This is a genomic window from Azospira oryzae, assembly GCF_004217225.1.
GTDB classification, from domain to species: domain Bacteria; phylum Pseudomonadota; class Gammaproteobacteria; order Burkholderiales; family Rhodocyclaceae; genus Azospira; species Azospira oryzae.
Map to the genome: position 1 here is coordinate 728,368 of NZ_SHKM01000001.1, position 111,744 is coordinate 840,111.

The following is a 111,744-nucleotide window of genomic DNA, read 5'->3' on the forward strand; positions in this document are numbered from 1 at the left end:
CCTGGGTACCGCCATCAGCCAGGCCCTGGCCAAGGAAGGCTACAAGGTCGTTGCCGCCTACCACCCCGAATTCGACAAAAAGGAAGAGTGGCTGGCCGAGCAGGAAGCAGCCGGCTTCAAGGACTTCGTCCTGGTGCCGGGCGACGTTTCCGATTATGAGTCCGCCAAGGCCATGATCGCCGAAGCCGAAGCCAAGGCCGGCCCCATCGACATCCTGGTGAACAACGCCGGCATCACCCGCGACAAGTTCTTCGTCAAGATGGACAAGGGTCAGTGGGATGCGGTCATCAACACCAACCTGAACAGCCTGTTCAACGTCACCCACCACGTCGCCGCCAAGATGGGCGAGCGGGGCTGGGGCCGCATCGTGAACATTTCCTCCGTGAATGGCGTCAAGGGTCAGGCTGGCCAGACCAACTATTCCGCCGCCAAGGCCGGCGTCATCGGCTTCACCAAGGCCCTGGCCCAGGAATTCGCCGCCAAGGGCGTCACCGTGAACGCCATCGCCCCGGGCTACGTGGCCACCAAGATGGTGACCGCCATCCGCGAGGACATCCTCAAGGGAATCATCGACTCCGTGCCCATGAAGCGCCTGGCCAAGCCCGAGGAAATCGGCGCCGCCGTGGTGTACCTGACCTCCGAACTGGCCGGCTTCGTCACCGGTGCCACCCTCAACATCAACGGCGGCCTGTACTACCAGTAATCGGCTGGCCGCAAGGCTGCACCTGGAGCCCCGCCCCGGCGGGGCTTGTTTTTTCTGTATAATCCGCCAGATAGCCGATCCGGGACGCCCGGGTTGAATATAAAAATATCGGCCAGACCTCTTTTTGGCACTCAACGCACCGGAGCCCGCCCCATGACGGAACCAGCCCGCCTCATCAAGAAGTATCCCAACCGCCGACTCTACGACACCAAAACCAGTGCCTACATCACCCTGGCGGATGTGAAGGAACTGGTGCTGCGCTTCGAAGACTTCAAGGTGGTGGATGCCAAGAGCGGCGAGGACCTGACCCGCAGCATCCTGCTGCAGATCATCCTGGAAGAGGAATCTGGCGGCATGCCCCTGTTCTCCTCCGAACTGCTGGCCCAGATCATCCGTTACTACGGCAATGCCATGCAGGGCATGCTGGGCAAGTACCTGGAAACCAACATCAAGGCCTTCGCCGACGTGCAGGCCAAGCTGCAGGAGCAGTCCCGCTCCCTCTACGGCGAAGCCAACCAAGTTCAGGCCCAGACGGACCTGTGGGCCCAGTTCCTGAATTTCCAGGGGCCGGCCATGCAAAGCATGATGTCAGCCTATGTGGACCAGAGCAAAAAGATGTTCCAGCAGATGCAGGACCAACTGCAGAGCCAGACCCGCAACATGTTCACCGGCTTCCAGTTCCCCGGCGCCCAGCCGGACGACCGGAAGGGCGAGTGAATCGATCAAGGAAAGCAAGCTTAAGTGTCATCCGGCAATACTCCCACCCGTAGCCCCCTGCAAACCCCGACTGTCGGCTTCGTCAGTCTGGGTTGCCCCAAAGCCTCTTCCGATGCGGAGCGCATCCTGACCCAGCTGCGGGCAGAAGGCTATGAAATCTCCTCCTCCTACGACGGCGCCGATCTGGTCATCGTCAATACCTGCGGCTTCATCGACGCCGCGGTGGAGGAATCCCTGGACGCCATCGGCGAGGCCCTCACCGAAAACGGCAAGGTCATCGTCACCGGTTGCCTGGGCGCCAAGGGCGACATCGTCCAGAGCACCCACCCGTCCGTGCTGGCCGTCACCGGCCCCCACGCGGCAGAGGAGGTGATGGGCCATGTGCACAGCCACCTGCCCAAGCCCCACGACCCCTTCATGGACCTGGTGCCGGAGGCCGGCATCCGCCTGACGCCCCAGCATTTCGCCTACCTGAAGATTTCCGAAGGCTGCAACCACAGTTGCACCTTCTGCATCATTCCCAGCCTGCGCGGCCCCCTGGTCTCCCGCCCCATCGGCGACGTGCTGCAGGAAGCCAAGGCCCTGGCCGAGGCCGGCGTCAAGGAACTGCTGGTCATTTCCCAGGACACCAGCGCCTACGGCGTGGATCTGAAATACCGCACCGGCTTCGTCGGCGGCCGCCCGGTCAAGACCCGGCTCAAGGAGCTGTGCGAGGCCCTGGCCGAGTTCGGCATCTGGGTGCGCCTGCACTACGTCTATCCCTATCCCAGCGTGGACGACCTGATCCCCCTGATGGCCGAAGGCAAGATCCTGCCTTATCTGGACGTGCCCTTCCAGCACGCCAGCCCGCGCATCCTCAAGGCCATGAAGCGCCCGGCCAGCGCCGAGAACAACCTGGAGCGGATCCGTGCCTGGCGCGCCATCTGCCCGGACATCACCATCCGTTCCACCTTCATCGCCGGCTTCCCCGGCGAGACCGAGGCCGAATTCGAGGAACTGCTGCAGTTCCTGGAAGAGGCCCGTCTGGACCGGGTCGGCTGCTTCGCCTATTCCCCGGTGGACGGTGCCACCGCCAACGACCTGCCCGGCGCCCTGCCGGACGAGGTGCGGGAGGAACGCCGCCGCTACGTCATGGAGCTGCAGGAAGACATTTCCGCCGACCTCCTGGCCGCCAAGATCGACAAGGAAATCACGGTCCTGGTGGACGCGGTGGACGAGGAGGGCGCCATCGCCCGCTCCAGCGCCGATGCGCCGGAAATCGACGGCGTCGTCTATCTGGACGGCGTCTTCGACGTGGAGCCGGGCGACTTCGTCAAGGTCCGGGTGGTGGACAGCGACGCCCACGACCTTTACGCCGAGCGGGTGTGAAACCTAGGATCGGGCTCGCCCTCGGCAGCGGCTCCGCCCGGGGCTGGGCCCACATCGGCGTCATCCGCGCCCTGCGGGATGCCGGCATCGAGCCCGACATCATCTGCGGTTCCTCCATCGGCGCCTTCGTCGGCGCTGCCACCGCCTGCGGCGACCTGGACAAGCTGGAACACTGGGTGCGCAGCCTGTCCTGGAAGGAAGTCCTGGGCTTCTTCGACGTGGGCCTCAACGGCGGCCTGATCAAGGGCGAAAAGCTCCTCGATTTCTTCACCCGGCACTTCACCGACCGGGACTTCCACGACCTGCCCCTGCCTTTCGCCTGCGTCGCCACCGACCTGGGCAGCGGCCGGGAAATCTGGCTCAAGGAAGGCAGCGTGGCCCATGCGGTGCGGGCCTCCATTGCCCTGCCTGGCCTGTTTGCCCCGATCCCCCGGGATGGCGGCTTTCTGGTGGATGGGGGACTGGTCAATCCGGTGCCGGTGTCCCTGTGCCGGGCCATGGGAGCCGACATTGTCATCGCCGTGGACCTGGGCTCCGACATGCTGGGCCGGCGCCTGCGCAACCGGGGCGAGACGCCGCCTTCCGTGGACGGCTGGCGCGGCACCCTGAAACGCTGGCTGGGGGTGGAGGAGGGCGGCAACAGCCCGTCCATGCTCGACGTCATGGCCAGCAGCATCAACATCATGCAGGTGCGCATCGCCCGCAGCCGGCTTGCCGGCGAACCCGCCGACACCCTGATTTCCCCCCGGGTGGCCGATCTGGGCCTGCTGGATTTCCATCGGGCCGACGAGGCCATCGCCGAAGGCCGGGTGGCCACCGAACTGATGCTGCCCATGTTGCGCAGCGTCCTGGAAATGCCGGCATGAACGACCTGCAGCAGCAACTGGCCGCCATCGTCGGCCCGGCCCACGTACTGACCGGAGAGGCCGAGCTGGCGTCCTATCTGACCGACTGGCGCGGCCGCTACCGGGGCCGTGCCCTGGCCCTGGTCAAGCCCGGCTCGACGGACGAGGTCGCCGCCGTGGTGCGGGCCTGCGCCGCCGCCGGCGTGCCCATGGTGCCCCAGGGCGGCAACACCAGCCTGTGCGGGGCCGCCACGCCGGACCAGGGCGGGCGCTCGGTGCTGGTCAATCTCTCCCGCCTCAACCGCATCCGCCAGATCGATGCCGCCAACAATGCCATCACGGTGGAAGCCGGCTGCCTCCTGGCTCAGGTGCAGGAAGCGGCCGCCGCGGCAGGGCGCCTCTTTCCCCTGGCCCTGGCCTCGGAAGGCTCATGCCAGATCGGCGGCAATCTCTCCACCAATGCGGGCGGGGTCCAGGTGCTGCGCTACGGCAACACCCGGGAACTGACCCTGGGGCTGGAAGTGGTGCTGCCCGACGGGTGCCTGTGGAACGGTCTCACCGCCCTGCGCAAGGACAATACGGGTTACGACCTGAAGGACCTTTTCATCGGTGCCGAAGGTACCTTGGGCATCATCACCGCCGCCGTACTCAAGCTCTTTCCCCGGCCCCGGGCCGTGGTCACGGCCTGGCTGGCGGTGGCCGACGGGGCGGCCGCCATTGCCCTGCTGGGGCGGGCCCAGGCCCGCTTCGATGCCCGTTTGACGGCCTTCGAGCTGATTTCGCGGCAGTCCCTCGATCTGGTGTTGCAGCACATTCCCGGCAGTCGCCAGCCCCTGGCGGCTCCAGCCCCCTGGCAGGTCTTGCTGGAGCTTGCCGACGGCGGCGCATGGGCGGACCTGCAGGCCGACCTGGAAGATTTCATCGGCGGAGAAATGGCGGATGGACGGGTCCAGGACGGAGTGCTGGCCCAGAACGAAACCCAGGCGCGGCAGTTGTGGGCCCTGCGGGAAAATATCTCCGAGGCCCAGAAAATCGAGGGCCTCAGCATCAAGCACGACATCTCGGTGCCCGTCTCCCGCATCCCGGAATTTCTCGACCTGGCTGGCACGGCGCTGGCCGCCGCCTTTCCCGGCGTGCGGGTGGTGGCCTTCGGCCATGCCGGGGACGGCAACCTGCATTACAACCTGTCCAAGGCGCAACGCCAGGACAACGACGCCTTCATCGCCGCCACGCCCCAGGCCAACCGCATCGTGCATGACCTGGTGGCCCGCCTGGGCGGTTCCATCTCGGCGGAACACGGTATCGGCCAGTTGAAGCGGGAGGAGTTGGTGCGTTACAAGGACCCGGTGGGGCTGGATTTGATGCGCTGCATCAAGTCCAGTCTGGATCCCCGGGGCCTGATGAATCCGGGAAAAATACTCTGATTCAGCTACGGTAACCGGCCGCTGGCCGCACCCGCTGCATTTCCACGATAAGCAACCGCACCCTGCTGCGGATGCGCTCCAGGCAAAGGCTTATTTCCCGTTGGTCGTGCTGCACCCGGGCAATCTTGTGCCGCAGGTGATGGATGTTGGCCAGGTATTGGCGGTCGATGTCGCCGACAACGGCAGAGAGGGGATGGGATTGCATGGGAGTCCTCCCGGGCTTGGGTGAGTCCCATTATGCTGCACTGCACCAGCTGCTGGAATCGGCCAAAGGTGCTAAATCCGCCCGGCCTATGCCCAAGATCATATGACCGGGGCACGGGGCAAGACGGGGGACATTGCGTCTCCCGCCAAAGACTCAGTGCAGCGTCGGCGGATTGGCTGAGAACAGCTCGGCCACGGCGGCCGCATCGAAGCGGTATTCCCGGTTGCAGATGTCGTCCCGGATGAGAATTTCGCCGTGCTCCTGCAGAATGGATTCGGCCTCTTCCCGTCCGACGGCCCGCAGCATGCTGCGCACCTTTTCCCAGTCCTCGGGGCAGGAGTAGGTCACGCTCCGGGGCGGATAGAGGCGCAGGGTTTCCTCGGCAAAGACCCGGGACAGCAGCACTTCCGTTTCCAGGCCCAGCAGTTCTTCCGGGCGCAGGGTGGCGGCCAGCTGCTGCAGGCGGTTCCAGCCGTCAGCGTCCTTGTCGTGGGCGCCCGGCAGGGTTTGCAGGAAGAGGCCGGTGACGCCCTGCTCGGAAGCCGCCAGATAGAGGCGAGAGGGCTGCTGTTCGGACTGCTGCAGGTAATGCTCGAAGACCTCGGCGATGGTATTGCCTTCCAGGGGCACGAAGCTCTGGTACGGGTCCTTGGCCTGGGGCAGATCCAGGGTCAGCATCAGCTGGCCATGGCCCCACAGGCGCTCCAGGGGCAGGTCGCCGGCTGCCAGGCCGTCGGCCCGGGCCATGCCGCGGAATTCCAGGTTTTCGTTGCAGTCGATCACCAGCAGGGAAAGGGGGCCATCGCCCCGCAGCTGGAAGGTCAGCCGGCCCGGCTGCTTCAGCTGGGCCGCAATGATGGTGGTGACGGCGGTCATTTCGCCCAACAGTCGGGCCACCGCCTCCGGATAGCCGCGGCCGGCCTGCATGGCCTGCCAGGAGGGACCGAGGCGGACGATGGCGCCGCGGATGTCCAGGTCTTCGAAAAGCAGGCGTTGTACGGAATCTTGCATGGGACGGGGAGACCTTATGACTTGAAGGTTTGGGCGAAGCGTTCCGCATCGAAACCCACGCTGACCTGGTCGCCGTGTTCGATGAGGGGGCGCTTGATCAGGCTCGGATACTCACCCATGAGGGCGATGGCCTTGGCCTCATCCACGTCGGCCCGCTGCGCTTCGCTGAGTTTCTTCCACATCAGGCCCCGGGTGTTGAGCAGGACCTGCCAGCCGGCCTTGCGGCACCACTCGGGCAGCTTGCCTGCCGCCACGCCGGCCTTCTTGTAGTCGATGAATTCGTAGGCGACACCGTTGGCTTCCAGCCAGACGAAGGCCTTCTTCATGGTGTCGCAGTTCTTGATGCCGTATACCTTGAGCATGGCAACTTCCTAATTCAAAACGCCATTTTACCGCTTCAGTTTGGCGAAGGCGGCGGCCATGGCATTCTGGCCGGCGGGCTGGGTATCTTCCCGCTGGCGGGCCTTGGCGGTCATGGGGGCGCCGGCCGGCTTGCCGCCGCCGGTGCCCTTGCCGAAGGCATCGTCCAGCCGCATGGTGAGGGCGATGCGCTTGCGGGCCATGTCCACTTCCAGCACCTTGACCTTGACGATGTCGCCGGCCTTGACCACCTCGTGGGGGTCCTTGACGAACTTGGTGGACAGGGCAGAAACGTGCACCAGGCCGTCCTGGTGCACGCCGATATCCACGAAGGCGCCGAAGGCGGCCACGTTGGTGACCACGCCTTCCAGGATCATGCCGGGCTGCAGGTCGCGCATTTCCTCGACGCCGTCCTTGAAGACGGCGGTCTTGAACTCGGGGCGGGGGTCCCGGCCCGGCTTTTCCAGTTCCTTGAGGATGTCCTGAACCGTCGGCAGGCCGAACTTCTCGTCGGTGTATTTGACGGGCTGCAGGCTCTTCACCAGGCGGGCGTCGCCGATCACTTCCTTGATGCCCTTCTTGATGTCGGCCAGGATGCGCTCCACCACCGGATAGGCTTCCGGGTGCACGGCGGAGGCGTCCAGGGGATTGTCGCTGCTGGGCACCCGCAGGAAGCCGGCGGCCTGCTCGAAGGTCTTGTCGCCCAGGCGGGGCACGTTCTTCAGGGCCAGTCGGTTGGGGAAGGGGCCGTGCTGGTCCCGGTAGGCGACGATGTTGGCCGCCAGGGTCTGGTTGAGGCCGGAAATGCGGGCCAGCAGCGGAATGGAGGCGGTATTTACATCGACGCCGACGGCGTTCACGCAGTCTTCCACCACCCCGTCCAGGGCCCGGGCCAGCTTTGTCTGGGAGACGTCATGCTGGTACTGGCCGACGCCGATGGACTTGGGCTCGATTTTCACCAGTTCGGCCAGAGGGTCCTGCAGGCGGCGGGCGATGGAAACGGCGCCACGCAGGGAGACGTCCAGTTCCGGGAATTCCCGGGCTGCGAATTCGGAGGCGGAATAGACCGAGGCGCCGGCTTCGGACACCACCACCTTGGCCAGGGTCATGTGGGGCGAGGCGATGCGGATCAGGTCGGCTGCCAGCTTGTCCGTTTCCCGGGAAGCGGTGCCGTTGCCGATGGCGATCAGGTTCACATTGTGTTTCTGGGCCAGCACGGCCAGGGTATGCAGGGAGCCTTCCCAGTCGCGCCGGGGCTCGTGGGGATAGATGGTGGCGGTGTCCAGCAGCTTGCCGGTCTGGTCCACCACGGCCACCTTGACCCCGGTGCGCAGGCCCGGGTCCAGGCCCATGGTGGCTTTCTGGCCGGCCGGGGCTGCCAGCAGGAGGTCCTTCAGGTTGCGGCCGAAGACGCGGATGGCCTCTTCCTCGGCCTTTTCCCGCAACACGGTCATCAGTTCGGTTTCCAGGTGCAGGGCCATCTTCACCCGCCAGGCCCAGCGCACCGTGTCGGCCAGCCACTTGTCGGCGGGACGGCCCTGGTCCTTGATGCCGAAACGCTTGGCGATGCGCAGTTCGCAGGGATTGGGGCCGAGGGGCTTGTTCTCCTCGTCCAGTTCGGAATCGAGCACCAGGGCCAGGGAAATGGCGCCCTCGTTGCGGCCGCGGAAGAGGGCCAGGGCCCGGTGGGAGGGAATGTCGCTGATGGCTTCCGAGTATTCGAAATAGTCGCGGAACTTGGCGCCGGCTTCTTCCTGGCCGGCGATCAGGGTGGATTTGAGAATGCCGTGTTCGTCCAGGTAGGTGCGCAGGCTGCCCAGCAGCTCCGCGTCCTCGGCGAACTGCTCCATGAGGATCTGGCGGGCGCCGTCCAGCACGGCCTTGGTGTCGGCAAAACCGGCTTCGGCGTTGAAGTATTTTTCCGCCTCGCTTTCCGGCACCAGGGTCGGATCGGCCAGCAGGGCATCGGCCAGCGGCTGCAGGCCGGCTTCCCGGGCGATCTGGGCCTTGGTGCGGCGCTTCTGCTTGTAGGGCAGGTAGAGGTCTTCCAGGCGCTGCTTGGTGTCCGCCATGTCCACGGCGGCCTTCAGCTCGGGGGTCAGCTTGCCCTGTTCATCGATGCTGGCGAGGACGGCGGCGCGGCGGTCTTCCAGTTCCCGCAGATAGGTCAGGCGCTCTTCCAGGTTGCGCAGCTGGGTGTCGTCCAGGCCGCCGGTGACTTCCTTCCGGTAGCGGGCGATGAAGGGCACGGTGGCGCCTTCGTCCAGCAGGGCCACGGCGGCCATGACCTGTTGCGGGCGGGCGCCCAGTTCTTCGGCGATGCGATGTTCGATGGGAGGCAGCATGAGACTCGGGGGAAAGGGGAAAAAGAGGGCGAACTATGCACCAAAGCCGCCGCATAAGACAAGGCAGCGGGGCCCGCTCGGGGATATGGCATATAAGTGCCGGCGCAACTGAGGTAAGATGACACCTTTCCCGTTCTGTCGGGCTGAGAATGAATGCTGGCGCGGTTTTTCAGCGACAGCCCCATTCATCCTTGCCTGGCGGGACTTGGCGGCTGCCATGCCCCGGAACCCAACGCCGAGACACCCTTTTTGACCAAGCAAAACGGCATTTCCTCGCGACAGTTCGTCTATGTCGTCATCGCCTTGCTGGCCTTGGCGGGCTTTTGCGCCTTGCTGGGTCTGGAACTGAACCATTCCTACGACACGGAAATGGCCTTCGCCCGGCGCAATGTGGAAAACCTGGCGGACAGCCTGGAAGGCCGCACCCGGGGCGCTGTGGAGAAGATCGACCTGGTGCTGCTGGAAGTCCAGTATTCCATGCAGCAGCGCCTGGCCAAGGGTCCCGTTTCGCCCCAGGCCGTCAATGCGGAACTGGCCCGGCTGCTCTCCCGCATTCCCGAGTCCCAGAGCCTGCGGGTGGCCGACGCAACCGGCACCTTCCGCTACGACGCCAGCGGCAAGATCTCCAGCCAGAGCATCGGCGACCGGGCCTATTTCCAGCGCAACAAGAACGATCCCAAGGCGGGCCTGGTCTTTTCCGAGCCGATTTTCGCCCGCATCACCCAGAACTGGGTCATCACCCTCAGCCGCAGCCTGCGGGACAAGGACGGGCGCTTCCTCGGCCTGGTCCAGGCCGCCGTCAATGCGGACAGCCTGCAGCAGCACTTCCAGACCCTGAACGTGGGGGAGGGTGGCGTGGTGGCCCTGTACGACGCCGAACTGCGCCTCATCGCCCGCACCCCGCCCCTGCCCAACCGGCTGGGCAAGAGCATCCTCAACACGGAAATCAGCGACAACATCCGCAGCCGGGAGAAGGGGGCCTTCGAGGCCCTCTCGCATCAGGACGGCATTCGCCGCGTGTTCGGCTTCCGGCGCCTGGAAAACCTGCCCTTCGTGGTTTTCGTCGGCCTCTCCCGGGACGAAGTGCTGTCCGAGTGGTATCGCAAGCTCACCTATTACGGCGCCACTGCCGTGGTGCTGGCCCTGGCCCTGCTGGGCCTGATCCTGGTGTGGCAGCGCAGCTACGTGCGGGCGGTGTCCATGGCCCACACCATGACCAATGCCTACGACGAAAGCTCCTCCCGCATCCGGGCCCTGCTGGACAGCATTCCCGACCTGGCCTGGATCAAGGACAACGCCTTCCGCTTCCACGCCGTCAACGAGGCCTACGCCCGCATGTGCGGCAAGCCGGCTGAGGAAATAATCGGCAAGACCGTGTTCCAGGTCTGGCCCGAAGCCCTGGCGCGGACCTTCCAGAATCACGACGAAGCCGTGCTGGCCAGCGGCAAGCCGGGCCACTTCGAAGTCCTGGTAACCAATGGGGAAGGGCAGCCGCGTACCCTGGACTACATCCGGGTGCCGGTACACAACGAGGAGGGCGAGGTCGTCGGCATGGCCGGCATTGCCCGGGACATCACGGAGCGCAAGGAAGCCGAAGCCCGCATCCGCCATCTGGCGGAGCACGACGCCCTGACCGACCTACCCAACCGCAGCCTGCTCAGTTCCCGCATGGCCGATGCCATCAACCGCTCGGTCGGCAGCCAGGCGCCCATGGCCCTGCTGCTCCTGGATCTGGATCATTTCAAGAACATCAACGACTCCCTCGGCCACGAGGTCGGCGACAAGCTGCTCCAACTGGCGACGGAGCGCCTGCGCCACACCCTGGACGCGGCGGACACCCTGAGCCGTTCCGGCGGCGACGAATTCGCCATCCTCCTCACCGAATGCAGCGGTGCCCCCATGATCGGGCGCATCGCCCAGCGCCTGCTGGAAACCATGGCCCAGCCTTTCAATGTGGACGGGCACGAACTGGTGCTGTCAGCCTCAGTCGGCATCAGCATGTATCCCCACGACGGCACCGACCTCGGCGCCCTGCTGAAGAACGCCGATGCCGCCATGTATTCGGCCAAGGCTGCCGGTCGCAATACCTACCAGTTCTTCACGCCGGAAATGAACGCTAGGGTATTCGAACGCCTGTCCCTGGAAAACAGCCTGCGCAAGGCCCTGCCGCGCCAGGAACTGATGCTCTACTACCAGCCCCAATACCGGGTCGGCGGCGGCGATCCCATCGGTTTCGAGGCCCTCTTGCGCTGGCGTCATCCCGAACTGGGCCTGGTGCCGCCGGCCCGCTTCATTCCCATCGCCGAGGAAACCAACCTGATCCTGCCCATCGGCGAATGGGTCCTGGCCGAGGCCTGCCGGCAGCAGATGGCCTGGCAGAGGGCAGGGCAGCCGGCCACCACGGTGGCAGTGAATCTTTCCCCGGTGCAGTTCCGGCAGCGCAATCTGGTCTCCCTGGTGCAGCGGGTGCTGGCCGAAACGGGCCTGCCGGCCGCCCAGCTGGAGCTGGAAATCACCGAAAGCCTGCTCATGGACGACACCGAACGGGCCGTCGAGGTTCTGCACGAGCTGAAGTCCCTGGGTATCCGCCTGTCCCTGGACGATTTCGGCACCGGCTATTCCAGCCTCAGCTACCTGAAGCGCTTCCCCCTGGACAAGATCAAGATCGACCAGTCCTTCGTGCGCGACATGATCAAGGATTCGGGCGACGCCGCCATCATCCAGGCCATCATCGCCATTGCCGCCAAGCTGGAGCTGGGCGTCATTGCCGAAGGGGTGGAAAACCAGTCCCAGCTGGACTACCTGGCCCTGCACCAGTGCGGCGAAGTCCAGGGTTATCTGTTCAGCCCGCCGGTACCGGCCGCCGAGGTTTGCCGCTTCTTCAATTCGGCCACCCGGGCCCCGGCGCCAATGGCATAATCGGCCGGAACAACCGTCAATTCAGCCAACCAACAACGATTCCAAGAGGAGCGAGCCCATGCAAGTACAAACCCACCTGTTCGGCACCATCGAAGTGGATCCCGACACCGTCATTTCCTTCCCGGCCGGCCTCACGGGTTTCGAATCCAGCGTGCGCTACAAGCTGGTGCATGAGGCGGCAGAAGGGGAGCCGGTCAGCTTCACCCTGCAGTCCGTGGACAATCCTTCCGTGGCTTTCCAGATCATTGACCCGACCGCCATCGGTTTCCAGTACGAACTGGAACTGTCCGACGCCGAACGTGCCGCCCTCAAGGTCGAGCAGCCTGAAGACGTGGCCGTGATGCTGCTGCTGTTCAAGCAGGAGACGGCCAAGCAACTGGGTGCCAACGTGCGCGCGCCGCTGCTGATCAACGTCAAGACCCGGCTCGGTCTGCAGAAGGTGATCGGCAACTGCCGTCCCCGCATTACCGTCAGCAACCTCAGTTCCGCGGTTGGCTGATGCCGAAAGAGGCCTGCGGGCCTCTTTTCTTTTGCAGATCGTATTTTACATAATACAAATTATGCAATTAATGAATTGAGTGACGGGGAGTGAAATCGGCGTTCCAAAACTTCCCGGCACCGCCACCGATCTGCCGATACAGCTCCAACTGCGGCATCAGCATCTCCTCAGACCGCAACCTGACTGTCGCAGCCGATCAATGCTTCCAGAGCCCGGGGTTGCTGCAGCAAATCGGCGAGGGTGTAGCTGTCCAGGACCAGGAACATCCCCGCCAGGGCTTCGGCCAGAACGGCCTTGAGTCGGCAGGCCGGCTGGATGCGGCAGTCCGAGTCGCTGCCGAAGCATTCCACCAGGCTGATGTCGCCTTCCGTATGGCGGATCACCCGCCCCAGGACGATCTGCTCGGGAGCCAGGCCCAGCCGCATGCCGCCGCCTTTGCCCCTTACCGTTTCCAGATAGCCGGCCTTGCCCAGTTGGTGCACCACCTTCATCAGGTGCCCGCGGGAGATGCCGAAGGCGGCCGTGATTTCGGCCACAGTGGCCAGGCGTTCGGGGTGCAGGCCCAGGTAGATGAGCACCCGCAGGCTGTAATCGGAAAAGGTACTGAGCTTCATGACTGTTCACACCGTAAAGATATATTTGTTGTATTGATTTAGGTTGATGCGCCTGTTACATTAAAGATATACGAAATTTCAATCTTTTGGGTGACGGACGCTTTTCTCCAACCGCCCATGTCTTTGCGTTTTCCCCATGTCCCAGCCTCCCAAAGCGCCCAAAGTCATCCCGATTCAACCGATGTTCCAGTCCGACGCGAAGGTGTATCCGCGTTCCATCTCGGGCTGGTTCGCCAACTGGCGCTGGGCCCTGGTGTGGCTGACCCAGGCGGTCTATTTCGGCCTCTGCTGGCTGCCCTGGAACGGCCGTCCGGCGGTGCAGTTCGATCTTGATGCCCGCCGTTTCTACATTTTTGACCTGGTGCTGTGGCCCCAGGACACCATCTACCTGGCCATCCTGCTGGTCCTCTCCGCCCTCGCCCTGTTCCTCTTCACCACCCTGGCCGGCCGCCTGTGGTGCGGCTACAGCTGTCCCCAGACCGTCTATACGGAAATTTTCCTGTGGATCGAAAAGGTGATCGAGGGTGACCGGCCCAAGCGCATGAAGCTGGACGCAGCGCCCTGGGATGCCCGCAAGGTGGGCATCAAGACGGCCAAGCATGGCGCCTGGCTGGCCTTTTCCTTCTGGACCGGCATTACCTTCGTCGGCTATTTCGTGCCCATCCGGGAACTGGTGGCGGACCTGTGGCAGCTGCGGCCAACCCTCAACGAGGCTTTCTGGGTCGCCTTCTATGGCTTTGCCACCTACGGCAATGCCGGCTTCCTGCGGGAGCAGATGTGCAAGTACATCTGCCCCTACGCCCGCTTCCAGTTTGTCATGTTCGATCCGGACACCCTGATCATCACCTACGACGCCGAGCGGGGCGATCCCCGGGGCACCCGCAAGAAAGGCGCAGATGCCAAGGAAAAGGGCCTGGGCGATTGCGTCGATTGCGGCATCTGCGTCCAGGTGTGCCCCACCGGCATCGACATCCGGGACGGCCTGCAGAACGAATGCATCGGCTGCGCCGCCTGCATCGATGCCTGCGACCAGGTGATGGACAAGATGGAATACCCCCGGGGCCTGATCCGCTATTCCACGGAAAACGCCGTCAAGCAGCACTTCGGCCGCAGCGAGATCATCCGCCGCGCCCTGCGTCCGCGCACCATCGTCTATGCCTCGGTGTTCTTCCTCCTGACCGGGGCCACGGCCTGGTCCCTGGCCACCCGGGTGCCCCTCAAGGTGGACGTGCTGCGGGACCGCAGCACCCTGGCCCGGGAGGCGGACGACGGCAGCATCGAAAACAACTACCAGCTGCAGCTGGTCAATGCCAGCGAGCAGCCCCGGCGCTATACCGTGCAGGTGGCCGGCCTCGAGGGCATCCGCCTCAGCCAGCCGGCCCAGGTGTCCCTGGCAGCGGCGTCCACCGGCACTTTGACGCTGCAAATCCGGGTGGATGCGGGGAGCGCGGACAAGGGCGCCCATCCCATCACCCTGACGGTGCAGGACGAGGCTGACGCCACCATCCGGGTGACGGAAAAAACCAAATTCTGGATGCCCTGAAGATCGGCCAGGGGCGGTCTTCTCCGCCCTGCCCCGGCCAGGATGGCCTAACGGCGGCGTCTGCTGATGGGGCGTTGCACCGGTTCCGTCGTCAGCCCCAGGGCCTGACGGGATAGACGATCGGCCTCGCCGTTGCGGTGCCGCGGCACCCAGAGAAACTGCACCGCCTCGAAACGGGCCGCCTTGGCCAGCACGGTCTGCAACAGTTCGGCCAGATGGGGCACCGCGGTATGGGCCTGTCCCTGCAGGTGGCGTACCGCAAAATCGCTGTCACCGCGCACCGTCAGGCGCCGCGCCCCCGCAGCCCAGGCCAGATCCAGCACCTCGGCCAGGGCCAGCAGTTCCGCCTCGTTATTGCAGCCCAGCTGCCCCGGGCGCAGGGAAAGCTCCTGCCGGACACCGCCGGGCGACAGCAGCAGGCCGCCCAGGCCGATGCGTCCCGGATTGGGGGCCGCCGCGCCGTCGAACCAGGCCTGCCAGCCCTCCCCTGCCTCCACCCTAATGCACCGTGCCCTGGGCCCGGTTGGTCTGCTGCCATTCCAGCACCGTGCGGGCCGCATTGCCCATCACCTGGGAACGCAGTTCCCCCGGCAACTGCTTGGCCAGGGCGCCGAACAGCTCCTGGGTCATTTCCTGGCCCAGGCCTTCTGCCGCCAGGGCGTGGGCCAGGCAGCGGATCTGGATGTCGGCCAGGGTGTTGGCCAGGATCATCCAGCCGTGCTGCGGCATGGCCTGGGGCAAGGCCAGCATCATGCCGCCCAGCTGCTGCAGAAGTTGCAGGGCTTCACCCCGGTTTTCCGTGGCGATCATGGTGTGCCAGAGGGCCATGTGGATGGCCTGGCGCAGGTCGGACTTGAAGCTGAAGGCCGCCGTTTCCTCGTTCACCAGGCGCTCGAAGAAGGCCTGGTAGCCTTCGCTCTCCCCTGCCCCGTCCAGGCCGGCGCGCAGGCCGGCCACCATGGCCGAGAGGCCGGTCATGGCGCTGGGACCGTAGACCTGGGCATAGGCCAGGCCCCACTGATCCAGGCCGCTGAGCAGCATGGCCTGGCGCAGGTGGCGGCCGGCATGGTGGTCGCCCGCCTCCCCTTCCCGCTTGTCGTTGGCCCAGCCCATGAGGCGCTGGACGATCTGGGCGATGATCTGGGGCCGTTCTTCCCCCTTGCCCTCCAGGGTCTGGCGGAAAGCCAGGGCAAAGGCCTCCTGGGCCAGGCGGGCGGCTTCCCGTTGCAGGGCGTGGGGCGCCAGGTCGGCGACGGGGTCGTTCAGGGTCTGTTCTTCCATGGGGACTCTTATTTCTGCAGGTTCTGCGAATACATGAAGTTTTCGATGCCGGTTTCGCCGATGCGGAACCAGGCCTGTTGCTGGCTGCGGAAGCGCTGCCAGTCGTTATAGATCTTGCGGAACACCGGATTGCGCTCGGCTTCCTCGTCGTAGAAGGCAAAGGCGGCCTTGTAGGCAGCCTTCATCACGTCATCCGGAAAACGGCGCAGCTTGACGCCCTGGGCCAGCAGGCGCGTCAGGGCCGGCGGATTCTTGGCGTCGTATTCGGCGGTGGTGAGCAGGTGGGCTTCTGCCGCCGCCACCTCGAAGGCCTGCTGGTAGGCCTTGGGCAGCTTTTCCCATTCCCGGGCATTGACAAGGAAACTCAGCTGGGCACTGGGTTCCCACCAGCCCGGATGGTAGTAGTAGCGGGCCACCTTGAAGAAGCCCAGCTTCTCGTCATCGTAGGGGCCGGACCATTCGGCAGCGTCGATGGCGCCCTTTTCCAGGGCCGGATAGACATCGGCCCCGGGAATGGTCTGGGGCACCGCCCCCAGGCGCGCCATGATTTCCCCGCCCAGGCCTGGAATGCGCATCTTCAGGCCCTTGAGGTCGGCCAGGCCCTGCAGTTCCTTGCGGAACCAGCCCCCCATCTGGGCGCCGGTGTTGCCGCCGGGGAAGTTGATGACGCCGTAGTCCCGGTACAGCTCCCGCAGCAGGGTCAGGCCGTTGCCGAAATGCATCCAGGCCGTCTGCTGGCGGGTGGTAAGGCCGAAGGGCAGGACGCTGTCGAAGGCGAATGCCCGGTTCTTGCCGACATAGAAGGAGCCCAGGGTGTGGCCGCACTCCACGGTGCCCTGCTGCACCGCATCCAGGGCCTGCAGACCGGGGACGATTTCGCCCGCGGCGAAGGGGCGGATCTGGAAGCGCCCCTCGGTCAGGGCCGCCACCCGGTTGGCCAGCACTTCGCTGGCGCCGTAGAGGGTATCCAGGCTCTTCGGATAGCTGGAGGCCAGGCGCCAGCGCACCACCGGCTGGCCGTCCGCCGCCCGGGCCGTAGCCGCGCCCAGGGCCACCGAAGCGCCGGCGCCGAGCAGGAAGTCACGTCGTTGCATGGCAGTGTTCCTCCCGAAACCAGGTTGCTGCAGGAAAAATCGGGAGCGGCCGAAACCCGCGTTCCCGCTTACTCCAGGACGGCGCCGGCCTGGCGCAGCAGGTCGGCGATTTCCGTATTGTTGGCGGCCACGGCCCACTTCAGGGCGGTGCCGCCGGCCTCGTTGATCTTGTCCACATCCGGCTTGTGCTTGAGCAACAGGCGCACCGCTTCGATATGGGCATTGCGGGCCGCCACCATGAGGGCGGTGGTGCCGTTGTCGCTGGTGCCGTTGATGTCGGCGCCGTGGGCCAGCAGGTATTCCATCACCTCCAGCTGGTTGTTGAAGGCCGCATAGGCCAGGGGCGGCCAGCCTTCGCTGCGGTTCACCGGGGCGCCGCCGGCCAGGAGCAGCTTCACCACCGGCAGATGGCCGCGGAAGCAGGCCAGCAGCAGGGCGTCGTCGCCGAAACGGTTGCGGGCGGTGACCTTGGCCCGGCGCAGGATCAGTTGGTCCACCAGCTCCGCATTGCCGTTGCGGGCCGCCAGCATGAGCAGGGTGCTGCCTTCGGCATCGGCGGTATTGGGATCGATGCCCCGCTCCAGCAGGGCCACCGCCTCCTCCGTGTGGTTTTCCAGCACGGCCTTGAGGGTGTCGTCGTAGATGCCGGCCAGGACCGGCTGGGCAAGGGGGAAAGCCAGGGAAAGCAGCAGGGCTGCCAGGAGCTTGCGCATGGTGGTTCCTCGAGGGTCAGGCGGCCAGGGCGGTGCCGGCGGCAGGGAAACAGCGGAAGAAATTGGCGGTGGTGGCAGCGGCCACCTCCTGCAGGGTGAGACCCCGCAGGGTGGCGATTTCCTCGGCCACGTGGCGCACGTAGGCCGGTTCGTTGGTCTTGCCCCGGAAGGGCGTGGGCGCCAGGTAGGGCGAGTCGGTCTCCACCAGGATGCGCTCCAGGGGCACCTTGGCGGCCACTTCCTTGACCACCTTGGCGTTCTTGAAGGTGACGATGCCGGAGAAGGAAATATAGAAGCCCAGGTCCAGGGCCTGTTTGGCCACTTCCCAGTCCTCGGTGAAGCAGTGCATGACGCCGCCCACCGCTCCGGCCCCCTCCTCCGCCATGAGGCGGATGGTGTCGGCGGCCGAGTCCCGGGTATGGATCACCAGGGGCTTGCCGCAGGCCTTGGCGGCGGCGATGTGGGTGCGGAAGCGCTGCCGCTGCCACTCCGGCTTGTCCTTGTGCCAGTAGTAATCCAGCCCGGTTTCGCCGATGGCGACGACCCGGGGATGGGCGGCCAGGGCCACCAGCTGCTCCACCGTGGGCTCGGCCCCTTCCGTGTGTTCGGGATGGACACCGACGCTGGCCAGCAACTGGGGATGGGCCTCGGCCAGGGCCAGGACCCGGGGAAAGTCCTCCAGATTGACGCCGATGCAGACGGCGGCCTGGACCTGGTTGGCTGCCATCTTGGCCAGGATTTCCGGCAGCCTGGCGGCCAGGTCGGGAAAGTCCAGGTGGCAGTGGGAATCGACAAGCATGGTTTCTCTACGCGGGGCCGCCAGGGGCCCTCAGATGGTATGGGTGGCGCGGCTGGACTGGAGCAGGCCGCCGAGCAGTCCTTCGATCTTGCGTCGGGCCTCGATGCCGCTCTCGTCGTTGTTGAAATGGATGCCGATGCCCTGGGCCTTGCTGTTCTGGGCCCCGGCCGGGGTCACCCAGACCACGGTGCCGGCGATGGGCAGCTTGGTCGGGTCCTCCATCAGGGAGAGGAGCATGAAAACTTCGTCCCCCAGGGTGTAGCGACGGTTGGTGGGGATGAAGATGCCGCCGTTTTTCAGGTGGGGCATGTAGGCGGCGTAAAGGGCCGACTTGGAGTTGATGTTGAGGGAGAGAACGCTGGGGCGGGCTCCGGCGGCGGCAGGAGCGGCAGAACTTGCGGCATTGGTGTCCGACATGGGGTCCTCGCGTCTTTCAGTACAGGGCCCGGTAGGCGAAGAAGAGTTCTTCCAGTACCAGGCGCAGGTTCAACGGATGCTCAGATTGAGCTTTAAATTTAATCAGCAATCTATTGAAATTTATAATTTTAATAGTGCTTGACGAAGCCGCCAGCTGCCCTATTGTAGCGCCATCGGCCTGGAAGTAGCGCGGCGGCAGCCCCTCTGCCACCAGGGCCAGGTCGGCGCTCCATTTCTGCAGCCATTCCACCGTCCGCTTCATGGTGAGGGCGCCGGATTTGTCCGCCTTGAGGGTTTTCTCGATCAGGGCGGCAGCGGCAATGGGGTCCAGTTGGCGTCCCTTCTGCAACTGTCCGAGCAGGGCATCGAGCAGGCCGCGCTGGCCGCTGCCGGCCAGTTCCGCCGCCAGGCGCGGCGCCCCGCCGGCCAGGGCCAGCCAGCGCCCGCCGTCGCTGACCTTCTGCGCCGCCAGCCAGGCGGTGGCCGCCTGGGGCGATGGCAGGGGCACTTCCACGGTTTGGCAGCGGCTGCGGATGGTCGGCAGGAGCCGGTCGGCCTCGCTCGACACCAGCAGGAACAGGGTGTCGGGCCGGGGTTCTTCCAGGCTCTTCAACAGCGCGTTGGCGGTGTTGCGGTTCATGGCCTCCGCCGGATGCAGTAGGACGATGCGCACCCCCTGGCGGTGGGTGCCGACATGGAGGAAGTCGTCCAGCCCCCGCACCTGGTCGATGGTGATCTGCTGGCTGGGCTTCTTCTTGCCCGTTTCCTCGTCGGCCTCGGCCTCTTCGTCGCTCATGGCCGCCGGTTGCACCAGCCGGAAATCCGGGTGGTTGCCCTGCCCCAGCCAGTTGCAGGCGGAACACTGGCCGCAGGCATGGCCGTCCATGCCCGGCGCCTCGCAGAGCAGGCCGGCGGCGAAGGCCCGGGCCAGTTCGAACTTGCCGACGCCGCGCTGGCCGATCAGCAGGAGGGCGTGGGGAAGCTGGGCACGCCGCCCCTGGAGCCGTTGCCAGGCCGATTCCTGTAATTGAAATATATTCATAAACAAATAATTGAAATCAATTCTTCAATTGATTTCTTAATTTCATCCACGGTCCGGTCGGCCTGTACCACCCGGATACGGCCGTTGGACTGGCCGGCCCGCTGCAGATAGCACTGGCGCACCCGCTCGTGGAAGTCGGCCTCTTCCTGCTCGAAGCGGTCGAGGATGCGCTCCTTGCCGATGCGGGCCTGGGCCACCGCCAGGGGCAGATCGAAAAGCAGGGTCAGGTCCGGCTGCAGGTGGCCGTGGACCCAGTCCTCCAGGACTTTCAGCTTGTCCAGGGAGAGCCCCCGGCCGCCGCCCTGGTAGGCCACGGTGGCATCGGTGAAACGGTCCGAGATGACCCAGGTGCCGGCCGCCAGGGCCGGCTCGATGACCTCGGCCAGGTGCTCCCGGCGGGCGGCGAACATCAGTAGGGCCTCGGTTTCCAGGTGCATGGGCTCGGCCAGAAGCAGGGCCCGCAGCTTTTCCCCCAGGGGCGTGCCGCCGGGCTCCCGGGTGGTGACCACGGTCTTGCCCCGGGCCGTGAGCTGGTCCGCCAGCCACTGGATGTGGGTGCTCTTGCCGGCCCCGTCGATACCTTCGAAGGTGATGAATTTTCCGCGCATGGTCATCCTGTAATCAGCGTCCGCCCCGCTGGTATTTGTTTACCGCCCGGTTGTGCTCGTCCAGGGAGGAGGAAAAATGGCTGCTGCCGTCGCCCCGGGCGACGAAATAAAGGGCCGGGCTGGCAGCGGGATGGAGCGCCGCCTGCAGGGCCGCCTGGCCGGGCATGGCGATGGGCGTGGGCGGCAGGCCGCCCCGGGTGTAGGTATTGTAGGGCGTATCGGTGAGCAGGTCCTGACGCCGCAGGTTGCCGTCGAAGCGCTCGCCCATGCCGTAGATGACCGTGGGGTCGGTCTGCAGCAGCATGCCCTGGCGCAGGCGATTGACGAAGACTGCGGCGATGTGGGGCCGGTCCGCGGCCCGACCCGTTTCCTTTTCCACGATGGAAGCGAGGATCAGGGCCTGGTAGGGGTGCTGCAGGGGCAGGCCCGGGTCCCGGGCCGCCCACTCGGCCTGGAGGCGCTTCTGCATGGCCCGGTAGGCCCGGGCCAGCAGGTCTAGGTCGCTGGACTGCTTGCTGAAGAGATAAGTGTCGGGGAAGAAAAGTCCTTCCGGATGGCTTTCGGCGGCGCCGATGCGCTGCAGCAGTTCCCGATCCGACAAGCCGGCGCCGTCATGGCGCAGGTCGGGGTGGGCGTTGAGCTTGTCCCGCAGCTGGCGGAAATTCCAGCCCTCGATGATGGCCAGTTCGCTCTGGCTGACGTCGCCCCGGGTCAGCTTCTGCAGCAGGGCCCACAGGGTGATGCCCTGCTCCACCTCGTAGCTGCCCGCCTTGAGGGCCGCCGCGCTGCGGCTGGCCCGGGCCAGGGCCTCGAAGGCCCAGGGATTGAGATCGATGCCCGCCTCCACCATCTGCCGGGCGGCTGCGCGGGCACTGCTGCCGGGCTGCACCTGGAAGTCCAGAGGCGAGGCATTGAGGCGGACCGGGCTCAGGGCCAGCCAGGCCAGGCCGCCGCCGCCCAGCAGGGCCGCGAGGATTAGCAGGGACAACAGTCTGCGGAACAAGCGCATAGGAAAGCGGGTCTAGGGGAACGGCTGCCGCCACCGGCCTGGCCGTTGCCGAGAATTCGGGGTAAAAGGAGGCGATATAATAGCCCAAGCCCTGTATTCTCCCCAGCTATTGACGCCCGCGCCGGCCAATGACGACGCGGACCTGCTGTACGAGCCGGCCCCCGATGGCCGACCGTTTCCGACAAGCGACTCACGAAAACCCTTAACTTTCCCCCAATTGCCACGGAAATCCCCATGAACGCTCTCTGGAAAACCACCCTGGAAACGGCTGGCGCCAAGTTCGACGCCGATCTGGTCACCGATTTCGGCGATGCCGCCGGCGAACGCCAGGCCGCCCTCAACGGCCCGGTGCTGGCTCCCCTCTCCCACCTGGGCCTGATCGCCGTCGGCGGCGAGGATGCCAAGTCCTTCCTGCACAACCAGGTGACCAGCGATGTGAACCACCTGAAAGCCGAAGCGGCCCAGCATTCCGCCTGGTGTACCGCCAAGGGCCGCATGCTGGCCAGCTTCCTGCTGTGGAAGGAAGGCGACGCCTACCAGGTGCAGCTGGCTGCCGAACTGCAACCCGCCATTCAGAAGCGCCTGCAGATGTTTGTGCTGCGGGCCAAGGTGCAGATCACCAGTCGCAGCGACGAAGTGGCCCTGATCGGCCTGGCCGGACCGGGCAGCGCCGCCCTGCTGGCCCAGGCAGGTTTGCCGGTGCCGGCCCAGCCCCTGGAAGCCCAGGAGGCGCCGGCGGGCAAGGTGATCCGCCTGGAAGGCAACGAGCGCTTCGAAATCGCCGTGGCCGTGGCCGCCGCACCCAGCCTGTGGGCAGCCCTGGCCGCCGGTGCCCGCCCCGTGGGCACGCCGGTATGGCAATGGCTGCAGATCCAGGCCGGCATTCCCCACATCAGCGGCCCCACCCAGGAAGCCTTCGTGCCCCAGATGGCCAATTTCGAACGCATCGGCGGCGTCAGCTTCCACAAGGGCTGCTATCCGGGCCAGGAAATCGTCGCCCGCACCCAGTACCTGGGCAAGGTCAAGCGCTCCCTCTTCCGCGCCAGGGTGGCCGCTACGGTAAAGGCCGGCGACGCCCTCTTCTCCACCCTGGCCGACGAGAACCATGGCGGCACCGTGGTCAATGGGGCACCGGCAGCCGACGGCAGCTGGGAGCTGCTGGCGGTGATTCCGGAAAACTGCGCCAGCGGCGGCCCGGTGCATGCCGGCGGCCCGGACGGCCCGGTGCTGGAACTGCTGCCCCTGCCTTACTAAAACTAGTGCCACAGCGGACACAGAGACCAGCAGGGGAAACTGTCACGGTTTCACCGTCATAGCCGTACTACGGGCGCCTACGGCCTTCCTGTCTTTTCTCTGAGATCTCTGTGCCCTCTGTGGCTATAGGTTTCCCCATGTGTCTCATCCTCCTCGCCTGGCAGACCCATCCGGATTACCCCCTGGCGGTTTGTGCCAACCGGGATGAATTCCATGCGCGCCCCACCCTGGCCGCCGATTTTTGGAGCGACCAGCCCGGCATCCTGGCCGGACGGGACCTGCAGGCCGGCGGCACCTGGCTCGGCATCGACCGGCGCCGGCGCTTTGCCGCCGTCACCAACTACCGGGACCCCAAGGCTCCCGAAGGCCAGCGTTCCCGGGGCGACCTGACCCGGGACTATCTGGCCGGCGACCTCTCGCCCCAGGACTTCCTCTCCGGACTGGACGGCGGGGCCTACGGCGGCTTCAACCTGTTTCTCGCCGACCGGGACAGTCTCTGTTACTACTCCAACCGGCAGGGCCGCATCCAGGAACTTCCGCCCGGCATCTACGGCCTTTCCAACCATCTCCTGGAAACCCCCTGGCCCAAGCTGGTGGCGGCCAAGGCCCGTTTCAGCGAGGCCCTGCAGGCCCTGCCGGAGACCGAACCCCTGTTCCGTCTGCTGGCCGATCCCACCCGCTGGCCCGACGAGCACCTGCCGGATACCGGCGTCTCCCTGGAATGGGAAAGAATGCTCTCCGCCATCTTCGTCCAGTCGCCGGCATACGGCACCCGGGCCTCCACCGTCCTGACGGTGGATCGGCAGGGAGAGGTCTGCCTGACGGAGCGCAGTTTCAACGCCGCCGGCCCCAGCGGTGAAGTGCAGCGGCGCTTCCAGGCTGACTAGGATGACCCGGGCGCCCTGTTAAGGGGGCCGCCGCCGCAAGCTGAAGGCCTTTGGTGGCGCGGCGCCATCCACCGGGCCATCGGCAGGCAAGATTGCTATTGCCGATGCCGACGTGCCTCGACATCAAATAAATCGGCATTTTTCCAAGAATCGTTTGACAGCCTCCTGGGGGGTGCGTATAACGGATCGGGCTAAATCTTCAAGTTCCAGATTCAAGTTCATCGTTGTCCCTCTGCATAGTGGTACTCCATTGTTCCATGTGGTCTCCCTTGATTATTGCGCGCCTCGAGCATCTGCTCATTTTTTAAGCTGTTTTTAAGGAATACAAAATGGAAACTGGTACCGTTAAGTGGTTCAACGACGCTAAAGGCTTCGGCTTCATCACCCCGGACAATGGCGGCCCCGATCTGTTCGCCCACTTCTCCGAAATCAAGGCTGACGGCTTCAAGTCCCTGAGCGAAGGCCAGAAGGTGAACTTCGTCGCCGGTCAAGGCCAAAAGGGCCCCCAGGCAACCAACATTCAGCCCCTGTAATCCAGGTTCGCTGAACGGTTGTAAAAAAAGCCCCGCACTGCGGGGCTTTTTTCATGGTGCCGGCCGTGGCACCGCTTTTGGAATTTCCATCTGCACGGCCCCAGTCCCCAAAGCTCAATCCTCGACGATATCCACTTCCGTAAACGCCGGGACCCGCTCGAAAAGATCCACGATGTCCGCATTGCCCATGCGGATGCAGCCGTGGGACGCCGGCGTGCCCAGGGCGGCCTCGTCCGCCGTGCCATGGATGTAGATGTAGCGGGCCATGGTATCCACCGGGCCGAGCCGGTTGAAGCCTGGCTCCCGGCCACAGAGCCAGAGAATGCGGGAGAGAATCCAGTCCCGCTCCGGCGTGGCGGCAGCCAGTTCCGGTGTGCAGATTTCGCCGGTGAAGCGGCGGCCGCGGAATACGGCATGGGTCGGCAGGCCCTCGCCGATCTTAGCCCGCACGTAATGGCAGCCCCGGGGAGTACAGAAGCTGCCGCTCTCCTCCCCCGCGCCCCCGGCCGAGGTGGAGACGGGATAGGCGCGCAGCACCCGACCCTGGTCGTCCAGCAGTTCCAGGACCTGGCGCCCGAGGGAGACGCGCAGTTTCATGCCTTGGCCGCCTTGCGCCGTTCGGCAAAGAAGCGGGAGAGCAGCTGGCCGCATTCGTCGGCCAGGACGCCGCCGACGATTTCCGTGTGGTGGTTGAGCTGGTCCACCGCGAACAGGTCGAGCACGCTGGCGTGCACGCCGGTCTTGGGGTCCCGGGCGCCATAGACCACCCGGGCGATGCGGGAATGCATGATGGCGCCGGCACACATGGCGCAGGGTTCCAGGGTGACGAACAGCTCGCAGCCGGGCAGCCGGTAATTGCCCAGGTTGCGGGCCGCATCCCGCAGGGCCGCCACTTCGGCGTGGGCCGTGGGATCGCTGTCGCCGATGGGCGAATTGAAACCCCGGCCGACGATGACGCCTTCCCGCACGACGACGGCACCCACCGGCACCTCCCCCAGGCAGCCGGCAGCCACGGCCTGGGACAGGGCTTCACGCATGAAAAATTCGTCGGTCATGGGCGGAAAAAGGACGGCAAAGAGGCGAAATAAGGGAAAAAGGTGGCAGACAATCGAAGCAGGCCCATAGTTTACCTCATGGCCTGCGGGCCCAGCGCCTATAATCGCCCCTTCGCCTCATGCTGCCGCCCGTTTCGCCATGCCTGCAAAAGCCAAAGCCACGCCCGCCCCTGCCGCCGCCTCCATGCCGGAAATCCGCCCCGGCCAGTCCCTCGAGCTGCTCAAGGAACTGCACATCCTGACCCGGGACGGCAAGATGAACCAGGACAGCCGGCGCAAGCTGAAGCAGGTCTACCACCTGTACCAGTTCATCGAGCCCCTGCTGCTCGAGCTGCTGCAGGACAAGCCGGAATTCACCCTGGTGGACCACGGCGCCGGCAAGAGCTACCTGGGCTTCATTCTGTACGACCTGTTCTTCAAGTCTGGCGCCCCCCTGGCCCGCATCGTCGGCATCGAGACCCGGGACGAACTGGTGGGCAAATCCCGGGAACTGGCCCAACGGCTGGGCTTTCCCGGCATGGAATTCCACAACCTGTCGGTGGCCGACTCCATCACCTCGCCCCTGCTGCCGCCCCGGGTGGACATGGTCACGGCCCTGCATGCCTGCAACACGGCCACGGACGACGCCATCCGCTTCGCCCTGGAAAAACGGACCCGTTTCATCGTCCTGGTGCCCTGCTGCCAGGCGGAAGTGGCGGCGGTGCTGAACAAGAACAAGAGCAAATCCCTCGGCCAGACGGTGCTGACGGAAATCTGGCGCCACCCCATCCACACCCGGGAATTCGGCAGCCAGCTGACCAACGTGCTGCGCTGCCTGCAGCTGGAGGCCCACGGCTACCAGGTCCGGGTGACCGAACTGGTGGGCTGGGAGCACTCCATGAAAAACGAGCTGATCATCGCCACCTACAAGAACCTGCCCCGGCGCAAGCCCGCCGAGCGCCTCAACGAACTGCTGCAAAGCCTGGGACTGGAAGAGATGCAGTCCCGCTTCTTCACCGCTGCGCCCGACCGGACGGCGCATTCCGAATCATCAACGTAGCAGACCCGCGAAGGAATCCAGTTGGCCAAAACCAATTTTCAGTTTGAAAAACGCCAGAGGGAATTGGCCAAGAAAAGGAAAAAGGAGGAAAAGCTGCGCCGCAAGCAGGAAGGCCTGCCGGACGACACTCCGGAAAATCAGGAGCCGGCTGAAGGCAGCGAAGGCACCGCCAACGACGACGCCCCGCCTGCCGTGCCCGCCGCCTGATCTGGCTTCACGCCTCCCCAGTCGCCGAACCGTCCGGATTCTTCCGGCGCTTCGGCGATTTGTTTTTGCCCTCCCCCAGGAAGCGGGAGCGCATCAGGCTTTCCTGCCAGATGCCGGCCACGGCGGCGCCGGCGGCGAAGCTACCCTGCAGGTCGCCGCTGGAAACCGCTTGCAGCAAGCCTTCCAGCGCCCGCCCCAGGGCCGCCTGTTCGGCCGCCTGGCGGGCCCGGTAGAGGCGCATGTTCTGCTTCACCTGCTCACTGCGTTCCGCATAGCGGCTACGGGGCCGTCCCCGGCTGGGGCGTTGTTCCGGATTGGCGTCGTCCATGGCAGTTAATTTTGATAACGTTATCTAAATTATAGACGATGGGCGCAAAAAAGCCGCCCCGGGGCGTAACCCCGGGACGGCCTGGGAGAGACGGGCGCAGACGTCGTCAGCCCAGCACGGACGGCAGCAGGGCCTCCAGCGGCGTGGTGGGACGGCCGATGAGGCGGCTCAGCTGGTGCTGGTCGTCGAACAGGGCGCCCCGGGCCGCAGCGGCATCGGAGTCGGCCAGCAGGGCCGCCAGGGGCGCCGGCAGGCCGGCCTTGAGCAGGGCGGCCTCGAAATCGGCCTGACTCAGGTTCACATAGGGCACGGCCCTGCCGCTCAGGCGGGTGATGGCGGCGGCCAGATCGGCCAGGGTGTAGGCCGTGTCCCCGGCCAGTTCATGGACCTTGCCGGCCTGATCGGGCTGGGTGAGGACGGCAGCGGCCGCCTCGGCATAGTCGGCCCGGGCCGCCGAGGCGATGCGCCCCTCGCCGGCGGCGCCGATGTAGGCGCCGTGCTGCAGGGCCGGAGCGACGCTGGCCAGGTAGTTCTCGGTGTACCAGCCGTTGCGCAGGATCACGTGGGGCAGTCCGGACTGGCGCAGCAGGGCTTCGCTCTGACGATGCTCTTCCGCCAGCCCGAGGGGCGAGGCATCGGCATGCAGCAGGCTGGTGTAGGCCAGCAGGCCCACGCCGGCCGCCTGGGCGGCCTCGATGGCGTTGCGGTGCTGGGGCAGGCGCTGGCCCACTTCGCTGGAGGAAATGAGCAGCACCTTCTCGGCGCCGGCGAAAGCGGTACGCAGGCTTTCCGGTTGGCTGTAGTCGGCCTGGCGCACGACGATGCCCTGGGCCGCCAGGTCGGCAGCCTTGGCCGGGGTGCGCACGGCGGCGACGATGCGACTGGCGGGAACCTGCCGTTGCAGCAGGGACTGGATGACCAGGCGGCCCAGTTGGCCGGTGGCACCGGTAACGACGATCATGGATTTGCTCCTTCATCTCTGGTTTCGGGCGGAAAGCATTGGCCACTGGCCACCTCCCGCCCCGGGCTTGGGTTTAGCCAAGGGAAATGGGAGAATAGCAACCATACGAACTAAAAATAAGTACGCACACAAAGGTAAGTACCCATGCCCTCCTCCCCACCCGCCGTTCCGGCCCCCACTCCCGCCGAGACTCCGACCCTGGCCGAACTGATGCGCCGGGGCGACGTCTTTTCCGACCGCTGCCCCTCCCGGGAAGTGCTGCAGCACGTCACCAGCCGCTGGGGCGTGCTGGTGCTGGTGGCCCTGCTGGAAGGCACCCACCGCTTCAGCGACCTGCGGCGCAAGGTGGCCGGCGTCAGCGAACGCATGCTGGCCCAGACCCTGCAATGGCTGGAGGCCGACGGTCTGGTGCGGCGCCAGGCCTTCCCGGTGGTGCCGCCCCATGTGGAATACAGCCTGACGGGCCTGGGCCGGGAGGCCGGGGAGCGGGTCCAGGCCCTGGCGGACTGGATCGAGGGCAACCTGGCGGACATCCTGGCTGCCCGGGAGACGGTGCAGCGGGACAAGTCCGCCAACCGCCCCAAATAAGGGCTCGCGACCATGACCTCCAGCAACTTCCACCTGCGCCCCATGCAAGGGGCCGACCTGCCCGCCGTGGTGGCGCTCCAGGCCCGGGCCTACGCGCCCTTCTTCCATGAGGACGAAGCCGTCTTCCGCGGCAAGCTGACGGCCTTTCCGGACTGGTGCTGGGTGGCGCAGATGGCAGACGGCGAACTGGCCGCCTACCTCTTCACCCAGCCCGCCCGCCTGGGCCGCCCGCCCTGTCTGGGCGATGGGAGCGGTAGCCATAAGGATGGTGCCGATACCCTGCACCTGCATGACATGGCCGTCAGCCCCCTGGCCCGGGGGACAGGACTGGCGGCCCGCATGACGGCCCATGCCCTGGAGGCCGCGCAGAAAGCCGAGTTCCGGCATGGTCGCCTGCGGTGGGCCAGCCTGATAGCCGTCCAGGGCTCCGTGCCCTACTGGGCCCGTCACGGCTTCGTTCCCGGGCAGGTAGCGCCCGATCTTTCTTCCTACGGGCCGGGAGCGGCCTACCTGGTCCGCCCCCTGGCTCCCGAGCTGGTGCCCTAGCCCCCCACCACGCCACCGTCTTCGCGCCGGATCACCACGGTGCCGGAACGGGGCCGGCCGGCGGGCGTTTCCGGGAACTGGCTGTGGGGCCAGTGGGAAATGGCGGTGGCCTTGGCCGGCTCGGAACGCTCGCTGGCCGGCTCCCCCGGGTGCTGGATATTGACGAACAGGGCCCGCCCGTCCGGCGTGCTGGTGATGCCGGTGATCTCGCAGCCCTTGGGCCCGGTGAGGAAGCGCTTGACCTGGCCCGTCGCCACGTCGGCCACCAGCATCTGGTTGTTGCCCAGGCGGGCGTAGTCGCTCTGGTTGAGGACGCTGGTGGAAACGTCGGTCTGGATCCACAGTCGCCCGGCGGCGTCGAACCACAGGCCGTCCGGGCTGCCGAAGGCATCGCCCTTGATGTTGCCGCGGCGGGAAGCCTCCGGATGCTGGGGATCGCCGGCCAGGAGGAAAATGTCCCACTCGAAATCCAGGCTGCCGGCATCGTGCCGGCCCTTGGCCGGAGCCTCGCGCCAGCGCACGATGTGGCCGAAGACGTTGTCGGCCCGGGGATTGGCGGCATTGAGCCCGGGCACTTCACTGGTACCGCGCTTGACGTTGTTGGTGAGGGAAACATAGACCTCGCCGCTCTTGGGATGGACGGCGATCCACTCGGGCCGGTCCATTTTGGTGGCGCCCACCTGGTCGGCGGCCTGGCGGGTGCGGATCAGCACCTGGGCCTGGTCGGCAAAGCCGTTTTCCGCCGTGAGGCCGTTCTTGCCGTGTTCCAGGGCCACCCAGCGCCCCTTGCCCTCTTCGCCGAACTTGGCCACGTACAGGGTGCCTTCGTCCAGCAGGCTGGCGTTGGCAGCCCGGTCGCCGGGCTGGTAGATGCCCCTGGAGACGTACTTGTAGATGTACTCGAAGCGCTCGTCGTCGCCCATGTAGACCACCACCCGGCCATCCGCCGCCAGGGTCACGGTGGCGCCCTCGTGCTTGATGCGGCCCAGGGCGGTGCGCTTGACCGGCGGCTGCATGGGGTTCCACGGATCGATTTCCACCACCCAGCCGAAACGGTGGGGCTCATTGGGGTGCTTGGCGGCGTCGAAGCGCTCGTCGAACTCGTGCCAGCGGTAGCCGGCGGTCTTGTCGTTGATGCCGTAGCGCTTCTCGTCCGGCGTGGCGTTCTTGCCGGTCTTGAAGTAGCCGTTGAAGTTCTCTTCGCAGGTCAGGTAGGTACCCCAGGGCGTATGGCCCATGGCGCAGTTGTTGAAGGTGCCGAAAATGAGCCGGCCGTGGGGATCCTGGGCGGTTTTCAGGCCGGCACTGCCGGCGGCCGGGCCGGAGACGGTGATGGCGCTCTGGGCCGTGATGCGGCGGGCGTAGGCGGAAGGCCGTACCACCTGCCAGCGGCCGCCCTCCTCCTTCACTTCGATGACCGAAACCCCGTGGGCCGCTTGGGACTTGGCCACCTTCTCGGCAGACCAGTCGGCCATGCCGCCGGTGTGGAGCAGGCCGTCATCCGTGTATTCGTGGTTGATGCACATCAGGCCGTGAGTGGAAGAGAGCTTCTTGCCCTCGACGAAGGGGAAGAAATGCATGCCGTCGTGGTGGCTGCCGGACTGCAGGCCCTGCTCGGCGGCACTGTTGCCGCCATCGGCGCGATAGGCCGGGCCGTCGGACACCGGGTCGCCCCAGGCATAGAGCAGTTCGGCCCGGTAACCGGCCGGCACCCGTACCTGGTCCAGCTGGGAAACCGGGATGGGATCGAAACCGATGGGCACCTTGGCCGCCCGCCCGGCACCGGAAGCCGCGCTGACGGCTGCTGCCGGCAGGGGCAGGCCGGCCAGGGCAGCGGCTCCCAGGCCGCCGGCCAGCATCTGGCGGCGAGCGGGACTGGCCAGGTCGAGAAGATGGGGATTGGGACTGGCATTGCTGCAACAGGCGTCGTCGAAGTCTTTCATGGGAGCCTCGTGGCGAAAATTGTCCATTGTTCGCGCCCCATGTGACAGAACCATGACAGGTGGAAAGGGGTTGGGGGTGCCAACGGCTCAGGCAAGACTTGCAGGGGGAAGAATAATGCCGGACAATTTTGTGAAATATTTCACACAAGTGATCGCCATGGATCAATTTGAAGCCCGCCGTCGCCGCGAATGGATGCTCGTTGGCCTGGTCCTGTTGCTGGCCGTGCTGGCCAACCTGCCCCACGACCTGAGCCAGGCCCTGCATCTCAACACCAACTACCTGGTGGCCGTCCTCGGCCTGATGGTGCTGCTGGCCCTCTTCCTTTACGTCCGCTTCACCTTTTTCCTGCTCTACGCCCTGCTGGTGGTCGGCGCCAACCTGCCGGACCAGTGGGCCGATGGCCTGGGCGTATCGCGCATGCCCCTGCTCATCGCCCTCGGCTTCATGGTGGCCGGTTCCCTGGTGAATCAGGTCACCCGCCTGGTGCCGAGCGGCCTGGAGCCCAAGCCCAAGGTGAAAAGCAGCGAAGGCACCCGAGCCCTGTGCGGCGCGGTAGAACGGAACAACCTGTCCCTGGCCCGCCGCGTCCTGGCCATGGAGATCGATCCCAACCAGATGGACGAACAGGGTCGTCTGCCCCTGGCGATGGCCGCCATGAACGGCCACCTGCCCCTGGTACAGGCCCTGCTCCAGGCCGGCGCCAATCCGACCCAGGCGGCCGGTGACGGCCAGACCGCCCTGATGCTGGCGCAGCAGCACGGCCATGCCGAAGTTGTGAGTGCCCTGCGGGAGACCTTGAAGGATCGGCAGGACGACGAAATGCCGCGCCTCAACCCGGATTCGAGCTTCATCCGGACCTGATCCCCAGGACTCGGAATAAAAAAACCGGACTTCGCGTCCGGTTTTTTTGGGGGCCAGGCTGCCTGATATCTACCGGCAGAACGGCACACTCACTCCCACTCGATGGTGGCAGGCGGTTTGCCGGAGACGTCGTACACCACCCGGTTGAGGCCGCGCACTTCGTTGATGATGCGGTTGGAGACCTTGCCCAGCAGCTCGTAGGGCAGATGGGCCCAGTGGGCGGTCATGAAGTCGCTGGTGACCACGGCGCGCAGGGCCACCACGTTTTCGTAGGTGCGGCCGTCGCCCATGACGCCCACGCTCTTCACCGGCAGGAAGACGGCGAAGGCCTGGCTGGTCAGGTCGTACCAGCTCTTGCCGATATCGGCCTCGGTACAGGCGCCGGCGGCCACGTCCCGCTCGGTGGCCAGGGTGGCGCGCAGCTCGTCGATGAAAATGGCGTCGGCCCGCTGCAGCAGCTTGGCGTACTCCTGCTTCACCTCGCCCAGGATGCGCACGCCCAGGCCGGGACCGGGGAAGGGATGGCGATAGACCATCTCCCGGGGCAGCCCCAGGGCCACGCCCAGTTCCCGCACCTCGTCCTTGAACAGCTCCCGCAGGGGTTCCAGCAGCTTGAGGTGCATGTCCTCGGGCAGGCCGCCCACGTTATGGTGGCTCTTGATGGTGTGGGCGCCCTTCTTGCCCTTACCGGCGGATTCGATCACGTCCGGGTAGATGGTGCCCTGGGCCAGCCACTTGGCGGCGGAGAGCTTTTTCGATTCGGCCTGGAAGACCTCCACGAATTCCTTGCCGATGATCTTGCGCTTCTGTTCCGGGTCGGAAACGCCGGCCAGCTTGCCCATGAAGTCGTCCACCGCATCGACGCGGATGACCTTGACGCCCAGGTTGCGGGCGAACATGTCCATCACCATGTCGCCTTCGTTGAGGCGCAGCAGGCCGTGGTCCACGAAGACGCAGGTGAGCTGGTCGCCGATGGCCTTGTGGATCAGGGCGGCGGCCACGCTGGAATCGACGCCGCCGGAGAGGCCCAGGATGACTTCTTCATTGCCCACTTGAGCGCGAATGGCTGCCACAGCCTCGGCGATGTAGTCGCCCATGACCCAGTCGGTGCCGCAGCCGCAGATGCCGTGCACAAAGCTTTCCAGGATGGCCCGGCCCTTCACGGTGTGGGTCACTTCCGGATGGAACTGGACGGCGTAGAACTTGCGCTCCTCGTCGGCCATGCCGGCGATGGGACAGGAAGGGGTGGAGGCCATCAGCTTGAAGCCCGGGGGCAATTCCATGACGGAATCGCCGTGACTCATCCACACCTTGAGCATGCCGTGGCCTTCGGGAGTGGTGAAGTCGGCGATGTCCTTCAGCAGGGCGGTGTGGCCGTGGGCACGGACTTCGGAATAGCCGAATTCTCGGGCCTTGCCGGCGGCTTCGGCGGTCATCACGGTGCCGCCCAGCTGCTGGGCCATGGTCTGCATGCCGTAGCAGATGCCCAGCACGGGGATGCCCAGTTCGAACACCACCTTGGGGGCCCGGGGGGTATCGCCCTCGGTCACGGAGCTGGGGCCACCGGAGAGGATGATGCCCTTGGCGCCGTAGTTGCGGATGAACTCTTCCGACACGTCGTAGGGGTGGATTTCGCAGAAAACCTTGGCCTCCCGCACCCGGCGGGCGATGAGCTGGGTGACCTGGGAACCGAAGTCGAGAATGAGGATTTTCTGGTGGGCCATGATGGGTCTGCTATGTGGGCAATAGGGGCGATGAAGCCGATGCTATGAAAAAGGGCGGCCTAGTTGGAACTGGCCGCCCTTGCTTGGTCCCGGAGGATCAGTCCTGGTGGTAGTTGGGCGCTTCCTTGGTGATCTGCACGTCGTGGACGTGGGATTCCCGGACGCCGGCAGCGGTGATCTCGACGAACTCGGCGGTCTCCCGCATCTGGTCGATGGTGGCACAGCCCACATAGCCCATGGAGGCGCGCAGACCGCCCATCAGCTGGTGGATCACGGCCAGCACGGAACCCTTGTAAGGAACCCGGCCTTCGACGCCTTCCGGCACCAGCTTGTCCACGTTGGCGGTGTTGTCCTGGAAGTAGCGGTCGGAGGAGCCGGCCTGCATGGCGCCCAGGGAGCCCATGCCGCGATAGGACTTGTAGGAGCGGCCCTGGAACAGTTCCACTTCGCCCGGGGCTTCTTCGGTACCGGCAAACAGGCCACCCAGCATGACGCAGTTGGCGCCGGCGGCAATAGCCTTGGAGATGTCGCCGGAGAAGCGGATGCCGCCGTCGGCGATCATGGGCACGCCGGTGCCCTTGAGCGCTTCGGCCACATTGGTGATGGCGGTGATCTGGGGCACGCCGACACCGGCCACGATACGGGTGGTGCAGATGGAGCCGGGGCCGATGCCGACCTTGACGCCGTCAGCGCCGTGATCGACCAGGGCGCGGGCGGCGGCAGCGGTGGCGATGTTGCCGCCGATCACTTCCACATGGGGGAAGTTCTGCTTGACCCACTTGACCCGGTCCAGCACGCCCTGGGAATGGCCGTGGGCGGTGTCCACGATCAGCACGTCCACACCGGCGGCGGCCAGCAGTTCGGCCCGCTCCTCGGTGCCGGCACCGACGCCGATGGCGGCGCCAACGCGCAGGCGACCGGCTTCGTCCTTGTTGGCCAGGGGGTGCTCGGAGGTCTTGAGGATGTCCTTGACGGTAATCAGGCCCTTCAGTTCGAAGTCGTCATTGACCACCAGCACGCGCTCGATGCGATGCTCGCGGATCAGTTCCTTGGCCTCTTCGATGCTGGCACCTTCCTTGACCGTGACCAGGCGCTCCTTGGGGGTCATGATCTTGGTCACCGGCTGATCCAGCTTGCCTTCAAACCGCAGGTCCCGGTTGGTGACGATACCCACCACCTTCTTGCCTTCCAAGACCGGCAGGCCAGAAATCTTGTGCTGGCGGGTCAGAGCCACCACTTCACCGATGGTCATGCTGGGGGTGATGGTGATGGGATCCTTGAGGATGCCGGCTTCGTGGCGCTTGACCTTGGAAACTTCGGCGGCCTGGGCCTTGGCCGAGAGGTTCTTGTGCACAATGCCGATGCCGCCTTCCTGGGCGATGGCGATGGCCAGGCGGGCTTCGGTCACGGTGTCCATGGCGGCGGACACCAGGGGCAGATTCAGGGAGATGTTGCGGGTCAGGCGGGTGGCCAGGCTGACGTCGCGAGGCAGGATGTTGGAATGGGCGGGGACAAGCAGGACGTCGTCGAACGTCAAGGCCTTCTGGATTACACGCATGGCTTTGATCCGGAGTCTCAAAAACGTATTATACGGGACTGGATTACCCTCGGAAAAGAGCCTAGGCATGCCCATCTTCCCATTCCGGCCTGCGACATCCTCCGGCAACCGTCCCCATATTGCCCGAATCGCTGCCATATCCCTGCTTTTCGCAGCCACTTCGGCACTGGCACAAATTTATACCTGGAAGGACGAAAACGGCCGCACCGTCATGTCCGACAAGCCTCCCGTGGGCAAGGTGCAGCAGAAACGGGTGATTGATACGCCTCCTGCCGGCAGTGTCCAGACGCCCCCACCGAAGAGCCTGGCGGAAAAGGAAATGGAATTCCGCCAGCAGCAGAAAATCCGGCAGGACAAGGCGAAAGAGGCTGAAGAGGAGGCTGCCCAGCAGAAGAAGCGCAAGGACAACTGCGATGCAGCCCGCCGCAATCTGGCGCTTTATCAGTCCGGAGAGCGCATCGCCCGCCGCAACGACGCCGGCGAACGGGAAATTCTCGACGACAGCCAGCGGGCTGCGGAAGCAGCCAAGGCACAGCAAGCGGTCAATGAATGGTGCAAATAGCGCTGCAGCAGATTTGATTCGATAAAAAAGGCGGCTTGAAGCCGCCTTTTTCATTCGCCGGAGCCTTCGTCCCCGGCTCCCTTCTTCATCACCTTGCCTTCGGCGGCCCGCTGCTTGCGCACCTCCTTCGGGTCGGCGATGAGGGGGCGGTAGATTTCCACCCGGTCCTTGTCCCGCAGCACCCCGTCGGCCTTGGCCAGCTTGGCGAAGATGCCCAGCTTGTTCTTGGCCAGGTCGATTTCCGGATATTTCTCCAGCAGGCCCGAGGCCTCGATGGCCTGGCGCACGGTGGCGCCCTCCTCCAGCTTGACGGACACCAGGTCCTGCTTGCGCTGCTGGGCGTAGACGACTTCGACGTTGATTTTTTCAGCCATAGATCTGGGCCGCACGTTTGACGAAGGCTTCGACGAACGTATTGGCAATGTGATTGAAGACGGGACCGATCACCTTTTCAAAGAGCTTGCTGGAAAACTCGTAGCTCAGAGTGAATTCGATCTTGCAGGCCTTTTCCGCCAGGGGCTTGAATACCCAGCGCCCCTCGAGGCGGCGGAACGGACCATCCACCAGGCGGATGTTCATCCACAGGGGGATTTCCTTGTCGTTCTCGGTGGTGAAGTGGCTTTTGACGCTGTGATAGTTGATATGCAGGGTCGCCGCCGTCTTCTGCCCGTCGCGGAACTTCAGTTCCGTGGAGCTGCACCAGGGCAGGAACTGGGGATAGTCCTCCACCCGGTCCACCAGATCGAACATCTGCTGGGCCGAAAACTCGATCAATACTGATTTTTCCACCAGGGCCATGGGCGGCCTTTTTCTCGGAATCCTTGTAGAATGGCGCATTTTAGCGGAAAGCCCGGCCCAATGAGCATCACCACCAACAAGAAAGCCTTTCACGACTACTTCGTCGAGGAGAAGATCGAAGCCGGTCTCGCCCTCGAAGGGTGGGAAGTGAAGGCCATTCGTGCCGGACGGGTGAATCTCAAGGAGTCCTACGTCGTCATCAAGAACGGCGAAATCTGGCTGCTGGGCATGCACCTGACGCCCCTCTACACCGCCTCCACCCACGTCCATCCCGAAGCCACCCGCACCCGCAAGCTGCTCTTGCACCGGGAGCAGATCGACAAGCTCATCGGCAAGGTGGAACGGGCCGGCTTCACCCTCGTCCCCCTGGACCTGCACTACACCCGGGGCCGGGTGAAGGTGGAAGTGGGCCTGGCCAAGGGCAAGAAGATGCACGACAAGCGGGAAACCGAGAAGCAGCGCGACTGGGACCGGGAAAAGCAGCGCCTGATGCGGGTCAAGGTCTGATGCTGCTGGCCGATCTGCTCTACTGGGTCGGCCTGGTGGCCGTGGCGGTTGGTGCCGCCACCGGCGTCTTTGAAGCCGAACGCAAGGGCATGGACCTGGTCGGCACGGTCATGGTGGCGGTGGCCACGGGCCTGGGCGGCGGCACGGTGCGGGACCTGCTGCTGGACCGCAATGTCTTCTGGGTGGTGGACCAGACCTATCTGATCACCGCCTTCGCCACCGGCATTCTCACCTTTTTCATCGTCCGCCGGCGCCCCATCTCCCCTCGCCTTTTCCTCTATCCGGATGCCCTGGCCCTGGCCCTGTTTGCCGTCCTCGGCACCCAGGCCGCCCTGCACTGGCATGCACCCTGGCTGGTGGCCAGCCTCATGGGCGTCATCACCGGGGTGTTCGGCGGCGTGCTGCGGGACATCTTCTGCAACCAGGTGCCCCTGATCTTCCTCCCCGGCGAACTCTACGCCTCGGCCGCCCTGGCCGGCTGCCTGCTGCTGATCGGCCTGCAGGCCCTCGGCGTTTCCCCGGTCTGGGCCGCCTGGCTGGCGGCGGCGCTGATCTTCGGCCTGCGCTGGGCCGCCATCGTCTTCAAGATTTCCCTGCCCACCTTCAAGGCCCGGGCCTAGCCGCCGGCCGCAGCGGCACGCCATTCCCCCCGCACCGCCCTAGTACAGATGCGCCTCTCCAGGCGCCCGATCCGGAAAATCGCATCCCTCCTGCCTTCTGGGCACGCCATGAAAAAAGGCGCCGAGTTGTGCACTCGGCGCCTTTTCCGCGGTCGTCAGGAAGACGGGGCTCTCTTTGCCTTTAGCTGGCCTTGTGGGCGCCCAGGCGGGTCCAGGTGTCCACCACCGTATCCGGGTTGAGGGAGATGGAGGAGATGCCCTGGTCCATCAGCCACTCGGCCAGATCCGGATGGTCGGAGGGGCCCTGGCCGCAGATGCCGACGTACTTGCCCTTCTTGTTGGCGGAGGCGATGGCCATGGCCAGCAGGGTCTTCACCGCCGGGTCCCGCTCGTCGAAGAGGGAAGCCACCAGGCCGGAGTCACGATCCAGGCCCAATGTCAGCTGGGTCAGGTCGTTGGAGCCGATGGAGAAGCCGTCGAACACTTCCAGGAACTGGTCGGCCAGCAGGGCGTTGGAGGGAATCTCGCACATCATGATCAGCTTGAGATTGTTCTCGCCCTGCTTGAGGCCATGTTCGGCCAGCAGGCTGACCACGCCCTTGCCTTCATCGACGGTGCGCACGAAGGGCACCATCAGTTCCACGTTGGTCAGGCCCATTTCTTCGCGGACCTTCTTCATGGCCCGGCATTCCATCTCGAAACAGTCGCGGAAGGTGCTGGCGATGTAGCGGGAGGCGCCGCGGAAGCCCAGCATGGGGTTTTCTTCCTCGGGCTCGTAGAGGTCGCCGCCCAGCAGCTTGCGGTACTCGTTGGACTTGAAGTCGGAGAGACGCACGATGACGGGCTTGGGCCAGAAGGCGGCGGCGATGGTGGACACACCCTCGGCCAGCTTCTCGACGAAGAATTCCACCGGATTGGCGTAACCCCGGGCGCGACGCAGAATCTCTTCCCGCTTGGAGGCGGGCAGACGGTCGATTTCCAGGATGGCCTTGGGGTGGATGCCGATGACGTTGTTGATGACGAACTCGACCCGGGCCAGGCCGACGCCGGCGTTGGGCAGCTGGGAGAACTCGAAGGCCAGCTCCGGGTTGCCCACGTTCATCATGATCTTGGTCTTGATCTCGGGCATGGCGCCCAGGTCGCGGGAGGTGACCTCGAAGTCCAGCTTGCCACGATAGACGTGACCGGTGTCGCCTTCGGTGCAGGAGACGGTGACCACTTCGCCTTCGGCCAGGGTCTCGGTGGCGTCACCGCAACCGACGATGGCGGGGATGCCCAGTTCCCGGGCGATGATGGCGGCGTGGCAGGTACGGCCGCCACGGTTGGTGACGATGGCGGAAGCCCGCTTCATCACCGGCTCCCAGTTGGGATCGGTCATGTCGGCCACCAGCACGTCGCCGGGCTTGACCTGGTCCATTTCGGAAGGATCGTGCACCACGCGCACCGGGCCGACGCCGATCTTCTGGCCGATGGCGCGGCCGGAGGCCAGCACCTTGGAGAAGGACTTGAGCTTGAACTTCTCGACGCGGCCGTGGCCTTCCTGGGACTTCACGGTCTCGGGGCGGGCCTGCAGGATGTACAGCTTGCCGTCCACGCCATCCTTGCCCCACTCGATGTCCATGGGACGCTGGTAGTGCTTTTCGATGATCATGGCGTAGCGGGCCAGCTCTTCCACTTCGGCATCGTTGATGGCGAAACGGTGACGCTCGGCCTCGGCCACGTCCTCGGTGATGGTGGACTTGCCGGCCACCTTCTCGGCGGAGAAGGTCATCTTGATCAGCTTGGAACCCAGGTTGCGGCGGATCACGGCCTTCTTGCCGGCGGCCAGCATGGGCTTGTGCACGTAGAACTCGTCCGGGTTCACGGCGCCCTGCACCACGGTCTCGCCCAGGCCATAGGAGGCGGTGACGAAGACGGCGTCGCGGAAGCCGGATTCGGTATCCAGAGTGAACATCACGCCGGCGGCGCCCTTGTCGGAACGCACCATGCGCTGCACGCCGGCGGACAGGGCCACCTCGGCGTGGGTGAAGCCCTTGTGCACGCGGTAGGAGATGGCGCGGTCGTTATAGAGGGAGGCGAACACCTCCTTCATGGCGTGAAGGATGTTGTCGAAGCCGTGGATGTTGAGGAAGGTTTCCTGCTGGCCGGCGAAGGAAGCGTCGGGCAGGTCCTCGGCGGTGGCGGAGGAGCGCACGGCGAAGGAGGCGTCGGCGGTGGAATCGGCGATCAGGGCGTCGTAGTGGGCCTTGATCTCGTTCTGCAGCTGGGCCGGGAACGGGGTGTCGATGATCCACTGGCGGATCTTGGCACCGGCAGCCAGCAGGGCATTGACGTTATCCACGTCCAGGTTGGAGAGTTCAGCCTCGATGCGGGCGGCCAGGCCTTCATGGGCCAGGAACTCCCGATAGGCATGGGCCGTGGTGGCGAAACCGCCGGGAACCCGCACACCGGTATTGGCCAGCTGGCTGATCATTTCGCCGAGAGAGGCGTTCTTGCCGCCGACACGGTCCACATCTGTCATGCGCAGCTGGTCGAAACCGATTACATAATCGCTCATGAAGTCCTCTGAAGATTGTTTCAAAATCGGGAAACCGCTATTTTAGCGCCTTCCACAACACTTGACCCGCCGATTAGGGAAATCCATGACTCAAGCGCCGTCCCATCTCCCCTCCCGCACCATCTTCTTCATCTCCGATGGCACGGGCATCACCGCTGAAACCCTGGGACACAGCCTGCTCACCCAATTCGAGGGTGTGCGCCTGAAGATGGTGCGGATTCCCTTCGTCAATTCCACGGACAAGGCCCGGGAATGCCTGGAACGCCTGAAGGAGGCGACCATCCTGGACGGCGCCCGGCCCATCGTCTTCTCCACCCTCATCGACCGGGACCTGAACCGCATCCTGAGCGAGGCCAACGTCCTCTGCCTCAATTTCTTCGACACCTTCATCGTGCCCCTGGAGGCGGAGCTGGGCGTCAAGTCCACCCACACCATCGGCCGCACCCACGGCTCCATCGACACCAACGACTACAAGCAGCGCATCGAGGCCATCAACTACACCCTGTCCCACGACGACGGCGTCACCAACCAGGGGCTGGAGCAGGCCGACGTCATTCTCGTCGGCGTCTCCCGCTGCGGCAAGACGCCCACCAGCCTCTACCTGGCCATGCAGTTCGGGGTCAAGGCGGCCAACTTTCCCCTCATTCCGGAAGACTTCGAGCGCATGAAAATGCCCGACAGCCTGGTCAAGCACCGGGAGAAGCTGTTCGGCCTCACCATCCAGCCCGAGCGCCTCAACCAGATCCGCAGCGAGCGGCGCCCCAACAGCAAGTACGCCTCCCTGGAAAACTGCCGCTACGAGGTCAAGGAGGCAGAGAAGATGATGCGCCAGCACGACATCCGCTGGCTCGATTCCTCCACCAAGTCCATCGAGGAAATCTCCACCACCATCATGCAGGAAGTGAAGCTGGAACGGCTGAGCTTCTAAACCCGTCGCCCTACAAGGCAGCAGGGGCGCCATTCTCCAGCCATAGGCCGGGAAGAATGGCGCCCCTGCTGCATTTCAGGCCGGGCCGCTTTAAGGTACTGCTCTCGCTGCTGCGGCTCAGCGCCGCTGGCGCACCGTCTCGAACAGGCAAATGGCGGCGGCAGCAGCCACGTTGAGGGATTCGCTGCCCCCCGGCATGGGAATGGCCAGGGGCGCATTGGTCAGGGCCAGCACGGCGGGCCGCACGCCCTGCCCTTCGGAACCGAAGACCCAGGCCACCGGGCCGCGCAGGTCCGCATCGAAGAGATCGCCCTGGGCCCCCAGGCAGGTAACGGCGGCCTTGCCGCCATAGCCGGCCAGAAAGGCGCAGAGGTCCTGGTTCTCATGGATGACCGTCTGGAAATGGGCGCCCTGCCCCGCCCGCAGGGTCTTGGGTGCCCAGGCCTGGGCGCAATCCGCGCTCAGCAGCACCTGGCGGAAACCGGCGGCGGCGGCGCTGCGCAGGATGGAGCCCAGGTTGCCCGGGTCCTGCACACCGTCCAGCAGCACCGCATCGCCCTGGGCGTCGGGGCCGGCGGCGGGCACCGGGGTATTGATGAGGCCGACGATGCCGGTGGGCGTATCCACCAGCCCCAGGTCTTCGAACAGGCGTTCGCTCAGCACCGTCTGCTTGATGCCGGCGGAGGCGGCCAGGTAGGCGGCGATTTCGGGCTTGTCCCGGGCCGCCTCGCTGACGAACAGCTCCCGCACCTTCTGGAAGCGTTCCTCGTAGGCCGTCAGCAGATGCATGCCGTCGAGCACGGAAAAGCCGGTCTTGCGCCGCTCCCGGCCGGACTGGCAGAGGCGCCGCAACTGGCGGTAGGCGGGATTGTCGGGGGATTCGACGAAGCGCATGGTTCAGAACAGCTCGGCCTGGGCCAGCAGCAGCTTCACCGGGCCGAAGGAGCGCCGGTGGATGGGGCTCGGCCCGTGCTGCCGCAGGCGCTCCAGATGGTCCGCCGTGGGGTAGCCCATGTGGCGGTCGAAGCCGTATTGGGGGTATTGCCGGTGCAGGTCGAGCATGGCCTCGTCCCGGGCCGTCTTGGCCAGGATGGAGGCGGCGGCAATGCAGGCCACCTTGCCGTCTCCCTTGACCACCGCCTCCGCCGGCACCGCCAGCTTGGGGCAGCGGTTGCCGTCCACCAGGGCCCGCAGGGGCGCCACGGCAAGGCCGGCGACGGCCCGCTGCATGGCCAGCATGGTGGCGTGGAGGATGTTGAGACGATCGATCTCGGCCACGGAGGCTTCTGCCACGCACCAGGCCAGGGCCTTTTCCCGGATTTCCGGGGCCAGGGCCTCGCGCTTCGCTGCGCTCAGCTTTTTCGAGTCGTTGAGGCCGGCGATAGGCCGGGCCGGGTCCAGGATCACCGCCGCCGCCACCACACTGCCCGCCAGGGGGCCGCGGCCGGCTTCGTCGATGCCGCAGACCAGATCGTCAAACAGCTGCAGGGACATCGTCGGCCCGCACGGGACGGCGCCCGAGCACGGAAAGGATGGCCGCCGCCGCCTTCTCCGCCGTGTTCTGGCGCAGCTGCAGGTGGATGCGGGTGAATTCGTCCTCGATGCGGCTACGCAGCAGCTTGTCGGTCTGCAGGTTGAGCAGGGCCTGGGCCAGATTGTCCGGCGTCGCATCGTCCTGCAGGAATTCGGGCACCACGAACTGGCCGGCCAGGATGTTGGGCAAGCCCACCCAAGGCTGGTACTTCATCCGCTTCATGAGGCGCCAGGAGAAAGGCGCCATGCGGTAGGCGATGGCCATGGGACGCTTGAGCAGCGCCGCTTCCAGGGTGGCGGTGCCACTCGCCACCAGCACCGTGTCGGCGGCCGCCATGGCATCGTGGGAATGGCCGAAGAGCAGGGTGAACGGCACATCCAGGGCCTGATGGCGGTAGATGGCGGTCTCGAACAGCAGGCGGGTTTCCCGGGTGGCCAGGGGCACCAGGAACAAAGCCTTGGGCATGCGGGCGTAAATGCGCTTGGCCGTCTCGATGAAGGTATCCGCCATGTACTCCAGCTCGGACTGGCGGCTGCCGGGGAGGAAGGCGAAGATCGGCGCTTCCAGGGGCAGGTTCAGCTTTTCCCGGGCCGACTGGCGGTTGATCTCCAGGGGCACCATGTCGGCCACCGGATGACCCACGTAGTCCACCGGCACGCCCTTGGCCTCGTACAGGGCCGGTTCGAAGGGGAACAGGCAGAGCATGCGGGAGACGGAACGGGCGATCTTGTGGATGCGCTTGCCGCGCCAGGCCCAGATGGAGGGGCTGACGTAGTGGATGGCGGGAATGCCCTTGTTCTTCAGGCCCCGCTCCAGATCCAGATTGAAATCCGGCGCGTCCACGCCGATGAAGACATCGGGCTTTTCCTCCAGCAGGCGCTTTTTCAGCTGGCGGCGGATGCCGGTGATTTCCCGGTAGTGCTTGAGCACTTCCACATAGCCGCGCACCGCCAGCTTTTCCAGGGGCCACCAGGCATCGAAGCCCTGGGCCGACATCTTGGGGCCGCCGATGCCGTAGAAGGTGGCGTCCGGCAGGTGCTGCTTGAGCGCCTTGATCAGATGGCTGGCCAGGAGGTCGCCCGAGGCTTCCCCCGCCACCATGGCGATACGGATTCCGTTGCCCGCCATGGCCTCACCGAACGATGCCGCGCTTGGACACGGCTAGGAAATCGAGCAACAGCTGGTATTCGGGATGCTTGGCCAGATCGGCCTCCAGCTTGGCCTTGGCCTCTTCCAGGGTCAGGCCGGACTTGTAGATGGCCCGGTAGGCCCGCTTCAGGGCCATCACCGCCTCGGAAGTAAAACCGCGGCGCTTCAGGCCCTCGCTGTTGATGCCGTAGGGCGAGGCCGTATTGCCGGCAGCGGTGACGTAGGGCGGCAGATCCTGGAACAGGATGGTACCCATGCCGGTCATGGAATGGGCGCCGATGCGCACGAACTGGTGCACCACGGTGAAACCGCCGAGGATGGCGTGGTCGTCCACATGGCAGTGGCCGGCCAGCTGGGCATTGTTGGCGAAAATGGTGTGGTTGCCCACCTGACAGTCGTGGGCCAGGTGCACGTAGGCCATGATCCAGTTGTCGTTGCCCAGGCGGGTGACGCCGCCGTCCTGGATGGTGCCCAGGTTGAAGGTGCAGAATTCCCGGATGACGTTGCGGTCGCCGATTTCCAGACGGGTCGGTTCGCCGGCGTACTTCTTGTCCTGGGGTTCGGCACCGATGGAGCAGAACTGGAAAATCCGGTTGTCCCGACCGATCGTGGTATGGCCTTCGATCACCACATGGGGACCGATCTCGGTGTTGTCACCGATCTGCACATGCTCGCCGATGATGGAATAGGCGCCGACGGAGACGTTCGCTCCGAGCCTGGCTCCGGGATGGACGATGGCCGTCTGATGGATCATGGGCTTACTCGATGGAGCGGACGGTGCACATCAGTTCGGCTTCGGTGGCCAGCTGACCATCGACCCGGGCTTCGGCCTTGAACTTCCAGATGCCGCGCTTGCTGGCGATGATCTCCACATGCAGGTTGAGCTGGTCGCCCGGGCTCACCGGCTTCTTGAAGCGGGCGCCATCGATGCCGGCAAAGTAATAGACGGACTTGTCGTCAGGCTTGGAACCCATGGTCTTGAAGGACAGGATGGCAGCGGCCTGGGCCAGGGCTTCCAGGATCAGCACGCCGGGCATGACCGGATGGTGCGGGAAGTGGCCGTTGAAGAAGGGCTCGTTGATGGTCACGTTCTTGATGGCATGGATACTCTTGCCCGGCTCGCATTCGAGCACCCGGTCCACCAGCAGGATGGGATAACGGTGGGGCAGGTATTCGAGAATTTGGTGAATATCCATATTGGTCAAGATTTTTTCTCCAGCTCACTAAGTTTTTTTTCAAGTTCATGGACCCGGTCCGCCAGTTTCGACAGATGGCGCAGATGGGCCGCATTCTTCAGCCAGCCCTCGTGGCGCTCCACGGGGAAGGCTCCGGTGTATTGACCGGGCTGTTTCAGGCTCTTGGCCACCAGGGTGCCGGAAGAGACATGCACATCGTCCCCCAGCTCCAGGTGGCCCAGGATGATGGCACCGCCACCGACGGTACAGCGCCTGCCGATGCGGGCGCTGCCGGCGATGCCGACGCAGCCGGCCATGGCCGCGTGGTCGCCGATCACCACGTTGTGGCCGACCTGGATCTGGTTGTCGAGCTTGACGCCGTCGCCGATCACGGTGTCCTCGATAGCGCCCCGGTCGATGGTGGTGTTGGCGCCGATTTCCACATCGTCGCCGATGATGACGCGCCCCACCTGGGGAATCTTCAGCCAGGCCTCGCCATCCTTGGCGAAACCGAAGCCGTCGGCACCGATCACTGCACCGGCATGGATCAGGGCCCGCTTGCCGATGCGGCAACCGGCATACACGGTGACATTGGGATGCAGCACCGAACCGTCGCCGATACTGGCACCGTCGCCGATGACGCAGCCGGCATGGATCACCACACCCTCGCCCAATTGCACATCCTGCCCCAGCACCACGCTCGGATGCACCGGCGTTTTTGGCTGACGAGCCGGATAGAGCAGCTGGGCTACCCGGGCGTAATACGTGTAGGAATTGGCGGCAACGATGCGGGGCCGCTCCGTACCGTCCTGCATGGCCGGCGGCACGATGACTGCGGCCGCCCGGGTGCTCGCCAGCTGGCTGCGATACTTGGGGTTGGAGAGGAAGCTGATCTGCCCCTCGCCGGCCCCGGCCAGGGTGCCCACCCCCCAAATCCGGACGGCACCGTCACCCAGCAGGGAGCCTCCCAGACGGGCGACGATTTCGTCGAGACGAATCCCCTCCCCCGTCACGCGGCCCCCTGGCAAATCGGCTTACTTGCCGGCCTTGTCGTCGGACAGGGCCTTGATCACCTTGTCGGTGATGTCCAGCTTGGGGCTGACCCAGACCACATCCTGCAGGATCAGGTCGAACTTCTCGTTCTCGGCGATCTGCTTGATGGCCTTGTTGGCCTTTTCCAGCACGGCGGCCATTTCCTCGTTCTGGCGCAGGTTCAGGTCTTCGCGGAATTCACGCTGACGGCGCTGGAAGTCGCGGTTCAGATCGTTCAGCTCGCGCTCCTTGTTGCGGCGCTCGCTCTCGGACATGGTGACGCCGTTCTTTTCCAGATTTTCCTGCAGGGTCTGCAGTTTCTTGGCAACGACCTGGAGGTCCTGGTCCCGGCGGGAAAACTCGGCATCCAGCTTCTTCTGGGCCTTGACGGCAGCGGGGGCATCGCGGAACACCCGCTGGGTATTCACGTAACCGATCTTGTTCGCTTCATTGGCAAAAGCGGGCACAGCCAGAAATGCAGACAGGACAGCGGCGGCACCGACATTAAGCATTTTGTATTTCAAACCAGTCTCTCCTGATTAAAAAGTAGTACCCATGGTGAACTGGAAGCGCTGGGTCTTGTCGCCTTCCTTGTCGTTCAGCGGCTGAGCCACGCTGAACTTGAGCGGCCCCATGGGCGAAGCCCACGCCACGGCCAGACCCGTGGAATAACGCAGGTCACCCAAGGCAAACTTGGAGTAATCCCCGTTGTCGTCCTTGGGGCCAAAGACCTGGCCGGCGTCCACGAACCAGCCCAGACGCAGGGACTTGTCCAGACCAGTACCGGGCATCGGGAACAACAGTTCGGCATTCATCACCACCCGCTTGGTACCGCCGATGGCTTCGTCATTCTGACGGGGGCCGAGGCTGGCCACATCGTAGCCGCGCACTGAAGTCACGCCGCCAGCGTAATAGCTGCGATAGAACGGCAGGGACTTGCCGTTCAGGCCATTACCGATACCAAGCTCCCCATTCAGCATCAGGACCAGGTCCTTGGTGAAGGGGAAGAAACGCTGGTGCTGGAGGTTCATCTTGTAGTACTTGAGACTGCCAGCCGGTGCCACTTCGGCACTGACCCGGGTCATACCGCCCTTGGTCGGATAGATCAAACTGTCCCGACCATCCTGGGACCAACCGACCGTACCACTGACCGAGGTGTTGGAATTACCGAATTCCTTGACGTGGTCCAGGTAAATCTGGCGACTGGTGGAGAGCGTCGTGATATCGGTGTTATCCACAGCCACGCCGAAACTGAAGGTTTCCTTTTCGGCAATGGGAATACCCCAACGCAGGCCGCCACCGATGGAGGTGGTCTTGTAGCTCTTGGCGTAGTAGCTCGAGTTGGTGGGATCGTAGGTCTTCTTGTAGACATCGAAACCCTGACTGATCCCGTCCACCGTGAAGTAGGGATTGGTATAGGAGAGCGAATAGGTCTCCCGGGACTTGGCCGTATTCACGCCGACCGAAACCGACTTGCCGCTGCCGAAGACGTTCTGCTGGGCAATGGAGCCGGACAGGATGACGCCATCGTTACTGGAGAAGCCGGCACCCAGCATCAGGTTGCCGGTGGGCTTTTCCGTGACGTTCATGGAGACATCCACCTGGTCGCTGGTACCGGCCACCGGTGGTGTTTCCACGGTCACATCGGAGAAGTAGCCGAGCTTGTCCACGCGCTGCTTGGAGAGCTGGATCTTTTCGGCATCGTACCAGCCGCCCTCCATCTGGCGCATTTCCTGGCGGATGACCTCATCCCGGGTCCGCGTGTTGCCACCGATGTTGATACGGCGCACATAGACCCGCTTGCCCGGATCCACGAAGATGGTGAAGGCGACCTGGCGCTTTTCCTTGTCCACTTCGGGTGCGGAGTTCACGTTGGCAAAGGCGTAGCCTTCGCGTCCCAGGCGATCGGAAACGGCCTTCTGGGTTTCATTCAGTTTTTCCCGGGAGAAAATCTCGCCCGGCTTGATGGTCACCAGCTTGCGCAATTCGGCTTCAGGCGCAATCAGGTCACCCGCCAGCTTCACCGAGGAAACGATGAACCGCTCCCCCTCATTGACGCTGATGGTGATGTAGATGTCCTTCTTATCCGGACTGATGGAAACCTGGGTGGACTCCACATTGAATTCCAGATAGCCCCGGTTCTGGTAATAGGACTTGAGGCTTTCCAGGTCGGCGGAAAGCTTCTGTTTGGAATACTGATCGTTCTTGGTATACCAGGTCAGCCAGCCAGGCGTCTGCAACTGGAAGAGTTCCAGCAGTTCCTTTTCCTTGAAAGCCTGGTTGCCGACGATGTTGATCTGCTTGATCTTGGCCGCATCGCCTTCGTCAATGGTGAAGTTGATGGCAACCCGGTTCCGCTCCAGAGGCGTTACCGTGGTCTTGATCTCCACCGCGTATTTGCCGCGGGAGAGATACTGGCGCTTCAACTCCTGCTCCGCCTTGTCCAGCAGCGCCCGGTCGAAGATGCGGGACTCGGCCAGACCGACGTCCTTCAGGCCCTTCTTCAATTGGTCCTTGTCGAACTCCTTGAGGCCGACAAAATCGATCTGGGAGATGGCCGGGCGCTCTTCCAGCACCAGGACCATGACATCGCCATCAACCTCGATGCGCACATCCTTGAAAAAGCCGGTGGCAAACAGGGCCTTGATGGCCTGGGCGGCACGCTCGTCATTCAGGGTGTCGCCGACGCGGACCGGCAGGTAGCTGAATACGGTACCGGCTTCGGTACGCTGAATACCTTCAACACGGATATCTTTGACCACAAACGGGTCGAAGGCTTGGGCCGCAGAAGCGAAAAGCGCCGCAACAACCCCTGCCAACAGGTTTTTGTTCATATTCAGCCGGAAATCAATCGGTTGATGTCGTTGTAGAAGGCAAACGCCATGAGCAACAAAAGCAGCGCCAGCCCGATTTGTTGACCAATCTCCATGAACCGCTCCGAGACTGGCCCTCGCTTGATAATCTCAATCATATGATACATCAAATGCCCGCCATCCAGCACCGGCACGGGGAGCAGATTGAGGATGCCCAGACTGATGCTGACCAGGGCCAAAAACTTGAGGTAGTAGTCGATGCCCATGCGAGCCGATTGACCCGCGTAATCGGCGATGGTGACCGGACCGCTGAGATTGCGCCAGGACACCTCTCCCGTCAGCATCTTGCCCATCATCACCAGGCTGAAGGAGGATTTTTCCCAGGTTTCCTCGACCGCCTTGGACAAGGCGGTCAGCACATCGTAGCGCACCGTGACCGTCAACTCGTCGCGGCTGGGACCCGCATCGCGCACGCCGACGCCGATGCGCCCGATCCTGGCGCCGCGATCCCCATAGCCTTCCGGCACGACACTGATTTCCAGCCGGGCATCATCGCGAAGAACGCTCAGGCGCAGCGGCTGGTCCGGCGCACTGCGGATTTTCTGCACCACATCCGACCAGAATTCGATGGCCACGCCATCCACCGCCAGCACCCGATCACCACTCAGGAGCCCTGCGGCCTCCGCCGGACTGCCGGGCGTCACCTTGCCGAACACCGGCGCCAGCTGGGGCCGGAAAAAATTCACCCCCAGGAGCCCCAGCGGATCCCCCTCGTAACCCTGCTCCCTCAAGGGCGTCAGATTGAGGCGCCGGAATACGATTTGCTGACGGGCGTCCTGGACTTCGATGCTCACATAGCCGGGATCGGGCTCTCCACCTTCGGCCCCGGCGGACTTATTGACGCTGGACTGCAGCAGTTCCCAGCGGAAATCCTGCCAGGTCTGCACCGGCCGGCCATCCACCCGGACCACCACTTCGCCGTTTTGAATACCCGCCTCGGCAGCCGCAGAGGCGGCCGGTGGCGCGCCCAGGATGGGGCGCAGTTCTTCGGTGCCGCTGTAGAAAAGCCCCCAGTAAATCAGGACCGCCAGCAGCAGGTTGGCCAGGGGGCCCGCCGCCACAATGGCCATGCGCTTGCCCACCGGCTGCACGTTGAAGGCCCGGTGCAGTTCCTGGGCCGCCACGGGAGCCTCCCGCTCGTCGAGCATCTTGACGTAGCCGCCCAACGGGAAGGCACCGACGGCCCATTCGGTACGGTCCGCCCCGGAGAACAGCGAAAAAACTGGCCGTCCAAAACCGATGGAAAAGCGCAGGACCTTCACGCCGCAAAGCCGGGCGACCCAATAATGTCCCAGTTCGTGCACCACGATCAGGACACCGAGGACGACGGCGAATGCCGCCAGGTAGAAAAGGAAGTTGCTCACCGCAGCGATTCCCGGGCCAACAGTTCCCTGGCCTTGGCACGGGCCTGGGCATCGGCGCCCATCACGTCGTCAAGACTGCCCACGGCGACCGCGGGAATGGCATCGAGGGTCGCCTCAATGACGCGGGGAATGGCGGTAAAGCCGATGGTGCCGGCCAAAAAAGCCTCCACTGCCACTTCGTTGGCAGCGTTGAGCAGGGCTGGGGCACTGCCCTCCTCCGCCAGAGCCCGATAGGCCAGGGAGAGGCAGGGGAAACGCCGGTTGTCGGGCTCCTGGAAATCCAGCCGGCCAACCTGGAACAGGTCGAGAGGGCCGACACCGGACTCGATGCGCTCGGGAAAGGCCAGTGCGTGGGCGATCGGAGTGCGCATGTCCGGGTTGCCCAGTTCGGCCAGCACCGAGCCATCCACATACTCCACCAGGGAATGGATGACGCTCTGGGGATGGATCACCACCTGGATCTTGTCGGCGGCCACGTTGAACAGATAGTGGGCCTCGATCACCTCCAGGCCCTTGTTCATCATGGAAGCCGAATCCACTGAAATCTTGCGCCCCATGACCCAGTTGGGATGGGCGCAGGCCTGATCCGGCGTGACCGATTCGAGACTCTCTGCCGTGGCGTTGCGGAACGGCCCGCCGGAGGCAGTAAGCAGAATCCGACGCACCCCATTTCTTGATAAATCACTTGAGAAATTAATCGGAAGTGATTGAAAAATAGCGTTATGCTCACTATCAATAGGCAGTAACGTGGCGCCATGCCGGGCCACTGCAGCCATGAATACCGGCCCGGCCATGACCAGGGCTTCCTTGTTGGCCAGCAGTACTTTCTTGCCGCAACGGACCGCGGCCAGGGTGGGCGCCAGACCGGCCGCACCGACGATGGCGGCCATGACCGCATCCACCTCCGCCAGCTCCGCCATCTGGCACAAGGCCTGGGGACCGTGCAGCACCTCGATGGAGAGCCCCGCCAGCCGCCCCCTCAAATCGTGGGCCAGAGCCTCGGTACCGACCACGGCATAAGATGGCAGGAATTCCCGACACTGTTCTGCCAGCTTGTCCACCTGCCGGTGGGCACACAGAGCCACCACCCGGTAGCGCTGGGGATGACGGCGGACGACGTCCAGAGTGCTGACGCCGATGGAGCCGGTGGAACCTAGGATGGTGAGACGCTGGGGCTGCATGGGGAGTCCGGCAAAAAATACGGAAGGATCAGAGAACGAGCCAGAGCAGGGTCACCAAAGGCAGGGTCGAAGTGAGACTGTCGATGCGATCCAGAATGCCGCCATGGCCGGGCAACAGCTGGCTGCTGTCCTTGATGCCGGCCTGGCGCTTGAGCAGGGACTCGAACAGGTCGCCGATGATGCTGACCGCGGTCAGCACCAGCAGGGTGGGAATCAGGAGCAGCAAGGGCAAAGCCAGCGCGGAACCGGAAAGGAAATAGACCGCCAGACCGTAGATCAGGACGCCGGCCACGGCGCCATAGGCTCCCTCCCAGGTCTTCCCCGGGCTGATCTGGGGCGCCAGCTTGCGGCGGCCGAAGGCCCGGCCGGTGAAGTAGGCGGCGATGTCGGCGATCCAGACCAGGGCCATGATGCCAAGCAGGGCCCAAGGACCCAGGTGGCGCAGCAGGACCAGGGCCAGCCAGGTGGGCAAGAGCACCACGGCGCCGGTCAGCAGGCCGAACGCCGTCCCCGACAAGGGAAAGCGCCGCACCAGCCACAAGGGCACCAGCAGGGTCCAGAAACCCAGGGCCGGCAGCAGGAACCACCAGGCCAAGGACAGGGCGGCGCCCTTGTCGAGGCTGCCGGAGAGACCGAGCGCCTCCGGCTGGGCAAGCATCAAGGTGGTACAAGGGACACCGAGGAGCAAGGCCACCGCGATCCGCTGGATGCCGACCAGACGCATCAGGCCGCCCCACTCCCAGGCCGCCAGCATGGCAACAACGGTGGCCAGCAGGGTCCAGCCCAGGGGCGAAAGCAGGAACAAGGCGGCCAGGAAACCGATCAGCAGGAAAATGGCGGTGATGACCCGGGCCTTAAGCATGGGAGTTCCCTTTGGTGTCGGAGGCGAGCTGCTCGCTGGTACGGCCGAAGCGGCGCTCCCGCTGCTGGTAGGAAGCAATGGCGGCCTCCAGGGCGGCCGTATCGAATTCGGGCCAGAGGGTATCGGTGAAATAGAATTCCGAGTAGGCCAGTTGCCAGAGCAGGAAATTGCTGATGCGCTGCTCGCCCCCGGTGCGGATGAACAGATCCGGCTCCGGGGCATAGGCCATGGCCAGGAAAGGCGCCAGGTCCTCTTCCTGCCACTGTCCGAGCTTGTCGGGACAGGCCTGGGCCAGACGGTTGGCCGCCTGCAGGATGTCCCAACGACCGCCGTAGTTGGCGGCAATGGTCAGGGTCAGGCGCTCGTTGCCGGCAGTGCGCTCCTCGCCCTGGCGGATGAGTTGCTGCAAGGCGGGATCGAAACGGGACAGGTCGCCCACGATGCGCAGGCGTACACCGTTGCTGTGCAGCCGTTCCACCTCCTGCTGCAGCGCCTTGACGAACAACTGCATGAGCAGGCTGACTTCATCCTGGGGACGGCGCCAGTTCTCGGAACTGAAGGCGAACAGGGTCAGGTATTCCACCCCTTTTTCCAGGCAAGCCCGCACCATGTCGCGGACAGACTCGACGCCTTTGGTGTGACCGGCAAAACGGGGGAGGAAACGCTTTTTGGCCCACCGGCCATTGCCATCCATGATGATGGCAATGTGCCGGGGCACCGCTGCCGCCCGGGGAATCTCCCGGGTGGAGCTTTTGAAAATGGACATCCGGTGAAATCTCCCGGAAGGGGAAGATGGCGGTCAGACCGCCATCAGCTCGGCTTCCTTCTGGGCGACGAGCTTGTCCACTTCGGCAATGTATTTGTCGGTGAGCTTCTGGATGTCGTCCTGGGTACGACGCTCGTCGTCCTCGGAAATCTCCTTGGACTTGACGCCCTCCTTCAGGCTGTTGTTGGCATCCCGGCGCAGGTTGCGCACGGCCACCTTGGCATTCTCGCCTTCGCCCTTGACCACCTTGGTCAGGTCGCGGCGGCGCTCTTCGGTCAGGGGAGGCATCGGCACGCGGATCAGGTCGCCCTGGGTGGCCGGATTGAGGCCCAGGTCGGAATCGCGGATGGCCTTTTCGATCTTGGCGCCCATGCCCTTTTCCCAGGGCTGCACGCCGATGGTGCGGGCGTCCACCAGGGTGATGTTGGCCACCTGGTTAACCGGCACCATGCTGCCGTAGTAATCCACCTGCACGTGATCCAGCAGGCCGGTATGGGCACGGCCGGTGCGGACCTTGGCGAGGTCGTTCTTCAAGGCCTCGATGGACTTCTGCATCTTGGCTTCGGTGTTCTTCTTGACTTCGGAAATCATGGTCTGTTCCCCTCAGCAGTAGACCAGCGTGCCTTCCGCTTCACCCAGCACCACCCGCTTCAGGGCGCCGCTCTTGAAGATGGAAAACACGTTGATCGGCAGTTTCTGGTCGCGGCACAGCGCGAATGCGGTGGCATCCATGACCGCCAGGTTGCGGGCGATGGCTTCGTCGAAACTGATCTTGTCGTAACGGGTGGCGGACGGATCCTTCTTCGGGTCGGCAGTGTAGATGCCGTCCACCTTGGTCGCCTTGAGCACGATCTGGGCGCCGATTTCGGCACCGCGCAGGGCGGCGGCGGTATCGGTGGTGAAGAAGGGGTTGCCGGTGCCGGCAGCGAAAATGACGATGCGGCCCTGTTCCAGATAGCGGATGGCCTTGCCCCGGATGTAGGGCTCCACCACCTGCTCGATATCCAGGGCGGACTGGACCCGGCTGTTGAGGCCGGCCATGCGCATGGCGTCCTGCAGGGCCAGACCGTTCATGACGGTGGCCAGCATGCCCATGTAGTCGGCGGTAGCCCGGTCCATGCCGGTGGCGGCAGGCGCAACACCGCGGAAGATGTTGCCGCCGCCGATGACCACGCCGATTTCCACCCCCAGTTCAGCCACTTCCTTGATCTCGGCGACAATCTCGGAGATCGTCTGGCGATTGATGCCGTAGGCATCGGAGCCCATCAGGGCCTCACCGCTGAGTTTGAGGAGAATACGCTTGTAGGCCGGCTGGGGAGTGGTATCGGGCATGGGCATCCTTAGATTGCTAGATTACTTCTGGGCAGCAGCGGCAGCCTGGGCAGCCACTTCAGCAGCGAAGTCGGTGACCTTCTTCTCGATGCCTTCGCCCACGATGAACAGGGTGAAAGCGGCCACGGAGGCACCCTTGGCCTTCAGCAGCTGTTCGATGGTCTGCTTGCCGTCTTCAGCCTTGACGAAGACCTGGGCCAGCAGGGTCACTTCCTTCAGGAACTTCTGCACGGTGCCGTCGGCGATCTTTTCCAGCATGGCTTCGGGCTTGTTGTCGGCACGGGCCTTTTCGATGGCGACGCGACGCTCGGTGTCGATCAGCTCCTGGGAAACGCCGGAAGCATCCAGAGCCTTGGGCTTGGAAGCGGCGATGTGCATGGCGATGTCCTTGGCCAGCTGTTCGTCGCCGCCCACCAGGTCCAGCAGCACGCCGATCTTGGCGCCGCCGTGGATGTAGGAGGCCAGCTTGCCCTGGGCTTCCACGCGCACGAAGCGGCGGAAGGACATGTTTTCACCGATCTTGCCGACCAGAGCGGCACGGATGGATTCCAGGCTCTGACCACCCACTTCCAGGGCGGAGAGGGCTTCCACGTCGGCCGGGTTCTTGGTGGCCACCAGTTCGGCGGCGTTCTTCACCAGTTCCAGGAAGTCGTCGTTCTTGGCCACGAAGTCGGTTTCGCAGTTCACTTCAACGATGGCACCCAGCTTGGCGTCAGCGGAAATGTAGATGCCGACCACGCCTTCGGCGGTCACGCGGGCAGCGGCCTTGGTAGCCTTGTTGCCCAGCTTGACGCGCAGGATTTCCTCGGCCTTGCCCATGTCGCCGTCGGCTTCGGTCAGGGCCTTCTTGCATTCCATCATCGGCGCATCGGTCTTTGCGCGCAGTTCAGCCACCATGCTTGCGGTAATTGCCGCCATATTTTTTCTCCGGTTGCTACTGGAAGGGCGCCACGCAGGCGCCCTTCCGGATTGACATAAACGAATCAGAAACGCCGCTCGGAAGCGGCGTCGGAAGGGACCGATTACTCGGCAGCTTCTTCCACTTCAACGAACTCGTCGTCGCCGCCGGTGGCAGCCACGATTTCCTGCAGGGACATGCTGCGGCCTTCCAGGATGGCATCGGCCACGCCACGGGCGTACAGGCGGATGGCGCGGGAGGAGTCGTCGTTGCCGGGGATCACGTAATCCACGCCTTCGGGGGAGTGGTTGGTATCAACCACGGCGATCACGGGGATGCCCAGCTTGTTGGCTTCGGTGATGGCGATCTTGTGGTAGCCCACGTCCACCACGAACAGGGCGTCGGGCAGGCCGGCCATGTTCTTGATGCCGCCGATGGACTTCTGCAGCTTTTCCAGTTCGCGCTTCTGCATCAGGGCTTCCTTCTTGCCCAGACGCTCGATGGAGCCGTCCTCGACGGACTGTTCCATGTCCTGCAGACGCTTGATGGACTGCTTGACGGTCTTGAAGTTGGTCAGCATGCCGCCCAGCCAGCGCTGGTCAACATAGGGGGTGCCGGCGCGCTGGGCTTCTTCGGCGATGATCTCGCGAGCCTGGCGCTTGGTGCCGACGAACATGATGGTGCCCTTGTTGGCGGCCAGCTTCTTCACGAAGGCCATGGCTTCGTTGTACTTGGCCAGGGTCTTTTCCAGGTTGACGATGTGAATCTTGTTGCGGGCACCGAAGATGTACTGAGCCATCTTCGGGTTCCAGAAACGGGTTTGGTGGCCGAAGTGAACACCGGCTTCCAGCATCTGACGCATAGTTGCGGACATATAAAACTCCTCAAGGGTTGAACCGCCATCCGCCGCATTACAGCTTAAAAAGCCACTACTGCCACCCGCAAAGCGGGCACCCTAGATAGAGGCGGATGTGAGTGATTTGCCCGGAACCGGACCACCCGGTTCCATGACATGCAGGCCTGGCAAAACAGTTTCGCCAGCCCCGTCTTCCCGGTTTCGATGGACCGAAGCCGAAAAGCCGCAGGATTTTAGCATTTCATCGCTTTTTACTCAAGGCGAACCACCGGCCGCCAAAATTGCCTAAGGGGGGCGCCTTCTATATCCTTCGCCCTTCAACCCGCATCAGACAAAGAGCCGCAATGAGCGTCATCATCAAAACCGCCGACGAAATCGAAAAAATGCGTATCGCCTGCCGCCTGGCGGCGGAAGTGCTCGACCACGTCACCCCCTATGTGAAGCCCGGCGTCACCACCGGCGAACTGGACCGCATCTGCCACGACTACATGGTCAATGTGCAGGGCTGCATCCCCGCCCCCCTCAACTACGCCCCGCCGGGCTACACGCCCTACCCCAAGTCCATCTGCACCTCCATCAACCACCAGGTGTGCCATGGCATCCCGGGGGAAAAGCCGCTGAAGAACGGCGACATCGTCAACCTGGACATCACCGTCATCAAGGACGGCTTCCACGGCGACACCAGCCGCATGTTCGTGGTCGGCGAAGGCTCCATCCTGGCCAAGCGCCTGTGCGAGATCACCCACGACTGCATGTGGATCGGCATCAACCAGATCAAGCCCGGCGCCCACCTGGGCGACATCGGCGCCGCCATCCAGAAATATGCGGAAAATGCCGGTTTTTCCGTGGTCCGGGAATTCTGCGGCCACGGCATCGGCCGCAAGTTCCACGAAGACCCCCAGGTCCTGCACTACGGCAAGGCCGGCACCGGCATCGAACTGAAGCCCGGCATGATCTTCACCGTGGAACCCATGATCAACGCCGGCAAGGCCGCCATCAAGGAAATGGGCGACGGCTGGACCATCGTCACCAAGGACCGCAGTCTTTCCGCCCAGTGGGAACACACCATCCTGGTCACCGAAACCGGCTACGAAGCCCTGACCGTCTCCGCCGGCAGCCGCCCCAAACCCGACTGGATCTGAAGCCCATGCCCAGCAGCGCCCCCGCTCCCCATCCCCTGGCCCATTACAAAGCCATGCTGCAGGAAGGGCAGCAGGCGCTGAAGTCGGACTACCAGTCCCAAGGCGACGCCGCTGCCCTGCTGCGGCAACGCTGCAGCAACATCGACAAACTGCTGGTGCAGATCTGGCAGGACCAGCAGTTCCCCTCCTCCCTGGCCCTGGTGGCCGTGGGCGGCTACGGCCGCGGCGAGCTGTATCCGGCCTCCGACATCGACCTGCTGCTGCTGTTGCCGGCGGAGCCCGACGAGGCCCTGAAGGGCAAGCTGGAACAGCTGGTGGGCCTGTTCTGGGACATCGGTCTGGAAATCGGCCACAGTGTCCGCACCCTGGAAGAATGCCTGCAGGAGGCTGCCGGCGACATCACGGTGCAGACGGCCCTCATCGAAGCCCGCCTGCTGAGCGGCGACCAGGCCCTCTTCAGCCGCTTCCAGCAGGGACTGGCGGCCACCCTGGACCCCCAGACCTTCTTCAAGGCCAAGAAGCTGGAGCAGGATGAGCGCTACATCCGTTTCCATGAAACCCCCTACGCCCTGGAGCCCAACCTCAAGGAAAGCCCGGGCGGCCTGCGGGACCTCCAGGTGGTGCTGTGGGTGGCCCAGGCGGCCGGCCTGGGCCGAACCTGGCAGGACCTGGAACGGGGCGGTTTCATCACCGCCGAGGAAACCCAGGCCCTGATCGAGGCCCAGGGCCTGCTGGAGACCCTGCGGGTCAGGCTGCACCTGCTCACCGGCCGGCGCGAGGACCGGCTGCTGTTCGACGTGCAGACACCCATGGCGGCGGACATGGGCATCGAAGCCACGCCCACCCGCCGCTCCAGCGAACAGCTGATGCAGCGTTACTACCGCAACGCCAAGCTGGTGACCCAGCTCAACATCATCCTCATGCAGAACATCGGGGCCGCCATCTTCCCGGCCCAGGAACGGGCCCCCGAAGCCATCGACGCCGATTTCCAGAAGGCCAACGGCCTGCTCGACGTCAGCGACGAAGAAGTCTTCCAGCGCCGTCCCGGCGCCCTGCTGGAAGCCTTTCTCCTGCTGCAGCAGAACCCGGACCTGAAGGGCATGACCGCCCGCACCCTGCGCGCCCTGTGGCGGGCCCGCCTGCTCATCAACGACGAATTCCGCGCCGATCCGGCCAACCGGGCCTGCTTCCTCAAGCTTTTCCAGCAGAAGCAGGGCATCGTCCACGAATTCCGCCGCATGAACCAGTACGGCATCCTGGGCCGTTACATCCCGGCCTTCGGCGCCGTGGTGGGCCAGATGCAGCACGACCTGTTCCATGCCTACACGGTGGACCAGCACATCCTCCAGGTGATGCGCAACATGCGCCGCTTCACCATGGAGGAGTTCGCCCACGAATACCCCCTCTGCTCCCGCCTGGTGGCCGGCTTCGACCGCCCCTGGCTGCTCTACATCGCCACCCTGTTCCACGACATTGCCAAGGGCCGGGGCGGCGACCACTCCAGCCTGGGCATGGCCGACGCCCGCGCCTTCTGCGAAAACCACGGCCTGGCGCCGGAAGACACGGAACTGGTGGAATGGTTGGTGGGCCAGCACCTGGTCATGTCCCAGGTGGCCCAGAAGGAGGACATCACCGATCCCGAAGTGGTGGCGGCCTTTGCCGCCCGGGTCAGGGACGAACGCCATCTCACCGCCCTCTACCTGCTCACCGTGGCCGATATCCGGGGCACTAGCCCCAAGGTGTGGAACGCCTGGAAGGGCAAGCTGCTGGAGGACCTCTACGGCATGACCCTGCGCCTGCTGGAAAAGGGCGTCACGCCCGAACCCCACGGCGTCATCGAGGAGCGCCAGGAGGAGGCCCTGCGCCTGCTGCGCTACTTCGCCCTCTCCGACACGGTGCACCAGGGCCTGTGGAAGCAGCTGGACACGGTCTATTTCCTGCGCCACTCGGCCGAGGAAATCGCCTGGCACACCCGCTGCCTGCACTACCGCATCCACCACGACGAGCCCCTGGTGAAGGCCCGCCTGCGCCAGATCCAGGACTGCAGCGAGGCCACCGAGACCCTGCAGGTGATGGTCTACACCCGGGATCAGCCGGACCTCTTCGCCCGCCTCTGCGGCTTCTTCGGCCGCGCCGGCTTCAACATCGTCGATGCCAAGATCCACACCACCCGCCACGGCTACGCCCTGGACAGCTTCATCCTGCTTGACGTCTCCAACCGGGAGATTCCGCGGGAAATGGCCAGCTATGTGGAACACGAACTGACCGAGGCCCTGCTCCACCCGGGGCCGCCGGAGGCACCGCCCACCGGCCGCCTGTCCCGCCAGGTGCGGCACTTCCCCATCGCGCCCCAGGTCAGCCTGCTGCCCGACGACCGGGGCCACTGCGTCCTCTCCATCGTCGCCGCCGACCGTCCCGGCCTGCTCTTCTCCGTTGCCCAGACCCTGGCCCGACACGGCGCCGGGCTGCAGACGGCGAAAATCGCCACCCTGGGCGAACGGGCCGAGGACACCTTCCTCGTTTCCGGCGGCGACCTGGACCAGAGCAGCAAGCGCATCCGTCTGGAAACGGAATTGCTGGAAATGCTGCAGGTCTAGGGCAGAATCCAGGCGGCGGACTGCGCCAAGAAAAAAGGAGGCCGCGGCCTCCTTTTTTTAATCCTCCGCCCCCGTGCCGGGGCCCTCGGGAAACAACTCCTCGATGAAGCCGAAGCGGGAAAAGTCCCGGATGCGGGCCGGATAGAGCAGGCCGTCCAGATGGTCGCACTCGTGCTGCACCACCCGGGCGTGGAAACCTTCCACCACCCGCTCCAAGGGCTCCCCCTCGGGGGTGAAGGCGCTATAGCGCAGGCGCTTCCAGCGGGGCACCCAGCCGCGCATGCCGGGCAGGGAAAGGCAGCCTTCCCAGCCCTCTTCCTCCTCGCTGCCGAGGGGCTCCAGCTGCGGATTGAGCAGCACCGTGAAGGGAATGGCCGGAGCCTCCGGATAACGTTCGCTGCTGTCGAAGCCGAACACCACCAGGCGCAGGTCCACGCCGATCTGGGGCGCCGCCAGGCCGACGCCGCCCTCCGCCACCATGGTCGCTTCCATGTCCGCAATCAGGGCGGCCAGGGCCGGAGTGCCGAACTCGGTGATTTCCCGGGCCCGCTGCCGCAGCACCGGATGGCCCATGCGCAGGACGGGACGGGCGACGCCGGGGGCCATGGTCAGTCCCGGGCGCCGTGGTTGGCGACCAGCTGCTCGATGATGCCCCGCACCCGCCCCATGGCGTTCTGCAGCACATCCTCGATGGACTCGAAGTGGATGCCGTCCCGGCTCTCGCCGCGGCCGGCGGCGTAGTTGGCCACCACGTTGATGGCGGCATAGGGCAGATCCAGTTCCCGGGCCAGCACCGCTTCGGGCATGCCGGTCATGCCCACCAGGTCGGCACCGTCCCGCTCCATTCGGTTGATTTCGGCGGCCGTCTCCAGGCGCGGCCCCTGGGTGGCGGCATAGACGCCGCCCATGCGCACCTCCTCGCCGATCATGGAGGCGGCGGTGAGGATCTGGTTGCGCAGCAGTTCGTCGTAGGGATGGGTGAAATCCACGTGGGTCACGGTGCAGCCGTCGCCTTCGTGGAAGGTGGAGCGGCGCCCCCAGGTGTAGTCGATGATCTGGTGCGGCACGACGATGTCGCCGGGGGCCAGGTCGCCGCGGATGCCGCCGACGGAAGCCACGGAGACGATGGCCGTGGCCTTCTTCGACCACAGAGCCCACAGGTTGGCGCGGTAATTCACCTCGTGGGGCGGAATGGTGTGGCCGTAGCCGTGGCGGGCGACGAACATGGCGGGCTGGCCGCAGATGTTGCCGAAGGTGACGGGCCCGGAGGGCTCGCCGTAGGGGGTGCGGACGATTTCCCGGTGGGAAATGTCCAGGTTGGCCAGCTGGGTCAGGCCACTGCCGCCGATGATTGCAAGCATTGCGGGAAAACTCCGAAGATTGGCCGGTGGCGGCGAAGGCCGCCGCCGGGATTACTCGTCCTTGAGGGCGTAGATGGCCGGCAGGTTGCGCCAGGCGCCGTAGGCATCCATGCCGTAGCCGAAAACGAAGCGGTCGGGCACCTTGAGGGCCGCGAAATCGGCAGTCACGGGCTTATTCTTGCCGTTTTCCTTGTCCGTCGCCACTGCCAGATAGACGGCCTTGGCCCCCTGGTGCAGCAGGCGGTCCTTGATGGCCGCCAGGGTCACGCCTTCGTCCAGGATGTCGTCCACCACCAGCACGGTGCGGTCCTTGACGCTGGTCCAGGGCGCGGCGCGCCAGGACAGGGCGCCGCCGGCCGTATCCTGACCGTAGCGGGTGGCATGCAGGTAGTCGAAGTCCGCCGGGAAGGGCAGGCGGGCCATCAACTGGCCGGCAAAGACCACGCCGCCGGTCATGACGCAGAGGATCAGGGGATTGCTCTCCCCCAGGCGGGCGGTGATTTCCGCCGCCACCCGGTCCACGGCGGCGGACACGGTTTCGGCGGAATGGACCAGTTCTCCCCGGGCCAGCAGGGCCAGGGCTTCTTCGCGGGTAGCCATGGGCTGCTCCTTCTTATTTCAGGGAATCGAGGTAGGCGCCGAAGGCGGCCCCTACTTCGGGATGGCGCCGGCCCAGGTCCACCGTGGCCTGCAGATAGCCCAGCTTGGAGCCGCAGTCGTAGCGGGTGCCGGCATAGCGGTAGGCCAGCACCTGCTCTTCCGAGAGCAGGGAGGCGATGCCGTCGGTGAGCTGGATTTCGCCGCCGGAGCCTTTGCCGATGCGCTCCAGGTGGTGGAAGATGCGCGGCGTCAGGATGTAGCGCCCGACCACCGCCAGGGTGGAAGGGGCCTCCTCGGGCTTGGGCTTCTCGACGATGGCGGCGATCTGCTCCAGGCGCTCGGCCACCGGCTTGGAGTCCACGATGCCATAGCTCTTGGTGTCGGCCCGGGGCACGTCCTGCACGCCCAGCACGGAGCAGTGGTAGTAGTCGTAGGTATCCACCATCTGCTTCATTACCGGCGTCTCGCCGTCCAGCAGGTCGTCGGCCAGGATCACGGCGAAGGGCTCGTCCTGCACCACCGGCGCCGCGCACAGCACGGCATGGCCCAGGCCCAGGGCCTCGGGCTGGCGGATGTAGATGCAGTTCATGGACTTGGGCAGCATGTCCTGCACGAACTTGAGCATTTCGGTCTTGCCCCGCTCGGCCAGTTCCTTCTCCAGTTCGTAGGCCTTGTCGAAATGGTCCTCGATGGCCCGCTTGCTGCGGCCGGTGACGAAGATCATGTCGGTGATGCCGGCGGCACAGGCCTCTTCCACCGCGTACTGGATCAGGGGCTTGTCCACGATGGGCAGCATTTCCTTGGGACTGGCCTTGGTCGCCGGCAGGAAGCGGGTTCCCAGGCCGGCCACGGGGAAGACGGCCTTACGCACTTTTTTCATTGGATTTTTCCTCATTCAGCAGATTCAGGAGGGCCGTCTCGTCGAGCACGGGCACCCCCAGTTTCAAGGCATTTTCCAGCTTGGAGCCGGCTTCCTCGCCGGCCACCACATAATCGGTCTTCTTCGACACCGAGCCGCTGACCTTGCCCCCCTGGGCCTCGATGCGGGCCTTGGCCTCGTCCCGCTTCAGGGTCGGCAGGGTGCCGGTAAGGACGAAGGTCAAGCCCGCCAGGGGCCGGGGCCCCAGGGCCTGGGCCGGCAGGGCCGCCAGCAGTTCCCGCCGCAGGGCCGCCAGGGCCGTCAGGCGGGCGCGGTTGCCCTCCTCCTCCAGCCAGGCCAGCACCGCGGTCGCCACCTCGGCGGGCAGGGCCGCCAGTTCCAGGCAGCCGGGTGCCAGGGCCGCCAGTCCCTCGCCTTCAGGCACCAGATCGGCCAGCTGGCGCGCCCGCACCGGCGTCAGGCGGGGAATGCCGAGGGCTGCGTAGAGTTCGGTCCAGCCCAGGCGGCCGCCCAGCTCGGGGCTGGGGGCATGTTCGTCGGCCGGCGCCACACCGGCCGCCAGCAGGGCATCCACGGCGGCGGCATTGTGGGGTTCGGCGAAGAAGTCGGCAATGGCCGTGGCCACGGTGGCGCCGATATCCGGCAGGGCCGCCAGGAGGGGCGCCGGAGCCCGGCGCACCACGGCCAGGGAGCCGAGCCAGTCGGCCAGGGTCTTGGCCGTGGATTCGCCGACGTGGCGAATGCCCAGGGCGAACAGCAGCCGCGCCAGGGGCGGCGTCTTGCTGGCGGCGATGCCGGCCAGCAGGTTCTCCGCCCAGCGGGTGGCGATCTGGCCCTGCTTCACCGTCTCCGGCGTGACGCCACCCCGCTCGTCGGCGAGGCGCTTCATTTCCAGCAGGTCGGCCAGGGTCAGGCGGTAGAGGTCGGCAACGCCGTGGATCAGGTCGAACTCCACCAGCCGCTCCACATAGCGCTCCCCCAGGCCCTCGATGTCCATCATGCGGCGCCCGGCGAAGTGCAGAATGGCCTGGATGCGCTGGGCCCGGCAGGCGAAGCCGCCGGAACAGCGGGCCACCGCCTCGCCCTCCTCCTTCACCACATGGGAGCCGCACACCGGGCAGCTGCGGGGCATCTGGAAGGGCGTGGCGCCGGCGGGACGGCGCTCGGCCACCACCCCCACCACTTCGGGGATGACGTCGCCGGCCCGGCGCACGATGACTGTGTCGCCGATGCAGAGCCCGCCCTTGCGGGCCATTTCGTCCTCGTTGTGCAGGGTGGCGTTGGTCACCGTGACGCCGCCGACGAAGACCGGCTGCAGCCGGGCCACGGGAGTCAGGGCGCCGGTGCGGCCGACCTGGATGTCGATGGCCTCGACCACGGTCAGGGCCTCCTGGGCCGGATACTTGTGGGCCACGGCCCAGCGCGGCTCCCGGGAGCGGAAGCCGAGGCGGGCCTGCAGTTCCAGGGAATTGACCTTGTACACCACGCCGTCGATGTCGAAGGGCAGGCTGTCCCGCAGGGCGCCCATGCGCCGGTGGAAATCGGCCAGACCGGCGGCGCCCCGCACCACGTCCCGGTGCTGGCACACGGGCAGGCCGAAGGCGGCCAGGGCGTCGAGCAGGCCGGCATGGGTGGCGGGCAGCGTCCATCCGGAGACGGCGCCGATGCCGTAGGCGAAGAAATTGAGGGGGCGGCTGGCGGCGATGGCCGGGTCCAGCTGGCGGATGCTGCCGGCGGCGCCGTTGCGCGGATTGACCAGGGTCTTGTCGCCCCGGGCCAGGGCCTTTTCGTTGTAGCGGGCCAGGTCGTCCCGGCGCATGTACACCTCGCCCCGCACTTCCAGCAGGGGCGGCAGGCTTGCCGCCGGGCCCTGCAGGCGCAGGGGGATGGAGCGCACGGTGCGCAGGTTCTGGGTGACGTCCTCGCCGCTGGCGCCGTCGCCCCGGGTGGCCCCCTGGACGAGCACGCCGTGCTCGTAGCGCAGGCTCACCGCCAGGCCGTCGAACTTCAGCTCGGCGGCGTATTCCACCGGCGCCGCGCCCTCCTCCAGCTCCAGTTCCTTGCGCACCCGGGCGTCGAAATTGAAGGCGCCGCTGGGCTCCGTATCCGTCTCGGTCTGGATGGAGAGCATGGGCACCGCATGGCTGACGCTGGGAAAACTGTCCAGGGGCTTGCCGCCCACCCGCTGGGTCGGCGAATCGGCGCTGAGCAGCTCCGGATACTCGGCTTCAAGGGCCTGCAGCTCCCGGAACAGGCGGTCGTATTCCGCGTCCGGGACCGTCGGCGCATCGAGCACGTAATAGGCGTGGTTGTGGCTTTCCAGCTCGGCCCGCAGGGCCGCGGCCCGGGCCCGGGCGACTTCCCTCACCGGCATCAGGCGAACAGGCGTAGGGAGAGGGAACCGCCGGCCACCAGGCCGCGCTGGGCCATGGCGCCCTGGTACTGGGCCACCTGCTTGCGGATGGGCTCCAGCAGGGCCTCGGTCAGGGGCTGGCGGTTGTCGTCCACCACCACCCCGTGCAGGGAGTCGGCGAAGCGGCGGGCCAGGTCGCCCATCTGGTTGAAGACCCGGTCGCCGTTGGGCACCCGGGGCACATCCAGGAGGAAGGTCAGGCCGTGGCAGGAGAGGGTCTTCATGGCCTCGGCGGTGAAGGGCTGCTGGCTCTGGTGGCTGAGGGTGTACAGCACCCGGCCGTCGTCGTCGCGGCGGACGAAGGCACCGTCGGCTTCCAGAACCATGCCGGCGGCCTCGGCCAGGGCGCGGATCTTGGTGCCGGGGAAGAGCTGGCCCACGGCCACCACGTTGATACCGATCTGGATATCCACGTCGGCGCAGAAACGGTCCAGCTCGTAGGCGTCTTCCAGGGCCGACTTGCGGGTCGGCAGGTCGGCCACGGCCATGAATTCCTCGGCCAGCTGGCGCATGGCGGTGTGGAAGATGGACAGCTCGGCGTCGGAAATGGCGCCGCGGCGGTCCGCCAGCTGCACGCCGATGCGCAGGCGGCGGTATTCCTGGGGACTGTTCTCGTCCATCACTTCCCACTCGCCGCTGCCTTCGTTGAGGCCGACCCAGGTGACCCGCTTGCCGATGCGCAGCAGGGCTTCCCGCTGGGACTGCATGAACTGGCCGGCGGGAATGAAATCCACGGTTTCCAGGGCCACGATGTAGTCGGCGGCCGGAGAGAGCAGGAAGGTGGGCAGGGCCGGCGCCATCAGGGTGCGGGGGGCCTCGGCTTCGCCCGGGGCTGGCATCTCGCTGGCGGGTGCCCGCGCAGCCACGGCCGGCGCGGCTTCCCGCAGGGGCATGGCGATCGGGTCGATGGACAGGGCACCCTGGGCCTGTGTCGCGGCGAAGGCAGGCGCAGCGGGCTTCACCGCCAGGGCAGGCTCGGCATCGAAGTCCAGGGCGGATTGGGGCGTGGCCTTGGCGGCGGTCCGGGGTGCTTCGGCGGCATAGACGGGTTCGGCCGCCGGGGCCGGTTCGTCGTCGAAGTTGAACACCGGTTCCTGGCGCGCGGCCGGGGCCGGCTCCGCCTCTGCCTCGAACACCGGCTCCTTGCGCTGGGCCAGCTGGGGCGCGCGGATGATCTCGCCGTTTTCGTCGCGCTGGATGAGGACGGCGTATTCCTCCTCGCCCTCTTCCTCCACGGCATCCTCCTCGCCGTCGAGCAGCACGTCCTCGTCGCTGGGACGCAGCATCTGCTCGGCCACCTGGCGGTGCTTGCGCTCCTGCCACTTGTTGTAGGCCAGTACGCCAACCACGGCGACGCCGCCGAAAGCCAACAGGCCAATGTGCAATTCGGTCATGGCTTTTCCTTTTCCATCGGGGTCATGCGGCCACCTGTTCGCGCATGCGCAGGGCCTCGGCGATATCCACCTCGACGATCCGGGACACCCCGGATTCCTGCATGGTCACGCCCACCAGTTGCTGGGCCATTTCCATGGCGATCTTGTTGTGGCTGATGAACAAAAACTGGGTATTGGCAGACATGCGCTTGACCATCTCGGCAAAGCGCTCGGTATTGGAATCGTCCAGGGGCGCATCCACTTCGTCGAGCAGACAGAAGGGCGCCGGATTGAGCTGGAACATGGCGAACACCAGGGCGATGGCGGTGAGGGCCTTCTCGCCGCCGGAGAGCAGGTGGATGGTGGCGTTCTTCTTGCCCGGGGGCTGGGCGGTGATCTGCACGCCGGCATCGAGGATCTCGTCGCCGGTCATCACCAGCCGGGCCTCGCCGCCGCCGAAGAGGGTCGGGAACAGTTCGCCGAAGTGCCGGTTCACCGTGTCGTAGGTGGCCTGCAGCAGGTCCCGGGTTTCCTTGTCGATGCGGCGGATGGCGTTTTCCAGGGTTTCCATGGCGGTGTTCAGGTCTTCCGCCTGGTCGTCGAGGAACTGCTTGCGCTGGGTCGCCGATTCCAGTTCCTCCAGGGCCGCCAGGTTCACCGCCCCCAGTTCCAGGATGGCCTTCTGCAGGCTGCCGATGGAGCTTTGCAGGCTGCTGGCCTTGGTGCCGGCGAAGGCCTGGGCCTGTTCCGCCAGGACTTCCTCGTTGGCGCCGGCTTCCAGCAGCTGGGCGGTGAGCTGTTCCACATTGAGGGCCGCCGCCTGTTCCTTGAGGCGCAGTTCGCCGACCCGGTCGCGCATGGGGTTGAGGCCCTGCTCGATCTTCAGGCGCTGCTCTTCCAGCTGGCGCAGGGCCTGGGTGGCGTTTTCCATGGCCTCCCGCTGGGCCGCCAGGGCCTGCTCGCGCAGCACGCGCTGCTCCAGGGCTTCCTGCAGCTTGGGTTCGAGAATCTCGACCTGGAGGTTTTCCCGGGTCTGGCGGCACTGGGCCAGGTCGTCGGCGATGCGCTGCAGCTGACGCTGGGACATGACCCGGTTGTTGGCCACTTCGGCCAGCTTGCCTTCGGCCTCGCGCAGGGAGAACTGGGCTTCCCGGTGCTCCCGCTCCACGTTGGCCAGGGCCTCCCGCTCCTCGCGCAGGGCCCGGTCCGCCTCTTCCAGACGGGCCCGCACGCCGGCGAAGCGGGCATGGAGGGCGTCCAGGTTTTCCCGCTGCTGGGCGATGGCCTCGTCGGCGATGAAGAGGCGCTCCTGCTCCACCTCCTCTTCCGCCGCCAGTTCGGCCGCGGCCTGTTCGATCTGGGCGTGGCGCTCCCGGATGCGCTCGAGAATCTGGTTCTGCCGCATCACTTCCATCTGCAGGGTGTGGATGCGGTCCTGCTGTTCCTGGGTGCGGCGGCGCAGGTTCTGGCTGTCGCTCTGGCCGGCGGCGATGCGTTCTTCCACTTCGGCCAGGCGGGCCTGGGCGGTTTCCACCGCCAGCTGCTTGTCGTCAAGGGCGGCGGCGAGGGCCTCGATTTCCCGCTGGCGTTCCAGCAGGCCGTGTTCGGCCGAGTCGGGGGCGAACAGGGTCAGGCTGTGGCGGCTCAGCAGATGGCCTTCCCGGGTCACCAGCAGCTGGCCGGGGGCCAGGCTGGCGCGCCGCTGCAGGGCCGCCTCCATGCTGTCCACGCAATCGATGCCGTGCAGCCAGTCGGCCAGGACGCCGGCCAGGGCCGGCTCATGGCAGCGGATGCGGCCCAGCAGGCCGCCGGCCGGGGCTTCGGCGGCGCCGGAAAGGAGCAGGGTCAGCTTGCCCGCCGGCTTGTCGTCCACCAGGGCGGCCAAGGCCGCCGGGTCTTCCAGGGAAACGGCGTTGAGGCGTTCGCGCAGCACGGCTTCCACCGCGTCTTCCCAGCCCGCGTCCACTTCCAGGCGCTTCCACAGGGGGGTGCGGCTTTCCAGGCCGTGACGGCGCAGCCATTCACCCACCTTGCCGCCGGACTGGACCCGCTCCTGCAACTGTTCCAGGGCGGCGCGGCGGGCGCGCACGTCGGCCACGTCCTTCACGGCTGCCTGCACTTCCTCCAGCAATTCGCGGCGACGGGCCTCGAGCTGGGGCAGTTCGCCCTGGGCGGCGCCCAGCTTGTCCTGCAGGGCGATCAGGCGCTCCTGCTGTTCGGCCAGTTCCTCGGTCTTCAGGTCCAGCTCGCTGGTATCCGGATCGGCCAGGCTTTCCCGCTCCTGCTCCATGCGGTCGCGGCGCTGGGCGATGCTCTGCAGGGTGCGCTCGGCATGGCTGCGGTGGGTCTGTTCCACCTGCAGGGCCTGCTCCACCTTGGCCATCTCGGCCCGCTGCTGGTTGAGGGCCTCCTGGGCCGCCGCCTGGGCCTCCTCGGCCATGGGCAGGCGCTCCTGGCGGGCCTCCAGCTTCATCTGGGCCTGTTCCTGGCGGCCTTCGGCCACCAGTTGCAGTTCGCGCCAGCGTTCCTCGTCCATGTCCAGGCGCTCGGCCTGTTCCTGCCAGTGCTGCTGCTCGCCTTCCAGCTGGGCCAGGCGGGATTCCAGCTGCACGCCGGATTCGCGCTGGTGGCGGATTTCCGTTTCCAGCCGGGCCACGTCCGCATTGACGGCGAAGAGGTCGCTCTGGGCCTGGTGCACGCCGTCGCTGGCGGCGAAATGGGCTTCCCGGGAGGCTTCCAGCTGGGCCTCGATGTCGCGCAGGGCGGCGGTCTGGCCTTCCAGGTCGGTACCGGCCCGCTCGATTTCCATGGCGAAGCGCTGCTGCTCGGCCTTGGCCTCGTTGCGCCGCAGCACCCACAGCACCTGCTGCTTCAGGGTCAGTTCGTCGTTCAGTTGGTGGTACTGGCGGGCCACGGCGGCCTGGGCTTCCAGGCGCTCCATCTGGCCGGCCAGCTCGAGGCGGATGTCCTCCACCCGCAGCAGGTTTTCCCGGGTGTCGGCCAGGCGACCTTCGGTTTCCTTGCGCCGTTCCTTGTAGCGGGTGACGCCGGCGGCCTCTTCCAGGAACACCCGCAGCTCGTCGGGCTTGGCCTCGATGATGCGGGAGATCATGCCCTGGCCGATGATGGCGTAGGCCCGGGGGCCCAGGCCGGTGCCCAGGAACAGGTCGGTGATGTCCTTGCGGCGGACCTTGATGTTGTTGATCAGGTAGTCGGACTGGCCGGAACGGGTCAGCACCCGCTTCACCGACAGTTCGGCGTACTGGCTCCATTGGCCCATGGCCCGGCCCAGGGAATTGTCGAAGATCAGCTCGACGGAGGCCCGGGACACCGGCTTGCGGTTGGAGGAGCCGTTGAAGATGACGTCCTGCATGGACTCGCCGCGCAGCTCCGAGGCCTTGGACTCCCCCAGCACCCAGCGCACCGCGTCCATGATGTTGGACTTGCCGCAGCCGTTGGGGCCGACGACGCCCACCAGCTGCCCCGGCAGGGCCACCATGGTGGGATCGACAAAGGATTTGAAGCCGGCAAGTTTGAGCTTGGTCAGGCGCATCGGCGGGTCAGTCAGGCGGCGGGTCGGCCGGAGGAGAAAACTTGGTTTTTCCCCCGAAAAGCCCGGATCGCGTTTCTCGTTAATCCAAATGAAACGAAAAGGGCGCCAGAAAAGACTGCGGGCGCCCCGGAATCCACATACATGGGCGCGTATAATAGCATTTTGCCTGTGGCGGACGAACTACCCCGCCATCATGCCCCGGTCCTTTTTCACCGGCAGAAACCGGGACCGGGCCGGGCGGCAGCAAAAACTGGCCGTCCGCCGACAGTTTCATTCAGGCGACGGCAGTGCGGCGCTCCGCCTGAAGCGCCTCGGCGTGGCAGGCGACATGTCCGGTTTTCCGCCCTGTCGCACAACACCGCCGCCGGCAGACCAGCCCCGGCCAAGGCCCCACACGACCGATTTATTGCACCCGGATTCCACTGAAATCAAACCCTGAGACCTCACCATGACCACCACTCCCCCCACCCCGCTCAACGATGCCGACCTGGACCGTCTGGAAGTCCTGCTGGACGACCCGGCCCTGGAAGACACCCTGCGCCTGGACGAAATCCAGGGCTACCTCTGCGCCACCCTGGGCGGCCCGGTGCCGGTGCCCGAAGAAGAATGGCTGGCCGAGGTCCTGGGCAGCGACGAAGCCGCCGCCAGCCCCGCCGGCCAGGAACTGACCGGCCTGCTGCGCCGCTTTGCCGCCGGCCAGGCCGAGCTGCTCAACTCCGGCGAGCCCCCCGTGCTGCTGCTCTACGGCCAGGAGGAAGGGGACGACGCCCCCAGCGATTTCGCACCCTGGTGTTCCGCCTACCTGCTGGGCGTGGATGCGGCGCCGGAAGACTGGTTCGACGCCATCGCCGACGAAGAGGAACTGGAATGGCTGGACGAGCGCCTGTTCCCCTTCATGGTGCTGACCGGCGAAGCCGAGGCCGCCGCCAAGGAACACGGCGAGGAATGGCCCGACGGCAAGGAAAAGGCCGACATGGAAAAGCAGTGCCAGGACGACCTGCCCCTGGCCGTGGCCGAAATCCACCGCTTCTGGCTGGCCAAGCGCAACCCGGCCACCCAGCGCCGCGACGGCGACAAGGTGGGCCGCAACGATCCCTGCCCCTGCGGCAGCGGCAAGAAGTACAAACAGTGCTGCGGCAAGGAATAAGCCTCAGCTGAAGCCCTGCCCCGGCGGCCCCGCGCCGCCGGGGCCCTCCCACCCCTTCCTTCCACCGGCGACGGCCTCCTGCCGTCGATCTTCCAGGATTCTTCCGATGCTGGAACGCTACTTCCAACTGTCTGCCCACGGCACCACCGCTCGCACCGAGCTCATGGCGGGGATCACCACCTTCCTCACCATGGCCTACATCATTTTCGTGAACCCGGACATTCTCTCGGCCGCCGGCATGCCCCGGGAGGCGGTGTTCGTCTCCACCTGCCTGGCCGCCGCCCTCGGCTCGGCCATCATGGGGCTCTACGCCAACTACCCCATCGCCCTGGCCCCGGCCATGGGCCTCAACGCCTATTTCGCCTTCACCGTCGGCGGCGGCATGCACTTCCCCTGGCAGACGGCCCTGGGCGCCGTCTTCATCTCCGGCTGCCTGTTCGTCCTGATCAGCCTGTTCCGCCTGCGGGAAGCCATCGTCAATGCCATTCCCCGCTCCCTCAAGTACGCCATCTCCGCCGGCATCGGCCTTTTCCTGGCCATCATCGGCCTCAAGAACGCCGGTCTCATCACCGCCCATCCGGCCACCCTGCTGACCCTGGGGGACCTGCACCAGCCGGGCGCCCTGCTGGCCATCGGCGGCTTCATCCTGATTCTGGCCCTGGAGCAGCGCCGCGTTCCCGGCGCCATCATCATCAGCATCCTGGCGGTCACCGCCACCTCCATGCTGCTGGGTCTGACGCCCTTCAACGGCATCGTCGCCATGCCGCCCAGCATCGCCCCCACCTTCCTGCAGATGGACCTGGAGGGAGCCTTCCACGCCGGCCTGCTGACCGTGGTCATGACCTTCTTCCTGGTGGAACTGTTCGACGCCTCCGGCACCCTCATCGGCGTCTGCCACCGGGCCGGCCTGCTCGACGCCGAGGGCCGCCTGCCGCGCCTGAAGAAGGCCCTGCTGGCCGACTCCGGCGCCATCCTGGCCGGCGCCGCCCTGGGCACCTCCTCCACTACCGCCTACATCGAGTCCGCCGCCGGCACCTCCGTCGGCGGCCGCACCGGCCTCACCGCCGTGGTGGTGGCCCTGCTGTTCCTGGCCGCCCTCTTCCTCGCGCCCCTGGCCGGGGTGGTGCCGGCCTATGCCACCGCTCCGGCCCTGTGCTATGTAGCGGTGCTGATGGTGCGCGGCCTGGCCGAGATCGACTGGGACGACCTCACCGAGTCGGCCCCGGCGGTGGTGACGGCCATCACCATGCCCTTCACTTTCTCCATCGCCCACGGCATCGCCTTCGGCTTCATCACCTATGCCGCCCTCAAGCTGCTGTCGGGCCGGCAGGGCGACCTCAAGCCCATGGTGGTGGTCATCGCCCTGGCCTTCGTCCTCAAATTCGCCCTGCTCTGAGCTGCCCATGAACGACGCCTTTTTCGCCTCCCACATCCGCACCATTGCCGACTGGCCCCAGCCCGGCGTGCAGTTCCGCGACATCACGCCCCTGCTGCGGGACGGCGCTGCCTTCCGCCGCCTCATCGACGCCTTCGCCGAGCGCTATGCCGACAGCCACATCGACGCCGTGGTCGGCATCGACGCCCGGGGCTTCATCATCGGCGCCGCCCTGGCCTACCGGCTCGGCTGCGGCTTCATCCCGGTACGCAAGGCGGGCAAGCTGCCCTTCACCACGATGCAGGAGTCCTATGCCCTGGAATACGGCGAGGCCAGCATCGAGGTGCATACGGATGCGGCCCTGCCAGGGGAACACGTGCTCATCATCGACGACCTCATCGCCACCGGCGGCACCCTGCTGGCGGCGGTCAATCTCATGACCCGGCTGGGGGCCCGCATCATTGAAGCGGCGGCGGTGGTGGACCTGCCGGAACTGGGCGGATCGGCCCGTCTGGCGGAGGCCGGTCTGCCAGCCTTCACCCTCCTCCACTACTGAGGCGATAGGCTGCAGAACGGCTCAGGCAGCCGCTTCCACCCGTGCTTCCAGGCGAGTGGACAACAGGCTGGCGGCGGCGATCATGGCCCCGCCCAGCCACTCCCGCGCCCCCATGCTCTCCCCCGCCAGGAACCAGGCGGAGATGGCGGCAAAAACCAACTCCGAGAGCAGGATGACGATGGCCCGGTTGGCCGCGGTGTGGTGCAGGCCGAACTGCACCACCCTGTTCACCAGCATCAGGATCACGCCGATACCCAGCAGCCACAAAACACTGGCACCACTGTGGGGCCACTGCATGGAACCCCAGCCGGTGAGTAGCAGGGCGCCGCTGATGACCAGGGCACCGACGAACATGGCGACGGACTTGACCTCGATGGAGAGGGCCTGGGCCCGCCGCGACAGCACGTTGGAACAGGCAAAGAAGAAGCCGGACGCCAGGCCCAGCCATTCGGCCCCGTTGCGGGGCCAGGGCAGGCCCATGGCCGGATGCCAGAGCATGGTGGCGGCACCGCCCAGGGACAGGCCCACCACCGCCAGCCCCCACACCCCCAGCTGCTCCCCCAGCCACCAGCGGGCCAGCAGGATGGTCCACAGGGGCGCCAGGTAGAACAGCAGCAACACCCGCATCACTTCCCCGTGCAGGGTGGCCAGGACATAACCCATGTTGCAGGCGGCGCCGGCCAGGCCGATGGCCGCCAGCAGCCAGGAGGGCCGCAGGGCGGCCAGAGCCCGGCGCCAGAAGACCAGGGCCAGCGCCAGGGCCACCGCGTAGGTCAGGGCCGAGGCGGCGATGCCGCTGATGCCCAGGCCGGCCAGCACCCGGTAGGGATACCACAGCACACCCCAGACCAGGGCGCCGGTGAGCAGGGCGCCGACGGCCAGGTGGGTGCGCCTGCCATTTCCTCTCCGTGCCGCTTCTTCCCTCACGCTCCGCCCTTTATAATCCGTTGTTTTCAGCCCAGCCCCACACCGGGAACCCCGCCGTGAATCCATTTCTCGCCAAGCTGCAGCCCTACCCCTTCGAAAAACTGCGCCAGCTGTTCCAGGGCGTCACGCCCAATCCGGACTACCGGGAAATCAAGCTGTCTATCGGCGAGCCCCAGCACGCCACCCCGGCCTTCATCAAGGAAGCCCTGACGGCCAATCTGGGCGGCCTTGCCAATTATCCCACAAGCCAGGGAACGCCCGCCCTGCGCCAGGCCATCGCCGCCTGGATGGAACGCCGCTACGGCCTGGCCGGCGTCAATCCGGACACCGAGATCCTGCCGGTGAACGGTTCCCGCGAAGCCCTCTTCGCCTTCGCCCAGACCGTCATCGACCCCAGCCGCGGCTACGTGCCCCTGGTGGTCAGCCCCAATCCCTTCTACCAGATCTACGAAGGCGCGGCCTACCTGGCCGGGGCCGAGCCCTACTTCCTCAACACCCTGCCGGAGAACGACTTCTCCCTGGAACTGGAGGCCCTCTCCGAGGCCGACTGGGCCCGGGTGCAACTGCTCTATGTCTGCTCCCCCGGCAACCCCACCGGCAAGGTGCTGGACCTGGAGGACTGGAAGAAGCTCTTCGCCCTCTCCGACAAGTACGGCTTCGTCATCGCCTCCGACGAGTGCTACTCGGAAATCTACTTCGACGAAGCCAAGCCGCCTCTGGGCGGCCTGCAGGCTGCAAAACAGCTGGGACGGGGTTTCGAGCGCCTGGTCATGTTCTCCTCCCTCTCCAAGCGCTCCAACGTGCCGGGCCTGCGCTCCGGCTTCGTCGCCGGCGATGCGGCAGTGCTGAAGAAATTCCTGCTCTACCGCACCTACCACGGCGGCGCCATGAACCCGGCGGTGCAGGCGGCCTCCGCCATCGCCTGGAACGAGGAAGCCCATGTGCGGGAAAACCGTCGCCAGTACAAGGAAAAGTTCGATGCGGTGACGCCCATCGTCGCCTCCGTGCTGCAGACCGGCCTGCCGGATGCCAGCTTCTACCTGTGGGCCCGCACGCCCATCGCCGATACCGAGTTCGCCCGCCGTCTGCTCGCCGACTATAATGTCGTGGTCCTGCCGGGCAGCTACCTGGCGCGCGAGGCGCGGGGCGTGAATCCCGGCGAGAATTTTGTCCGGATCGCCCTGGTGGCCCCCCTGGCCGACTGCCTGGAAGCCGCCGAACGCATCCGCCTCTTTGTGCAGCAACTCGAACAGCAACCCTAACCCCCAAAACGGAAACGACAACATGCAAGAACTGCAACAGATCATCGAAGACGCCTGGGAAAACCGCACCTCCCTGCAGCCCGGCACCGCCCCCGCCAAGATCGGCGAAGCCGTGGACCACGTGCTGGAACAGCTGGACAAGGGCACCCTGCGCGTTGCCGAGAAAATCAACGGCGACTGGGTCACCCACCAGTGGATCAAGAAGGCCGTGCTGCTCTCCTTCCGCCTGCAGGACAACGTGCTGCAGCAGTCCGGTGACCTGCGCTTCTTCGACAAGGTGCAGACCAAGTTCGCCAACTACGACGAACACGCCTTCCGCCAGGGCGGCTTCCGCGTCGTGCCGCCGGCCGTGGCCCGTCGCGGCTCCTACATCGCCAAGGGCGCCGTGCTGATGCCCTCCTACGTGAACATCGGCGCCTACGTCGATGAAAACACCATGGTGGATACCTGGGTCACCGTCGGCTCCTGCGCCCAGATCGGCAAGAACGTGCACCTCTCCGGCGGCGTCGGCATCGGCGGCGTGCTGGAACCCCTGCAGGCCAACCCCACCATCATCGAGGACAACTGCTTCATCGGCGCCCGCTCCGAAGTGGTGGAAGGCGTCATCGTCGGCGAAGGCTCCGTCATCTCCATGGGCGTGTACATCAGCCAGTCCACCAAGATCTACGACCGGGAAACCGGCGAGATCAGCTACGGCCGCATCCCCCCCGGCTCCGTGGTCGTCTCCGGCAACCTGCCGGCCAAGGACGGCAGCCACAGCCTGTACTGCGCCGTGATCGTGAAGAAGGTGGACGCCCAGACCCGGGCCAAGACCAGCATCAACGAACTGCTGCGCGACTAAGCCAATAACAACAGGGGCGCCACGAGGCGCCCCAATCTTTTCGGCGGGAGGGAGGAAGCGTGATTCTCGACAAGCTGTTCCAGCTGATGGCGGAAAAGCAGGCCTCGGACATTTTCATCTCCGCCGGCGCCCCCATCCACATCAAGATCCAGGGCAACACCATCCCGGTGAACCAGCAGATGATGGACCCGGCCATGATCGACAAGATCGCCGAGGAACTGCTGAACGCCGAGCAACTGGCGACCTTTGCCCAGACCATGGAAATGAACCTGTCCTTCGGCATGTCCGGGGTCGGCAATTTCCGGGTGAATCTCTTCCGCCAGCGCGGTTCCACCTCCATCGTCATCCGCTACATCCTGGGCAACATCCCGGCCCTGGACAGCCTGGGGCTGCCTCCGGTGCTGAGCGAACTGATCATGGAAAAGCGGGGCCTGATCCTCATTGTCGGCTCCACCGGCTCGGGCAAGTCCACCACCATCGCCTCCATGCTGGATCACCGCAACGCCAACCGTTCTGGCCACATCCTGACGGTGGAGGACCCGATCGAATTCCTCTTCAAGCACAAGAAGTCGATCGTGAACCAGCGGGAAATCGGCATGGATACTGCCGATTGGGACAATGCCCTGAAGAACGCCATGCGCCAGGCTCCGGACTGCATCCTCATCGGCGAAATCCGGGACAAGCAGACCATGTCCGCTGCCCTGGCCTACGCCCAGACCGGCCACCTGTGCCTGGCCACCCTGCACGCCAACAACAGCTACCACGCCCTCAACCGCATCATCAATTTCTTCCCCCTGGAAAACCGCTCTGCCCTCAACCTGGACCTGTCGGTCAGCCTCAAGGCCATCATTTCCCAGCGGCTGCTGAAGAAGCCGGACGGCAAGCGCATTCCCACGGCGGAAATCCTGCTCAACACCCGCCACATCCAGGAACTGATCGAACGCGGTGAGATCAATGCCATCAAGGAGGCCATGGAACAAAGCCTGGCCCCCGGTTCCCAGACCTTCGAGCAGGACCTGTTCCGCCTCTACAAAACCAACGTCATCACCCTGGAAGAGGCCCTGGGCACCTCCGATTCGCCGACCAACCTCTCCTGGCTGATCAACAACTCGGAATTCGGCAACAGCGGCACCGCTGCCGTCGAGGAAGCGCCGGCCGAGCCCTCCATCGACCCCCATGCCACCAACCCCATGGGGGGCGCCTCCTTCAAGGAATTCACGCTCAGCATGAGCGACGAATAAGACCATCACTCCACCACCATTCATGTCCCAGCCCATTTCCTGCACCAGCGACCCGACCCTGGACCTGGCCGCACAGCTCATTTCCCGCCGCTCCGTCACCCCGGAAGACGGCGGCTGCATGGACCTCATCAGCGCCCGCCTGAAGCCCCTGGGCTTCACCCTGGAAGCCATCAACCGGGGCAACACGGTAAACCTCTGGGCCCGCCGCGGCAGCGCCGCTCCCCTGGTCTGCCTGGCCGGCCATACCGACGTGGTGCCCACCGGCCCCGTGGAACAATGGGCCTCCGATCCCTTCACGCCGACCCTGCGCGACGGCATGCTCTATGGCCGCGGTGCCGCCGACATGAAGGGTTCCCTGGCCGCTTTCGTCACCGCCGTGGAAACCTTCGTCGCCCGCCATCCGCAGCACCAGGGTTCCATCGCCTTCCTGCTCACCTCCGATGAGGAAGGCGACGCCACCGACGGCACCGTGGCCGTGGTGGAAGCCCTACAGGCGCGCGGTGAAGGCATCGACTGCTGCATCGTCGGCGAGCCCACCTGCGTCAATCGCCTGGGCGATATGGTGAAGAACGGCCGCCGCGGCTCCCTCTCCGGCCGCCTGACGGTGAAGGGCATCCAGGGCCACATCGCCTACCCGCACCTGGCAAAGAATCCGATCCATCTGGCAGCGCCGGCCATCGCCGAACTGGCGGCCACCGAGTGGGACCAGGGCAACGAGTACTTCCCGCCTACCACCTGGCAGGTCTCCAACATCAGGGGCGGCACCGGTGCCACCAACGTCATTCCCGGCACGGTGGACATCCTCTTCAACTTCCGCTTCTCCACCGCCAGCACCCCGGAAGGCCTGAAAAGCCGCCTCGAAGCCGTCCTCGCCAAGCACGGCATCGACTACGACCTGGCCTGGACCCTGGGCGCCAAGCCCTTCCTCACGGGGCGCGGTCCCCTGGTGGATGCTGCCATGGCGGCCATCCGGGAAGAGCTGGGGATCGAGACCGAACTTTCCACCACCGGCGGCACTTCCGACGGCCGCTTCATTGCCGAAATCTGCCCCCAGGTGATCGAGCTGGGGCCGGTGAATGCCACCATCCACAAAATCGACGAGTGTGTGGAGGCAGCCGCCCTGCCCCGCCTCTCCGCCACCTATTGCCGCATCCTGGAAAAACTGCTGACCTGACCATGTCCGAAAACGCCCGCACCGAACTCTTCACCCTGCGCGACCTGCTGCGCTACGCCGTCAGCCGTTTCAACGAAGCCGAGTTGTTCTTCGGCCACGGCTCCGACAATGCCTGGGACGAAGCCGTCTATCTGCTGCTGCACACCCTGCATCTGCCCCTGGACCGGCTGGAACCCTTCCTCGACGCCCGCCTCACCGAAGCCGAGCGCAACACCGTCCTGCACATCATCGAACGCCGCGTCAAAAGCCGCGTTCCGGCGGCCTACCTGACTCATGAGGCCTGGCTCGGCGAGCATAGCTTCTACGTCGACGAACGGGTCATCGTGCCCCGCTCCTTCATCGCTGAACTGCTGGAAGAGCAGTTCGCCCCCTGGATCGACGATCCCTGGGCCATTACCCGGGTAGCCGACATCTGCACCGGCTCCGGCTGTCTCGCCATCCTGGCCGCCCTGGCCTTCCCCGAAGCCGACGTGGATGGCGTGGACATCTCTGCCGACGCCCTCGAAGTGGCCAAGCGCAACGTGACTGACTACGGCCTGGAAGACCGGCTGCGCCTGGTGCAATCCAACCTCTTCGCCGGATTGGCGAGCCAGCGCTACGACCTCATCATTTCCAACCCGCCCTACGTCAATGCGGAGTCCATGGAAACCCTGCCCCCGGAATACCGGGCCGAGCCGGAACTGGCCCTGGCCGGGGGCGACGACGGGCTGGACCTGGTGCGCACCCTGCTGCGGGAAGCCAAGGACCACCTCAACCCCGGCGGCCTGCTGGTGGTGGAAATCGGCCACAACCGGGATGTCCTGGAAGAAGCCTACCCCCAGATCCCCTTCACCTGGCTCGACACCTCGGGCGGCGACCAGTTCGTCTTCCTGCTGCGGCGCGAGGAATTGCCCAGCTGAAGGTGGAACGGCAGGCCAAACGGCCCGACATAAAAAGAGCCCCGGTAATACACCTGGGCTTTTTTATGGGCGTCCCACAGAATTCAGCTCAATCCCCACTGACCGCGGGTATCGCGCAGAATGCGGGCCAGCACCTGTTCCAGTTCCATCATGTTCATCATCCTTGCTCAAGCGGTTTGCTCCTGTGACGGCTGAATCCTACCCGCCGACGATGACAACCGGATTACACTAGCACCACCTCAATCCGGAGATCGTCTTCATGGAACTGATGTCACTCTTGCTGATCCTGGCCGTGGCCATCGCTGTTCTCGGCATCCGCATCATCAATCAGCAGACCGCCGCCGTCGTCGAAACCCTGGGCCGCTATTCCCGGGTGCTGGAGCCCGGCCTCAACTGGATTTTCTTCCCTTTCCAGCGCGTCACCGGCATGCTCTCCCTGCGCATCGACGAAGTGCAGAGCACGGTGGAGGTGAAGACCTCGGACAACATGTTCGTCTCCCTCCCCGTCAGCCTGATGATCCGCGTCACACCGGAACGGGCCAGCCATGCCTGGTACAAGCTGCAGAACCCGTCGGCCCAGATCTCCACCTGGGTCCTCAACACCATCCGCGCCATCGCCGCTTCCATGACCCTGGAGGACCTGTTCAAGGACCGGGACCATCTGGTGACCCAGGTGGAAAAGGCCCTCTCGGCCAAGCTGGAGGAATTCGGATACGTCCTGGAAGCGGTGCTGGTGGACCAGCCCACCGTCTCCGGCGACGTCCAGGCCTCCTTCAACCGGGTAGTGGCCGCCAAGCGGGAACGGGAGGCTGCGGAACAGGAAGCGGAAGCCATGCGCATCAAGACCGTGCGCCAGGCCGAAGCGGAGGCCGACGCCCAGCGGGCCCGGGCCAAAGGCCTGGCCGACTCGCGCAAGCTGCTGGCCGAAGGTCTGCGGGAATCCCTCGCCGACTTCGAGAAATTCCACGTCAATTCAGCCGAAGCCCTGACCGTCTTGCTGGAAACCAACCGCATCGATGCCATGCGCGACATCGGCAAGCACGGCAATCTGGTACTGCTGGATGTGGCCAGGGACCCCGGCAACGCCCCCCTGCTGGGGCTGGCGGCAAAGCTGGGCAAAACTGCGGGCAACAGCGCGGTGGCGGAAGATTAAAGTTGAATTTTTGAAGCAGAAAAAGAAAAACCCGGCACTAGGCCGGGTTTTTCTTTATTTTGGGGCGATATACCGGGATCGAACCGGTGACACCTGGAATCACAATCCAGTGCTCTACCAACTGAGCTAATACCGCCACTGAAACCTGTTTGGCGCGCCCGGCGAGGCTCGAACTCACAACCTACGGCTTAGAAGGCCGTTGCTCTATCCTGTTGAGCTACGGGCGCTAATTCTCGCTCGCCTTGGGTGCAACCTGTATCTGCTGGTCGGGGCGGTGGGATTCGAACTCACGACCCTCTGCTCCCAAAGCAGATGCGCTACCAGGCTGCGCTACGCCCCGAAGAGACGCGAATTCTACACATGCCCCCCGGGGTGGTCAAGCGCCAAAAGTAGTTTTTTTTCGTGCAATCAATGATTGTTGCAGGTAAGATGCTTTTCTGATATTTAATCGCCTTTTTGCACAAACACGGATGGTCTTCGAACATGGCTGAAGATTTGCTCCACAAACATTTCACGCCCTACGTCCCCAAGAAGGGCGAGGAATACATGAACAGCAAGCAGCTGGCTCACTTCCGCGCCATTCTTGGCACGCTGAAGCAGGAGTTGATGGCTGACATCGAGCGCACGGTGCATACCATGCAGGATGAAGCCACTGTCTTTGCCGACCCCAATGACCGGGCCAGCCAGGAAACGGATATCGCCCTGGAACTGCGCAACCGGGACCGGGAGCGCAAGCTGATCAAGAAGATCGACGAGACCCTGGGTCGCATCGATTCCGGCGACTACGGCTTCTGCGACAAGTGCGGTGTGGAAATCGGCATCAAGCGCCTGGAAGCCCGCCCCACGGCAACCCTGTGCATCGACTGCAAGACCCTGGAGGAACTGCGGGAAAAGCAGGTCGCCAAGTAAGCGGAGCACTCCGCCGCAAAAAAGCGCAGCCAAGGCTGCGCTTTTTTATTGTCGGCGGGTCAAACTATAAAAAAGGGCGCCGAAGCGCCCTTTTTCTTTGCAACGGTGAAAAACTTACTGTTGCGGTTCTGCAGCCACGGCGGGAGCAGCCTCTTCGGCAGCCACAGCCTTCATGGACAGGCGGATGCGACCCTTCTCGTCGGTTTCCAGAACCTTGACGCGGACGACCTGGCCTTCCTTGAGGTAGTCGGCCACGGCATTGACGCGCTCGTTGGCGATCTGGGAGATGTGCAGCAGACCATCCTTGCCCGGCAGGACACTGACGATGGCACCGAAGTCCAGAATCTTCAGCACAGGACCTTCGTAGACCTTACCCACTTCCACTTCGGCGGTGATGGCTTCGATACGCTTGCGGGCCATCTCGGCGGCTTCACCGTCGGTGGAGGCAATGGTGATGGTGCCGTCGTCCTGGATGTCGATGGAAGTACCGGTTTCCTCGGTCAGGGCACGGATCACCGCACCACCCTTGCCGATCACGTCACGGATTTTTTCCGGATTGATCTTCATGGTGTACAGACGGGGAGCGTAAGCGGACATTTCCGTACGCGGAGCATCCTGGGCATCCTGCATGATGTTCAGGATGTGCAGGCGACCAGCCTTGGCCTGATCCAGCGCCACCGCCATGATTTCCTTGGTGATGCCCTGGATCTTGATGTCCATCTGCAGGGCGGTGATACCGGAATCGGTACCGGCCACCTTGAAGTCCATGTCGCCCAGGTGGTCTTCGTCACCCAGGATGTCGGTCAGCACGGCAAAGCGGTTGCCTTCCTTGATCAGGCCCATGGCGATACCGGCCACGTGGGACTTGAGGGGCACGCCAGCATCCATCAGCGCCAGGGAGCCGCCACAGACGGAAGCCATGGAGGAGGAGCCGTTGGATTCGGTGATCTCGGACACCACGCGCATGGAGTAGGAGAACTCGTCGGCGGGCGGCAGCACGGCGAGCAGGGCACGCTTGGCCAGACGGCCGTGACCGATCTCGCGACGCTTGGGGGAACCGACGCGGCCGGTTTCGCCAGTGGCGTAGGGAGGCATGTTGTAGTGCAGCATGAAGCGGTCTTTGTACTCGCCGGCCAGGGCGTCGATGATCTGCTCGTCGCGGCTGGTACCGAGGGTGGCCACCACCAGACCCTGGGTCTCACCACGGGTGAACAGGGCAGAACCGTGGGTACGGGGCAGTACGCCGGTGCGCACGGTGATGGGACGCACGGTGCGGGTGTCGCGACCGTCGATGCGGGGCTCGCCGGCCAGGATGCGGCCGCGGACGATGGCGGCCTCCATGGCGAAGAACAGGTCGGCCACGGTGTTTTCGTCGGGAGCATCTTCACCCTGGCACAGGGCGGCGACTGCCTCGCTGCGGATTTCCTTGACGCGCTGGCTGCGGGTCTGCTTGCTGGTGATGCTGTAAGCCTCTTCCAGCTTGGCCTTGACCAGGGCTTCCAGCTTGCCCACCAGGACCTGGTCCTGGGCCGGAGCCTGCCATTCCCATTCGGGCTTGCCGGCTTCTTCCACCAGTTCATTGATGGCGTTGATAACGGCCTGCATCTGCTCGTGGCCGTAGACCACGGCGCCCAGCATGACTTCTTCGGAGAGTTCCTTGGCTTCGGATTCCACCATCAGCACGGCGGACTGGGTGCCGGCAACCACCAGGTCCAGCTTGCTGTCCTTGAGCTGGGTGGCGGAGGGATTCAGCACGTACTGGCCGTCGATGTAGCCGACGCGGGCGGCACCGATGGGGCCGGAGAAGGGAATGCCGGAAATGGCCAGGGCAGCGGAGGCACCGATCAGGGCGGGAATGTCGGAATCCACTTCGGGATTCAGGGACATGACGGTCGCCACCACCTGGACTTCGTTGTAGAAGCCTTCAGGGAACAGGGGGCGAATGGGACGGTCGATCAGGCGGGAGGTCAGGGTTTCCTTTTCGGAAGGACGGCCTTCGCGCTTGAAGAAGCCACCGGGGATCTTGCCGGCAGCGTAGGTCTTCTCGACATAGTCGACGGTCAGGGGGAAGAAATCCTGACCCGGCTTGGCTTGCTTGGCGCCGACCACGGTCACCAGGACCACGGTGTCGTCAACGGTGACCAGTACGGCGCCGGAGGCCTGGCGAGCAATCTCGCCGGTTTCCAGAGTGACCTGATGGGCACCGTAGGTAAAGGTTTTCTTTGCAATATTGAACATATCTTCCTTTCTCTCTTTCTCTTGTCTTCGCTTAAATTCTTGCAACCGCCGATTCTACCTGCTTACCCGGGGAAAACCATGCTCCCGGAAAGCAAAAGAGCGGCGCGGCCAAAGGCCGCCCGCTCTTTCAAACGCTACTTGATGCGTCCCGACCGCATGGGCGGACGGTATCAGGCGTGGGCAAGATTACTTGCGCAGGCCCAGACGCTCGATAACGCTGCGGTACTTGTCCACATCGGTGCGCTTCAGGTAGTCCAGCAGCTTGCGGCGGCGGGACACCATGCGCAGCAGACCGCGACGGGAGTGGTGATCCTTCATGTGTTCCTTGAAGTGACCGGTCAGGTCGTTGATGCGTGCGGTCAGCAGCGCGATCTGCACTTCGGAGGAACCGGTATCGCCCTGAGCGCGTTGGAAATCGCCAACGATCTGGGCCTTCTGAGTGGTGTTGATAGCCATATGTCAAACTCTCTTGAGTGTTACGACGCTGCCCCAGTTTGATAGAGCCAGGCGCCCGACGGTTAAAAAAACTTCGCTCCACGGGGAGCGAAGCGGCGGATTATACGCAGGGAGCAGAGGAGTAGCAAGATAATTCCGGCCATTCCCCGCTATTTTGCACACCCCTAGCCGTTGTCCTTCTGGCGCAGCAGGCGGTAGGGCCACAGCTTGCCTTCCCTGACCTCTCCCACCCCCTGCAGGACGCCCTCGCCATAGACCCGGGCCTTGCCGGACTGGAGGTCGGTTGCCACCGGATTGCCGTGGGCAAAGCGCTGCAGGGATTCGGCCTCCAGCAATACCTCGGGCAGGCTGCGCAGCAAGGCATCCACCGGCAGCAGATAGCGCCCCCGGTCCGCCTCCTCCGTATTTTCCAGCTCTGCCAGGGACACTGCACGATCCAGTTCCAGCGGACCGACCCGGGTACGCCGCAGGCCTGTCAGATGGGCACCGCAGCCGAGGGCTTCGCCAATGTCCTCGGCCAGGGTACGGATGTAGGTGCCCTTGCTGCAATCCACCTGCAGACGGAAGTTAATGCCGTCGAAATCGCTGGCGGCCAGGCTGAGAATGGTTACTTCCCGGGCTTCCCGCTCCACCTCCAGCCCCTGGCGGGCCAGCTCGTAGAGTGGCTTGCCATCGCGCTTGAGGGCCGAATACATGGGCGGCACCTGGGCAATCACCCCGGTGAAGCGGGGCAGCACGGCAGCCAGCTGCTCGGCGGAAACCTGTACCGGCCGGGTCTGCAGGACTTCACCCTCCACATCGCCGGTGGCCGTGGTCTGACCAAGGCGGACGTCGGCAACATAGGCCTTGTCGGCATCCAGCAGGTCGGCGGAAAACTTGGTGGCTTCGCCGAAGCAGATGGGCAGCAGGCCGGTGGCCAGGGGATCGAGGGTGCCGGTATGGCCGGCCTTGGCGGCCGAAAAGAAACGACGCGCCTTTTGCAGCGCGTCGTTGGAGGAGAGGTGGAGGGGCTTGTCCAGCAGCAGCACCCCATCCACCTGTTTCCAGGTGCGTCTGGGTTTGGACATGACCTGATCAGCTTTCGGCAGCGGTATCCGGCGGAGCTTCCCCATCCTCGTCGGGCGAAGTCTGGCGGCTGGTGGCCGCCGCTTCGTCGATCAGACGGGAAAGGCTGGTGCCGTGCTCGATGGAATTGTCGTACACGAAATGCAGCTGGGGCGTGGTGTGGATGCGCACCCGGCGCCCCAGTTCCCGCCGCAGGAAACCGGAAGCCTTGTCCAGGCCCTTCTTGATTTCCGCCAGCTGCTCCGCGGCCGCCAGGGTGGTGAAGAAAACCTTGGCATGGGCGTAATCGGGAGTCACCTCGACGTCGGTTAGGCTGACCATGCCGACGCGAGGGTCCTTCAGCTCGGTGCGAATGAGCTCCGCCAGCTCGCGGCGGATCTGCTCATTCACCCGGTCCTTGCGTGAAAAACTCTTGTTAGCCATCGTGCCTTACAGGCTCCGGGCGATTTCCTGGATTTCGTACACTTCCAGTTGATCGCCTTCCTCGATTTCATTGAAGTTCTTCAGGGACAGACCGCACTCGAAGCCGCCCTTCACTTCCTTCACGTCATCCTTGTAACGCTTCAGGGAGTCCAGCTCGCCATCCCACTGCACCACGTTGTTGCGCAGCAGACGGACGCGGGAATTGCGCTTGACCACGCCTTCCAGCACCAGACAACCGGCGATGGAACCGACCTTGGAAATGCGGAAGACCTGACGGATCTCCACCAGACCGGTGATCTGTTCCCGCTTTTCCGGGGACAGCATGCCGGACAGGGCTGCCTTCACCTCATCCACGGCGTCGTAGATGATGTTGTAGTAGCGGATATCCACGCCGAAGGTATCGGCCGCCTTGCGGGCGCCGGCATCGGCACGGGTATTGAAGCCGATGATGACGGCCTTGGAGGCAGATGCCAGGTTCACGTCGGTTTCGGTAATGGCACCGACCGCCGCGTGGATCACGTTTACCCGCACTTCGTCGGTGGACAGCTTGTTCAGGGACTGCACCAGGGCTTCCTGGGAGCCTTGCACGTCGGACTTGACGATCAGCGGCAGGAACTTGGCGGCGCCCTCGCCCATGTTGTCGAACATGGATTCGAGCTTGGCGGCCTGCTGCTTGGCCAGCTTCACTTCGCGGAACTTGCCCTGACGGAACAGGGCGATTTCACGGGCCTTGCGCTCATCGGCCAGCACCATGGCTTCCTCGCCGGCAGCCGGCACGTCGGACAGGCCCTGGATTTCCACCGGGATGGAAGGACCGGCCTGGTCGATGGGCTTGCCGTTCTCGTCCAGCATGGCGCGCACCTTGCCGAACACCTGACCGACCAGGACGATGTCGCCCCGCTTCAGGGTGCCGGACTGCACCAGGATGGTGGCCACGGGGCCCTTGCCCTTGTCCAGACGGGCTTCGATGATGATGCCCTTGGCCGGAGCATCCTTGGGCGCGGTCAGTTCCAGCACTTCGGCCTGCAGCAGCACATGCTCCAGCAGGTCGTCGATACCGGTACCCTTCTTGGCGGACACCGGCACGAAGGGGGAATCGCCGCCGTACTCTTCCGGCACCACGCCTTCGGCAATCAGTTCCTGCTTGACGCGGTCCGGATTGGCTTCGGGCTTGTCGATCTTGTTCACCGCCACCACCAGGGGCACATTGGCCGCCTTGGCGTGGTGGATGGCTTCCTTGGTCTGGGGCATGACGCCGTCGTCAGCCGCCACCACCAGGATCACCAGGTCGGTGGCCTTGGCACCGCGGGCCCGCATGGCCGTGAAGGCCTCGTGACCCGGGGTGTCGAGGAAGGTCACCATGCCGCGGGGAGTTTCCACGTGGTAGGCGCCGATGTGCTGGGTAATGCCGCCGGCTTCGCCGGAAGCCACGCGGGTGCGCCGGATGTAGTCGAGCAGGGAGGTCTTGCCGTGGTCCACGTGACCCATCACGGTCACCACCGGGGCGCGGGGCTCCTGCTTCACATCCACATGCTCGACGGCGTCGTCGAGGAAGGCATCCGGATCATCCAGCTTGGCCGCCAGTGCCTTGTGGCCCATTTCTTCCACCACGATCATGGCGGTTTCCTGGTCCAGCACCTGGTTGATGGTGACCATGGAACCCATCTTCATCAGGGTCTTGATCACCTCGGTGGCCTTGACTGCCATCTTGTGGGCCAGATCGGCCACGGAAATGGTTTCGGGCACATGCACTTCACGCACGATGGGTTCGGTCGGCGCCTGGAAGGCATGGGCTTCGTCGTTGCCGCCGCCATGGCGCTTGCCATGCTTGCCGCCGCCACTGCGCCAGCCGCTGTTGGCATCGCCGCCACGGGTCTTGAGACCGGGACGCTTTTTGTTGCCGTCGTTCCAGCCGCCTTCTTTCTTGGCACCGGGTTTGGCGTCGCCGGGCTTGCCGGCGGGCTTGTGCAGGGTGCGGTCGGCGGGCTTGTCGTCTGCCGGCTGGGCCACCTGGTGGGCGGTCGCCGCCTTCTTGGCAGCTTCGGCGGCCTTCAGGGCCACGGCCTTTTCCTCGGCTTCACGCCGCAGGCGCACCAGTTCGGCGGCGCGGGCCTGCTTTTCCTGGTATTCCCGCTGCTGGTGTTCCAGCAGGGCCTGGTGGCGACGGGCCTCTTCTTCCCGGGCTTTCATCTCGGCTTCGCCGATGACGGAAACCATGCTGCGCTTGACCACCTTGGTACGGGTCGGCGCGGCAGCCGGAGCAGGCTCGGCGGCAGCCACGGGCTCCTCAGCCGGAGCAGCAACGGGCTCGGGAGCGGCTTCCACCACGGGTTCGGGCACAGGTTCGGGTGCGGGTTCGGGAGCAACTTCCACCACGGGTTCGGGCACAGGTTCGGGCGCGGCCTCGACCACGGGTGCAGCCACGGGCTCGACAACCGGCTCAGCCTGGACGGCAGCTTGCTGGGCTTCTTCGACTGCTGCCTCGACCACGCCTTCGCCGGCTTCACGCTTGACCAGGACGCGCTTCTTGCGCACTTCGACCTGGACGGTACGAGTCTTGCCGGTGGAATCCTGGGCCTTGATCTCGCTGGTCTGCTTGCGGGTCAGGGTAATCTTGTTCTTGCCCTGGGCTTCGCCGTGGCTGCTGCGCAGGTAGTCGAGCAGACGGGTCTTGTCCTGCTCGGAGAGCTGATCTTCAGCGGCTTGCTTGCTGACGCCGGCTTTCTGTAGCTGTTCCAGAAGAACAGCGGCCGGCATTTTCAGCTCGGCGGCAAATTGGGATACGGTGGTTTGCGCCATATTTACTTCTCTCCCTTCCCTCTCACTCGAACCAGTGCGAGCGGGCGTTGGTAATCAGTTGCTTGGCGCGATCTGCGTCAATGCCGGTAATTTCGGTGAGTTCATCCACAGCCAGGTCGGCCAGGTCGTCCAGGGTTTTCACACCGCCGGAAGCCAGCTTGGCAGCCAGGGACTTGTCCATACCGTCCAGGGCCAAAAGGGAATCTTCCACACCTTCGAGTTGCTCTTCGGTGACGATGGCTTCGGTCAGAAGCACATTACGGGCGCGGTTACGCAGCTCGTTCACCGTATCTTCGTCGAAGGCCTCGATTTCCAGCATTTCCGCCAGGGGCACATAGGCAACTTCTTCCAGGGTGGAGAAGCCTTCGTCGATCAGGATGTTGGCGACTTCCTCGTCCACATCCAGTTTTTCCATAAACAGCACACGGGTGGCAGCGGTTTCTGCTTCCACCTTCTTTTCCGACTCTTCCTGGGTCATCAGGTTGATGTTCCAGCCGGTCAGTTCGGAGGCCAGGCGCACGTTCTGGCCGCCGCGGCCGATGGCGATGGCCAGGTTGGCCTCGTCCACCACCACGTCCATGCTGTGCTTTTCCTCGTCAACCACAATGGAGCTGACTTCGGCCGGAGCCAGGGCGCCGATGACGAACTGGGCCGGGTCCTGGGACCAGTGCACGATGTCCACGCGCTCGCCGGCCAGTTCGTTGGTGACGGCGGTGACGCGGGTACCGCGCATGCCGACGCAGGTACCGATCGGATCCACGCGGGGATCGTTGGACTTCACGGCGATCTTGGCTCGCATGCCGGGATCCCGGGCGGCAGCCTTGATTTCCATGAGTCCGTCTTCGATCTCGGGCACTTCCAGATCGAACAGCTTGATGATGAATTCCGGCGCGGTGCGGGAGAGGATGATCTGGGGACCGCGGGCATTGCGATCGATACGCAGCAGGAAGGCCTTGACCCGGTCGCCGACGCGCAGGTTTTCCTTAGGGATCATCTGGTCCCGGGGCAGCAGGGCCTCGATCTTGCCGGCTTCGATAATGGCGTTGCCGCGCTCCATGCGCTTGATGGTGCCGGAAACGATGTGTTCCTTGCGTTCCAGGAAGTCGGCCAGAATCTGCTCCCGCTCGGCGTCGCGGATGCGCTGCAGGATGACCTGCTTGGCGGCCTGGGCGCCGATACGGCCGAAGTCGATGGGCTCCAGGGATTCCTCGATCACGTCGCCGACTTCCACGCCTTCGTCCTGCTTCTGGGCTTCGGACAGGGGCATTTCCAGGAACTCGTTGACGTAGGTTTCGTCAGCCACCACCTGCCAGCGGCGGAAGGACTCGTACTCGCCGGTATTGCGGTCGATCACGACGCGCACGTCGGCTTCGTCGTTAATACGCTTCTTGGTAGCGGATGCCAGGGCCGACTCCAGAGCGCCGAACACCACATCCTTGGCAACGTTTTTTTCGCGCGCCAGTGCATCCACCAGCAACAAAATCTCGCGGCTCATTGCTTTTCTCTCCTCGTATCTGCCTTCAACCCGCCATCAATCAAACTTCGGCTCCAGCCGGGCCTTGTCGATATTGCCCGGCTCGAGGGCCACTTCGCCCTCTTCCTTGCCGCTGTTCTTGTCAATCAGGCGCACGCAGACCTTGCCGTCGCGCACGCCCATGAGAATGCCGTTGTAGTTGCGCCGGTTGTTCAGCGCCACGCGCAAGCGGATATGCACTTCCTGACCGGCAAAGCGATCGAAATCGGCCAGCTTCTTCAAAGGCCGGTCGAGACCGGGGGAGGAAACCTCCAGCCGGTCGTAATCGATGTTTTCCACCATCAGCACGCGGGAAAGCTGGTTGCTCACGGCAACGCAATCCTCCACGCCGATACCGCCCTCCTTTTCAGGCTGGTCGATAAAGACGCGGATAACCCGGGCCCGGGGCGTCAGTTCCAGGTCCACCAGCTCGTAACCCAGGCCGGTGACCGTATTTTCAACTAATGAGTGCAGATCCATGCGCTACAAATAAAAAATGGGCGAAACGCCCATCCAAAAAGTTACCCGCCCAAAGCTGGGCAGGACGATGAAAACTTTTGAATTATATCGGAAAACAACAGCCCGGACAACGGCTTTCCTGCCGGAAAGCCGCTACCCGGGCTCCAAACGACCCTGGGGGTAGCCGCGGATCGGGCCGCTGCGGCCCGAAATCACTTCCGGGTACGCTTGTCCCGCTTCTGGATCACTTCCGGTGCCGGCAGGCCAAATTCCCGCATCAGCTTGGCCACATCCATGTCCGTCAGTTCCATGGTGCTGCCCCGCTTGAGACGGGCCGGCAGGACGAAGGGGCCGTAACGCACGCGGATCAGGCGACTCACCGTGGCCCCTACGGCTTCGAACATACGCCGCACTTCCCGGTTGCGGCCTTCGGACAAGGTCACCCGGTACCAGTGGTTGGCCCCCTCGCCGCCCGCGTCCAGCAGGGTGGTGAAGCGGGCCGGACCGTCTTCCAGTTCGATGCCGGCGGCCAGCTGCTTGAGGGTGGCGTCGTCCAGGTCGCCCAGCACCCGCACCGCGTACTCCCGCTCCAGGTTGTAGCGGGGGTGCATCAGCCGGTTGGCCAGGTCGCCGGAGTTGGTGAACAGCAGCAGGCCGCTGGTGTTGTAGTCCAGCCGCCCCACCGCCACCCAGCGGCTGCCGCGCATGCGTGGCAGGAAGTCGAAGACGCTGTCACGGCCTTCCGGGTCGTCGCGGGAGACGATCTGGCCTTCGGGCTTGTGGTAGAGCACCACCCGGGGCAGGCGCAGGGAGCCGAAGCGCAGATGCACCAGGCGGCCGCTGACCTTGACCTTGTCTTCCGGCCCCACCAGCTGGCCCACTTCGGCCGGCTTGCCATTGACCGTGACGCGGCCGGCGGCAATCCACTCCTCCATGTCGCGCCGGGAACCGACGCCGCTCTGGGCCAGGATCTTGTGCAGGCGCTCGGGCTTGGCCTCCACCGGCGCATTGCGGCCGCTGCGGCCGACGGCGCGGGGCGCAGGGGCATTGCGGCCGGCACCGCGACGGGGACGGGGCGCTTCCAGCTCCTCTACTTCCTCCACGGCGGCGACAGGCTCGGGACGGGGACGGGTGGGCGCACGGAACGGTGTCCGCTTTGCCGCGTCCCGCGCGGGTTTCGGGCCAGGCCGGCCAGAAGCCGCGCCAGTGCTGCCTGAGCGACGACCATGGGGAGCGGGGTCGGAACCCTCCACCCACTCGGCGCCGTCATCCCGGCGCGGACGGCCGCCGGCAGGGCTGCGGCGGGGTGCCTGGCCCGTCTTGGGTGCGGCAGGCTTACGGGGAGGCTTAGGAGGCATCGCTTAATTCCAGTGTTTGATTGAGTTGTTCCAGGGGCGGCAGCTCGGTCAGGCTGCGCAGCCCCAGATCGTCGAGAAATTTCTTGGTGGTGGCAAACAGGGCGGGACGGCCCGGGGTATCCCGGTAGCCCACCACATCGACCCAGCCCCGCTCTTCCAGGGCCTTGATGACCTGGGTGGCGACGGTGACGCCGCGGATGTCCTCGATGTCGCCCCGGGTCACGGGCTGGCGGTAGGCAATGATGGAGAGGGTCTCCAGGACTGCCCGGGAATACTTGGGCGGCTTTTCCGGATTGAGGGCTTCCAGATAGGGCATGTACTCGGTGCGGGTGCGGAAGCGCCAGCCGGTGGCCAGCTGGACCAGCTCCACGGTGCGCTCGCTCCACTCCTCCCGCAGCTCGTCGAGCAGCTTGCGCACCACTTCCGGCGCTAGCTCGCCATCGAACATCTGGCGCAGTTCGGACACCGAGAGGGGCTGCTGGGCGGCCAACAGGGCCGCTTCCAGGATGCGCTTGATCTCGGCGGGGTTAGACGGTAACTGGGGCATCGCCCTCTCCTTCTTCCGCAGGGATTTCGACTATCTGCCCCGCCTCTTCCTCGGTCAGGGGCGTTTCCGCGTCGTCGGCAATAGCGAGGCGCACGTAGATGGGCATGAAGGCCTCGGCCTGGGTGATGCGGATCAGCCGCTCCCGGGCCAGCTCCAGCATGGCCAGGAAATGCACCACCACGGAAGGGGCGCCCAGCTCCACGTCGAACATGTGGATGAACTCGACGAAGCCGTCCGCTTCCTTCAGCTGGCGCAGGATCAGGCCCATGTGCTCGCGCACCGACAGCTCTTCCCGCTGCACCTTGTGGGAAGTATGCAGCTGGGCCTGGCGCAGGATGGACTGCCAGGCCTGCTGCAGGTCCGCCACCGACACGTCGGGGAAACGCTGCATCTGGGATTTTTCCACCCAGGTCTCGACCCAGACGAAGTCCCGCTCGGCCTGGGGATGCTCGTTCAGGCGCACCGCCGCCAGCTTCATCTGCTCGTATTCGATGAGGCGGCGCACCAGTTCGGCCCGGGGATCCTCCACCTCGTCCTCTTCCGCCTGCTTGGCCCGGGGCAGCAGCATGCGGGACTTGATCTCGATGAGCATGGCGGCCATCACCAGATAGTCGGCCGCCAGCTCCATGTTCTGGGAGCGCATGGCTTCCACGTACTCCAGGTACTGGAGCGTCAGGGGCGCCATGGGAATGTCGAGCACATTCACGTTGGCCTTGCGGATCAGGTACAGCAGCAAGTCCAGGGGGCCTTCGAAGGCATCCAGCATCACCGCCATGGCGTCGGGCGGGATGTACAGGTCCAGGGGCAGCTGCTCCAGGGGCTGGCCGTAGATGCGGGCCAGGGCCTCCTGGGCCGGCGCCGCCTGGGGGGCCGGAATGTCGTCGAGGACCGGAGTATCGCTCATGTCAGGCGTAGTTCAGGCCCATGGCGGCGCGCACATCGGTCATGGTTTCCTGGGCCAGGCGGCGGGCCTTGGCGCAACCGTCGTTGACGATCTCCCGCACCAGGGCCGGATTGTCCAGATAGACCTGGGCCCGCTCCCGCATGGGCGCCTGTTCCTTGAGGATGCCGTCGATCACCGGCTGCTTGCATTCGATGCAGCCGATGCCGGCGGAAGTGCAGCCCTGGCGCACCCACTCCTTGGTGGCCCCGTCGGAATAGACCTGGTGCAGCTGCCACACCGGGCACTTGTCCGGATTGCCGGCGTCGGTGCGGCGCACCCGGGCCGGATCGGTGGGCATGCGCTTGACCTTCTGGGTGACGGAGGCTTCATCCTCCCGCAGGGTGATGGTGTTGCCGTAGGACTTGGACATCTTCTGCCCGTCCAGGCCGGGCATGCGCGAAGCCTCGGTGAGCAGGGCATCGGGCTCCACCAGGATCATCTTGCCGGTGCCTTCCAGATGACCCAGCAGGCGCTCCCGATCCACCAGGGACAGGCTCTGGGCCTCGTTCACCAGGCGCTTGCCCTCCTCCACCGCGGCAGCATCGCCGTCCTGCTGGAAGCGGGTACGCAGCTCGTTGAAACGCTTGCCCACCTTGCCACCCAGCTTCTTCACCGCTTCCAGGGCCTTCTCCTCGAAGCCGGGCTCCCGGCCGTAGAGATGGTTGAAGCGGCGGGCGATTTCCCGGGAAAACTCCAGGTGGGGAATCTGGTCCTCGCCCACGGGAACCCGGTTGGCGCGATACACCAGGATGTCGGCAGACATCAGCAGGGGATAGCCAAGGAAACCGTAGGTGGTGAGGTCCTTGTGGGAGAGCTTTTCGATCTGGTCCTTGTAGGTCGGCACCCGCTCCAGCCAGCCCAGGGGCGTCATCATGGACATCAGCAGGTGCAGTTCGGCGTGCTCGGGCACCCGGGACTGGATGAAGATGGTGGCCTGATTGGGGTCCACGCCGGCGGCCAGCCAGTCGATCACCATGTCCCAGGCGGCCTTTTCGATGATGTCCGGCTGGTCGTAGCTGGTGGTCAGGGCATGCCAGTCGGCCACGAAGAACAGGCAGGGATAGTCGTGCTGGAGCTTGACCCAGTTCTTCAGGACCCCGTGGTAGTGGCCAAGGTGCAGGCTGCCCGTGGGGCGCATGCCGGAAAGGACTCGTTCCGCGTACATGGTGATGTTTGTCTCAGGCTTGGAAATTGAAAATCAGGGCCAACAGGTAACGCATGATACCCATCAGCGGATAAAGGATGCTGGCCAGCACGCCGGAAAAGAGCAGCAGGATCAGGATCGGAAAGCCCCAGGGCTCCACCCGGGAAAAGGCGACGGCCTGGCGGTAGGGCAAAAGGCTGACGGCGATGCGGCCGCCATCCAGGGGCGGAATGGGCAGCAGGTTGAGCAGCATCAGGCCGATATTCACATCCATGCCCAGGTCGGCCATACGCTCCAGGGGCAGGGTATAGGCATTCACCGGCAGCAGCTGGGCCAGCTTGAGCATGCAACCCCAGCCGATGGCCATGGCCAGGTTGGCCAGGGGGCCGGCGGCGGCCACCCACAGCATGTCCTGCTTGGGACGGCGCAGGCGGCCGAAATCCACGGGCACCGGTTTGGCATAGCCGAACAGCAGGCTACCGCCGGAGAAGAGCAGGATCAGCACCGGAATCAGGATGGTGCCTACCGGATCGATGTGGCGCAGGGGATTGAGGCTGATGCGCCCCGCCGCATAGGCCGTCAGGTCACCGAAGTGGCGCGCCACATAACCATGGGCGGCCTCGTGCAGGGTGATGGCGAAGATCACCGGCAGGGCTGCAATGGCAAGAGTCTGGATCAGTTGGTCCATGGCGCGTCAGCGTAATAAAGGGGGGATTCTACCAAAGGGACCGACCCGGCTCCGGTCGGCCGTGCCGGTCAGAGACCGAAGGGGGCCAGCGCTCCGCGGCCGGCCCGCACCAGTTCCGGTGCCCCGCTGGTGAGGTCGATGACGGTGGTGGGCTCGGTGCCGCAATGGCCGCCATCCAGGATCAGCTCCAGCTGGTCGTCGAGACGGTCCTGGATCTCCCAGCCTTCGGTGAGAGGCGCTTCATCCCCGGGCAGCTGCAGGGTGGCGGTGAGCAGGGGCTCGCCGAACTCCTCCAGCAGGGCCAGGGCGCCCAGATGGTCGGGCACCCGCAGACCGATGGTCTTGCGCTTGGGGTGCATCACCCGTCGCGGCAGTTCCTTGGTGCCTTCCAGGATGAACACGTAACTGCCCGGCGTGACCGTTTTGAGCAGGCGGTACTGGGCATTGTCCACCCGGGCAAAGTGGGCGATCTGGGACAGGTCGCGGCACATCAGGGTCATGTGGTGCCGGTCATCGACGCCGCGGATGGCCCGCAGCCGATCCAGGGCCTCCTTGTCGCCCAGATGGCAGGCCAGGGAATAGCAGGAGTCAGTGGGAAAGGCGATCAGCCCCCCCTCCCGCAGGACCTGGGCGGCCTTGGCCAGCATGCGGGGCTGGGGATTGTCGGGATGGAGGGAAAGATATTCGGCCATGGCGTGGATGATCAGACGAAACGGGAGCAGATGGGCGTGAGGCCGTCCGGCAAGGGCGAGAGGCGCCCCAGGTCGGTATAGCTCTCCTCCGGCCCGTGGAAGTCGGAGCCGCGGGAGGCGAGAAAGCCGTAATGGCGGGCCAGGCGGGCGAAATGATGGATCTGGTCGGGGCTGTGGCTGCCGGTCACCACCTCGATGCCCTCCCCGCCCGCATCCTTGAACTGGCCCAGAAAACGGCGCAAGGCCGCATTGGAAATCTTGTAGCGCCCCGGATGGGCCACCACGGCCACACCGCCGGCGGCACGAATCCAGCTGACAGCATCCTCCAGGGAAGCCCAGCGATGCTCCACGTAGCCGGGCTTGCCCGGGGTGAGGTAGTTGTCGAAGACGTTGTGCACGTCCTTGCACAGGCCGATCTGCACCAGATAGCGGGCGAAATGGGCACGGGAAATCAGGTTGGGGTTTTCCGCATAGGCCATGGCGCCCTCGAAGGCGCCGCGGATGGCAATGGCGTCCAGGGCCTCGGCCATGCGTCTGGCCCGTTCCACCCGGCCGCTGCGGATGCCGGCCAGCCCCTCGTTCAGAACCGGATTGGCGGCATCGAAGCCCAGGCCCACCACGTGGATGGAAAGGCCTTCCCATTCGATGGAAACTTCCACGCCATTGACCAGGCCCATGCCCATTTCCTCCGCCGCAGCCCGGGCGGCGGGCAGGCCGGCCAGATCGTCATGGTCGGTCAGGGCCAGCAATTGCACCCCGTTGCCGGCGGCGCGGCGCGCCACTTCGGCCGCCGGCAGCAGGCCGTCGGAAGCGGTGGAGTGGCAGTGGAAATCCCAGTTCAGGTCAGACATCGGCAGGTCGCGACAAAGGCGCCCCAAGACAGCAGGAAAGCGCGGAATCATAGCACAGGGGCCGCGCCGCCCCTTGGCCTCAGGCCGTGATGAAGGACTCCAGCAGCGCTGCCACCGCCTCGGGCGCATCGTGATGCAGCATGTGGCCGGCATCGGCCACCACGGCTTCCCGGGCCGAGGCAAAACAGCCCAGGCGTTCCCGATAGTCGCCCTCGTCTATATGAAAGCGTTTGAGGAAAGAGGTTTCCGCTCCCCGCACCCACAGGGTGGGCGCCTGGACCCGGCGCCAGCAGGCCTTGGCTTCCTCAAGCCGGTAGAGCAGCGGACTGGCGGCCTTGTGCCAGGGATCGCCGGCCCACTTCACACTCCCGTCATCGTCGACACGCCCCAGATGGGTGGCCAGGAACTCGGCCCGAGCAGGTGTCAGGCGCGGGTTGTCCCGGCGCAGGCGGGATGCCAGGGCGGTCCGGTCGGCGTAGGCATGGAGTGAGGGCGGCGCAGCCAGTTGATCCAGCCAGGCCGACAAGCGTTCCGGCGCCTGGGCCGGGACCATGTCATTGATACCGAAACCTTCCAGGGAGACCAGGTGACTGATCCGCTGGGGCCGCAATCCGGCGTACAGGCAGGCCACGTTGCCGCCCATGCTGTGCCCCACCAGGGGCACGGCCTGCCGGGGGAACAGGCTGTCCAGCATGGCATCCAGATCACCCAGGTAATCGGCGAACCAGTAGGGCCCCCGATTTTCCTGGCTGTCGCCGAAGCCCCTCCAGTCCGGTGCCAGCACGGACCACTCCCGACTCAGGGCATCCACCACGAACTGGAAGGAGGCAGCAACGTCCATCCAGCCGTGCAGCAACACCAGGGGCGGCGCCTCGGCAGGCCCCCAGCGGCGCAGGGCCTGGCGACGGCCGCGCAGGGAGAGATATTCGACTCGGCTCGGTTTCATGGCAGGCAAATGAAAAGGGCCGGCACAGGCCGGCCCCGGGTGTGGTGGCGCAGGACTCAGTCGTCGTGCATCTGGGACTGCAGGTAATTGGGCAGGGTCACCTTGGCGATCAGCTCCAGCTGGGTTTCCAGCCAGTCCACATGCTCTTCCTCGCTTTCCAGGATGTCTTCCAGCAGATCCCGGGTGACGTAGTCGGCCACGCCTTCACAGTAGGCAATGGCTTCGCGCAGCAGGGGGATGGCGGCCAGTTCCAGCTTCAGGTCGCACTCCAGCATTTCCTTGGTGTTCTCGCCGATGAACAGCTTGTTCAGCTGCTGCAGATTGGGCAGGCCTTCGAGAAAGAGAATGCGCTCGATCACCTTGTCGGCATGCTTCATCTCGTCGATGGACTCGTGGTACTCGTGTTCGTTGAGCTTCTTCAGGCCCCAGTTCTTGTACATGCGGGCATGCAGGAAGTACTGGTTGATGGCGGTCAGCTCGTTGGCCAGAATCTTGTTGAGGTACTGAATGACTTTTTTATCGCCCTTCATGGCTGGCTCCTGATTCGTTGGGGAATGGATGCCGGTAGATTAGCACAAGGCACAAAAAAGAAGCCCCCGCGCCGATGTGACGCGAGGGCAAGGGGAAAAAGCGGAACGGACTGCCCGACCGAACCGCAACCCGAGGTTCAACAATGCTTGGCGTTAGCGCATTTGCCGCAGCCCCGGCACTGGCCCAGTTCGTCGCGCAACTGCTGGCGCACTTCCCGGGCGCATTTGCCGCAGCAGGTGCCCACCCCCAGCTCGTCGCGCAGGTCGGCAAGCGTGGAGGCGCCCATGGCTACGGACGCTGAGATCTGGCGATCAGTAACGGCGTGGCAGACACAGACATACATGGCGGGTGCTCCTGAACAGATGGATGGCTAACAAACTAATGAGAATTATTATCACGAACCCATCCAAATGCAAGTGCTTCTCAACAAATATTTATCAACCCATGTAGCAGGCCAACTCCCGGCCCTCCCGGAGGCCCTTGTCAGGCACCCGGGCGACGGCCTGAAATCTAGCATTGGCGCGGTCTGGCAAAACGCCGCTGGCAGCGCCGCCCTGGCTTGTTGTCATGCCCCCTGCCTTTGGGTATAGTCCGCCGCGCAAACGGGAGAGCGCGGCCCGGCTTCCACGGGCTGCCGCCGAAGGCGCAATCCACCATTCGCTAGCCCCGAAATCGCTCAGGCAAAAAGGACCGTTTGCGGCAGAACATCTCTGGAGAGCGGCCCCCGGTCCGGGCGGCCCACCGAAGGGGGCAACGGCCGCTGTTTCTCCATCCTTGGGTGGAACGAACGGGGGCCGCAACACTCTCAGGTTGCAGGACAGAGGGGGCGAGCCGGAAACCAGAACTGTCTGGCATTTTCCGGCTCGCCCCTTTTTCGTTTTCAGAATCGGCTTTCACAGCCCCGCCCAAGGAACTGAAATGACGAAGCAAACCGTCCTCAACAAGGCTCACCGTGCCCTCAATGCCCGCATGGTGGATTTCGGCGGCTGGGACATGCCGGTGAACTACGGCTCCCAGATCGAGGAGCACCATGCCGTGCGCAACGACTGCGGCATGTTCGACGTCTCCCACATGTGCGCCGTGGATGTTACCGGCGCCGACGCCAAGACCTTCCTCCTGCGCCTCATCGCCAACAACGTGGACAAGCTGAAAGTCCCGGGCAAGGCCCTCTACAGCGCCATGCTCAACGAGGCTGGGGGCGTGGTGGACGATCTCATCGTCTATTACCTCACCGACACCCACTACCGGGTGGTCATCAACGCCGGCACCGCCGACAAGGACCTGGCCTGGATGGACCAGCTCCTGGGTCAGTGGCAGCTGGACGTCTCCGTCATTCCCCTGCGCGAAGGTCCCAAGGCCGTGGCCATGATCGCCGTGCAAGGTCCCCAGGCCAAGGCCAAGGTATGGCAGGTGCTGCCCGAGGTGAAGGCCGCCACGGAAAACCTGGCCCCCTTCTTCGGCACCCAGATCGGCCAGTTCTTCATTGCCACCACCGGCTACACCGGCGAGGACGGCTTCGAGATCGCCCTCCCCGCTGCCAAGGCCGAGGACTTCTGGAATGCCCTGATCGCCGCCGGCGTGCGCCCCTGCGGCCTGGGCGCCCGGGACACCCTGCGCCTGGAGGCCGGCATGAACCTCTACGGCCAGGATATGGATGAAACCGTCTCCCCCCTGGACGCCGGCCTGGCCTGGACCGTGGACCTCAAGTCCGAGCGGGACTTCGTCGGCAAGGCCGCCCTCCTCGCCAACGGCCAGAAGGCCCAGTTCCTCGGCCTCAAGCTGCTGGACAAGGGCGTGTTGCGGGCCCACCAGAAGGTGGTGACGAGCCAGGGCGAAGGCGAAATCACCAGCGGCACCTTCTCCCCCACCCTGGAACAATCCATCGCCCTGGCCCGCCTGCCCCTGGGCGTCGCCCTCGGCGACACCGTGCAGGTGGACATCCGCGGCAAGCTGCTCAATGCCCAGGTGGTCAAACCCGTTTTCGCCCGTCACGGCAAGGCCTTGGCCTGATTCACCCCGATTTCAGCAATCAGAATTCACATTCAACTTAAGGAGAGTTCCATGTCCAACGTTCCCGCCGATCTGAAGTACACCAAGAGCCACGAATGGGTTCGCCTCGAAGGCGACGGCAGCGTCACCGTGGGCATCACCGACCACGCCCAGGAAGCCCTGGGCGACCTGGTCTTCATCGAGCTGCCGGAAGTGGGCAAGACCCTGGCCGCCGGCCAGGAAGCCGCCGTGGTGGAATCCGTGAAGGCCGCCGCCGACGTGTACGCCCCCATCGCCGGCAGCGTCACCGCCGTCAACGAGGCCGTGGTGGACGCCCCCGAGACCCTCAACCAGGACGCCTACGCCGCCTGGCTGTTCAAGCTGCAGCCGGCCAACGCCGGCGACCTGGGCGCCCTGCTCGATGCCGCCGCCTACGGCGCCGTGGCCGACAGCGAATAAGCCAACAGACAAGGGAAGGGCAAAGCCCCTTCCCTTTTTTCTTTCCGCCTCCCGAGATTGCCCATGTCCGATACCCTGCCCCAGTCCCTTTCCGCCCTGGAACAGAAGGACGAGTTCATCGCCCGCCACATCGGCCCCTGCGCCAGCGAAATGAGCCAGATGCTGGCCACCATCGGCGCCGCCAGCCTTGATCAGCTGGTGGATCAGACCGTGCCCGCCGCCATCCGCTTCCCCGCCGACCGGCCCCTGCCCGCCCCCCGGCGCGAGCATGAGGCCCTGGCCGACCTGAAGGCCTTGGCCGGCCGCAATGTGGTGAAGAAGTCCCTCATCGGACAGGGCTATCACGAGACCCTGACACCCAAGGTGATCCTGCGCAACGTGCTGGAAAACCCGGGCTGGTACACCGCCTACACCCCCTACCAGGCCGAGATCGCCCAGGGCCGTCTGGAAGCCCTGCTCAACTACCAGCAGGTGATCATCGATCTCACCGGCCTGGAACTGGCCAACGCCTCCCTGCTGGACGAGGCCACCGCCGCCGCCGAGGCCATGACCATGGCCCGCCGCGTCTCCAAGTCCGGCTCCAACCGCTTCTTCGTGGACGCAGCCTGTTTCCCCCAGACCATCGACGTGGTCAAGACCCGGGCCGCCTACTTCGGCTTCGAGCTGATCTTCGGGCCGGTGGAAGAAGCCGCCACGGTGGACGTCTTCGGCGCCCTGCTGCAGTACCCCAACGACAAGGGCGAAGTCACCGACCTCACCGCCACCATTGCCGCCCTCAAGGCCAAGGGCGCCGTCACCGCCGTGGCCTGCGACCTCATGGCCCTGGTGCTGCTGAAATCCCCCGGCGCCATGGGGGCCGACATGGCCCTGGGTTCTTCCCAGCGCTTCGGCATTCCCATGGGCTTCGGCGGCCCCCACGCCGCCTTCTTCGCCTGCAAGGACGAGCACAAGCGCTCCGTGGCCGGCCGCATCATCGGCGTCTCCGTCGATGCCCGGGGCAACAAGGCCCTGCGCATGGCCCTGCAGACCCGGGAACAGCACATCCGCCGGGAGAAGGCCAATTCCAACATCTGTACTTCCCAGGTGCTGCTGGCCAACATGGCCGGCATGTATGCCGTCTATCACGGCCCCGAGGGTCTCAAGACCATCGCCCGCCGCATCCACCGCCTGGCCGCCATCCTGGCCACGGGCCTGGCCAAGGCCGGCATCAAGCAGCTCAACGCCTGCTACTTCGACACCCTGCAGCTGGACCTGGGGGCCAAGGCCCTCACCGTGTACCAGGCCGCCCAGAACGCTGGCTACAACCTGCGTCTGATCGAGGGCGGCCGCCTCGGCATCGCCCTCAACGAGAAGACCACCCGGGAAGACGTGGCCACCCTGCTGCAGCTCATCGCCGGCGTGAAAGTCGACATCGAGGCCCTGGACGCCCAGGTGGCCGCTGCCGACCCGGCCCTGCCGGCCGAGCTGCTGCGCACCGACGCCATCCTCAGCCATCCCGTGTTCAACACCCACCACACCGAACACGAGATGCTGCGCTACCTGAAGAAGCTGCAGAACAAGGACCTGGCCCTGGATCACTCCATGATATCCCTGGGTTCCTGCACCATGAAGCTGAACGCCACCAGCGAGATGATTCCCGTCACCTGGCCCGAGTTCGGCGACATCCACCCCTTCGCCCCCCTGGATCAGGCCCAGGGCTACCTGGAAATGATCGAGCAGTTGGCCGAGTGGCTGAAGACCGTCACCGGTTTCGACGCCGTCTGCATGCAGCCCAACTCCGGCGCTCAGGGCGAATACGCCGGCCTGGTGGCCATCCGCCGCTACCAGGAGGCCAACGGCCAGGGCCAGCGCGACATCTGCCTGATTCCCAAGTCCGCCCACGGCACCAACCCGGCCACCGCCCAGATGGCCGGCCTGCAGGTGGTGGTGGTGGATTGCGACGACAACGGCAACGTGGACGTGGCCGACCTCAAGGCCAAGGCCGAGCAGCACGCCGCCAAGCTCTCCTGCCTGATGCTCACCTACCCCTCCACCCATGGGGTGTTCGAGGAAGCGGTGAAGGATATCTGCGACATCGTGCACGCCAACGGCGGCCAGGTGTACATGGATGGCGCCAACCTCAACGCCCAGGTGGGCCTCACCGCCCCCGGCTTCATCGGCGCCGACGTCTCCCACATGAACCTGCACAAGACCTTCGCCATCCCCCACGGCGGCGGCGGCCCGGGCATGGGCCCCATTGGCCTCAAGGCCCATCTGGCGCCCTTCATGGCCGACCATGCGGTGCAGGCCACCGGCCCTGCCGAGCGCAAGCACAAGGGCCAGGGCGCGGTTTCCGCGGCGCCCTTCGGCTCCGCCTCCATCCTGCCCATTTCCTGGATGTACATCGCCATGCTGGGCGGCAAGGGCGTCAAGACCGCCACCCAGGTGGCCATCCTCAACGCCAACTACGTCGCCGCCCGCCTGCAGGAACACTACCCCGTGCTGTACCGGGGCAAGAACGGCCGCGTCGCCCACGAGTGCATCCTGGACATCCGCCCCATCAAGGCGGCCACCGGCATCGCCGAGATCGACATCGCCAAGCGCCTCATGGATTACGGCTTCCACGCCCCCACGGTGAGCTTCCCGGTGGCCGGCACCATCATGGTGGAGCCCACCGAATCCGAATCCAAGGCCGAGCTGGACCGCTTCATCGACGCCCTGATCGCCATCCGCAACGAAATCCGCAAGGTGGAAGCGGGCCAGTGGCCGGCGGACAACAACCCGCTGAAGCACTCCCCCCACACCCAGAAGGATCTGGCCGACGAGGTCTGGAGCCGCCCCTACAGCCGTCAGGAAGCCTGCTATCCCCTGCCCTGGGTGGCCGAGAACAAGTTCTGGCCCAGCGTGAACCGCATCGACGACGTGTACGGCGACCGCAATCTCTTCTGCGCTTGCGCCCCTGTGGAGGACTACCACCATGGCTGATCAGATCCTGGTGCTCACCGTCATCGGTGACGACCGCCCCGGCCTGGTGGAGCAGCTGTCCACCGCCATCTCCGCCCATCAGGGCAACTGGCTGGAATCCTCCATGTCCCGCCTGGCGGGCAAGTTCGCCGGCATCCTCAAGGTCAGCGTGCCGGCCGAGCAGGCCCCAGCCCTGCAGCAGGCACTGGCCGGCCTCTCCCTGCTCAAGGTGACGGTGGAAAGCTCCCCCGAAAGCCAGGAAGCCCCCAAGGGCCGCCGCCTGCGCCTTTCCCTGGTGGGCCACGACCGCATCGGCATCGTGCGCGAAGTCTCCCAGGTGCTGGCCCGCCACGGCGTCAATGTGGAGGAGCTGGCCACCCACACCTCCAGTGCCCCCATGTCCGCCGAAATCCTCTTCCACGCCCAGGTCAGCCTGCTGGCCGGGCCGGAACTGGATGTGCGCGGCCTCACCGGCGAGCTGGAACGGCTCTCCAACGATCTCATGGTCGATATCTCCCTGGACGAAAAGCTCAGCGCCTGAGCTTCCCGACCCCGCCCGCCCCACCCGCCCCATTCCCGGGGCGGGCGCCTGCCCCTCCCTTTTTTCCCCACATTTCATTTCGGTCAAAGGCCGATGCCCGGGGCCGGGGCACAATTCCACCTCCATCCCCTTACCCTTCCGCCATGTCCGGTCCCATCGAAGTGCGCATGCCCAAATACCCCGAATGCTGGGAGAGTTGCGGCAACTGCGCCCAGGGCGACGTCTTCGTGCTGGAACTCCTGGTCCAAGCCGGTGACACATTGGCACGGGACGACAACATCCTGACCCTGGAAACCGGCAAGGTGGCCCTGGACATTCCCTGCCCTTACGCCGGCACGGTGAGGGAAGTCTTCGTCTGCGAAGGCGACGTCCTGGCCGAAGGCGCCCTGCTGCTGACCCTGGACCCGTCCTAACCGCCTGATCCTATGGGAGCCCCCATGGCCATCCAGCCCCGACGTCTGCGACTTGCCCATCTGGGGGCCGCCCTGGCCAGCGGCGGGCGCACCTTCGCCCGCAACCCGGGCCCCAGCGCGCTCCTGGCCCTGCCCCCGGCCGTCGTCGGCGTACTGATCTGGCTGATCCTGGGCCAGGCCACCATCGCCCCCCTGGCCCTGGCCGCCAGCGGCGGCTTCATGCTGGTCGGCCCCCTGCTGCTGGTGGGCTATTTCGAACTGGCGGACCGCAGCGCCCGCGGTGAAGCAGCCCCTGCGGCCCTGGCCCTCACCGCCTACCGCCGCGCCCCCACCGGCCTGTGGGCCATCGGTGCCGTATGCACCTTTTTCTACCTGATCTGGATCACCGACGCGGCCACCCTCTACGGCTTCATGGTGGGCGGAGAACCCCGGGGCCTGGCCACCCTGCTCAGCCCCGGCACCGACGTGCAGGCCTTCCTGCGCTGGAGCTCCCTCATGGGGGCGGTGCTGGCCTTCATGATCTACGCCGTCACCGCCTTCGCCGTGCCCCTGCTGCATTACGGCCGGGCCAACCTGATCCAGGCCGTGGTTCTCAGCGTCCGCGCCGTCTTCGGCAACTTCCTCCTGGCGCTGCTGTGGGGCGTCCTGCTGGCCGCCGGCGTCATCGGCAGCATCCTGCTGCTGTTTCCCTTCCCCCTGGTTTTCCCCCTGCTGGCCTATGCCAGCCACGCCCTCTACCAACAGGTCTTTCCCCTGGAATAAAGGGAGTTCCCATGTCTGCGCCCCTGCTGCCGCACAGCCTCTACCGCATCGAACTGTGCAGCGGCGAACAGCGCCGCTGGCGCTACCGGGGCGAGGATGCCCAGGGCAACCGGTGGTGGCGGGATGAGGAGAGCGGCCAGGAATTCAACGAAGCTTCCCTCATGTATGCCTGGCAGGTGCTGGGCCCGGCCCCGGACGATCTGCCGGCGTCGATCCACCGGCTGCTGGCCGAGCAGATGGATGCGGCCCTGATCCTGGCCGACAAGGAAGGAGTGATCCGCCTGTGGAATGCGGCGGCCACCGCCCTCTTCGGCTTTCCTGCCGCCACGGCCATCGGCGCCAGTCTGGACCTGATCATTCCGGAGCACCTGCGCGCCGCCCACTGGCGCGGCTTCCACCAGGCCATGGCCCGGGGCGCCGTACAGCATCCGGGCAAGCCCCGCCTGACCCGTGCCCTGCAAGGGGACGGGCAGAAGCGCTACGTCAGCATGAGTTTTTCCGTGATCCGGGACGATGCGGGCCAGACCATCGGCTCCCTGGCCCTGGCCTGGGCTGCCGACAAGCCGGCAGGGGCCTGAGCCGGTTCAGCGACCCACCAACTACCGCTTCAGCCGTAGCGCCGCGCCGCTTCCACCGCCAGGCCGGCGCCGATGCTGCCGAAGAGATCCCCTTCCACCGCCCGGGCCTGGGGCAGGACGGCGGCGATGCGCTGGCGCAGACGGGGAATGCCGCTGGAACCGCCGGTGAAGAACACCGTGTCGATCCGCCCGGCGCCGACACCCGCCTGCCGCAGCAAGTCGCCGACGGTGCCTTCGACCCGTTCCACCAGGCTTGTCGTGGCCTGATCGAACTCGCTGCGACTCAGCTCATGGCTGAGGCCGGCTTCCAGGCGCTCCAGGGACAGGGTGCAGGTGTCCGCATCCGAGAGGGCGATCTTGGCCTGCTCCACCTCGTTGGCCAGCCAGTGGCCGGCCCGTTCCCCGATCAGCCCCAGCAGGCGCTGCATCTTTTCCGGCGCCGCCGCATCCATGGCCAGGCGCTGCTGTTCGGCCAGCACCTGGCGGGTGTAGGCGAAGTTGATGGTGTGCCAAGTGGCCAGGTTGAAGAAGATGCTGGCCGGCATTTCCCGGCCGCTGCGCAGCAGGCTGCGGTAGCCCAGCAGGGGCATGACCCCGGCCAGACTCAGCAGGCGGTCGAAATCGGTGCCGCCGATGTGCACGCCGCCGTTGGCCAGCAGGTCGTCCCGGCGCTCCGCCTGGCGCGCCCGCTCGGGGGAAAGGCGGATCAGGGAAAAGTCCGAGGTGCCGCCGCCGATGTCGGCCACCAGCACCAGTTCCTCTCGCGCCAGGGTGGTCTCGTAGTGGTAGGCGGCGGCGATGGGCTCGTACTGGAAGCTGACCTCCTTGAAGCCCACGGCCCGGGCAATGTCGCCCAGGGTGTTCTCGGCCAGGCGGTCGGCGTCGCTGTCGTCGTCCACGAAGAACACCGGCCGGCCCAGCACCGCCTGCTCGAATTCGCCGCCGGCCTGGCGGTCGGCCCGCCGCTTCAGTTCGCCGATGAACTGGGCCAGCAGGTCGCGGAAATGCAGGGCCCGGCCTTGCACTTCGGTCTTGCCGTCCAGCAGGCTGCTGCCCAGGAGGCTCTTCAGGGAGCGCATCAGGCGGCCCTCGTAGCCGGCCAGATACTCGCCCAGGCCGGCCCGGCCGAAGCTGGTGCTGTTGTCTTCCGCATTGAAGAAGACCACGGACGGCAGGGTCACCTTGCCCTCCTCCAGGGCCAGCAGCGTGGGCTGGCCGGGGCGCAGGCAGCCCACGGTGGAGTTGGAGGTGCCGAAGTCGAGGCCGCAGGCGCGGCGGGGAGCGGTGGCAGACATGGAATGACGGCGGTTGGTGGCGAAGACGAAGGTTGCCGGCCAACGCGGCGAGGTCGGCAGGGGGCGGCGGATGCTACGCCAGGCTCCGGCGGATGTCTACCCGGGCGGTCGGCCAAGCCATTGAGGCAACGGGGAAAAGGGGCGATCGGCCCCATGGCCGGCGCCCCCGACCCGGGCCGGCCCCGACGTCGCCCTCCCCCAACAGGCAACCATCGCCTAAAAAACAGGCACTTAGGGACATTGGCCGCCCAGGCCGTCGGGAGCCCACGACAAATCCGGGTCGCCGGAAGCAGGCCGGGAGCATTGCCGGGATCGTCGCACCCACCCCAAAGTCGCCGGCTGGCGCGGGATTCCAGCCAGCCCTGGGCGGCAGCGGCATCCTTTCCCGGCCCCAGGCACGGGCCTTGCGAAGTAAAGGCTCCAACCTGCGAAAAGGAGCTTCCATGCTGAACAAGCAATCCCTGTTTTCCTCCAAGCGCGAGGAAACCGTCCTGCCCCGCAATCCCTGGCCCGGCAGCGCGCCCCAGACCAACAGCAGCAACGTCAGCAGCGCACCGAAATCCAGCACGGCCAGTGCACCGCCGCCGGCGCCGGTGGCTGCCGACAAGGAACAGCCCTCCGGCAGCCGTCTCATCGTCGGCCCCGACGTCAAGCTGAAGGGGGCGGAAATCCAGGATTGCGACACCCTGGTGGTGGAAGGACGGGTGGAGGCCACCCTGGACAGTCGCCTGATCCAGATCGCCGAACAGGGCGCCTTTTCCGGCAAGGTCAGCATCGACGTGGCGGAAATCCGGGGCACCTTCGAAGGCGAGCTGGTGGCCCGCAAGCAGCTGTTCATCCACGCCAGCGGCCGGGTCAGCGGCACCATCCGCTACGGCAGCATCCTCATCGACGAAGGCGGCCAGGTTTCCGGCGACGTGCGCTCCCTGGGGGATGAACACCAGGCAGGCTCGGCCAAGGCCAGCCCGGCCGAACCCGGCATTCCGACCCTGCACGGCAACGTCACCCTGAAGGAGGGCAAGAAGGAAAACGCACTGCTCTAGGCCACCGGCAGGCCCGGCGGCGGGCGGGCTTTGCGGCCCATCCGCCGCCGGGCCTTGAACGGCTGCGGGCGGAGGGTTAAGCTCGACCCGCCCGCTTCCTGCGGGCCACGACAACACCAGCCAGGAGACTGATCCATGTCCCAGCCAAAATACAAGCATGCCCCCCTGTGGACCGCCATCGGCCTAGGCCTGATGCTCGGCACCGCCCCGGCCTTCGCCGAAAAGCCTTCCTGGGCCGGCGGCGGCGACAAGCACGGCCAGGACGAACGTCCGGGCAAGGGCCGTAACGACCGGGATGACCGGGGCCGGGGCGATGATGGCCGCCGGGATGGCCGGGATGGGCGCCGCGACGGCGCCTCGGTGGAAATCCGCTTCGGCGGCGGTGACCGGGACCTGATCCGGGATTACTACGGCAACAGCATCCGCAGCAAGGGCTGCCCGCCCGGGCTGGCGAAGAAACATAACGGCTGCCTGCCGCCGGGACAGGCCAAGCAGTGGCAGCGGGGCGCCCGCCTGCCCAGCAGCGTGGTCATCTACGACCTGCCGCGGGACCTTTCCATCCGCCTCGGCACGCCGCCGGCCGGCTACCGTTACGTGCGGGTTGCCTCCGACATCCTGCTCATTGCCGTGGGCACCAGCATGGTGGTGGACGCCATCGAGGACCTGGGCGGACTTTGAGCCCCCCTGCCCTGGCGCCCAGGCAGGACGCCATCAACGACAACGGCACCCCGCGGGGTGCCGTTTTTGCTGGCTGCGGAGCATGGCCCCGCCAGGATCAAACCCGGAAGCCGCTGACCGCCCGCTGCATTTCGCCGGCCACCCGGTCCAGGGTATCGGAAGCCCGGGAAGTCTCGTTGGCCGCCGCATTGGTTTCCTCCGCGTGGGTGGCGATTTCCTCCACCTTGCGCGCCACTTCCGTGGAGGCGGTGGACTGCTCCCGCAGGGCGATATCCACATCGCCGATGATCTCCGCCACCCGGCGCGCCATCTCCTGCAGCTTGGCGATGGTCTCGCCGGCCTGCTGGGCATGGCTGACGCTGCTCTCCACCGCCCCGACGCCGCCGCTGATGCCGGCCACCACCTGACGGGTGGATTCCTGGATGGAATCCACCATCTGGGTGATCTCCCCGGTGGAATGGGCCGTCCGCTCGGACAGCTTGCGCACTTCGTCGGCCACCACGGCAAAGCCGCGGCCGTGCTCGCCGGCCCGGGCCGCCTCGATGGCGGCGTTGAGGGCCAGCAGGTTGGTCTGGTCGGCAATGTCCTTGATGACGCTGACGATGCTGGAAATCTTCGCCGATTCCACTTCCAGCTCACCGATCTGCTCGGCCGCCGCCTTCACCACATGGGACACCTGGTCGATTTCCCCCACCAGCCGTTCCACCGTCTCCCGTCCTTCCCGGGCCTGCTCGTCGGATTCACCGGCCAGCCGGGCGGCATCGCCGGTACTGTCGGAAACGTGATTGATGGAAACGGTCAGTTCCTCAATGTTGGCAGCGATGGCCGAAGAGGCGGAACTCTGCACGGTGACGCTCTGCTCCATCTGCTTCACCGTCTGGTTCAGCTGCTGGGCGGCGCTGGAGATTTCCTCCGCCCCCATCTTGGTCTGGCCGATGGTGCTGCGCAGGGCCGTCTGCATGTCGCCCATGGCGCCCACCAGGCGCCCCACTTCATCCGCCGTCGGTGCCGGCAGGGCGCCGGTGAGGTCGCCGGCGGCGATGCGCCGGGCGCCGGCCAGGGCTTCTTCCAGACGCCGGGAAATCCGCCGGGCCAGCAGGAAGGAGGCCACCAGGGCCACCAGCAGCCCCAGCACCAGGGCCGTCAGGCCGCTGCTGATGGCGCTGGAAACATCGCTCATGGCCTGGGCGGCGGAACGGTCGGCCCCTTCCCGGTTGAACTTGGCCAGGGCATCGGTGGAGTCGCGCAGCTGGTTGGCCTTTTCCACCCAGCCCTTGCGCCGCAGCTGCTGGGCCTCCTCTTCCTTGCCAGCCTTTTCCAGCACAATCGCCTCCTCGACCACGGCCTTGTAAGCATTGACCGCCTTGCCCACCTCGTCGAGGATTTTCTGCTCTTCCGGGCCGGTTACCAGAGGCGCGTATTCCTTGAGCACGGTACGCACGTCTTCATCCAGCTTGGCCAGGCTTTTTTCGATTTTGGCCTTGTCCTCGGCGCTGCCGGGCAGCATGTACTCCAGGCTGCGCACCCGGTAACGCAGGCGCTCCTGGCTGATCTTGCCCACCATCTGCAGGGATGGCAGCCAGTTGCCGATGATGTCCCGGGTTTCCCCGCCGACTTTCTGCAATTGATAGAGACAGAACAGCAGGGCCAGGATCAGCACCCCGCCGGTAATGGCGAAATTGAAGTACAGCTTGGCCCGCAGGCTCAGGTTGTCAAACCAGGTCATCTTCGCTACCCCCAGGGACTGTTATTGGTACGCCTTATGGCGCTTGCTCGTACGTTCCACCACTATAGTCCAAAACTATACCGCCATCATTGCCTAAAAGCCTCCGTCGACAAAGCCCGGTGGCGCCCGCGGCAAGGCTCGGTACAATAGCGCCTTTGCCGCCGGCCCCGCCCGCGGCCCAGCCGAATTCCACCCATCAAGAGTGCTCCATGGCCCAATACGTAATGTCGATGCTCCGCGTGAGCAAGATCGTCCCGCCCAAGCGGCAGATCATCAAGGATATTTCCCTCTCCTTCTTCCCCGGCGCCAAGATCGGCCTGCTGGGCCTGAACGGCTCCGGCAAGTCCACCGTGCTGAAGATCATGGCCGGCGCCGACAAGGAATACGACGGCGAGGTGCAGTGGCAACCGAACCTGAACATCGGCTACCTGCCCCAGGAACCCCAGCTGGATCCGGAAAAGACCGTGCGCCAGGAAGTGGAATCGGCCCTGGGCGAGATCATGGGCGCCAAGCAGCGCCTGGAGGAGGTGTACGCCGCCTACGCCGAACCCGATGCGGACTTCGACAAGCTGGCCGAGGAACAGGCCCGCTGCGAGGCCATCCTGGCCGCCGCCGGCAGCGACACCGAAGCCCAGATGGAGATCGCCGCCGACGCCCTGCGCCTGCCGGCCTGGGATGCGGTGATCAAAAATCTGTCCGGCGGTGAGAAGCGCCGCGTCGCCCTGTGCAAGCTGCTGCTCTCCAAGCCCGACATGCTGCTGCTGGACGAACCCACCAACCACCTGGATGCCGAGTCCGTGGAATGGCTGGAACAGTTCCTCTGCCGCTTCCCCGGCACCGTGGTGGCCGTTACCCACGACCGCTACTTCCTGGACAACGCCGCCGAATGGATTCTGGAACTGGACCGGGGCCAGGGCATTCCCTGGAAGGGCAACTACTCCTCCTGGCTGGAACAGAAGGAAGAACGACTGGAGCAGGAAGGCCGCCAGGAAGCCGCCCGCATGAAGGCCATGAAACAGGAACTGGAATGGGTGCGGCAGAACCCCAAGGGTCGCCAGGCCAAGTCCAAGGCCCGTATCGCCCGCTTCGAGGAACTCTCCAGCTACGAATACCAGAAGCGCAACGAAACCCAGGAAATCTTCATCCCCGTGGGTGAGCGCCTGGGCAATGAGGTCATCGAGTTCAATGGCGTCTCCAAGGCCTTCGGCGACCGGCTGCTGATCGACAACCTGTCCTTCAAGATCCCCGCCGGTGCCATCGTCGGCA

At 65.3% G+C, this 111,744-nt stretch carries 109 protein-coding genes, 3 tRNA genes and 1 riboswitch (2 of these 113 cut by a window edge); of the genes, 42 read left to right on the forward strand and 70 right to left on the reverse strand.

All coding sequences use genetic code 11. The features are described from left to right. The 5 genes from phbB to EV678_RS03400 form a co-directional block, all read left to right on the forward strand. Positions 1-703: the 3' portion of a beta-ketoacyl-ACP reductase gene (gene phbB / locus EV678_RS03380; RefSeq protein WP_014237572.1), read on the forward strand. 38 nt of this gene lie to the left of the window's left edge; 703 of the gene's 741 nt are visible here — the last part of the coding sequence; the start codon falls outside the window, past its left edge; it ends in the stop codon at positions 701-703. 153 nt (positions 704-856) lie between these two features. Then, positions 857-1,420 (forward strand): polyhydroxyalkanoate synthesis repressor PhaR, encoded by a 564-nt coding sequence (gene phaR / locus EV678_RS03385; protein ID WP_014237573.1) that lies wholly within the window; start codon positions 857-859, stop codon positions 1,418-1,420. 24 nt (positions 1,421-1,444) lie between these two features. After that, on the forward strand, positions 1,445-2,788 hold the full coding sequence (gene rimO, locus EV678_RS03390; RefSeq protein ID WP_014237574.1) for a 30S ribosomal protein S12 methylthiotransferase RimO: 1,344 nt from the start codon (positions 1,445-1,447) through the stop codon (positions 2,786-2,788). Continuing rightward, on the forward strand, positions 2,785-3,654 hold the full coding sequence (gene rssA / locus EV678_RS03395; protein WP_130458513.1) for a patatin-like phospholipase RssA: 870 nt from the start codon (positions 2,785-2,787) through the stop codon (positions 3,652-3,654). The genes rimO and rssA overlap by 4 nt, the downstream gene beginning before the upstream one ends. After that, entirely contained in the window at positions 3,651-5,057 is a 1,407-nt protein-coding gene (locus tag EV678_RS03400; RefSeq protein ID WP_130458514.1) for an FAD-binding oxidoreductase, read from the forward strand. The genes rssA and EV678_RS03400 overlap by 4 nt, the downstream gene beginning before the upstream one ends. Position 5,058: 1 nt before the next feature. Here the strand turns inward: EV678_RS03400 and EV678_RS03405 are convergent, their stop codons facing one another. From EV678_RS03405 to EV678_RS03420, 4 genes are all read right to left on the reverse strand, one after another. Then, positions 5,059-5,262, reverse strand: coding sequence for a hypothetical protein (locus tag EV678_RS03405; protein WP_130458515.1), 204 nt, complete (start codon positions 5,260-5,262; stop codon positions 5,059-5,061). A gap of 153 nt (positions 5,263-5,415) precedes the next feature. Continuing rightward, complete coding sequence (gene hslO / locus EV678_RS03410) at positions 5,416-6,273, reverse strand: Hsp33 family molecular chaperone HslO (RefSeq protein ID WP_207222154.1); 858 nt, start codon at positions 6,271-6,273, stop codon at positions 5,416-5,418. A 14-nt stretch (positions 6,274-6,287) separates the two neighbouring features. Next, positions 6,288-6,635: an arsenate reductase gene (locus EV678_RS03415; protein ID WP_130458517.1), complete on the reverse strand. Its 348-nt coding sequence runs from the start codon at positions 6,633-6,635 to the stop codon at positions 6,288-6,290. A gap of 27 nt (positions 6,636-6,662) precedes the next feature. After that, positions 6,663-8,978, reverse strand: a complete 2,316-nt coding sequence (locus tag EV678_RS03420; protein ID WP_130458518.1) for a Tex family protein — start codon at positions 8,976-8,978, stop codon at positions 6,663-6,665. A 249-nt stretch (positions 8,979-9,227) separates the two neighbouring features. On the opposite strand from EV678_RS03420, the gene EV678_RS03425 reads away from it, so the two are divergent. Together EV678_RS03425 and fliW are read left to right on the forward strand one after the other, a co-directional pair. Further along, entirely contained in the window at positions 9,228-11,897 is a 2,670-nt protein-coding gene (locus tag EV678_RS03425; protein WP_130458519.1) for a bifunctional diguanylate cyclase/phosphodiesterase, read from the forward strand. 58 nt (positions 11,898-11,955) lie between these two features. Then, complete coding sequence (gene fliW, locus EV678_RS03430) at positions 11,956-12,396, forward strand: flagellar assembly protein FliW (RefSeq protein WP_130458520.1); 441 nt, start codon at positions 11,956-11,958, stop codon at positions 12,394-12,396. 167 nt (positions 12,397-12,563) lie between these two features. On the opposite strand, the gene EV678_RS03435 is transcribed toward fliW, so the two are convergent. Continuing rightward, the gene (locus EV678_RS03435; protein WP_130458521.1) at positions 12,564-13,010 is read right to left on the reverse strand and encodes an RrF2 family transcriptional regulator; all 447 of its coding nucleotides are present in this window, start codon (positions 13,008-13,010) and stop codon (positions 12,564-12,566) included. A gap of 136 nt (positions 13,011-13,146) precedes the next feature. On the opposite strand from EV678_RS03435, the gene ccoG reads away from it, so the two are divergent. Beyond that, positions 13,147-14,553: a cytochrome c oxidase accessory protein CcoG gene (ccoG, locus tag EV678_RS03440; RefSeq protein WP_130458522.1), complete on the forward strand. Its 1,407-nt coding sequence runs from the start codon at positions 13,147-13,149 to the stop codon at positions 14,551-14,553. A 47-nt stretch (positions 14,554-14,600) separates the two neighbouring features. Here the strand turns inward: ccoG and EV678_RS03445 are convergent, their stop codons facing one another. The 9 genes from EV678_RS03445 to mltG form a co-directional block, all read right to left on the reverse strand. Continuing rightward, positions 14,601-15,050, reverse strand: a complete 450-nt coding sequence (locus EV678_RS03445; RefSeq protein WP_207222156.1) for a ribonuclease HI family protein — start codon at positions 15,048-15,050, stop codon at positions 14,601-14,603. Position 15,051: 1 nt separating this feature from the next. Further along, positions 15,052-15,834, reverse strand: a complete 783-nt coding sequence (locus EV678_RS03450; RefSeq protein ID WP_130458524.1) for a hypothetical protein — start codon at positions 15,832-15,834, stop codon at positions 15,052-15,054. A gap of 8 nt (positions 15,835-15,842) precedes the next feature. After that, positions 15,843-16,928, reverse strand: a complete 1,086-nt coding sequence (locus EV678_RS03455; RefSeq protein WP_130458525.1) for a TRAP transporter substrate-binding protein — start codon at positions 16,926-16,928, stop codon at positions 15,843-15,845. 68 nt (positions 16,929-16,996) lie between these two features. Further along, positions 16,997-17,641 carry an ankyrin repeat domain-containing protein gene (locus tag EV678_RS03460; RefSeq protein ID WP_130458526.1) on the reverse strand — a complete coding sequence of 215 codons (645 nt, stop codon included), beginning with the start codon at positions 17,639-17,641 and terminating at the stop codon, positions 16,997-16,999. 16 nt (positions 17,642-17,657) lie between these two features. Next, on the reverse strand, positions 17,658-18,440 hold the full coding sequence (locus EV678_RS03465; RefSeq protein ID WP_130458527.1) for a TatD family hydrolase: 783 nt from the start codon (positions 18,438-18,440) through the stop codon (positions 17,658-17,660). A gap of 30 nt (positions 18,441-18,470) precedes the next feature. Next, positions 18,471-18,857 carry a PilZ domain-containing protein gene (locus tag EV678_RS03470; RefSeq protein ID WP_014237684.1) on the reverse strand — a complete coding sequence of 129 codons (387 nt, stop codon included), beginning with the start codon at positions 18,855-18,857 and terminating at the stop codon, positions 18,471-18,473. 16 nt (positions 18,858-18,873) lie between these two features. Further along, positions 18,874-19,899: a DNA polymerase III subunit delta' gene (holB, locus tag EV678_RS03475; RefSeq protein WP_130458528.1), complete on the reverse strand. Its 1,026-nt coding sequence runs from the start codon at positions 19,897-19,899 to the stop codon at positions 18,874-18,876. After that, complete coding sequence (tmk, locus tag EV678_RS03480; RefSeq protein WP_130458529.1) at positions 19,896-20,507, reverse strand: dTMP kinase; 612 nt, start codon at positions 20,505-20,507, stop codon at positions 19,896-19,898. The genes holB and tmk overlap by 4 nt, the downstream gene beginning before the upstream one ends. Before the next feature lie 13 nt (positions 20,508-20,520). After that, positions 20,521-21,516 carry an endolytic transglycosylase MltG gene (gene mltG, locus EV678_RS03485; protein ID WP_130458530.1) on the reverse strand — a complete coding sequence of 332 codons (996 nt, stop codon included), beginning with the start codon at positions 21,514-21,516 and terminating at the stop codon, positions 20,521-20,523. Positions 21,517-21,750: 234 nt separating this feature from the next. Between mltG and ygfZ the strand changes: the two genes are divergently transcribed. The 3 genes from ygfZ to EV678_RS03500 all read left to right on the forward strand — a co-directional run bounded on the left by ygfZ (position 21,751) and on the right by EV678_RS03500 (position 24,190). Next, positions 21,751-22,770, forward strand: a complete 1,020-nt coding sequence (gene ygfZ / locus EV678_RS03490) for a CAF17-like 4Fe-4S cluster assembly/insertion protein YgfZ (protein ID WP_130458531.1) — start codon at positions 21,751-21,753, stop codon at positions 22,768-22,770. A 137-nt stretch (positions 22,771-22,907) separates the two neighbouring features. Continuing rightward, positions 22,908-23,657 (forward strand): NRDE family protein, encoded by a 750-nt coding sequence (locus tag EV678_RS03495; RefSeq protein ID WP_130458532.1) that lies wholly within the window; start codon positions 22,908-22,910, stop codon positions 23,655-23,657. 329 nt (positions 23,658-23,986) lie between these two features. Further along, positions 23,987-24,190 (forward strand): cold-shock protein, encoded by a 204-nt coding sequence (locus tag EV678_RS03500; RefSeq protein ID WP_014237690.1) that lies wholly within the window; start codon positions 23,987-23,989, stop codon positions 24,188-24,190. Between the two features lie 114 nt (positions 24,191-24,304). Here the strand turns inward: EV678_RS03500 and EV678_RS03505 are convergent, their stop codons facing one another. Next, a complete protein-coding gene (locus EV678_RS03505; RefSeq protein WP_130458533.1) occupies positions 24,305-24,787 on the reverse strand; it encodes a L,D-transpeptidase in 483 nt (160 codons plus the stop codon). Next, the gene (gene tadA / locus EV678_RS03510) at positions 24,784-25,245 is read right to left on the reverse strand and encodes a tRNA adenosine(34) deaminase TadA (RefSeq protein WP_014237692.1); all 462 of its coding nucleotides are present in this window, start codon (positions 25,243-25,245) and stop codon (positions 24,784-24,786) included. The genes EV678_RS03505 and tadA overlap by 4 nt, the downstream gene beginning before the upstream one ends. Before the next feature lie 139 nt (positions 25,246-25,384). Here tadA and EV678_RS03515 point away from each other — a divergent pair, with 139 nt between their 5' ends. Both EV678_RS03515 and EV678_RS03520 read left to right on the forward strand, forming a co-directional pair. Beyond that, complete coding sequence (locus EV678_RS03515; protein WP_130458534.1) at positions 25,385-26,284, forward strand: class I SAM-dependent methyltransferase; 900 nt, start codon at positions 25,385-25,387, stop codon at positions 26,282-26,284. A 63-nt stretch (positions 26,285-26,347) separates the two neighbouring features. Continuing rightward, on the forward strand, positions 26,348-26,491 hold the full coding sequence (locus EV678_RS03520) for a hypothetical protein (protein WP_235832400.1): 144 nt from the start codon (positions 26,348-26,350) through the stop codon (positions 26,489-26,491). Positions 26,492-26,498: 7 nt separating this feature from the next. On the opposite strand, the gene EV678_RS03525 is transcribed toward EV678_RS03520, so the two are convergent. Both EV678_RS03525 and EV678_RS03530 read right to left on the reverse strand, forming a co-directional pair. Beyond that, positions 26,499-26,819, reverse strand: coding sequence for a hypothetical protein (locus EV678_RS03525; protein ID WP_130458536.1), 321 nt, complete (start codon positions 26,817-26,819; stop codon positions 26,499-26,501). Between the two features lie 106 nt (positions 26,820-26,925). Further along, the gene (locus EV678_RS03530; RefSeq protein WP_130458537.1) at positions 26,926-27,780 is read right to left on the reverse strand and encodes an SDR family oxidoreductase; all 855 of its coding nucleotides are present in this window, start codon (positions 27,778-27,780) and stop codon (positions 26,926-26,928) included. A gap of 144 nt (positions 27,781-27,924) precedes the next feature. On the opposite strand from EV678_RS03530, the gene EV678_RS03535 reads away from it, so the two are divergent. Then, on the forward strand, positions 27,925-28,368 hold the full coding sequence (locus tag EV678_RS03535; protein WP_130458538.1) for a winged helix-turn-helix transcriptional regulator: 444 nt from the start codon (positions 27,925-27,927) through the stop codon (positions 28,366-28,368). A gap of 12 nt (positions 28,369-28,380) precedes the next feature. Next, positions 28,381-28,914 (forward strand): GNAT family N-acetyltransferase, encoded by a 534-nt coding sequence (locus EV678_RS03540; RefSeq protein WP_130458539.1) that lies wholly within the window; start codon positions 28,381-28,383, stop codon positions 28,912-28,914. Here the strand turns inward: EV678_RS03540 and EV678_RS03545 are convergent. Then, on the reverse strand, positions 28,911-30,857 hold the full coding sequence (locus EV678_RS03545) for a PhoX family protein (RefSeq protein WP_130458540.1): 1,947 nt from the start codon (positions 30,855-30,857) through the stop codon (positions 28,911-28,913). The two genes, EV678_RS03540 and EV678_RS03545, sit on opposite strands and share 4 nt — an antisense overlap. Positions 30,858-31,014: 157 nt before the next feature. Here EV678_RS03545 and EV678_RS03550 point away from each other — a divergent pair, with 157 nt between their 5' ends. Beyond that, positions 31,015-31,719, forward strand: a complete 705-nt coding sequence (locus EV678_RS03550; RefSeq protein ID WP_157870640.1) for an ankyrin repeat domain-containing protein — start codon at positions 31,015-31,017, stop codon at positions 31,717-31,719. Between the two features lie 89 nt (positions 31,720-31,808). Here EV678_RS03550 and guaA read toward each other — a convergent pair whose 3' ends face one another. Further along, positions 31,809-33,443: a glutamine-hydrolyzing GMP synthase gene (gene guaA, locus EV678_RS03555; RefSeq protein ID WP_130458542.1), complete on the reverse strand. Its 1,635-nt coding sequence runs from the start codon at positions 33,441-33,443 to the stop codon at positions 31,809-31,811. Between the two features lie 97 nt (positions 33,444-33,540). Next, positions 33,541-35,001, reverse strand: coding sequence for an IMP dehydrogenase (guaB, locus tag EV678_RS03560; protein ID WP_014237702.1), 1,461 nt, complete (start codon positions 34,999-35,001; stop codon positions 33,541-33,543). 67 nt (positions 35,002-35,068) lie between these two features. On the opposite strand from guaB, the gene EV678_RS03565 reads away from it, so the two are divergent. Next, on the forward strand, positions 35,069-35,563 hold the full coding sequence (locus EV678_RS03565; protein WP_157870641.1) for a DUF4124 domain-containing protein: 495 nt from the start codon (positions 35,069-35,071) through the stop codon (positions 35,561-35,563). A gap of 50 nt (positions 35,564-35,613) precedes the next feature. On the opposite strand, the gene EV678_RS03570 is transcribed toward EV678_RS03565, so the two are convergent. Next, a complete protein-coding gene (locus EV678_RS03570; RefSeq protein WP_014237704.1) occupies positions 35,614-35,937 on the reverse strand; it encodes an RnfH family protein in 324 nt (107 codons plus the stop codon). Further along, positions 35,930-36,361, reverse strand: coding sequence for a type II toxin-antitoxin system RatA family toxin (locus EV678_RS03575; protein ID WP_130458543.1), 432 nt, complete (start codon positions 36,359-36,361; stop codon positions 35,930-35,932). The genes EV678_RS03570 and EV678_RS03575 overlap by 8 nt, the downstream gene beginning before the upstream one ends. Positions 36,362-36,421: 60 nt before the next feature. Here EV678_RS03575 and smpB point away from each other — a divergent pair, with 60 nt between their 5' ends. Next, positions 36,422-36,868, forward strand: coding sequence for an SsrA-binding protein SmpB (smpB, locus tag EV678_RS03580; protein ID WP_014237706.1), 447 nt, complete (start codon positions 36,422-36,424; stop codon positions 36,866-36,868). Beyond that, complete coding sequence (locus EV678_RS03585) at positions 36,868-37,488, forward strand: trimeric intracellular cation channel family protein (RefSeq protein WP_130458544.1); 621 nt, start codon at positions 36,868-36,870, stop codon at positions 37,486-37,488. Before smpB ends, EV678_RS03585 begins: the two co-directional genes overlap by 1 nt. A 181-nt stretch (positions 37,489-37,669) precedes the next feature. On the opposite strand, the gene ppsA is transcribed toward EV678_RS03585, so the two are convergent. Further along, on the reverse strand, positions 37,670-40,045 hold the full coding sequence (gene ppsA, locus EV678_RS03590; RefSeq protein ID WP_130458545.1) for a phosphoenolpyruvate synthase: 2,376 nt from the start codon (positions 40,043-40,045) through the stop codon (positions 37,670-37,672). 85 nt (positions 40,046-40,130) lie between these two features. On the opposite strand from ppsA, the gene ppsR reads away from it, so the two are divergent. Then, positions 40,131-40,973 carry a posphoenolpyruvate synthetase regulatory kinase/phosphorylase PpsR gene (gene ppsR, locus EV678_RS03595; RefSeq protein ID WP_014237709.1) on the forward strand — a complete coding sequence of 281 codons (843 nt, stop codon included), beginning with the start codon at positions 40,131-40,133 and terminating at the stop codon, positions 40,971-40,973. Between the two features lie 117 nt (positions 40,974-41,090). Here ppsR and EV678_RS03600 read toward each other — a convergent pair whose 3' ends face one another. The 16 genes from EV678_RS03600 to rpsB all read right to left on the reverse strand — a co-directional run bounded on the left by EV678_RS03600 (position 41,091) and on the right by rpsB (position 56,013). Then, entirely contained in the window at positions 41,091-41,867 is a 777-nt protein-coding gene (locus EV678_RS03600; RefSeq protein ID WP_014237710.1) for a TrmH family RNA methyltransferase, read from the reverse strand. Between the two features lie 3 nt (positions 41,868-41,870). Continuing rightward, positions 41,871-42,467 carry a ribonuclease HII gene (gene rnhB / locus EV678_RS03605; RefSeq protein ID WP_130458546.1) on the reverse strand — a complete coding sequence of 199 codons (597 nt, stop codon included), beginning with the start codon at positions 42,465-42,467 and terminating at the stop codon, positions 41,871-41,873. Continuing rightward, positions 42,448-43,635 carry a lipid-A-disaccharide synthase gene (lpxB, locus tag EV678_RS03610; protein ID WP_014237712.1) on the reverse strand — a complete coding sequence of 396 codons (1,188 nt, stop codon included), beginning with the start codon at positions 43,633-43,635 and terminating at the stop codon, positions 42,448-42,450. Before lpxB ends, rnhB begins: the two co-directional genes overlap by 20 nt. Positions 43,636-43,639: 4 nt before the next feature. Continuing rightward, positions 43,640-44,410 carry an acyl-ACP--UDP-N-acetylglucosamine O-acyltransferase gene (gene lpxA / locus EV678_RS03615; RefSeq protein WP_130458547.1) on the reverse strand — a complete coding sequence of 257 codons (771 nt, stop codon included), beginning with the start codon at positions 44,408-44,410 and terminating at the stop codon, positions 43,640-43,642. A 4-nt stretch (positions 44,411-44,414) separates the two neighbouring features. Next, positions 44,415-44,852, reverse strand: a complete 438-nt coding sequence (fabZ, locus tag EV678_RS03620; RefSeq protein ID WP_014237714.1) for a 3-hydroxyacyl-ACP dehydratase FabZ — start codon at positions 44,850-44,852, stop codon at positions 44,415-44,417. A gap of 5 nt (positions 44,853-44,857) precedes the next feature. After that, on the reverse strand, positions 44,858-45,844 hold the full coding sequence (lpxD, locus tag EV678_RS03625) for a UDP-3-O-(3-hydroxymyristoyl)glucosamine N-acyltransferase (RefSeq protein ID WP_130458548.1): 987 nt from the start codon (positions 45,842-45,844) through the stop codon (positions 44,858-44,860). Positions 45,845-45,865: 21 nt separating this feature from the next. Next, positions 45,866-46,387 (reverse strand): OmpH/Skp family outer membrane protein, encoded by a 522-nt coding sequence (locus EV678_RS03630; RefSeq protein ID WP_205230382.1) that lies wholly within the window; start codon positions 46,385-46,387, stop codon positions 45,866-45,868. 15 nt (positions 46,388-46,402) lie between these two features. Then, positions 46,403-48,697 carry an outer membrane protein assembly factor BamA gene (bamA, locus tag EV678_RS03635; RefSeq protein ID WP_014237717.1) on the reverse strand — a complete coding sequence of 765 codons (2,295 nt, stop codon included), beginning with the start codon at positions 48,695-48,697 and terminating at the stop codon, positions 46,403-46,405. Positions 48,698-48,699: 2 nt separating this feature from the next. Further along, the gene (gene rseP / locus EV678_RS03640) at positions 48,700-50,100 is read right to left on the reverse strand and encodes an RIP metalloprotease RseP (protein ID WP_130458549.1); all 1,401 of its coding nucleotides are present in this window, start codon (positions 50,098-50,100) and stop codon (positions 48,700-48,702) included. After that, positions 50,097-51,281: a 1-deoxy-D-xylulose-5-phosphate reductoisomerase gene (gene ispC, locus EV678_RS03645; RefSeq protein WP_130458550.1), complete on the reverse strand. Its 1,185-nt coding sequence runs from the start codon at positions 51,279-51,281 to the stop codon at positions 50,097-50,099. Before ispC ends, rseP begins: the two co-directional genes overlap by 4 nt. Positions 51,282-51,309: 28 nt before the next feature. Beyond that, positions 51,310-52,143, reverse strand: a complete 834-nt coding sequence (locus tag EV678_RS03650; protein ID WP_130458551.1) for a phosphatidate cytidylyltransferase — start codon at positions 52,141-52,143, stop codon at positions 51,310-51,312. After that, the gene (gene uppS / locus EV678_RS03655; RefSeq protein ID WP_130458552.1) at positions 52,136-52,909 is read right to left on the reverse strand and encodes a polyprenyl diphosphate synthase; all 774 of its coding nucleotides are present in this window, start codon (positions 52,907-52,909) and stop codon (positions 52,136-52,138) included. Before uppS ends, EV678_RS03650 begins: the two co-directional genes overlap by 8 nt. A gap of 33 nt (positions 52,910-52,942) precedes the next feature. Next, positions 52,943-53,500 (reverse strand): ribosome recycling factor, encoded by a 558-nt coding sequence (gene frr / locus EV678_RS03660; RefSeq protein ID WP_014237722.1) that lies wholly within the window; start codon positions 53,498-53,500, stop codon positions 52,943-52,945. 12 nt (positions 53,501-53,512) lie between these two features. Next, a complete protein-coding gene (pyrH, locus tag EV678_RS03665) occupies positions 53,513-54,241 on the reverse strand; it encodes a UMP kinase (RefSeq protein ID WP_130458553.1) in 729 nt (242 codons plus the stop codon). A gap of 21 nt (positions 54,242-54,262) precedes the next feature. Then, positions 54,263-55,159: a translation elongation factor Ts gene (gene tsf, locus EV678_RS03670; protein WP_014237724.1), complete on the reverse strand. Its 897-nt coding sequence runs from the start codon at positions 55,157-55,159 to the stop codon at positions 54,263-54,265. Between the two features lie 104 nt (positions 55,160-55,263). Beyond that, a complete protein-coding gene (gene rpsB / locus EV678_RS03675) occupies positions 55,264-56,013 on the reverse strand; it encodes a 30S ribosomal protein S2 (protein ID WP_014237725.1) in 750 nt (249 codons plus the stop codon). Positions 56,014-56,339: 326 nt separating this feature from the next. On the opposite strand from rpsB, the gene map reads away from it, so the two are divergent. Further along, complete coding sequence (gene map, locus EV678_RS03680) at positions 56,340-57,137, forward strand: type I methionyl aminopeptidase (protein WP_014237726.1); 798 nt, start codon at positions 56,340-56,342, stop codon at positions 57,135-57,137. Between the two features lie 5 nt (positions 57,138-57,142). Further along, a complete protein-coding gene (locus tag EV678_RS03685) occupies positions 57,143-59,734 on the forward strand; it encodes a [protein-PII] uridylyltransferase (protein ID WP_130458554.1) in 2,592 nt (863 codons plus the stop codon). Between the two features lie 57 nt (positions 59,735-59,791). Here the strand turns inward: EV678_RS03685 and def are convergent, their stop codons facing one another. Genes def through smc form a run of 7 tightly spaced genes read right to left on the reverse strand, consistent with a single transcriptional unit; the run spans position 59,792 to position 69,914 of the window. After that, positions 59,792-60,340 carry a peptide deformylase gene (gene def / locus EV678_RS03690; RefSeq protein WP_130458555.1) on the reverse strand — a complete coding sequence of 183 codons (549 nt, stop codon included), beginning with the start codon at positions 60,338-60,340 and terminating at the stop codon, positions 59,792-59,794. A gap of 2 nt (positions 60,341-60,342) precedes the next feature. Beyond that, positions 60,343-61,095: an S-methyl-5'-thioinosine phosphorylase gene (locus EV678_RS03695; RefSeq protein WP_014237729.1), complete on the reverse strand. Its 753-nt coding sequence runs from the start codon at positions 61,093-61,095 to the stop codon at positions 60,343-60,345. A 51-nt stretch (positions 61,096-61,146) separates the two neighbouring features. Next, on the reverse strand, positions 61,147-61,695 hold the full coding sequence (locus tag EV678_RS03700) for a hypoxanthine-guanine phosphoribosyltransferase (RefSeq protein WP_014237730.1): 549 nt from the start codon (positions 61,693-61,695) through the stop codon (positions 61,147-61,149). A gap of 13 nt (positions 61,696-61,708) precedes the next feature. After that, positions 61,709-62,575, reverse strand: a complete 867-nt coding sequence (gene galU / locus EV678_RS03705; RefSeq protein ID WP_207222157.1) for a UTP--glucose-1-phosphate uridylyltransferase GalU — start codon at positions 62,573-62,575, stop codon at positions 61,709-61,711. After that, on the reverse strand, positions 62,559-64,949 hold the full coding sequence (ligA, locus tag EV678_RS03710; RefSeq protein ID WP_130458557.1) for an NAD-dependent DNA ligase LigA: 2,391 nt from the start codon (positions 64,947-64,949) through the stop codon (positions 62,559-62,561). Before ligA ends, galU begins: the two co-directional genes overlap by 17 nt. Next, on the reverse strand, positions 64,949-66,382 hold the full coding sequence (locus EV678_RS03715) for a cell division protein ZipA C-terminal FtsZ-binding domain-containing protein (RefSeq protein WP_014237733.1): 1,434 nt from the start codon (positions 66,380-66,382) through the stop codon (positions 64,949-64,951). Before EV678_RS03715 ends, ligA begins: the two co-directional genes overlap by 1 nt. A 22-nt stretch (positions 66,383-66,404) precedes the next feature. Further along, the gene (gene smc / locus EV678_RS03720; RefSeq protein WP_130458558.1) at positions 66,405-69,914 is read right to left on the reverse strand and encodes a chromosome segregation protein SMC; all 3,510 of its coding nucleotides are present in this window, start codon (positions 69,912-69,914) and stop codon (positions 66,405-66,407) included. Between the two features lie 448 nt (positions 69,915-70,362). On the opposite strand from smc, the gene EV678_RS03725 reads away from it, so the two are divergent. From EV678_RS03725 to EV678_RS03735, 3 genes are all read left to right on the forward strand, one after another. After that, positions 70,363-71,061, forward strand: a complete 699-nt coding sequence (locus tag EV678_RS03725) for a YecA/YgfB family protein (protein ID WP_014237735.1) — start codon at positions 70,363-70,365, stop codon at positions 71,059-71,061. Between the two features lie 106 nt (positions 71,062-71,167). After that, positions 71,168-72,457 carry an NCS2 family permease gene (locus EV678_RS03730; RefSeq protein ID WP_130458559.1) on the forward strand — a complete coding sequence of 430 codons (1,290 nt, stop codon included), beginning with the start codon at positions 71,168-71,170 and terminating at the stop codon, positions 72,455-72,457. Positions 72,458-72,464: 7 nt separating this feature from the next. Further along, entirely contained in the window at positions 72,465-72,992 is a 528-nt protein-coding gene (locus EV678_RS03735) for an adenine phosphoribosyltransferase (protein WP_130458560.1), read from the forward strand. 21 nt (positions 72,993-73,013) lie between these two features. Here the strand turns inward: EV678_RS03735 and EV678_RS03740 are convergent, their stop codons facing one another. Next, positions 73,014-73,919, reverse strand: a complete 906-nt coding sequence (locus tag EV678_RS03740; RefSeq protein ID WP_130458561.1) for a DMT family transporter — start codon at positions 73,917-73,919, stop codon at positions 73,014-73,016. Positions 73,920-73,975: 56 nt separating this feature from the next. On the opposite strand from EV678_RS03740, the gene dapC reads away from it, so the two are divergent. The 6 genes from dapC to EV678_RS03770 all read left to right on the forward strand — a co-directional run bounded on the left by dapC (position 73,976) and on the right by EV678_RS03770 (position 80,489). Next, complete coding sequence (gene dapC, locus EV678_RS03745) at positions 73,976-75,181, forward strand: succinyldiaminopimelate transaminase (protein WP_130458562.1); 1,206 nt, start codon at positions 73,976-73,978, stop codon at positions 75,179-75,181. 22 nt (positions 75,182-75,203) lie between these two features. After that, positions 75,204-76,022 carry a 2,3,4,5-tetrahydropyridine-2,6-dicarboxylate N-succinyltransferase gene (dapD, locus tag EV678_RS03750; protein WP_014237740.1) on the forward strand — a complete coding sequence of 273 codons (819 nt, stop codon included), beginning with the start codon at positions 75,204-75,206 and terminating at the stop codon, positions 76,020-76,022. A gap of 59 nt (positions 76,023-76,081) precedes the next feature. Next, positions 76,082-77,263, forward strand: a complete 1,182-nt coding sequence (locus EV678_RS03755) for a PilT/PilU family type 4a pilus ATPase (protein WP_130458563.1) — start codon at positions 76,082-76,084, stop codon at positions 77,261-77,263. A gap of 22 nt (positions 77,264-77,285) precedes the next feature. After that, positions 77,286-78,437, forward strand: coding sequence for a succinyl-diaminopimelate desuccinylase (dapE, locus tag EV678_RS03760; RefSeq protein WP_130458564.1), 1,152 nt, complete (start codon positions 77,286-77,288; stop codon positions 78,435-78,437). A 2-nt stretch (positions 78,438-78,439) separates the two neighbouring features. Next, the gene (prmB, locus tag EV678_RS03765; RefSeq protein ID WP_130458565.1) at positions 78,440-79,336 is read left to right on the forward strand and encodes a 50S ribosomal protein L3 N(5)-glutamine methyltransferase; all 897 of its coding nucleotides are present in this window, start codon (positions 78,440-78,442) and stop codon (positions 79,334-79,336) included. 259 nt (positions 79,337-79,595) lie between these two features. Next, entirely contained in the window at positions 79,596-80,489 is an 894-nt protein-coding gene (locus EV678_RS03770) for an SPFH domain-containing protein (protein WP_130458566.1), read from the forward strand. Between the two features lie 60 nt (positions 80,490-80,549). Here EV678_RS03770 and EV678_RS03775 read toward each other — a convergent pair. The 3 genes from EV678_RS03775 to EV678_RS03785 all read right to left on the reverse strand — a co-directional run bounded on the left by EV678_RS03775 (position 80,550) and on the right by EV678_RS03785 (position 80,829). Next, positions 80,550-80,625, reverse strand: a tRNA-His gene (locus EV678_RS03775). A gap of 14 nt (positions 80,626-80,639) precedes the next feature. Next, positions 80,640-80,716, reverse strand: a tRNA-Arg gene (locus EV678_RS03780). A 36-nt stretch (positions 80,717-80,752) separates the two neighbouring features. Continuing rightward, positions 80,753-80,829 (reverse strand) — tRNA-Pro (locus EV678_RS03785). 143 nt (positions 80,830-80,972) lie between these two features. Here EV678_RS03785 and dksA point away from each other — a divergent pair. Next, positions 80,973-81,398: an RNA polymerase-binding protein DksA gene (gene dksA / locus EV678_RS03790; protein ID WP_014237745.1), complete on the forward strand. Its 426-nt coding sequence runs from the start codon at positions 80,973-80,975 to the stop codon at positions 81,396-81,398. Between the two features lie 114 nt (positions 81,399-81,512). Here the strand turns inward: dksA and pnp are convergent, their stop codons facing one another. The 17 genes from pnp to EV678_RS16450 form a co-directional block, all read right to left on the reverse strand. Beyond that, complete coding sequence (gene pnp / locus EV678_RS03795; RefSeq protein WP_014237746.1) at positions 81,513-83,636, reverse strand: polyribonucleotide nucleotidyltransferase; 2,124 nt, start codon at positions 83,634-83,636, stop codon at positions 81,513-81,515. A 186-nt stretch (positions 83,637-83,822) separates the two neighbouring features. Next, positions 83,823-84,092: a 30S ribosomal protein S15 gene (rpsO, locus tag EV678_RS03800; protein ID WP_014237747.1), complete on the reverse strand. Its 270-nt coding sequence runs from the start codon at positions 84,090-84,092 to the stop codon at positions 83,823-83,825. A 164-nt stretch (positions 84,093-84,256) separates the two neighbouring features. Continuing rightward, entirely contained in the window at positions 84,257-85,159 is a 903-nt protein-coding gene (gene truB, locus EV678_RS03805; protein ID WP_130458567.1) for a tRNA pseudouridine(55) synthase TruB, read from the reverse strand. A 7-nt stretch (positions 85,160-85,166) separates the two neighbouring features. After that, positions 85,167-85,580, reverse strand: a complete 414-nt coding sequence (gene rbfA, locus EV678_RS03810; RefSeq protein WP_130458568.1) for a 30S ribosome-binding factor RbfA — start codon at positions 85,578-85,580, stop codon at positions 85,167-85,169. 6 nt (positions 85,581-85,586) lie between these two features. After that, complete coding sequence (infB, locus tag EV678_RS03815) at positions 85,587-88,379, reverse strand: translation initiation factor IF-2 (RefSeq protein WP_014237750.1); 2,793 nt, start codon at positions 88,377-88,379, stop codon at positions 85,587-85,589. Between the two features lie 22 nt (positions 88,380-88,401). Beyond that, positions 88,402-89,874, reverse strand: a complete 1,473-nt coding sequence (gene nusA / locus EV678_RS03820) for a transcription termination factor NusA (protein WP_014237751.1) — start codon at positions 89,872-89,874, stop codon at positions 88,402-88,404. A 36-nt stretch (positions 89,875-89,910) separates the two neighbouring features. Continuing rightward, on the reverse strand, positions 89,911-90,372 hold the full coding sequence (rimP, locus tag EV678_RS03825; RefSeq protein ID WP_014237752.1) for a ribosome maturation factor RimP: 462 nt from the start codon (positions 90,370-90,372) through the stop codon (positions 89,911-89,913). A 191-nt stretch (positions 90,373-90,563) separates the two neighbouring features. Next, on the reverse strand, positions 90,564-91,454 hold the full coding sequence (rluB, locus tag EV678_RS03830; protein ID WP_412784071.1) for a 23S rRNA pseudouridine(2605) synthase RluB: 891 nt from the start codon (positions 91,452-91,454) through the stop codon (positions 90,564-90,566). Between the two features lie 244 nt (positions 91,455-91,698). Next, positions 91,699-92,256, reverse strand: a complete 558-nt coding sequence (gene scpB / locus EV678_RS03835; RefSeq protein ID WP_014237754.1) for an SMC-Scp complex subunit ScpB — start codon at positions 92,254-92,256, stop codon at positions 91,699-91,701. After that, entirely contained in the window at positions 92,237-93,160 is a 924-nt protein-coding gene (locus tag EV678_RS03840; RefSeq protein ID WP_014237755.1) for a segregation and condensation protein A, read from the reverse strand. Before EV678_RS03840 ends, scpB begins: the two co-directional genes overlap by 20 nt. Before the next feature lies 1 nt (position 93,161). Then, entirely contained in the window at positions 93,162-94,364 is a 1,203-nt protein-coding gene (locus EV678_RS03845; protein WP_014237756.1) for a tryptophan--tRNA ligase, read from the reverse strand. 13 nt (positions 94,365-94,377) lie between these two features. Beyond that, complete coding sequence (locus EV678_RS03850; RefSeq protein ID WP_014237757.1) at positions 94,378-95,031, reverse strand: site-2 protease family protein; 654 nt, start codon at positions 95,029-95,031, stop codon at positions 94,378-94,380. Positions 95,032-95,099: 68 nt separating this feature from the next. Next, positions 95,100-95,723, reverse strand: coding sequence for an L-threonylcarbamoyladenylate synthase (locus EV678_RS03855; RefSeq protein WP_014237758.1), 624 nt, complete (start codon positions 95,721-95,723; stop codon positions 95,100-95,102). 11 nt (positions 95,724-95,734) lie between these two features. Further along, a complete protein-coding gene (locus EV678_RS03860; protein WP_130458570.1) occupies positions 95,735-96,574 on the reverse strand; it encodes a 3',5'-nucleoside bisphosphate phosphatase in 840 nt (279 codons plus the stop codon). A gap of 79 nt (positions 96,575-96,653) precedes the next feature. Then, positions 96,654-97,520 (reverse strand): alpha/beta fold hydrolase, encoded by an 867-nt coding sequence (locus tag EV678_RS03865; protein WP_130458571.1) that lies wholly within the window; start codon positions 97,518-97,520, stop codon positions 96,654-96,656. A 56-nt stretch (positions 97,521-97,576) separates the two neighbouring features. Beyond that, the gene (bfr, locus tag EV678_RS03870) at positions 97,577-98,050 is read right to left on the reverse strand and encodes a bacterioferritin (protein WP_014237761.1); all 474 of its coding nucleotides are present in this window, start codon (positions 98,048-98,050) and stop codon (positions 97,577-97,579) included. Positions 98,051-98,187: 137 nt separating this feature from the next. Beyond that, positions 98,188-98,394 (reverse strand): (2Fe-2S)-binding protein, encoded by a 207-nt coding sequence (locus EV678_RS16450; RefSeq protein WP_014237762.1) that lies wholly within the window; start codon positions 98,392-98,394, stop codon positions 98,188-98,190. 250 nt (positions 98,395-98,644) lie between these two features. After that, a riboswitch (glycine riboswitch) is annotated at positions 98,645-98,754 on the forward strand. Between the two features lie 215 nt (positions 98,755-98,969). Between EV678_RS16450 and gcvT the strand changes: the two genes are divergently transcribed. The 7 genes from gcvT to EV678_RS03910 all read left to right on the forward strand — a co-directional run bounded on the left by gcvT (position 98,970) and on the right by EV678_RS03910 (position 105,736). Further along, complete coding sequence (gcvT, locus tag EV678_RS03880; RefSeq protein ID WP_130458572.1) at positions 98,970-100,061, forward strand: glycine cleavage system aminomethyltransferase GcvT; 1,092 nt, start codon at positions 98,970-98,972, stop codon at positions 100,059-100,061. A gap of 51 nt (positions 100,062-100,112) precedes the next feature. Next, complete coding sequence (gene gcvH, locus EV678_RS03885) at positions 100,113-100,499, forward strand: glycine cleavage system protein GcvH (protein WP_130458573.1); 387 nt, start codon at positions 100,113-100,115, stop codon at positions 100,497-100,499. A 63-nt stretch (positions 100,500-100,562) separates the two neighbouring features. After that, positions 100,563-103,463 carry an aminomethyl-transferring glycine dehydrogenase gene (gene gcvP / locus EV678_RS03890; RefSeq protein WP_130458574.1) on the forward strand — a complete coding sequence of 967 codons (2,901 nt, stop codon included), beginning with the start codon at positions 100,563-100,565 and terminating at the stop codon, positions 103,461-103,463. Continuing rightward, the gene (locus EV678_RS03895) at positions 103,456-103,983 is read left to right on the forward strand and encodes a glycine cleavage system transcriptional repressor (RefSeq protein WP_130458575.1); all 528 of its coding nucleotides are present in this window, start codon (positions 103,456-103,458) and stop codon (positions 103,981-103,983) included. Before gcvP ends, EV678_RS03895 begins: the two co-directional genes overlap by 8 nt. 143 nt (positions 103,984-104,126) lie before the next feature. After that, complete coding sequence (locus EV678_RS03900) at positions 104,127-104,396, forward strand: biotin/lipoyl-containing protein (protein WP_130458576.1); 270 nt, start codon at positions 104,127-104,129, stop codon at positions 104,394-104,396. Between the two features lie 24 nt (positions 104,397-104,420). Beyond that, positions 104,421-105,158: a DUF2189 domain-containing protein gene (locus EV678_RS03905; RefSeq protein ID WP_165397443.1), complete on the forward strand. Its 738-nt coding sequence runs from the start codon at positions 104,421-104,423 to the stop codon at positions 105,156-105,158. Positions 105,159-105,169: 11 nt separating this feature from the next. Next, positions 105,170-105,736 (forward strand): PAS domain-containing protein, encoded by a 567-nt coding sequence (locus tag EV678_RS03910; protein ID WP_207222159.1) that lies wholly within the window; start codon positions 105,170-105,172, stop codon positions 105,734-105,736. A 29-nt stretch (positions 105,737-105,765) separates the two neighbouring features. Here the strand turns inward: EV678_RS03910 and EV678_RS03915 are convergent, their stop codons facing one another. Beyond that, complete coding sequence (locus EV678_RS03915; RefSeq protein ID WP_130458578.1) at positions 105,766-107,031, reverse strand: Hsp70 family protein; 1,266 nt, start codon at positions 107,029-107,031, stop codon at positions 105,766-105,768. A gap of 443 nt (positions 107,032-107,474) precedes the next feature. Between EV678_RS03915 and EV678_RS03920 the strand changes: the two genes are divergently transcribed. Together EV678_RS03920 and EV678_RS03925 are read left to right on the forward strand one after the other, a co-directional pair. Beyond that, positions 107,475-108,074: a bactofilin family protein gene (locus tag EV678_RS03920; RefSeq protein WP_130458579.1), complete on the forward strand. Its 600-nt coding sequence runs from the start codon at positions 107,475-107,477 to the stop codon at positions 108,072-108,074. Positions 108,075-108,209: 135 nt separating this feature from the next. Next, positions 108,210-108,752: a hypothetical protein gene (locus EV678_RS03925; protein WP_130458580.1), complete on the forward strand. Its 543-nt coding sequence runs from the start codon at positions 108,210-108,212 to the stop codon at positions 108,750-108,752. Between the two features lie 97 nt (positions 108,753-108,849). Here the strand turns inward: EV678_RS03925 and EV678_RS03930 are convergent, their stop codons facing one another. Further along, the gene (locus EV678_RS03930) at positions 108,850-110,478 is read right to left on the reverse strand and encodes a methyl-accepting chemotaxis protein (RefSeq protein WP_130458581.1); all 1,629 of its coding nucleotides are present in this window, start codon (positions 110,476-110,478) and stop codon (positions 108,850-108,852) included. A 209-nt stretch (positions 110,479-110,687) separates the two neighbouring features. On the opposite strand from EV678_RS03930, the gene ettA reads away from it, so the two are divergent. Further along, positions 110,688-111,744, forward strand: the 5' portion of a protein-coding gene (gene ettA, locus EV678_RS03935; RefSeq protein ID WP_130458582.1) for an energy-dependent translational throttle protein EttA. The gene runs 608 nt beyond the window's last position; the window shows 1,057 of its 1,665 coding nt (coding positions 1-1,057); the start codon lies at positions 110,688-110,690; its stop codon lies off the right edge, out of view.

What these genes read in the sequence shown, in the direction of transcription:
- EV678_RS03435 (WP_130458521.1), bottom strand. Translation starts at nt 13,010, where the DNA reads ATGAAGCTCAGTACCTTTTCCGATTACAGCCTGCGGGTGCTCATCTAC.
- fliW (WP_130458520.1), top strand. Translation starts at nt 11,956, where the DNA reads ATGCAAGTACAAACCCACCTGTTCGGCACCATCGAAGTGGATCCCGAC.
- EV678_RS03535 (WP_130458538.1), top strand. Translation starts at nt 27,925, where the DNA reads ATGCCCTCCTCCCCACCCGCCGTTCCGGCCCCCACTCCCGCCGAGACT.
- phaR (WP_014237573.1), top strand. Translation starts at nt 857, where the DNA reads ATGACGGAACCAGCCCGCCTCATCAAGAAGTATCCCAACCGCCGACTC.
- EV678_RS03730 (WP_130458559.1), top strand. Translation starts at nt 71,168, where the DNA reads ATGCTGGAACGCTACTTCCAACTGTCTGCCCACGGCACCACCGCTCGC.
- gcvT (WP_130458572.1), top strand. Translation starts at nt 98,970, where the DNA reads ATGACGAAGCAAACCGTCCTCAACAAGGCTCACCGTGCCCTCAATGCC.
- tmk (WP_130458529.1), bottom strand. Translation starts at nt 20,507, where the DNA reads ATGCGCGGAAAATTCATCACCTTCGAAGGTATCGACGGGGCCGGCAAG.
- EV678_RS03695 (WP_014237729.1), bottom strand. Translation starts at nt 61,095, where the DNA reads ATGCTTGCAATCATCGGCGGCAGTGGCCTGACCCAGCTGGCCAACCTG.
- EV678_RS03515 (WP_130458534.1), top strand. Translation starts at nt 25,385, where the DNA reads ATGCCTGCAAAAGCCAAAGCCACGCCCGCCCCTGCCGCCGCCTCCATG.
- EV678_RS03570 (WP_014237704.1), bottom strand. Translation starts at nt 35,937, where the DNA reads ATGGCTGAAAAAATCAACGTCGAAGTCGTCTACGCCCAGCAGCGCAAG.
- EV678_RS03550 (WP_157870640.1), top strand. Translation starts at nt 31,015, where the DNA reads ATGGATCAATTTGAAGCCCGCCGTCGCCGCGAATGGATGCTCGTTGGC.
- EV678_RS03530 (WP_130458537.1), bottom strand. Translation starts at nt 27,780, where the DNA reads ATGATCGTCGTTACCGGTGCCACCGGCCAACTGGGCCGCCTGGTCATC.
- lpxB (WP_014237712.1), bottom strand. Translation starts at nt 43,635, where the DNA reads ATGGCGGGCAACGGAATCCGTATCGCCATGGTGGCGGGGGAAGCCTCG.
- guaB (WP_014237702.1), bottom strand. Translation starts at nt 35,001, where the DNA reads ATGCGTGTAATCCAGAAGGCCTTGACGTTCGACGACGTCCTGCTTGTC.
- mltG (WP_130458530.1), bottom strand. Translation starts at nt 21,516, where the DNA reads ATGCGCTTGTTCCGCAGACTGTTGTCCCTGCTAATCCTCGCGGCCCTG.
- EV678_RS03495 (WP_130458532.1), top strand. Translation starts at nt 22,908, where the DNA reads ATGTGTCTCATCCTCCTCGCCTGGCAGACCCATCCGGATTACCCCCTG.
- EV678_RS03465 (WP_130458527.1), bottom strand. Translation starts at nt 18,440, where the DNA reads ATGCTTGTCGATTCCCACTGCCACCTGGACTTTCCCGACCTGGCCGCC.
- EV678_RS03420 (WP_130458518.1), bottom strand. Translation starts at nt 8,978, where the DNA reads ATGCTGCCTCCCATCGAACATCGCATCGCCGAAGAACTGGGCGCCCGC.
- bfr (WP_014237761.1), bottom strand. Translation starts at nt 98,050, where the DNA reads ATGAAGGGCGATAAAAAAGTCATTCAGTACCTCAACAAGATTCTGGCC.
- dapD (WP_014237740.1), top strand. Translation starts at nt 75,204, where the DNA reads ATGCAAGAACTGCAACAGATCATCGAAGACGCCTGGGAAAACCGCACC.
- EV678_RS03850 (WP_014237757.1), bottom strand. Translation starts at nt 95,031, where the DNA reads ATGGACCAACTGATCCAGACTCTTGCCATTGCAGCCCTGCCGGTGATC.
- fabZ (WP_014237714.1), bottom strand. Translation starts at nt 44,852, where the DNA reads ATGGATATTCACCAAATTCTCGAATACCTGCCCCACCGTTATCCCATC.
- prmB (WP_130458565.1), top strand. Translation starts at nt 78,440, where the DNA reads ATGTCCGAAAACGCCCGCACCGAACTCTTCACCCTGCGCGACCTGCTG.
- EV678_RS03415 (WP_130458517.1), bottom strand. Translation starts at nt 6,635, where the DNA reads ATGCTCAAGGTATACGGCATCAAGAACTGCGACACCATGAAGAAGGCC.
- ygfZ (WP_130458531.1), top strand. Translation starts at nt 21,751, where the DNA reads ATGAACGCTCTCTGGAAAACCACCCTGGAAACGGCTGGCGCCAAGTTC.
- holB (WP_130458528.1), bottom strand. Translation starts at nt 19,899, where the DNA reads ATGAATATATTTCAATTACAGGAATCGGCCTGGCAACGGCTCCAGGGG.
- EV678_RS03545 (WP_130458540.1), bottom strand. Translation starts at nt 30,857, where the DNA reads ATGAAAGACTTCGACGACGCCTGTTGCAGCAATGCCAGTCCCAATCCC.
- EV678_RS03685 (WP_130458554.1), top strand. Translation starts at nt 57,143, where the DNA reads ATGCCCAGCAGCGCCCCCGCTCCCCATCCCCTGGCCCATTACAAAGCC.
- def (WP_130458555.1), bottom strand. Translation starts at nt 60,340, where the DNA reads ATGGCCCCCGGCGTCGCCCGTCCCGTCCTGCGCATGGGCCATCCGGTG.
- EV678_RS03915 (WP_130458578.1), bottom strand. Translation starts at nt 107,031, where the DNA reads ATGTCTGCCACCGCTCCCCGCCGCGCCTGCGGCCTCGACTTCGGCACC.
- EV678_RS03910 (WP_207222159.1), top strand. Translation starts at nt 105,170, where the DNA reads ATGTCTGCGCCCCTGCTGCCGCACAGCCTCTACCGCATCGAACTGTGC.
- EV678_RS03715 (WP_014237733.1), bottom strand. Translation starts at nt 66,382, where the DNA reads ATGACCGAATTGCACATTGGCCTGTTGGCTTTCGGCGGCGTCGCCGTG.
- EV678_RS16450 (WP_014237762.1), bottom strand. Translation starts at nt 98,394, where the DNA reads ATGTATGTCTGTGTCTGCCACGCCGTTACTGATCGCCAGATCTCAGCG.
- tadA (WP_014237692.1), bottom strand. Translation starts at nt 25,245, where the DNA reads ATGACCGACGAATTTTTCATGCGTGAAGCCCTGTCCCAGGCCGTGGCT.
- EV678_RS03725 (WP_014237735.1), top strand. Translation starts at nt 70,363, where the DNA reads ATGACCACCACTCCCCCCACCCCGCTCAACGATGCCGACCTGGACCGT.
- rpsB (WP_014237725.1), bottom strand. Translation starts at nt 56,013, where the DNA reads ATGTCCGCAACTATGCGTCAGATGCTGGAAGCCGGTGTTCACTTCGGC.
- EV678_RS03840 (WP_014237755.1), bottom strand. Translation starts at nt 93,160, where the DNA reads ATGAGCGATACTCCGGTCCTCGACGACATTCCGGCCCCCCAGGCGGCG.
- EV678_RS03585 (WP_130458544.1), top strand. Translation starts at nt 36,868, where the DNA reads ATGCTGCTGGCCGATCTGCTCTACTGGGTCGGCCTGGTGGCCGTGGCG.
- EV678_RS03470 (WP_014237684.1), bottom strand. Translation starts at nt 18,857, where the DNA reads ATGTCGGACACCAATGCCGCAAGTTCTGCCGCTCCTGCCGCCGCCGGA.
- EV678_RS03860 (WP_130458570.1), bottom strand. Translation starts at nt 96,574, where the DNA reads ATGTCTGACCTGAACTGGGATTTCCACTGCCACTCCACCGCTTCCGAC.
- EV678_RS03460 (WP_130458526.1), bottom strand. Translation starts at nt 17,641, where the DNA reads ATGCGCAAGCTCCTGGCAGCCCTGCTGCTTTCCCTGGCTTTCCCCCTT.
- EV678_RS03405 (WP_130458515.1), bottom strand. Translation starts at nt 5,262, where the DNA reads ATGCAATCCCATCCCCTCTCTGCCGTTGTCGGCGACATCGACCGCCAA.
- EV678_RS03900 (WP_130458576.1), top strand. Translation starts at nt 104,127, where the DNA reads ATGTCCGGTCCCATCGAAGTGCGCATGCCCAAATACCCCGAATGCTGG.
- ppsR (WP_014237709.1), top strand. Translation starts at nt 40,131, where the DNA reads ATGACTCAAGCGCCGTCCCATCTCCCCTCCCGCACCATCTTCTTCATC.
- tsf (WP_014237724.1), bottom strand. Translation starts at nt 55,159, where the DNA reads ATGGCGGCAATTACCGCAAGCATGGTGGCTGAACTGCGCGCAAAGACC.
- EV678_RS03650 (WP_130458551.1), bottom strand. Translation starts at nt 52,143, where the DNA reads ATGCTTAAGGCCCGGGTCATCACCGCCATTTTCCTGCTGATCGGTTTC.
- ispC (WP_130458550.1), bottom strand. Translation starts at nt 51,281, where the DNA reads ATGCAGCCCCAGCGTCTCACCATCCTAGGTTCCACCGGCTCCATCGGC.
- lpxA (WP_130458547.1), bottom strand. Translation starts at nt 44,410, where the DNA reads ATGATCCATCAGACGGCCATCGTCCATCCCGGAGCCAGGCTCGGAGCG.
- smpB (WP_014237706.1), top strand. Translation starts at nt 36,422, where the DNA reads ATGAGCATCACCACCAACAAGAAAGCCTTTCACGACTACTTCGTCGAG.
- EV678_RS03575 (WP_130458543.1), bottom strand. Translation starts at nt 36,361, where the DNA reads ATGGCCCTGGTGGAAAAATCAGTATTGATCGAGTTTTCGGCCCAGCAG.
- EV678_RS03855 (WP_014237758.1), bottom strand. Translation starts at nt 95,723, where the DNA reads ATGGCCGAATATCTTTCCCTCCATCCCGACAATCCCCAGCCCCGCATG.
- uppS (WP_130458552.1), bottom strand. Translation starts at nt 52,909, where the DNA reads ATGTCCATTTTCAAAAGCTCCACCCGGGAGATTCCCCGGGCGGCAGCG.
- EV678_RS03930 (WP_130458581.1), bottom strand. Translation starts at nt 110,478, where the DNA reads ATGACCTGGTTTGACAACCTGAGCCTGCGGGCCAAGCTGTACTTCAAT.
- ccoG (WP_130458522.1), top strand. Translation starts at nt 13,147, where the DNA reads ATGTCCCAGCCTCCCAAAGCGCCCAAAGTCATCCCGATTCAACCGATG.
- EV678_RS03450 (WP_130458524.1), bottom strand. Translation starts at nt 15,834, where the DNA reads ATGGAAGAACAGACCCTGAACGACCCCGTCGCCGACCTGGCGCCCCAC.
- hslO (WP_207222154.1), bottom strand. Translation starts at nt 6,273, where the DNA reads ATGCAAGATTCCGTACAACGCCTGCTTTTCGAAGACCTGGACATCCGC.
- dksA (WP_014237745.1), top strand. Translation starts at nt 80,973, where the DNA reads ATGGCTGAAGATTTGCTCCACAAACATTTCACGCCCTACGTCCCCAAG.
- EV678_RS03565 (WP_157870641.1), top strand. Translation starts at nt 35,069, where the DNA reads ATGCCCATCTTCCCATTCCGGCCTGCGACATCCTCCGGCAACCGTCCC.
- gcvP (WP_130458574.1), top strand. Translation starts at nt 100,563, where the DNA reads ATGTCCGATACCCTGCCCCAGTCCCTTTCCGCCCTGGAACAGAAGGAC.
- EV678_RS03455 (WP_130458525.1), bottom strand. Translation starts at nt 16,928, where the DNA reads ATGCAACGACGTGACTTCCTGCTCGGCGCCGGCGCTTCGGTGGCCCTG.
- infB (WP_014237750.1), bottom strand. Translation starts at nt 88,379, where the DNA reads ATGGCGCAAACCACCGTATCCCAATTTGCCGCCGAGCTGAAAATGCCG.
- EV678_RS03920 (WP_130458579.1), top strand. Translation starts at nt 107,475, where the DNA reads ATGCTGAACAAGCAATCCCTGTTTTCCTCCAAGCGCGAGGAAACCGTC.
- map (WP_014237726.1), top strand. Translation starts at nt 56,340, where the DNA reads ATGAGCGTCATCATCAAAACCGCCGACGAAATCGAAAAAATGCGTATC.
- EV678_RS03700 (WP_014237730.1), bottom strand. Translation starts at nt 61,695, where the DNA reads ATGGCTACCCGCGAAGAAGCCCTGGCCCTGCTGGCCCGGGGAGAACTG.
- guaA (WP_130458542.1), bottom strand. Translation starts at nt 33,443, where the DNA reads ATGGCCCACCAGAAAATCCTCATTCTCGACTTCGGTTCCCAGGTCACC.
- EV678_RS03505 (WP_130458533.1), bottom strand. Translation starts at nt 24,787, where the DNA reads ATGAAACTGCGCGTCTCCCTCGGGCGCCAGGTCCTGGAACTGCTGGAC.
- EV678_RS03895 (WP_130458575.1), top strand. Translation starts at nt 103,456, where the DNA reads ATGGCTGATCAGATCCTGGTGCTCACCGTCATCGGTGACGACCGCCCC.
- EV678_RS03770 (WP_130458566.1), top strand. Translation starts at nt 79,596, where the DNA reads ATGGAACTGATGTCACTCTTGCTGATCCTGGCCGTGGCCATCGCTGTT.
- rnhB (WP_130458546.1), bottom strand. Translation starts at nt 42,467, where the DNA reads ATGTCCCTGCAGCTGTTTGACGATCTGGTCTGCGGCATCGACGAAGCC.
- smc (WP_130458558.1), bottom strand. Translation starts at nt 69,914, where the DNA reads ATGCGCCTGACCAAGCTCAAACTTGCCGGCTTCAAATCCTTTGTCGAT.
- ligA (WP_130458557.1), bottom strand. Translation starts at nt 64,949, where the DNA reads ATGCCGGTGAGGGAAGTCGCCCGGGCCCGGGCCGCGGCCCTGCGGGCC.
- rimP (WP_014237752.1), bottom strand. Translation starts at nt 90,372, where the DNA reads ATGGATCTGCACTCATTAGTTGAAAATACGGTCACCGGCCTGGGTTAC.
- frr (WP_014237722.1), bottom strand. Translation starts at nt 53,500, where the DNA reads ATGATTTCCGAAGTCAAGAAGAACACCGAAGCCAAGATGCAGAAGTCC.
- EV678_RS03525 (WP_130458536.1), bottom strand. Translation starts at nt 26,819, where the DNA reads ATGGACGACGCCAATCCGGAACAACGCCCCAGCCGGGGACGGCCCCGT.
- EV678_RS03500 (WP_014237690.1), top strand. Translation starts at nt 23,987, where the DNA reads ATGGAAACTGGTACCGTTAAGTGGTTCAACGACGCTAAAGGCTTCGGC.
- EV678_RS03905 (WP_165397443.1), top strand. Translation starts at nt 104,421, where the DNA reads ATGGCCATCCAGCCCCGACGTCTGCGACTTGCCCATCTGGGGGCCGCC.
- EV678_RS03865 (WP_130458571.1), bottom strand. Translation starts at nt 97,520, where the DNA reads ATGAAACCGAGCCGAGTCGAATATCTCTCCCTGCGCGGCCGTCGCCAG.
- pnp (WP_014237746.1), bottom strand. Translation starts at nt 83,636, where the DNA reads ATGTTCAATATTGCAAAGAAAACCTTTACCTACGGTGCCCATCAGGTC.
- rpsO (WP_014237747.1), bottom strand. Translation starts at nt 84,092, where the DNA reads ATGGCTATCAACACCACTCAGAAGGCCCAGATCGTTGGCGATTTCCAA.
- galU (WP_207222157.1), bottom strand. Translation starts at nt 62,575, where the DNA reads ATGAAAAAAGTGCGTAAGGCCGTCTTCCCCGTGGCCGGCCTGGGAACC.
- EV678_RS03540 (WP_130458539.1), top strand. Translation starts at nt 28,381, where the DNA reads ATGACCTCCAGCAACTTCCACCTGCGCCCCATGCAAGGGGCCGACCTG.
- gcvH (WP_130458573.1), top strand. Translation starts at nt 100,113, where the DNA reads ATGTCCAACGTTCCCGCCGATCTGAAGTACACCAAGAGCCACGAATGG.
- EV678_RS03400 (WP_130458514.1), top strand. Translation starts at nt 3,651, where the DNA reads ATGAACGACCTGCAGCAGCAACTGGCCGCCATCGTCGGCCCGGCCCAC.
- nusA (WP_014237751.1), bottom strand. Translation starts at nt 89,874, where the DNA reads ATGAGCCGCGAGATTTTGTTGCTGGTGGATGCACTGGCGCGCGAAAAA.
- EV678_RS03735 (WP_130458560.1), top strand. Translation starts at nt 72,465, where the DNA reads ATGAACGACGCCTTTTTCGCCTCCCACATCCGCACCATTGCCGACTGG.
- EV678_RS03925 (WP_130458580.1), top strand. Translation starts at nt 108,210, where the DNA reads ATGTCCCAGCCAAAATACAAGCATGCCCCCCTGTGGACCGCCATCGGC.
- ppsA (WP_130458545.1), bottom strand. Translation starts at nt 40,045, where the DNA reads ATGAGCGATTATGTAATCGGTTTCGACCAGCTGCGCATGACAGATGTG.
- scpB (WP_014237754.1), bottom strand. Translation starts at nt 92,256, where the DNA reads ATGCCCCAGTTACCGTCTAACCCCGCCGAGATCAAGCGCATCCTGGAA.
- dapE (WP_130458564.1), top strand. Translation starts at nt 77,286, where the DNA reads ATGTCCCAGCCCATTTCCTGCACCAGCGACCCGACCCTGGACCTGGCC.
- rbfA (WP_130458568.1), bottom strand. Translation starts at nt 85,580, where the DNA reads ATGGCTAACAAGAGTTTTTCACGCAAGGACCGGGTGAATGAGCAGATC.
- truB (WP_130458567.1), bottom strand. Translation starts at nt 85,159, where the DNA reads ATGTCCAAACCCAGACGCACCTGGAAACAGGTGGATGGGGTGCTGCTG.
- pyrH (WP_130458553.1), bottom strand. Translation starts at nt 54,241, where the DNA reads ATGCCCGATACCACTCCCCAGCCGGCCTACAAGCGTATTCTCCTCAAA.
- EV678_RS03600 (WP_014237710.1), bottom strand. Translation starts at nt 41,867, where the DNA reads ATGCGCTTCGTCGAATCCCCCGACAATCCCGCCTACCGCCAGTTGCGG.
- bamA (WP_014237717.1), bottom strand. Translation starts at nt 48,697, where the DNA reads ATGAACAAAAACCTGTTGGCAGGGGTTGTTGCGGCGCTTTTCGCTTCT.
- EV678_RS03845 (WP_014237756.1), bottom strand. Translation starts at nt 94,364, where the DNA reads ATGTACGCGGAACGAGTCCTTTCCGGCATGCGCCCCACGGGCAGCCTG.